Below are 104,319 nucleotides of genomic sequence, written 5' to 3' on the forward strand. Positions count from 1 at the left end.
GTCTTCGCTGACTGTGTCAGCGAAGACCACGCCTGTGTCGCTGTGTTTGTAAACCGGCGTACGAGTCGTCGCTGACGGATGGGCAATGGCGGTGATCGAGCCGCTGCTGCCGGTGCGGGATCCGAGGCGGGGTGGGCAGCCGTTGCGGTATCCGCGTCGGTTGGTCATCGACACGATTCTGTACGTGCTGCGTACTGGCGCGGCGTGGCGACATGTGCCTCACGATCTGGTGCCGTGGGACGTCGCCTATCGGTGGTTCCGTCGCGGCATGAGCGGATGTTCAGCTGTGCTCGGATGACAGCCTGACGCGGCGGCTGTAGGAACCACGCGCTCCTTCGGGATGCGTCGCGCGGTCACAAACGGCACGGCCGCGACGACTGGGAGGTGGACGTCATCACTCGTCGTCAGGCAGCAACCACTCCCGAAAGCCGTCGCCGCTGCGTCGGGCCCGCCTGGGCGGGGGTGGACGCTGGAGAACGTCGGTGAGGCGCTCGACCAGCGCATACCCGGCGGGCTCTCCGGCGTTACCCCAACCATGATCAGCGGTCGGGAGCTGGGAAGACACACCACAGCCACGCTCACCGCAAGACCCTGTGCGCCATCTGCGGCAAGAGGGTCGACGAACTGTTCGCTCGCCAGGACCACCAGCTCACTGACCCAGGCGACGAACCCGAGCTGCTCGCCCGTTACGCCGACGCTATGGCGACGCTTACCGTCGAGCGGAGGCCCAGGAATGCCTAGTCGTCACGGGCTCACGATCACGCAACGGCGGCTACCTGCAAGCGATCGAAGCCGCTCTTGCGTCGAACCCGTCGGTCATCTTCTACCGGATCCTGCACGGACCCCACATCTTGTTGCCGCCGCGGGATGGGTGTTCGCTCCGTGCTCGGCGGGAGCAGTCGGCCCGACCCGGGCCCGTCGTGACGCGCGTCGCGTCACCGGCTCGAGCCTGCCGGCCGCCCGTTGCCTACTCCTTCGCCAACTCGGCCAGTTGGTCGAAAGTACGCACGAGGGTCGCACGCCGCTGCTGCTTGTACTCCGGACCAGGCTCCAAGCCGTCGATCGTCTGGTCCCAGACGGCCAGGTATCTGCTCTTCCAGCCGGCGATCGTGGCCTGATCGGGCAGGCTGACCCCGACGTAGTTCTGTCGTGCGATGAGGTGCAGCAGCTCCAGGTTACAGGGCACCGCGACGCCCCAGTATTCGTCAGGCTCGATGCCGACCGGGTCGCCGGAGATCGCTTCCGCGACCTCGGCGATCAGCCGGTCGGTCAGGCCCGACAGGTGGTCGGCGGCCGTGTCGCCGTCGAAGTTTCCGCTGCCCCAAGTGCCCACTGATCCTAGCCCTCCCGACTTCAAACGATCGCCGCATTGAAGCAGGCACCACCGACACCGCCGAACCGGATGTGCGGCCACCCGTCGGGCACCGCTCCCGGCGTAAGCCAGGGCGCTCGACGGGGCCGCCTGGTTCCAGCGCCGCCGGGGGGGTCGCCGGTCCGGGAGCCAACGGCAGGTGACCGCCTCCGGGGCGGAACCACCGGCCCAGTGTCGTGCGCCTTCCGTTGCGAAAGCGGTTGGGGAGCACGCCATCCACGGTGCGGAACGACGAGCCAAGATCCGCGCGGCAAGCAGGTCGGTGATGGTGGCGGTGACGCCTCTCGGCTGATCTTGGTGTGGTGCAGGGCCTGGGTGCGGTGCGCGAGCCGGGCGGCGCTGCGGTAGAGGTCGCCATGGACCCGCCCGCGGCCCCGGCCGACCCCTGGCGCACCATCGGCGCCCGGCTGGCCTACCAGCTCGTCGCCGCCGACACCCGACCCGGCGACGTCGTCGTCGACCTCACCGCCGACCACACCATGACCGCCGTCTGCGCCGCAGGCTTCGCGCCGGCCGCCACCACCAGTGGGCTGTCCGCATGAGCTCGCCGGGTCCAGCTCCGTCGCGGCACGTCACGGACACTCTGCCCCGGCCCAGGGGCCGGACCGTCTGAACGATGGGCGCCGTCATCCGGCGGACGACGGGTGCGGGCACAGGGACTCGCGGTCAATCCGCCTTCCGCTGATCTTCGGCGAACATCACGAGAATGCCGCTGGGACCGCGGAGATAGGTGAGCTTGTAGACATCCTCGTACGTGGCGACGCCGCGGAGCGGGTGACAGCCGTGCCTGGCGGCGACCTCGAGGGCGGCGTCGATGTTGTCCACGGCAAAGCAGACACGGTGCATGCCGATGGTGTTCGGTTGGACGGGCTCGGCCTCGATCGCGTCCGGGTGCACGTACTGGAACATCTCGATCCGACCGTTGCCATCGGGCGTCTGGAGCACGGCGATGTCGGCGGTGTTGCCGTCCAGACCGACGGCGGTGTCAGCCCACTCGCCGCTGATCCGGGCGCGTCCGAGCACCGTCAGACCGAGGTCGGTGAAGAAGGCGATGGCGGCTTCTAGGTCGCGGACGGCGATGCCGACGTTGTCGAGTCTGACAGACATTTTTGTTCTCCTATGTCAGGCCGGGGCCGGCACGAGGCGCCTGCCGTAATCGAAGGGTTAGGTTTCGACGGTACTGAAAAGCATGACGGGCGAGGCGGTCGTTTGCGGCGGCGGAGGGCTTCGTGCAGGTGTCGCCGGCGGCCAGGTTGGCGTAGCGGTGTTGGTGTATTCGTGACAGTGCGGTTGTCAGTCCGTCCCCGACGACCCCGGAGGGCCGGCCAGGACGGTGGGAACGAACTCCAGGAGCTGGAGCCTGCCGTCGAAGGTGCGCGAGTCGACCATCTGCAGCGCCACGTCCGGCCATCCGTCGTAGATCCGGTCCCTGCCGGTTACGCCGTTGACGACGGGGAACACCACCACCCGGTACCGGTCGACCAGCCCTGCTTTCAGCAGTGACCGGCACAGGCCGGGGCTGCCGATGGTCCGCAGCGGAAACCGACCGTCCTGCTTCATCGACCGAACCACCTCCACGGCTTCCTGATCGACCAGCGTCGTGTTGGCCCAGCTCAGCGGGGCAGCCAAGGTGCGGGAGAACACGACCTTCGGGGTGGCCGCCAGCTCCTCGATCCCCTCCTGGCCGGACTCAGCGAAGCCGGCGAACAAGCGATACGTGTTCGCCCCCATCAGCAGGGTGTACTCACTCTTGGCGTCCTCGGCGAGCCACGCGAAGTACTCCGGGCCCCCAGGCCCCACAAGCCCGGCCAGCCCTCGGCCGCACCGTACCCGTCCAGGGAGGTGATGTAGTCGATCATCAATGCCGGCATATCAATACCTTCCGTGCCGTGCCTGCGGGTTTCTCAACAGCATTGACCTGTCAACGCCGCGCGACTCATCGCGCCACGCCATCCTGCGCACCCCACGCAGGTCGTGCGGGCTCCACCGCGCGTGGCCGCCCCGGACGACCGTCGTGCCGCTGGACGTGACTGAAGTCGGCAACCTGACCCCCCCGGAACTGCGGTAACGCGATCTCAGTTGCGTCACCTGCCTCTGCTGCGCGCTGGCCGCCGGGCATCTGCCTGGGCTTGAGGCGGACGGGACCATGGCCATAACGCGTCAAGGCCGTGCATGTCGCGCGGCCCGCTGCCCCCGCAGCGTTCGGATGGCCTTTGCCGCAGGCGAACGCGCCGGGAACGGTGTCCCAGTCGATCTCCCCGCCAACTTGGTCGACCGCATCCCGCAGTTGCCCGTAGGTCCGCGGTTCGAGGCCGTTCTCAGCGCCCTGCGGCCAGACCACCTCCTGGCTGGCCACCGGCCCGCCGGTGATCGTCTGTGTGCCGCCGGCCAGCGTGGTGACGTCGGTGTCGCCCAACAGGTTCTGCACCGCGCCGGGCGTGAATAAGAGCGACCGGCAATAGGTATCGGCGAAGTTGGCCCGGGCGGCAGAATGGGCATGGGTCCAGGTGATCATGGAGGCGTCTACGCTCAGTGATCACGAAGGACAGCCGTGCCCGCGCTGCCATCTTGTCTGCTCGAACCCCTCTGGGACCAGTTCGCCGCACTCCTACCCACACGGCCGGAGTTCGCCGCGGGGCACCCGCTCGGCTGCCACCGCCGCAGAATCCCCGACCGGACCGTGATCGAACACGTGGTGCTCGCGCTGGTCTCGGGTTACGAGCGCCTGTCCAGTCCCGGATGCTCCGACCGCACCATCCGCCGACGGCTCAAAGAGTGGGCCGCGCAAGGCATTTCCGAGGCCGTCCACGCCATCGTGCTCCAGGCGTACGACCGCATGATCGGCCTGGAGCTGTCCGAGATAGCCGTCGACGGCTGCATTACCAAGGCCCCGTGCGGCGGCGAATGCGCAGGCCGGTCCCCGGTCGACCGCAGGAAGCAGGGCCTGAAGCGCTCGCTCGCCTCCGACGCGTGCGGCGTCCCGATTGGCCTGGTCGCCGCAGGGGCCGACCGCCACGACTCGCCTCTCCTCGGCCCGACCCTCGAAGCGGCCATCGGACAGGTGGGACCCTTGCCCGAGGACGTGAACGTCAACCTCGACCGGGGCTACGACAACAACAAGTCCCGCACTCTGCTCCGGGAGTTGGGCTTCACCGGTGAAATCTCCCGCAAGGGTGTACCCGCCCCGATCCAGGCCGGTAAGCGGTGGACCGTGGAACGGACGCACTCGTGGATGAACGGCTACGGCAAGCTCCGGCGCTGCACCTAGAGGAACGGCGCCGTTATCGAGTTCTACCTCCACCTCGCCGCGACTCTCGTCACGCTCCGCATGCTCATCCGACGCTCGACGAGCCGCTACCGCTGGGACGGCCGCCCCACCACCCGGCGCCTCAAGTGATCCATCTGCCGATCGGTCTTAATCGAGTGCGAGAGTCCCGGTCCGGGTGATACAAGGTCCGCGTGACTGATCATCTCTACTTCCCCACCCTGCTGCGGAGGATTGACGAGCGTTCCGCCGCGTTCCGCGCCGCTGTCGCCGCGGCCCCCAGCCTCGACGCCGACGTCCCGTCCTGCCCGGGCTGGACGCTGTACGACCTGGCGAACCACCTCAGTGAGGGCGACCGCTTCTGGGCCTACATCGTGCTGAACACCGCGCCGGGCGACGAGCGGCCGAGCAAGGACGGCCTGGCGGCGCCCAGGGAGCGCGAGGCCCTCATAACCTGGCTGGCCGACTCGACGGACCAGCTGCTCACTGCTCTGCGCGAGGCCGGCCCGGACCGGGGCTGCTGGGCCTGGTGGGAGCCGCTGGCCTCGCCGCATACGGTGGCCGCCGTGGCCCGCCGCCGCGTCCCGGAATCGCTGATCCACACCTACGACGCCCAGCTGGCCTCCGGTACGCCGCAGGAGCTGCCGACGACCGAGGCGGTCGACGCCATCGAGGAGTTCCTCGCCACCGTCTGCACCGGCACAGTCCCGTGGCCGGGCGAGCCCGCCACCATGGACTACCACGCAGCCGAGGCCGGCTCCTGGCGCCAGACAGTGGACGCCGCCGGTTCCCGCTTCACCCGCCTCACCGCGGCGGAGGCCGCCGAGAGCAAGCCCACCGCCGCCATCTACGGCACGGCAAGCGAGATGGCCCTGCTCATGTACATGCGCATCCCGGCTGGCTCGCTGCGGATCGAGGGCGACGCCGACCTGCTCCAGCAGCTGCAGGACTGGGGCTGAGGCCGACCGGCAGCTGGATCACTTGAGGCATCGGGTGGTGGGGCGGCCGTCCCAGCGGTAGCGGCTCGTCGAGCGTCGGATGAGCACGCGGAGCCTGACGAGAGTGGCGGCGAGGTAGAGGTGGAAGTCCACGACGCATAGCCGGAGCCGTGGACCCAGCGCGAGCACGATGTACTCAAAGACGGTCCGGTCTGGAACCTGTCGCCGGTGGCAACCCAGCGGACGGCTCTCCGCGTATCCGGTCCGCACCGCAGCAGAGCGGCGAAGTGGTCCCACGGGGGGTCCGAAAGGCATGGGGCACCGCAGGCACGAGCCCTCCGGGTGATCACCGAGCGTCAAGGAACTCCTGATCACTCAGGTTCGTGCCTGCGTTGGGTCCGAGCCCGCCTGGGCTGCCCCACCCCACACCTGAGCTGGGCCCGAAGCTTCCTGTCACGACTCACGTGCCGGTCAGGAGGAGGCCCGGGCGCGGGAGGAGACCCTGCGCCGTTTCAGGCACGCGTTCGGCGAGCGGCCACGAGCAGGGTCGATTCCCGTACCAGGTCATCCAGGGACTGACCGGTCCGCGCCCGGACGAGGCCGAGGGCCCCGGGAACGTCGATCCGGCGGTGCTGTGGCGGCCGGTGCGGCAACCAGATCTGATCCGGGGGGTCGGCAATGCTGACCGGGAGCAGAGTGCTGGCCGTGTGGACGGGGCATGAGCTGGCCGACCGGTTGTCGGTGACGCTGGAAAACTTCGCCCGATCGGGTCTTCATCGGCCTCGCCCACCGGTGCCCGAGTACCGGATTCAGGCGGTGCCGCCCAAGCGCACCCCAGGGGCGCATTCCGCGGGGTCCGCTGGTCGTCGGCTTCCACGAGGTGCTCTCGCGGGTCGCCGCCCGCGGAGAGTCTGATACCGCTGAGCATGCACATACTGCGGTGCTACTCGCCCCCGGAGTCGTCTTCGTGCCAGTCCATGACGCGCCGGCCACCGAGTGGGTGCTGGTATGGCGCAAGGACGCGCTGACCCGCGCGGACGCGGGTTCGTCGAGGTGACGACGGACCTCGGCCCGCGCGGGTGCAACACGGTCAGGCAGTAGTGTGTCGTTCGAGCGTCATCCGAGGCAGGTTCGGACGGCGTTGGCCAGGTTCGTCGCCCGCGGGTCGTCGGGTCGGAAGTTCCAGAGGTTGGTGGCGTAGCCGAAGCCGACGCCGGCGTCGGGGTCGGCGAAGCCGACCGAGCCGCCGGAGCCCGGGTGGCCAAACGACGCCGGGCTGACCATCGGGTAGGGCGGGCAGGCTCGCCAGAACCCAAGTGACATGTTGAAGGAGCGGTCAGCGGGAATATCCAGCCCTGGCGGCAGCCCGTACATCGATGTCTTGTCGGTGTGGATTTCCGTCGCTCTTGCGACGGTCGACGGGTTGAGCAGTCGTACACCATTGACGTCGCTGACCGTGGCGGCGTACATCCGGGCGATCGAGTGTGCGTCGGCGACCATGTTCGCGGCGGGGTGCTCGGAAGCACGCCAGGCACGCGTGGTGAAGTAGTCGGACGTGGTGAAGGCACCGCCGAGTTCGCCGGCACGGATTGCGACGGAGCCCGGACTGTACAGGGCGGTGACCCAGGCGGTTACCGTCTCCGCGTCGAGCCCGGTCACCCTGATCATCCCGGTGAGCAGTTCCTCCATGCTGAACGGAGCTGCGTTGTGGATCTTCGCCACCCGTGACTCGTGTTTAGCGGGCATCCCGATCCAGGCGCTCAAGCCGAGCGGGCGAGCCACCTCTTCGGCGAAGAAGGTGCCAAGTGACTTGCCGGTGATCCGACGCACGACCTCGCCGACCAGGTATCCGTAGGTGTTGGCGTGGTAGATGTGCTGGGTGCCCGGCTCCCACAGCGGCGGCTGCGCCTCCAATGCCCGGATGACCGGGTCCCAGGCGCATGCCTGCTCGAAGGTCAGTGGTCCGTCAACGATCGGCAGTCCGGCCTGGTGTGACAGCAGCCAGCGCACCCGGATCTGGTCCTTGCCGTGGGCGCCGAACTCCGGCCAGTACCGCACCACCGGTGCGTCCAGATCCAGCAAGCCGCGCTGAACCAGCATGTGGGCACAGATCGCGGTAGCGCCCTTCGTCGTGGACGCGACCTGCATGATGGTGTTTCTGCGCCACCGTCGGTTCGCCTCACGATCCGCGAGACCGCCCCACAGGTTGACCACGAGGCGGCCGCCCACGTAGACGCTGCACGCCGCACCGACCTCGCCGGGGCCCTCGAAGTTCGCACGGAACGCGTCGGCTACCTTCCCCCAACCACGCGCGACACCGCGCTCACCACCGTCACCATCATCGCTCCCGGAGACGCTTGCGGCGGCGGTGCCCTGACCGACGACGCCGGTGAGGCCAATGAGCGCGCCGGCACCCACCACGCCCTTCAACACGGTTCGGCGCCCAACATGCCCATGCTCGGGGGTTCTGCTTGTCGTGCCCATCACGCATTAGTCCTTTCTGAATATTCGAAGACTGAGGGCTCCGGCCGCCACATGGTGGATGAAGACATCGTCGAGGCGGGTGCGGGCCTGGGCGGTGACCTTGTCGGCGAGCTCGCCGAGCCTGTCTTCTGTGGGCGGTAAAATGTGCACCGTGCCCAAGGTGCTCCTGGCGTCGACCACGGTGGCGGCGCCTTCGCTGGCACCGATCTCGGTGCCGCCCGTAGGCGTTCGTCAGTTCCGCCTGGCCGCGGTTCTACGGCCGATCCGAATCGGGCAGTCGCCTGCCTTGGCGTGATGCCACCTTCGGCAGTCGATGTCGAGACTTCCGCTGACGCCGCCGAGACGATGTCGAACAGGGCGTGGCCGATCCAGACCGCCCCGATCGAGCCCTGGCAGCGAACCACACCCGTTACCTCACCGATCCGCACCGCGGCCGCGCTGCCCTCGACGGTGGCGATCCCGGCGATGTGGCCGGCCTGGACCGAACCGGCCGCGAACTCGGCCTTCAGCCCGGCGACGCGGTAGAGCTGGACCTGCCCTGATGCAACGTATGGCTCGCAGTCGCCAAGCAGGCGGCCGGCGTCCACATCGGTCCGTGCGGTGTTCAGCACCACCCGGGGGCCGACCGGTAACTCGATGGCGATGGCGACAAGTCCTTGTTTCCCGACTTGGCGTTCTGATCGACAGTGCGCCGCCAGTCGACCTCGGTGTTCTCGGCCGCCTTCGCATCCGGCTTGCTCGCACTGTTGACGGACTCGATCAGCACCGCCGTTTCCGACCGCTCGCTCGCGGCGACCCGTGCCCGGGCCCCTGGGGTGGTGACTGAGGCCGTGACCGGCTCTGGCGTGGCGAAAGTAGGCATGACCAATTCCCCTTGCTCTATCCGGGTTCGGAGGTTGTGTGTTCACAGTCGCCGACCGACCAGACACATGGCTGACACCGCTCTGACACCGACCACGCCGACGACACCGACCGTGTCAGACGTGTTCTGCGGCGCTTCAAAAGCAGGAGGCCAGCCAGGCCGCTGGTGGCCCCGTTGCGGTAGTTCTTCTCTGATCGCCCTTCGGCCGCGGCGGCGCTGGCGACCCAGCTCAGCGGCCCCGGGACGGCTTCGCAGGACTCCATCGCTCCTACCACCCGTCGCCGGGCCGCTGCATCAGCCACTTCAGCATGCGTTCGGCAGCGCGCAGTCGCGCGCGTACCTCAGCTCCGGGCAGATCGGCCCAGGTGCGTAGCTGGGACAGCTTGTGAAGTACCTCGCGGCTGGACAGGCTGTCGACCGGCACGACGCGGCGGCGAGCCGGACTCGTTGCTGGGTTCCGATGAAGGCCGGGAAGGCTTCACCTGCGAGAGCTGGGCGGGCGCATGGTCGTGTTGGCCATCGCGGTACCTCTCTGCCGAAGAGCAGGGCCAGGTCCGCGGCGTCGTAGCCGCGGGCCGGGCCGCGACGGGATTGATGGCGATTTGCTCGGTCTGCTTGAGGTTCAACAGGTGCTGGTGCACCCGGCGGATGACTTCCTCGGGCTCCTTTTCGGGGTAGAGGTGCGTGGTCGAGAGGTGGGCGTGGCCGAGGTTGGTCTGGATGTCCCGGAGCAAGAGGTTGCGGCCGCGGAGCATCCTGCGGGCGCAGGTGGGCCAGAGATCGTCCATCGTCCAGTTCGTGCCGAGGGCATCGTCAACCCGGCGCGGAACAGCCCGGAGGGCGTCGTAGTTCAACGGCCGCCGGGCTGGCGGACCATCGCTGCGGCGCCGCCGCCGCCGGGTCCATCGCTGACACAGTAGGTCAACGCCAAGAGCGCTTGTGTTGATCAATGCGCCCGGCGGGGGTTGCTAGACGCCAGCCGGGTCAGAGAGGGTGCCGGTGCCGGTGATGGTTGCAACGCCGCCTACCAGAATTTTCGGGCCGGTCGGGCTCTGTCGGATGGAGGCGGTGATGGTGGCAGGACTGCCGAGGGCGTCGCCCATGTCGACGCTGAGGTCGGTGACGCCGCGGTCGGCCAGGTGGGCGGCGAGGCAGGCGGTGCTGTTGGCGTTGGCGATGTCCTCGGGGACACCGATCGAGGGGGCGAACATGCGTGCCATGATGCGGCCCGCGCTCGTCAGGGTGGAGTGGACGTAGCAGCCGAGTAGCCCGAACTGGTCGCAGGCCGCGCGGAGTTGGTCGAGATCGGGGGTGAGGGCTGCGACGGCCTCCGGCGTGGCGACCGGGACCAGCATCCGAGGCCGGCCCAGTGAGGCGACGCAGGCGCCGGGAGCGAGCAGGTCGGGCCTAACGCCGAGGGCTGCGACCACGAGATCGATCTCGGCTGAGGCGGGCTCGCGCAGGGTGCTGGGACCGGGGTCGAAGGCGGCGTGGATTTGGTGGCCTTCGCGGACAGCGCGGCCGGTGAAGGTGCGACCCGAAACGCACAGCGTGAACTCATGCTCGGCGCCCTCGCGCTGCTGGGCGAGGAAGGCCGTAGCAGCGATCGTGCCGTGGCCGCAGGCGGGCAGCTCCCCTTCGGCGGTGAAGAAGCGCAAATCGACCGTGGATCCCTCGGCCGCGGCGTGGCCTTGGTGATGCGGCGGTGTGGTGGGTGCGCCACGCGGATCCCGTGGGGTCACGAAGACGGCATGCGAGGTGCCGTAACGCACTGGCACCCGGCTACGTTCGGCGTCGGTCAGTGTGGTCAGGGCGGAGTCGTTGATGACGGCGGTGGGGCTGCCGCCCCCGCCGTCGCGGAGGCAGGCGTTGACGATGCTGATCGGTAACGGCATGGCCGTTGGGCGGGCGTGTTCACCGAACATAGCTGCCTCCGATGTGCGACATGCCGCGTCTTTATGTAGCTAACCCTTCTCAGCATGCGCGCCCCGACAGCTTGCTCCTGTGTCGGTGGCTCCTTCACCGAGCGGGCACGGATTGCAGCAGGGAGCGACGCAGACGCCGGGCGCTGTCAGGGGGCATCTGCCCGGGGGTGTTGGTGAGCTGGGAGGCGAGTCCATCGACGAAGGTGTGCAGGAGCGCCGCCCATTCCTCGACTCGCGGATCGGCATGCTCGGACGCCGCGCTCTCGGGGTCGGCGACCGTCTCGTGCCCACGAAGCAGGGCGATGCACTGGCGGTACAAGGCCCGTTGATCGCTCCATGTTCGAGACCCGCCTGCCGGCGGATGCCGTCGTTCCCACTCCGTGATTGCCACCCAGCCGCGGGTCGTCGCCCCGGCCGGCCGCGGATGCCCTCGATTCGTGCGATCGCCTCGGCCAAGGGCAGCAGCAGTGGGGTGACGTCATGGCGGCCGGTCGGCGTGGTGGCGGGGGATGCCGCCAGCAGATACGTCTCCCCCATCGCCCGCTGACCAGACCGAACCACAGAAGTGAACACACCCACGGCGAACGCCTCAAGCCGTTGCCGCACAGCCAACTCTAGAGACTGGGCCGGGCCACGCCAGTCTGCCAAGCCCAAGCCGCTATCCCAACCCGATTATGCACGTGCAACTTTGCCTGGATATTCGCGGCGTGGGTCTTGATGGTGCCTGCGGAGACGTGGAGCTGTTCCCCAATTTGGGCGTTTGTCTTGCCCTGTGCTATCAACCGGGCAACCTCAATCTCCCGCTCTGTGAGGGGCCTTTTCTGCTCTGACGGCGAGGACGAGGCGCCAAGTTTCTGCAGGAGCCGCACAGTAACCTCTGGACTGATAAGCATGTCACCCGATACCGCCGCCCGCACTGACTCGACAAGGAGTGTTGGTCCAGACCGCTTGAGCAGGAACCCAGCGGCTCCATGAGCGAGGGCTCGCATGACATACTCGTCGGAGTTGAAGGTCGTGACCACGATCACCTTTATGTCGAGGGCCGAGTCGGCAGCCATCAGCCGCCGTGTCACCTCGAGCCCGTCCAGGCGCGGCATTCTTATGTCGACCAGTAAAGCGTCCGGGCGAAGGTGTCGGACGACTTCGAGTGTTGCAACTCCGTCAGCCGCCTCGCCAACCACCACCATGTCGGGCTGGGCATCTAGTACCAGCCTGAATCCGTTCCGCACGTCCTGCTGGTCATCCGCTACCACGACACGGGTAGATTGCTTCACAGAGCCTCCCACTACATACTGTCGTGACAATCTACACGCAGCCGCGAGAACGAACGACGCAGCTTCGGCGAACGCGACTACATCAATCTGCTCGACGCCGCGCATCAGCAGCTCGGCGACCGATCGTGCCCGTATGGGACAACCTGAACACCCACTTCAGCGCGGCGATGCGCGCGTTGATCGCCGCCCGAGACAGGCTGACCGTGATCTGGCTATTCCGCCTACGCCCCGGACCCCAGCCCGACCGAGGCCGTCTGGTCACCGCAAACGCGGCTTCGGCAACCTCGCCGTCGCCGGCGTCGACCACCTCTTCGCAAGCGTCCGCAACCGACTCAAGCGGATCCGGTACCGACCCAACCTGCTCGACAGCTTCCTGGCCCGCACCGGCCTGCCCCTTGAAATCCGACTCCCCTAGCCACTCAGGATCTGTAGCGACCGCATCGTCCCGGATGCCGCCAGCCCTTGAGGGAACCGCGCCACCGCCCGACGCCACCGCGGACACCTCGGCCCTGCTTGACTTCGAAGAGCCTCATAAGCCCACGGTCAGAGGGAAGGGGTCCGGTGTATGGGAATTCGGGCCTCCACCACCCATTCGGCGTCACGGTGCGGTCCGGCTGTTAGGCCGCCACCAAGGGCCTGCACCCTTTCCCGCAGTCCGATCAGCCCGCTTCCCCCAGAAGCTCTCAGCCGTGACGGCGGCGGGGCACCCCGGAGATCATTGGCCACCCTGGCAACCAGCCGGTCTTCGGTGTCGCAAATATGAATATCCACTGCGACCCATGATGCGGCTGGAGCGTGTCGTCGGACGTTGGTAAGGGCTTCGACAACGACACGATGAGCTGTTGCCTGCACCTGCCGAGGGATCACGGTCGGGTCGAGAACTCGATCATCTTGGGACAACTCGACCTGGCATGACGGGAGCCGTTCGCTCCTGAACCGATCAATAACGTCCGGCAGCTCTACCAGGCGCGCGAGCCGGGGAATTTGCCTGCCGTCGGCATCTTCAGCCAGCAACGCGACCATCTCGTCCATCGCGGAGAGCGCTTGCAAACCGGTCCTCTCGATTCGCTCCAGCGCATCGGCCAGACGCTCGGCGTCCTGGCCGTGCACAAACCTCACAGCCTGGGCTTGTGCAACTATCCCGCTTACGTCGTGTGCGACATAGTCATGCAGATCGTGCGCGATCTCAAGGCGTTGCGCTTGCCGCGCCGTTCGCACCGATCGGTTCAACTTCTCCGCCGCGACCCGCGGGAGGCCCCCCACCACGATTGCGAACGCCGGCGCAACCGCCATCGACGCGCATCCTCCGATGATCGCAAGCGGCTCGTACGATGGCAGGAATCGAAGGATCCAGAAGGTCGCGGCCGCCGCAGCCGCACCGCCGGTCAGGAGCACTGTTACCGGTCGGGACCAACGTACGACCAGCGCCAACAACAGCAGTAGACTGGCAACCTCGATAAGCCCGATCAGCCTACCGGCCTCGGAGAAGCCACGCCCGGATAGCAGCGTGTGACTGGTCGCGGACAACGATGTCGCCGCAACTGCGGCTGCGGGCCAGGCCACCCCGCCTCGTGCGCGTGGCCAACTTACGACCACCCCGAGCGCCGCGCCCGCGCCCACCCCGGCCGGGACACTGCTATCCACACCGATCACCCCAGCCAGGAATACAGCGGCAAAAAGCCCGGATAAGGCAATGAGCGCTCCGGTGACATCGCGTGGACTCACGTTCCCACTCTAGATAGCGCTGCCGATGTCTGCGCTACCGCGCCAACGGATGTCTCGTAACCGGATGCCGGGATCCATGCGCCGACCGCTCAGACTCGCCTCCTTCCGATGAGGTGACCGACGACGCGGGCGCGGTGCTCGCGTACTGCTGCCCGTGTCTGAGTACCAGTCGGGGGGCGGCGGGATCGTCGCGGGGTCATCGACGGCATCCTGTCAAACTGCGGACGGGCGCCGTACCTGACCGGAAGGCGTATGGGCGTGGAAGACCTGCCACGAGCGTCTCGAAGGTGGACCGTCGACGGCACATGAGATCGGATCCACGTCGAATGTCGAACCCTGCTGTGCCCGCATCATCGTACGGATGGCTTTGACGACGAATCCAACTGCCATCCATAGGCGAATTACAGGCTGACATCTGCCGAACGGCAGATGTTGGGGTGCAGCGAAGCGTCGTACGCTGGTCGCCGCAAGCCGAACTGGTCGGCATGGGCGGGCTGGGTGATGGCCGAAAGCGGGCCAGCATGGCATCCGGCGCGCTGCTAGGGAATTAGGGATGTGCGTTGCGAATTCGACAGGTGGAGCTCTGGTGACCGTCAGCCCCAAGCCGCACTGGGCTATCCGACTTGCTGCCTACGTGACCCCTGCGTGTGTGCTGCCTTCGTCGCTTTGGCGGTTGCATGCGGTGGCCTTCGGGAACGAAGCATGCTTCAATGGGCCACCCTGGGAGAAATTCTACGTAAGCTTACTTTCGGTGGTCTCATTCGCGGCTTCCTGCTTGACTATCGGCCTGGTGAGTGAATGGGGCGAAAGATTCCCGACGTGGATTCCCGTGGTCGGCGGGCGGGCCGTCCCGCGGCGGATCGCAACAACACTGGCCGGTGCCGGAACTACATTCATCTTCCTCATTTACGCGTACGCGTTCGTCCTCAATCCAGTCCTCAAGCTCCGAGAGCCTCCGCCACACAACCCCGCGTGCCTACCGCCAGATCAAAGGCCCGACGCGTGGATCGCGTACGCCGCATATGCTCCGTTGCTGTTGTGGGGGCCACTCCTGCTCGTCGTGACCATCGCCTACCACCGTCGGCGGAGCCAGCGACGTTCCGTACACCCTGTCTCCGCGCGTCGATGACGGCCCCTGCTCGCCGATTAACAGAGATGCCATGCCGACTCCAACGCTCGAACAGTCAGGAGTGGTCGGTCGATGTCACGCGGTTCGCCGCAAGCTCCTGTCGCTTCCTTCGGCCGGTTACGGCACCGGGTTGGTGCGCTGTCCGGGGGAAGTGGGTTGGGGCCGCTGGTCTTGTGTGGCCAGGAGGAACCGGCTTCCCCACTCTCGGAGGTGGTCGACGAACTCCGGTGGGCCGAGCACCTCGAATTCCGCGCCGATGATGCCCAGCGCCTGGGTGGGCCAGTCGAGGGTGGTGGACACCATGGTGAGGCGGCAGCGTTCACCATCGATGGCCTCGATCGTGCCCCATTGACCGACGACCCGGCGGACGTGTTCGGCGGATGCGTGGACCAGGGCCTGTACGACGTGTCCTGGGTGACCTCCGGTGGAGCTGCGCACGAACTGGGCGGCGTCGTCGGCGGGAAGGGGTCGTGGGCGGAACCTCGTTCCGGCGCTACGCGGGTCGGTCAGTCGGTCGAGGCGGAAGCTGCGCCAGTCGTGTCGGGTCAGGTCGTAGGCGACCAAGTACCAGCGCCCGCCGAGTGGCACCAGGCGGTGCGGTTCGACTTCCCGGTCGGTGTCGGCGCCGCCGCGGGCGGTGTAGCGGAATCGCAGCCGCTCCTCATCCCGGCACGCTTGAGCGATCACCGTCAGCACCTCAGCGGGCACGACCGGCCCCGCAGCCGCGGGTGAGATGGTCATCGCGCGTAACGCGTTGACCCGGGCACGCAGCCTCGGCGGGAGTACCTGCACCACTTTGGTGAGCGCGCGCACCGCGGCATCTTCGATCCCGGCGATCCCGCTCTGGGTGGCGTCGCCCATGCCGACCGCCAGCGCGACGCCTTCCTCGTCGTCAAGCAGTAGCGGCGGCAGGACCGCACCGGGTGCCAACTGGTAACCGCCGTCCGTACCTCGGGAGGCGTGGACCGGGTAGCCGATTTCCCGCAGCCGGTCGACATCGCGGCGTAGGGTGCGCTCCGACACCCCGAGGCGGTCGGCCAGATCGGTGCCGGACCAGTGGCGGTGGGTCTGCAGCAACGACAGCAACCGGAGCGTTCGGGAACTGGTGTTGGCCATGTCTTGATCTTCGCACCACTTCCGGTCAGAAAGTGACCGGAAGTCGATCTAGCGTCATCGACATGATCACTCGCGAGATTCAGTTGACCACCCAGATCGCCGGCGTACCCAGCCGTGAGCACTTCACCGTTGTCGAGGCCGAGATCGACGGCGAGGTCCTCGTCCGCACCGATCACCTGGGGCTTGCTGCCACATACCTCGAACTCATGCGCTCCGACTGCCACCTGCCGGTCCCCGCCTGGCAGCCGAACCAGCGCATCGGCGTGATGGCTATCGGCACGGTACTGCGGTCGGCCGACCCGGACCTGCACGAGGGCGACCTCGTCCAGTCGATGAGCGGTTGGAGTACCCATTCCGCCGGGCCGGCCACCTCGTACGTCAAGCTGGACCGTGACGCGTACCCGGATCCCACCTACCATCTCGGCCAAGGGCCGACCGCGTACTACGGTATGGCGGACGTGGCCAAGGTCGGCCCCGGTGATGTCGTGTTCGTCTCCGGTGCGGCCGGCGGCGTCGGCTCGCTCGCCGGGCAAATTGCCCGCAATATGGGCGCATCGAAGGTGATCGGCAGCGCGGGCAGCCAAGCCAAGGTGGATTACCTGGTCGGTGAGCTCGGTTTCGACGCCGCGTTCGACTATCACCAGGACCCGGTCGCGGCGCTGACCGAACTAGCACCTGAGGGCATCACGGTGTTCTTCGACACCGTCGGTGGCACGCTCTACGAGGCTGCACTCGCGGTCGCCGTGCCGGGAGCGCGGTTCGCGTCGTGCGGATCGCTGTCCACCCAACTGGGTGCAGCAGCGCAGCGCTTCCCCGAACCCGACCGCGCTGCCGCAGCAGCAAAGCGGATCGAGCTGCTGCCGTTCTCCTGCCACCACACGCCCGACCAGATCGCCGCATGGCACTCTCACTTCAGAACCTGGCTCGACCAGAACACGTTCGTCTTCCCGCAGACGGTCGTCGAGGCCGGCATCGACGCCGTGCCCGATGCCTTCCTGTCGCTGTTGCGAGGCGACTACCGCGGCAACGTTTCGGTGCGGTTGACATGACGCTGCTGTCGCGTCGCGCCCTCAACCGGGCACTGTTGCAGCGCCAATTCCTGCTGGAGCGCACCGGCCAGGCGCCGCTCGACGTGATCCGGCGTCTGGTCGCCCTGCAGGCACAGGAGCCGAACTGGCCCTACCTCGGCCTGTGGAGCCGGATCCACGGGTTCACCCACGCCGATCTGACCACCCTGCTGGTCGACCGGCAGGTCGTGCGCTCCGGTCTCCTGCGTAGCACTCAGCACATCGCCGCAGCCGACGACTTCCGTCGGCTGCGGCCCCTGCTGCAACCCGTCCTCGACCGTACCGCGAACTCGGCGTACTTCCGCCGCAACAGCAACGGGCTGCCCACCGAGACGCTGATCGCCGACGGACGCGCGCTGCTGGACGCCGGACCACTGGCGCGCAAAGAACTCGCCGGGCGCCTCACCGCACGCCACCCCGGCCGCGACGGCCGGATCCTCGCTGGCGAGTTCGAACTACGCACTCCGCTCGTCCACGATCCCGCCACCGCCTCCTGGGGCAGCTGGGGCAACCGATCCGCCATCACCGTCACCGCCATTCCTGTCGATACTGTCGATTCCACGCCGATCTACGAGTTGTTCCGCCGCTACCTCGCCGCCTTCGGACCGGCCACGGTGGCCGACTTCCAGGCCTGGAGCGGGCTGAGGCGGATGAAGCAGGGCGTCGCGGACATGGGCATCGAACTACGCCGCTACACCGGACCCGACGGTCAGACCCTGCTCGACCTGCCCGACGCGCACCTGCCCGACCCGCACATCCCGGCGCCCGTGCGACTGCTGCCCGCGTACGACAACATCCTGCTGGGCCACGCCGACCGCACCCGCATCATCAGCGACGAAGACCGCAAGCGGGTCATGCCCGGCCAGGCCCTGGTCCGCCCCACCATCCTGATAGACGGCTTCGTCCGTGGCACCTGGTCCTTCACCGGAGACGACATACGACTCGCGCCATTCCACCCGCTCACCACCGCCGAACAGAAAGCCGTCGACGACGAGGCGAACCGGATGCTGCCCTTCCTACGAAGTAGACAATGAGTGGAAGTACGCCAAGGGCTCCTTCAGCATCGCCCCGTCCAACACCGCGGTCCGCGGCCCATCTCGTCGCGGCGGCGGTCGACCAGCACTCCCCTCACCTTCATCCTGACGCTCCCGATTCGAGTTGCTGTCGCGTCGTTTCTCGGCAACGGCCGCTCACCAGTCCCGATTGGCGATCAGCCGTTCGGGATCTGCGGCCGCGAACCCGTAGCTCGTCGCGATGAACCAGAAGTCCTCTCCTATCGCTTCACGCGCAACAGTCTCGATCTCGCTGCCGGCCGCCTCGAACTCCGCCTCCAACAGGTTGAACTCCTCCGTCGCCGGGTCTGTGAGCGCGTACAGGGCTGCCAGATCCTTCGGACGCTCGGCCTCTATGCGCTCGCACAACCGCAGTAGGATCGCGCGGCCCTTGTCGACGACGTGATCCGGAAAGTACCCGTCCGCGTACAGCTCTCGCAGAAAGGCGTACCCCGTCACCTGCTGATTGGTGATCGGCATCGTGCCCCCGTCCCCCTCCCATGGTCGAAGCGCCGATCATGCACCACCCGGCCGACAACCTGAGCGCGTAGCAGGTCAGGTGCCGGAGCGGATCGGCGTCGGCTGCCCGACCAGGGACAGCGATGCGCAAAGCAGCCGGAGGCCGTTTCTTGTGTCCCCGTTCGAGTGGAATTCTTCGCGTACGGTCAACGGCGCACCCGGTAGCGCAGGTGAAGCACCCGGTTGCCCTGAAGCACCACGTCAGGATCCTCCAACAGGTGCTGCGCGTCGACCGACCCGAAGTAGCGCTTGCCGGACCCGAACACGACGGGTACGACGTCCATGCGCACCTCGTCGACCAGGCCCGCGGCAAGCACCTGGCCACCGACGTCGCCAGCGGCGACCTCGACGATGCGGTCACCGGCAAGCTCCTGAGCCTTGGCCACGGCTGCCTCGACGCCGTCGACGAAGTGGAACGGCGCCTCGGGATACCAGCCCTCGGGCCTGCCCCGGTGGGTTACGACGACCACGTGGTCGACGCCGCCCGGAGGCTTCCCGTCCCAGCCGTCCGTCAGGTCGAAGACGTGGCGGCCGACGATTGTCGCCCCGATCTGGTCCCAGTACGGCCGGGTGTAGTCATAGGACGTCTGCGACACATTCAGCTCGCCGCTGGAGTCCAACGGCACGTCACCGCTGGCCAACCAGTCGAACAGCGGCCCGGGCTGGTCATTGTCGTCCGCGACGAAGCCGTCCACCGACACCGAGCTGTACATGACTACTTCGCCCATGTGGCGCTCCTCTGCTTCGGGATGCCCCCATCTTGGCGTGTCGTGAGCTGTCGCTCTTGTAAGAAATCAATCGGCCGGCAGCGGCCAGCTGTCCAGCACGTGGCCGGGATGCTCGCGCAGGAACCGCCGCCGCACTTCGACGTACCGGGTCGGCGTGAGCCCGGTGAACGCCCGGAACTCGTGGCCGAAGTGGGCCTGGTCGAAGTAGCCTGCGCGACCGGCGAGATCGCCCCAGTCGACCGGTCCGGCGGGGTCGATCGAGAACACGGTGGCGGCGAAGCGGTAGGTGCGGGCCAGCCGCTTCGGCGTGACGCCGATGAGCTCCTTGAACCGCTGTGCCAGATGAGTGCTGCTGACACCGGCTGCCACCCTCAGGTCGCCGATCGCCACCGCCCCGCTGGTCGCCGCGATGACGCTGCTCGTATGGCGCACCAGCCCCAGGCCGGCGGTCTCGCACAGCCGTCGTGTCAGCTCCTCCTCGAGCAGCGTCAGCATCTCGTGCGGCCCGTCCGCCGTGGCCAGCCGGTCTCGCAGCTCAGCAACGGCGGGCCGGCCCCAAACCTGCTCTACCGTCACTGGCCGGTCACACAGCTCGGCCGCAGGCATCGGCAGGAACGGCGCCAGCCCCCACGGCTTGACGTGCACCCCGACGGACCGGGTCCAGAGCGGGTAGCCGAACTCCAACGCGCGGGTGGGCATGGTGACCACGCAGCCGTCGGCGTACTCGGCCGCCTCGATGTCGGTGCCGGCGCGGATGCGGAACGGCGCCCCGAGGTTGACGATGAGCAACGCCGACGGCATCGGCGGCAGCGTCAGCCGGGCGTACGGAGACGCACCCTCCAGGTAGTAGAGGTCGTCGATCAGCCCGTCCAGCGGCGGTCGCGGCACTCTGGACACGTACTGCACGCCCACAGCATCGCAGACGCCATCAGCGTCACCGGGTGAGGTGGAACAAGGACGGCCTGCTGGGCCGTATCGTCTTCGTGACCGTCAACTGCGACGCCATCTTCGAGCACATCGAAGCTGCGGGCGCGGACGTGGTGCAAGAACCGATCAATCAGCCCTTTGGCGTCCGCGACTGCGGCTTCTTCGATCCCTCTTCGAACGTGCTGCGCTTCACCCGACCTCCGCAGCGAAATTCCCGGCAATCGCGTCGCGGAATGCAACGTCGTGAGCCGGAGAACTACGCAATCCCGGCTGCCCCGGTTGCCGGGCTCAGGACGTCCGTGACATGTCAGGCCAGATGATCATGCCTGGTGTGGTGATCTAGAGTAAGGCCGATGCAGGTAGCGGAGATCCGCAGGTATCCAATCAAATCACTGCTCGGCGAGCAGTTGACGACCGTGGAGGTCGAGCAGCGCGGATTGGTTGGTGACCGGTTGTGGGCGGTGCGGGACGCAGACGGGAAGCTGGGCAGCGGGAAGAACACCCGTCGCTTTCGCCGGATGCCGGGTCTGTTCATGCTCCGCGGGCACTTTGGTGACCCGGTGCCGGTCGTCGAGTTGCCTGATGGGCGCCGATTCGGTGCTGATGAGCCGGCCGGCCACGAGGCGGTCAGCGATGTGCTCGCTCGTCGCGTCACCATCGAGCGCGAGGCGGAGATCATGCACCATGACGAGGGGCCCGTAAGCCTGATCAGCACGGCAGCCCTGCGAAGACTCCATGATCTCCTCGGGGCACCGGTTGACCCGGTGCGATTCCGGGCCAACCTCCTCGTCGACGTATCGGGGAGCGATTTCGTTGAAGACGGTTGGCTCGGCCGAGCCATCCGTATCGGATCCGAGGTCGTGTTGCGACCCCGCCAACGGCTTACGCGATGCGTTATGGTCGACCTTGCCCAAGAGGCCCTACCGGCACACGGACAACTCCTGAGGACTGTCGCGGAGCACAACGACATGACGCTCGGCGTGTGGGCAACAGTCGAACGCCCTGGTCGTATCGCCCTACGGGATGCCGTCAAGCTTCTGCCGAGGTGACGCCGGCATCCAGCAGTGCCTTGTTAGGTCGTGTGGCGTTTGTTGCGCTGTAACGGTTCGACGGGGTAGCCGACCCCGCGTTGTCCAGGGCGCTGCGGAACCGGCTGTTGTCGCCGGCGTCCACGGCCAGCAACGGCGGACGCAGCCCGTGGCCGGCCAGTTCGTCGGGCATCTGCACCACCCGCGCCCACTTCGGCCACGGCGCGCCGGCTCCTGACCCGAGGTGAGTACGGTCGGCACCTGGCGTCTCTCCCTTGATCGGTCGATCCGCCGTTGTTTGTACGGTCCCCGTCAGGCAAGGCGAAACGGAACCGAAGACGACCTGTGAACCACGCCCAAGCCAAACAGGATCAAGATCAAGTTAGGTAGGGTCGTCGCATGACTGACGCTGTCGTGATTCCCGGCGGTATGTTCGGACCGGGCGCTCCCCTGCTGATGTACGCCGGCGATGTGGCGGAACAACGGGGCGCGACGGTACATCGACACTCGTGGTCCCAGGCGTTTCCGAAGCCTGATCAGCCGGAGATCGAGAGCTGGGTCCGCGGTGAGATCGATCCGTTGGTCGACGCCATTGGCGGTCGCCCACTGTTGATCGGCAAGTCGCTCGGCACGAACGCGGCAGCGATTGCCGCCGAAAGAAACTTGCCCGCCGTATGGCTCACGCCCTTGCTCACCCTGCCGTGGGTAGCTGATGCGTTGGGCCGTGCGACCGCGCCGTTCCTGCTCGTGGGTGGCACTGCCGACAAAGTTTGGGACAGTGGCCTGGCCCGCCGGCTGTCACCCCACGTGCTGGAGGTGGAAGGCGCCGATCACGGAATGTACGTACCCGGCCCGCTCACCGAGTCGATCGCAGTGCTCAGTCAGGTTGTACTCGCCGTAGAGGAGTTCCTCGACACGATCGGTTGGCCGAGCTCAACCCGGTGAACGTTGGTGGACACACCCCCAGCCGTCCTGCGCCAACACCGTCGGTCGGGTTCCGGATAGGGCGGGTGGCGTTACGCCGGTCGGATCCCGGGCGAGCGCAACCAGGAGACCACCGCCCTTCGCATCAGCGCCCGTAACCGCCGCTGGCAACCACGGCGCCGCCGGCGGCCGCGGCGGTCAGCAGTCCCAGCGCGGTCGACACGGTCAAGCCTTGGGGGCGCGGTCGGCTTCGAAAGCAGCCGTGCCGAGGCCCCCCGGGGCGGCGGCCCCATCAGGCGTGGTGGGCGGTGTCGGTGAAGACCTCGCCGACGAGGCGCTGGATGGCCTGTTGGAACGGTACGGCGAGGGTCATGGCGGCGTCGTCGACGTAGTTCAGTCCGGCGGTGAGGCAGGTGCGGGCGTCGGGCGTGCTGAACATCAGGGCCGCGTGGCCGGCGGTGCCGCCGTTGTGGGTGATGACGGTGCCGCCGTCGGGCAGGTCTTGGACGAACACACCGAGGCCGTAACCCATGCCGGGGATGCCGGTCGGGCGTGGCGTACACATCTCGGTCAGCAGCCCGGCGGGCGGGAGCCTGCCGCCGACGAGCGCAGTGAGGAAGGTCTGCAGGTCCGCGGTGGTGGAGATCATGTCGCCGCCGCTGGAGATCCAGGAGGGGTCGTGGCGGGTGACGTCGATCGTCTGCTCCTCGTGACGGTAGTAGGCGTGCGCGTGCGGATCGGCGATTTCGGCGGTGTCCGGTGCCACCGTGCCCGTGAGGCCGAGCGGTCCGACGATCAACCGCTGCAGCTGCGCGGCGTACGAGCGGCCGGTGACCTTCTCGATGAGTAGCCGGGCCAGCACGTAGTTGGTGTTGGCGTAGCTCCAGTCGGTGCCGGGCTCGAACCGGGCCGGCTTCGACAGCGCCAGCTGGATCAGTTCCTGCGGCCGGTACGTCTTGAACCGGTTGTCGAGCCACTCCTTGCCCTGCACGAGCGGGTTGGGGATGCCCGGCACGACCGTGCCGTCGGGGAGGAACTCGCCGGTGAAGTTGAACACGCCGCTGGTGTGCTGCAGCAGCATCCGCACCGTGATCCGCGGATCCAGGCCGAACTCGGGCAGGTGCTCGGCGGCCGGGTCGTCCAGCCCGAGCCGGCCCTCGGCGACCAGCTGCAGCACCAAGGCCGCGGTGAACGTCTTGGTGTTGCTGCCGATGCGGTAGTGCCCGTCCGTCGGCGGCGTCGTCGACCCGCCGAGCTCACCGGCACCGGCGCTGCCGATGACGTAGGCCGCCGGCCCGCCATCCGCCTCCGTCGCGGTCAGCACGGACTGCTCGGCGAGCGGCGCACCCATCGTGATCAAGACATGGGCTTCTGACGTCGTGCGCTCAATGGGTGGTCCCGACTGGGATGTTCGTTGTCGGCCCGGAATCGGTCGACGGGGTACCCCACTGGGCGGTCAGCCAGGTCAGCGGCAGCCCGGCAAGACACATGAGCAGGCCGGCGACAACGACCGCCGACAGGCCGTTGCTGGCGAGGGTCCAGCCGCCGAGCAAGGCACCGGCCGCGATGCCGGCGTTGACCGCGGAGGCGGGCAGGCTGGCCGCCAGATCGCGCGCCGGGCCGGCCAGCGTCGCCACCCGGTACTGCAACGCCGGAACCAGTCCGAAGCCGACCAGGCCCCACGCCAGCAGCGCCACGGCGACGACGGCTGGCACGGTCCCGGTCAGGTAGAGCAGGCCGAGGGACAGCAGGAGTACGACGTTGGCCGTCAGCAGCGTACGAGAGGCGTCGCGGTCGGCTGCCCAGCCGCCGACGAACGTGCCGATCGCCGTCGCGACGCCGTAGGCGAGCAGGAAGCCGCTGACCTGGGCACCGGAGATGCCGGTCACCTCGAGCAGGAAGGGCGTGATGTAGGTGAAGACAGTGAACTGCCCGCCCAGCAGCAGCATCCCGATGGCTAGCATGATCAGGACGCGGGGCGCGAACGCGGATCGGGCCTGGCTGCGTAGCCCCAGTGCCTGGTTGGCGGCGACCTTCGGCATCAGCAGCAGCAGGCCCACGAGGACGACGACTCCCACTCCGGCGATCATGATGAAGGAGCCGCGCCAGCCGAGCGTCCTGCCCACCATGGTGCCCACCGGGACGCCCATGGCGGTGGAGACGGCGATCCCGCCGATGACCACGGAGATGGCCTGGCCCATGCGGTCGGCGGGAACGAGGGAGCCGAGCGTGGCGAAGGCCGCAGCGATGAAGACACCGTGCAGCGACCCGGCCACCACTCGAGCGGCGAGCAGCAGCTCGAAGCTGGCGGTGGCGACCATCGCCACGGTGGCAAGCAGGAAGACCAGCATGGAAGCCCACAACAGGGTCTGCCGCTGCACGCGGATGGTCAGCGCGGTCAGCACGGGTCCGCCGATCGACAGGCCCAGGGCGTACGCGGTGACCAGGGCACCGGCCGCGCTGACGGTCACGCCGGTGTCCGCGGCGATGAGATCCAGGACACCGACGATCACCAGTTCGGTGCTGCCGAGGACAAACGTGGCAAAGAACAACGCCGTCAGTGCCAGGTTGCCTCGAACTCGGCTCACGGCTTGGGATGGATGCACGTTCACGCTCCCGTTGGTGGTCCCGGGGTATGGGCGGCGCCGGCCGCATGGGCCCGCCCTGGCGTCGCGATGATCGGCGGAATAGGTCACCGGTCCGCCGCGGCAAGAGCCATCCTTGTGATTCGGTTCGAGGGGAACAACGGCCGTGTGCGCAACGCCGGTTAACACAGCGGTTCACGATCGGGTGGGCGTGATGGAGCAGCGTCTGCACGCGAGTCCGACGCGGGCCGGCCGGGCGATCAGAAAGCAGAAGCGTGACGTCGGCACGCCTCTGTCCGAGGACAGCAGACGCACGTACGGCCGGTCGACGGCCCTGGTGACGTGGCTCTTCGGCGAGCCTAGGAAAGAGGTGATCCTCGCGCAGCCTCACCACGCCGCCCGATCGTGAACCGCCGGGTTAACCGGCGTTGCGCACACGGCCGTTGTTTCCACCTGCTCGGGCGGAAAGGGTGAACCTTGCTACGGAAGACCGTGGCCAGGGCAACCATCCCCGAAAGACCGTGACATGCACCTGCCTGATTTTTGCGCCGATCGCGAGATGCGGCCGGCCTACCATGATCTGTCCGCTGGCGAGGACCTCGCTCGGCTTGAGCTGGCTGCCGCCGCGCGGCACGGCGTGGGCGCGCGGCAGCACTGATGGAACCTACGGACATCTTGCCGATCGTCGCGATCCTGTCGATCGTCACTGTCGAGTTCGGCGGGCACGCGCTGCTGCGCTTCATCACCACTGACCGGGATCGGCTGGGAGCATTTCGCGAACGATTCTTCCGAGCTGGCCATGCGCACGCCGGAGTGCTGCTGGTGCTCTCGCTCGTGTACCTGCTCTACCTGCCCCGTGCCGGATTCTCCGAGGCTGGGGAATGGTTGTGCGGGGTGGTTCTGCTGACGGGGATACTCGCACAGTCGGGCGGGTTCTTCCTCCACCTAGGTGTCGGCAAGGAGGGCGGTCGCTCGCCGGGCACGATGCTCACCCGCAGTGGTGCCCTGCTGCTCGCTGTCGCCCTCGTGGCCCTGGCGGCGGGCCTCATCCGGGCCGCATGACAGGTCCGGTGCGCTTGGCCGGCACGTAACCCCGCATTGCCGCTCGCCCGGCACGGACCAGACTCTGCTGATCGCCGCAGCGTTGAGCGCGCCGGCGATCGGTTCCTTCTCGACACGACGAGGACCATGATGTACCTGATCACCGGCGCTACCGGCAACGTGGGCGCGGCATTGACCCGCGCGCTGGGTGCGGCCGGCGCACCGGCACGAGCATTGGTCCGCCGACACAATGCGGCGTGGCCGGACGGAGTCGAAGGCGTCCTCGGTGACCTCAACCATCCCGAGACCCTGACCAACGCGTTCCACGGCGTTCGCGCCATGTTCCTGCTGCCCGGCTACGCAGACATGCCAGGCCTGCTCGCGCGGGCCAGATCTGCGGGTGTGCGGCACGTGGTGCTGATGACCGCCGGATCCGCCGCGCTCGAGGATATGACCAACGCGGTCTCCCGGTACATGACGCTGTCCGAACGCGCGGTACGCGCCTCCGGCCTGGCCTGGACGATACTGCGGCCACGGGCCTTCATGTCCAACACGCTGCGCTGGCTGCCGCAACTGCGCGAAGGCGACATCGTACGCGTGCCGTTCGCGGCAGTGCGGACCGCCTGCATCGCCCCCGAGGACATCGCCGCGGTCGCCGCGACAGCGCTCACGGGCGAGGGGCACGAAGGGCGCGTCTACGAGCTGACCGGTCCTCGCGCGCTGACGCCCGCCGACCAGATCGCCGTGCTGGCCGAGGTGCTCGGTCGCGACCTGCACTGTGTCGGCCTCTCGGATGCCGAGGCTCACGCCGACATGGAGAAAGACATGCCCGCCGAGTACGTCGACGCCTTCTTCCGCTTCCATCGAGACGGCATCCTCGACGAGTCGCGCGTTCTCCCCGACGTCGAGGAGGTGACTGGACACCCTGCGCGCTTCTACGAGGAGTGGGCGCTCCTCCACGCCGACGATTTCCGTTGAGCCTTCCCGACGCTGACCTGATGTGAGGCAAGGAGAACGCGGCGCCTCACCACAGCCGCTCCCAGCTCCGAGAACGGTGGCGGTTTCAAAGGGTCGCGGTGCCGAGGTCACGGACCACTTGGGCCAGGGCGCGAATCTGTTCGGAGTCGGTGTCGCTTCGCCAGACGAGGCCCCAGCGCAGGCGGGGAGCATCGTGGATGGGCAGGTAGCGGATGTCTGGGCGGGCGTAGTACCGCGCGGCGTGGGCACCCAGGTGGTGCACAGCCTCTCCGGAGCCGACGGTGATGAGGATGTCGTCCATACCCCGGGCGGCCGGGCCGCGCTCGACGCGGCGACCGCGGGGAGTGTGGAACGGCAGGAAGGCATCCTCCCAGTAGTCCGGCAGGGGCGTAGACGGGCCGAGTACGGCGAAATCGCCCAGGGCTTCGATCGAGACGGATTGGTGCACGGCCAGTTCGTGGCCGGGTGCGGCGAGCAGTACCCGAGGCTCGGTGAAGACCGCGGGGCCGACGGTGAGGTCGGGCTCCCGCACCGGCAGCCAGGAGAGCAGCACGTCCACGGATCCGTTGCGCAGCGGCTCGAACGGGCTGATGAACGGGTTGTGGCGGATCTGCAGTCCCCACTGCGGGTGGCGGGCGCGGAATGCCTGCCAGTAGCAGCGCAGGTCGTAGGCGTTGCCGGGCAGCATGCCGACGCGCAGGACGGCGGTCGCGCCCTGCGCGGTCAGCCTGGCTCGCTGCACGCTGTCGTGCAGCCCCCGGTAGGCGGGTAGCAGATCGCCGTACAGCCGTTCGCCGATCGCGGTGAGACGAACGCTGCGGCTGGTGCGATCGAACAACCTCGCGCCGATCTCGCGCTCCTGCCTCCTGATCGCCTGGCTGACCCGCGCCGGGCTCACATGCAGCCGGTCAGCGGTCCTGCCGAAATGCAGCTCCTCGGCGAGCGTCAGAAATATCTCGACGTCGCGCAGCTCCATCACGCCTCCCTAGTCGTGAACCACGGTGTCAACCAGCGATGCGGAAAGGAGCCGCTGGCGCGTCTCGGCCCGGAGGCATGTCCCGGCAGTTCCGTCCAGCCTCGCCGAGTTCACGGTGTGCCATCGACTGCCGTGGGTGAGCTCGGCCGGCCCGATCGGCCCGGGCGCCACGAACTGTGGGCCCGGCCGTACGCCTGGGCGTGTGATGGCGGTGGACCTCTGCGGGTGTCCACGACGGATGCCGCCCGCAGGCGCGGCGGGCGCACAGGAGAAGGACACGGCTCTCGTGTCAGCCCCGCCCACAGTCTCACCGTCACCGTCGCGCGAACCCGCTGATGAGGCCGAGGCAGGCAAGCCGGTCGCAAGGGTCGAATGAGTCTGGTAAGTGCCAATTCGTTCTTACCCCACCGGCCTCATGGAGATCGCCCAGAAGTCGGCGTAGCGGCCACCACGGCGCAGCAGATCGTCGTGGCTGCCGTCCTCCACAATCCGACCACCATCGAGAAACACGACGCGGTCGGCGCGTCGGACGGTACGCAGCCGATGCGCCACCATCACCACCGTCCGGCCCGCCATCAGACGGTCAATGCCCTCGTGGACGGCCGCCTCGCTCACCGGGTCCAGTGCGGAGGTCACCTCGTCGAGGAGCACGATGGGGGCGTCCTTCAGCAGCGCTCGCGCAATCGAGACCCGCTGGCGCTCACCACCTGAGAGGAGTGCGCCGCCCTCACCGACATTCGTCGCCCACCCGTCGGGCAGTCTCTCGATCACCTCGTCCAGCCGCGCTGCGGTCGCGGCTGCCCGCACCTCGTCTTCACCGGCGTCTGGACGACCGAGACGCACGTTCTCCTCGATAGTGCCGTCGAAGAGATAGACGTCCTGGAAGACGATGGCCATCTGCGCCATCAACACCTCGGTGTCGATAGCGCGCACGTCCGCGCCACCCACGCGCACCGCGCCCGCGTGTACGTCGTAGGACCGCGCGAGCAACTGCAGCAGCGTGGTCTTGCCCGCACCCGATGGTCCGACGACGGCGAGCCGCTGTCCTTCCGGTACGGACAGCGACACACCGTCGAGCACCGTACGGTCGCCGTGCCGAAAGACGACGGAGGTGAACTCCAGGCCATGGCCGACCGGCTGGACCGGTTGACGAGGCTCCGGGAGCGGCTCGGTGCTCAACACCGCATCGAGCCGCGTCAGCTCCGCGCGTGCGGCGCGAATCTTGCCACCGAACTCCGCCAGCGACAGCAGCGGATCCGCGCAGCGCGCGGCCAGCACCAGGATCGTCAGGACCTCCGCCGCGCCGATGTTCCCGCTGAGCACGAGATAGGCGCCCAGGGCCAGCAGAGCGGTAAACATGGCCTGCACCGTGAACGCCGACCCCAACGCTCCGGGCAGGGCCTTGAGCGAGGAACGGCGGGCCGCACGCTGGACCTCGCGCAACGAGTCGTCGAGCAGTTGGAAGCGCTCGCCGGTCCGGCCACCGGCGCGCAGCACCGGCTGTGCCTGCAGGTACTCGATGACTCGCCCGGTGGCCGCACGGTCGCGCGCGCCGCGCTCGGCGTCGGTGGCAGCCGTCGAGCGTCCCGTCCAGATCTGGACCGCTGCCACGATCGGTACGGCGACCAGCGCGGCCAAGCCCATCCGCCAGTTGAAGGCGAGCATCACGACGACGATGGTCAGGGGCGTCACGCAGGCGGTGATGAGTGGTCCGAGCAGATGCGCCGCCACGCTCATCGCCTGTAGGAGACCTCGGCTGGCAAGGATGGACACCTCCCCGACCCGTCCGGCGCTGTACCAGCCCATCGGAATCCGGGCCAAGTGCTCACCGAGGCGGTGGTACATGCCCCGCAGCATCGTGGTCCCGACGCGGAATCCGGACAGGTTGCTGAGGTACTGCAGTACCGCGTAGACCGCGACCGCCGCTCCGAACGCGATCAGCCAGGGCCACGCATCCGCCGGGCTGCTGCCGAAGAGTGTTCGTAGGACGGGCACCAGTAGTGCGTAGGACAGGCCCTCGACGATCGCGGTCGTCGCCATCAGGGCCACGGTGCGGCGCATCCTCGGGGCGTACCCCTCCCCCAGCACGCGCAGCAGCATTCGAATCATCGGGACTCGTCTCCTCGCAGTACGCCACCGCGGTTCTCGCTCTCGCCGGCGAGCGCGGATTGGTGGGCTTGCCAGAACGCCGCGAACCTTCCGCCCTGGGCCAGCAGATCGGCGGGTCGGCCGCGCTCGGCGATCGACCCGTTCTCCAGCACGACGACGGTGTCGGCATCGGCGATCGTCTCCAGACGATGCGCGATGACCAGAATCGTCCGATCGGCCGACAACGTTGCCAGTGCCTGGCGCACCGCCTGCTCGGTCTGCGGGTCGACGAAGGCGGTCGCCTCGTCGAGCACCAGCACCGGCGTGTCGGCGAGCAACGCTCGGGCGATCGAGATCCGCTGCGCCTCGCCGCCTGACAGCTTGACGTCTTCGCCGATCACCGTCTCGTACCCGCGCGGCAACTCGAGGATGCGGTCGTGGATGTTCGCGAGCCGGGCGGCGCGAACCACGTCGTCGAGGCCGGCACGTGGCACCGCCAGGGCTATGTTGTCCGCGACCGACGCGCGCAGCAGGCGGACCTCCTGGAAGACGAAGGAAACTCTCCGGTAGAGCTCCTCGCTGGCGATCTCGCGCAGATCCACCCCGCCAAGCGTGACCGAACCGTGCGTCGGGTCGAAGAACCGCGGTAACAGCTGAACCAGCGTGGACTTCCCGCTCCCCGACGGCCCCACGACCGCGGTCACCGTCCCCGGTTCGAGCACCAGATCTATCCCGTGGAGCACCTCGTGATCGTTCTCGTAACCGAACCGGACGTCGCGCAGTTCCACCCGGTGACCCTTCGGCGTGACCGGGCGGGCGGGCTCGGGCAGGGACTCCACCGAGAACACCTCCCGGATCCGGCCGAGCGCGCGTGCGGCGGCGCGCATGTCATCGAAGCCGTGACCGAGGGCCGCCAACGGTGCGGTCAGGCCGAGTCCGAGCAGAAGAAAGGGCAGCAGGTCGGCCGGGGGCATATCGCCCCGGGTGATGAGAGCCGCACCACCGATCAGCACCACCAGAAGCACGAACGGCGGCGACAGCGCCAACGCCATCCCCGCGGCGATCGGCGAGAGGCCGATCACCCAGTTGAGGAAGATGCCGACGAAGTCCTCCACGGCCGTGGAGAACTTCCGGTGGGCGCGCCCGGATCCGCCGAACGCCTTGATGACTGCGATGCCCTGCACGAACTCGACGACGGAGTTCGCGATGCGGCCCATACCGCGATCGAACTCCTTCTCCTCGCGCTGCCGGGCCGGGGTCATCATCAGGGGAACCAGTGCCATCGCCAGGACTACCGGAATCAGCGTGATCAGCGTGAGCCGCCAGTCAACGGTGACGAGATAGGCCAGCGACACCAGCGGCACCACGAACGCGGAGACGATCTCGCCGGGGGTGTGCGCGATGAAGGGATGCACGGCACTCACGTCTTCCCCGACCAGCTTCGTCAGCTCGCCGGTCCGGCGTTGTGAGAACCACCCGATCGGCACGCGTCCCAGCCGCGCCGCCAGAGCCCGTCGAAACGACAGTTGCACCTGGTTGTCCACGAGATGCCCGATCCCGGAGGATGCGGTCGTGAACAGCAGCCGGACGAACAGACCGGCCGCACCCACGATCACGACGGGCCAGACGTGTCCCTCAGCGAGCGGGCCGGGCGCCAACAGGGTGCGGCCCAGTTCGACGACCGCCAGCAGCGGCGCCAGACCCGCGACGGCGCCGATCACCTGCAGGACTACCACAGCCGCGAAACTCCACAGATGTCGGCGCAGCAACCGCGCCACGCTGTGCCCCGCCGCGGAGCCGGCATCCGGCAGCGGCGCGGACCGCACTTCCGCCTCGGCAAGGCCGGTGGTGGTCATCACTCTCCCGTCTTCGTCAATCTCGTCGTGAAATCGTGGCCGGCGCGACCACCCACCCGTTGCACACACGGCGCAGCGTGCCGAGTCCCGCGTTCCACCCCGGTGACATCTCGGCGGACAGAAGCGCCGGCGGTCGCGTGAACGTGCCTGCCAGGCCGCTGGTGCGGCATGCCGGGCACGCCCGCCCTCGGCGTGCGCAGCGCGTAGCCGAAGGCGGACGTGCAGCCCGGGTGGTGCCGCGGCGCCGCCGTGACCCTGTCCCGGTCAATCCAGCGACCTCGATCAGCCAGCGTGCGCACTCTGGCTACGGACGTCGCTGCCGCGAGGCATGCCTTGCCTGGGCGTTTGTGTTACCCGCACATCGCCCGCTGGTAGAGGGCCGACAGCGCATCATCGATCGGGTGGGGCTGCGGCTTTCCCGAGGAGTCCAGCTTGTTCCACCTCACGAGGTTCATCGCCACGGACAACTGCCGCTTGCCGTCGGAGCTGGTCAGGACCATGGTCTCGGCCCCCCAGACGGTGCCGTCGTGACCCCAGAAGGTGCCGCAGTCGGGGATCGTGACTCGAAGGAGACCCAGGCCGTAGTCCTTCGTCTTGTAGCCGTCCTGACCGAGAACCGGATTGGTGCGCTGCATCTGCGCAAGTGACGACGGCTTGACGAGCTTGCCGCTGAAGAGCAGCCGGTAGAAGCGGTTCATGTCCTCGACGGTCGATACCAGGGCGGCCCCCGTACCTACCCAGGACATGTTGTAGACGCTGTAGTCGCGCGGCGGGTCGATCACGCCGAACAGCCCCTCGTACATCCGCGAGTGCGGCCCCTTGACGCGCATCCCCGTCGGGAATTCGGTGTTCCGCAGCCCCGCGCGTTCAATGACATTCCGGGTGATGTATCCCTCCGCCGTGTCACCGGTCACCTGCTCCAGGAGTTCGCCGAGGAGGAGGTAGTTGGTGTTGGAATACACCCCCGTGGGGCCACCGGGCTCGCCGGCGGGTGGCGCCTCGACCCCCATCTTGATCAGCTCGGCTGGGCTGAACTGCCTGGACCGGTTGTCGTCAAGGCTCTTGGCCGCCGTGGCGGAAGGGAACTCCTGCAGGGAGGGAAACGCGTAGGGCAGGTATTCGGGGAAGCCGCTGGTGTGGTTGAGCAGCATCCGAACCGTGATCCTGTCGCCCCGTTGTCCCGGCACCAGCTGCGGCAGGTAGCGGCCGATCGGCGCGTCGAGCTCGATCCGCCCCTTCTCGACCTCCTGCATCACCGCAACGGCGGTGAAGGTCTTCGTGATGCTGCCGACACGGTGTCGCATGTCGGGCCTGACGGGGCGGCCAGTCTTGACGTCGGCGACCCCGGAGGCGTCGCGCCATACCTGGCCACCGTGGCGCACCTCGGCAAACACGCCCGGCATCCCCGCGCGGTGGACACCGTCCAGGGCGGACTTCAGCTTCCCAGCGTCAATGCTGGACGACCGGACCGTGCTGCCGGCCAGCACGCTTCCTCGGTCTGCGGGCACAGAACCCGCCGCCACCACGCCCGCGCTGATACTCAGCACGGCAGCGCTCGCCCATGCCGTTAGTTGAATCTTCAAAACACCCTGTCCTCTCCTACTTGTGGGTGCGCCGGGCACTTCCCTGATCCTCTGGCCATCTCCGCCCCCGTCAGCCTGTGCACGGTGCAGGGCTCGCCGGGTCGCCCCAGGCTCATATCCCCCGTCGAGAACCCGGTCCCTTCGCACCGGCTCGAGTCCCTGAGCTCTTCCGGTTGGCATCCGATTCACGGATCGCCGTCGGCCGAGCCAGCGCAACACGCCCGGACGAATCCGGCAGCCCTCACCCACGCGGCCACCCCAGCCCATCGATCGCGGCAAGCGCACCCGTCGCGATCGAAGGCAGTCGGCGCCGGCGGCCCAAGCTGACGCGCATGCAACTGCGCCAGCAAGAACTCCGCCTCGAGCGCCATCGGAAGCTCCTCCCGAGAGGGCTTTAGGAACGCGTTCCGAAACTTAGCACGGGCATGGGATCTTGTCGAACCACTGGTCGCATGCAACCTGTCGAGGCGGCCCGGACGGCTCCGGGCACGAGGAGTCAGCGCTACACCCCACGACCGCGTGGCTGACTGGGATCGAAGCCGAGTTCGCCGCCGTGCGCTGCCATCGGGCGGCTACATCCGCTGGCACAACCACCGCGCCCGACAAAAGTCCGGATTCGCGATCAACTCCAAGGTCTGCCACCCGGACCACCCGTTCAAGGCTGCATGACGAGGCGCTGGGTTCATCCGGAGAGTCCATCCAACTGGACCTCCGCGTTTCTGCGGACGTGGTCGACGGGGTCGCTGTCACGCAGCTGCCTGACGAGATCGACGAGACCGGGATAAGGGAAATAACCCGTTGCGATGATCACGGACTGGCGACCTGGTGGATCTCGGTCTTGCCATCCAGCGTGACCCAACTGTCGATGTACGCCCCGGCCTCGCGCCTTTGCGCCTGCTCCAGAATCCAACCCCGCTGCATCGAAACGAAGTCGACATCATCCGATGTGAAACTGGCCTTGATAACCAAACGTTCGATGAAGTCCGTCATCGCGGCACTCCGCTCAAGCTGTACGACGCGACGCCGGTCGCCCGCGCAATCGAAGGTGATGATGCCGTATGTCCCGTCGGGCGGCGTCGCCTTCACGACCGGGCCCATCACCGTCCTAGGTGTACGTTGTGGTGTGGCCAGCCCGCCGCAGGACGGTGAGGGCGATCAGGGCGGCGGCGACCAGGAGCGCGGCGCTGAGGGTCAGGCCGAGCGCGTACCCGTCGTTGAGGGCGTCCCGCGAGACGGACTGGCCGGTACGGTGGTGGGCGGCGGTGCCGAGGGCGGCCAGCCCGAGCGAGGCCCCGATCTGGCGTGAGCTGTTGAGCAGCCCCGACGCGGTGCCGGTCTCGCTGGGCGCGACGCCGACGGTAGCGGTCGAGACCACAGGCCCGAGGCAGAGCCCGAAGCCGATGCTCGCAACGATCGAGGGCCCCAGGACGTCGGTGGTGAAGGTGCCGTCCGGGCTGATCAGGCCGAACCAGGCGAAACCGGCTGCGGTCAGCAGCCCACCGACCACCAGAAGAGTACGGGGAGCGAAACGATAGCCGAGCTTGATGGCGAGCACGGACCCGGCGATCACACCGAGGGCGAACGGCAGGAACTGGACTCCGGTAAGGGCCGGCCCGGTCCCGAGGACTCGTTGCAGGTAGAGGGACATGAAGTAGAAGGCCGAGGCCATGGCGGCGCCGACCAGGAGGTTGTAGGCGTTCGCGCCAGCAACTGAGCGGCTGGCGAGCAGACCCAGCCTGATCAGCGGTTCCCGGGTGGTGGTCCGCTGGATGAAGATGAACAGGGCCAGCAGCACGACGGCAGTCGCCAGGGTCGTCAGGGTGACCGGCGAGGTCCACGAGTACCGTTCGGTGCGGACGACGCCGAACACGAGCAGGGTCATTCCGGCTGTCGCCAGAATCGGGCCCAGCACGTCGGGACGGCCTTCTCGAGCAGGGGGCGCGTCAACGGGGACACCGTTCCAGGCGAAGGCCAGCGCGCAAACGGCGATCGGCAGGTTGACGAACATCACCCAGCGCCAGCCGGCGTACTCGGTGAGCAGGCCGCCGATCAGGACGCCGAGGGCGCCGCCGGCGGCGTTCATCGCGCTCCATACGCCGAACGCCCGAATGCGGGCCTTCCCTGCGGGGTACGCCCGGGTCAGGAGCGCCAGCGCGGCCGGCGCCAGCGCGGCCGCCCCGATCCCCTGCGCGGCGCGGGCAGCTATCAGATGTCCCGGCTGCTGGGCGAAGCCGCCAGCCAGGGAGGCGAGGCCGAACACGGCGAGCCCCATCAGCAGTACCCGCTTGTGGCCGTATCGGTCGGCCGTCTTGCCGCCGAGCAGGAGCAGCCCGCCGAAGGTGAGAGCGTAGGCGTGGATCACCCAGGTCAGGTTCACCGCGCTGAAGCCGAGGCCCTCAGCGATCTGCGGAAGTCCGACGTTGACGACAGAGAGGTCCAGCGACACCAGGAACTGCACCAGGGCTACCGCGGCGAGGGTAGGTCCTGGCCGAACATCCGGGTCGATGGCCTTTTCTTCGCTTGCTGATCCCGTGCTGGTCAACTGTCTCAGTCCTCCGGGCTGTTCGATCGCTCGTGGCATGCGGGTGCCCGGTCTCGGGCGCGAGCGGCGGTGGTCCGCGGGTTCTCGGGCTCGCCGAGCGCAGCGCCTGGCGGTTGTTGACCCGAAGCGCCGTCAAGGCCGACGACGAAGGATCCACACCGGCTGGCCACATGTTCGGCACACCGGCGGCCAATCGCCCTCCGACAAGATCGGAGGTCGATGGCATTACAGGCTTTAGGAACGCGTTCGGAAACTAGCATGGGAACGGGCGTCGCCAACACGCAGACCGACCCAAATCGCTGGCGCCGATCCGGGACAGCATGATGGGACAATGCCTCGACCTGACGCACCGCACGGCCGCACCGGCCGGCCACCGGTGACATCCCGTACGCAGATCCTGGCCGCGGCCCGCCACATCATCGATCGCGACGGGTGGGAGAAGCTGAGCATTCGCCGACTGGCCGCCGAGCTGGGCATCGGGGCCACGACCCTGTACCACCACGTACGGGACCGGGAAGATCTGCTCATCCAACTGCTCAATGAACACGCCGATCAGACCCTGCACCGTGAACTGCCCAGTGAGCCGCGAGACCGCATCATCGCGGCAGCTACCGCGATCCACGATTCACTCGCCGCCTGGCCATGGGCGGCAGAGGTCCTCACGGCCGACGGCTTCCTCGGCCGCCTCGGCGGTTCCGCTCTGTGGATGGTCGAGGCCATCGTCTCCGGGGCGATTGACTACGGATGCACGCCGGAGCAGGCCGTCCACGTCTTCCGCAGCATCTGGTACTACACCGTGGGCGAAATCCTGGTTCGCGCCCACTCCGGCGGCCAGCGGGCCGGCGGGGGCTCAACCGCCCACCTCGACACCTTCTTCGCCAACGTCGACAAGTCCCAGCTGCCACGCCTGGCCGGAATCGGTGACCAATGGCCAGCACTGGCTTCGCGAAACACTTACCCCCAGGGACTCCGCCAGTTCGTTGACGGACTGCTTCCGAAGACCCCACTTCCCACTTGATCATGCCGGCCGGTGGCTGGCGCCACCAAAGCCGTGGTCTGCCTACTGGCCGAATGTGGAGCGCAGGTTCGCATTGATCGGTTCGTTGAGCCGCTCGCGCAGGTGCCCCGAACAGCGACGGCTCGAGCGGACGGTCAGGAACTGTCCGACAGACCTGTCGAGTGGTCCTTGTCTGTCGCTCGCGCCGCGGCACTCTTGTGCCACCACCCGAACCGGCCGGCTCGGGTGGTGGCACAAGGCACTCGGCCAGGGCCTCTGATGCGGTCCGTACCGCGGCGATTCAATGGCTGGCTCGCCAAAGCCGGGTCGGCCAGGGCGAAGTCGAACGTCGATGCCGCGTATAGGCCAGTCCCGCCGGTGTCGACGGCGAGGTGAGCGCTCATGCGCGGCGGACGACGCGATGCGACAGCGCGGCTGCGCTCGCATCCGGTCGGGCTGCCGGAGTGAGCAGGACGTCAGAGCGTCAGGATGATCTTTCCCTTGGCGCGGCCGGCCTGGCCGATCTCGTGGGCCGTAGCGACCTGTTCGAGGGGCAGCACCGTGTCCACCTCGACGCGGAGCTGCCCCGCGCCGACCAGGCCGGCGAGGGACGTGAGCCCGGCGCTGTCCGGCTCGACGATCATGAATCGGGCACGCTTGCCCTCCCGGGCCGCCTCCTCCTCCAGGTACGTCTCGGCCGGTGAGGCGAGGGCGACCAGGATGCCGCCCGGGCGCAAGGTCCGCAGCGAGCGAGGCCCATACTCGCCGCCGATCGAGTCCATGACCACGTCGAGGTCGTGGAGGCGCTCGGCGAAGTCCGTCGTCGTGTAGTCGATAACCTCGTCGGCGCCCAACCCACGGACGAACGGGTGCTTGGCGGCGCTTGCGGTGCCGATGACGTACGCGCCGCGCGCCTTGGCGATCTGCACGGCGAGGTGGCCGACGCCGCCCGCGGCCGCGTGAACCAGTACCCGCTGGCCCGGACGGACGTCGGCGATGTCGACGAGGGCCTGCCATGCAGTAAGTCCGGCGAGCCCCAGACCGGCCGCCTCGACGTGGGACAGTCCGGCGGGCTTGCGGGCAAGGTGCCGCGACGGTGCCGTGACGTACTCGGCGTAGGTGCCGGCCGCCCGCGGTAGCAGTGGCATGCCGAAGACCTCGTCACCGGGCCGGAACAGCGCGGCGCCGACACCGACGGCCTCGACCACGCCGGACAGGTCCCAGCCCAGCCGCACCGGCCGGCCGAGCAGGCCGCCGGTCGCGCGGTGCCAGAAGTCGGTCGGGTTGACGCCGGTCGCGTGGACCCGGACGAGTACCTCCGCCGGGCCGGGCTCGGGACGGTCGACCTCCACCAGCTTGAGAACTTCGGGCCCGCCGAACCGGTCCTGTTCGATCGCACGCATCGCATGCCTTTCTGTTCATTTTCGGTGTGCGCGATCACTCTGCCGAAGTCGCTGTCGGGGTTCGAGTGGCCAGATCGCCAATATGTGGAAGGATCTGGCCATGCATCGCGTGGTTGTCCTGGCGCTCGACGGCGTGTACCCGTTCGAGTTGAGCATCCCCGTCCGCATCTTCGGTACCGCCGTCGGTCCCGACGGCGAGCCGCTCTACGAGGTCATCACCTGCAGTGTCGACGGCAAACCAGTCGCCACGAGCGCCGACTTCGCCGTTGCCGTCCAGCACGGCGCCGAGGCGATCGACACGGCGGACACCCTCGTGCTGCCACCCTTCACCTGCGAGCCCGGCGACCGGGACTGGCTACCCGAACCGGTCGCGGCGGCGCTGCGCCGGCTGCGGCCGGGTGCCCGGATCGTCTCCATCTGCACCGCCTCCTACGCGCTGGCCGCCGCCGGGCTGCTCGACGGCCGGCCGGCGACCACCCACTGGAACAACGCCGTGCACTTCCAGAGCACGTTCCCGAACGTGAAGGTCGAGGCGGACGTGCTCTTCATCGACGACGGGAATGTGCTCACCGCGGCGGGCGTCGCATCCGGCGTCGACCTGTGCCTACACCTCGTGCGCCGCGACCACGGCAGCGCCGCGGCCAACCGGGTGGCCCGGCTGTGCGTCGTGCCACCGTGGCGCGAAGGCGGCCAGGCGCAGTTCATCGACCATCCGATGCCCGAGCCGACGAACGCGACCACGTCCGAGACCCGGCAGTGGGCACTCAGTCAGTTGTACCGGCCAGTCACCCTCGCTGAGCTGGCCCGGCACGCGCGGATGAGCGTACGGACATTCTCGCGCCGCTTCCGCGCCGAGGTCGGCATGACACCGGGGCAGTGGCTCACGCGGCAGCGGGTCGAGTACGCCCGGCGTCTGCTGGAGACCACCGACCTGCCGGTGGACTCGGTCGCCGCCGAGGCCGGCTTCGGCACCGCCGCGTCACTGCGTCAGCACCTGGCCAGCGCGATCGGCGTCTCGCCGACGGCGTACCGGCAGACGTTTCGCACCACGGTGCCCGCGGCCCGCGCGTCGTGACCGGTGGCCCGACCTGCCCGGCGCAGGGGCCAGACTGACCGCCCGGAGCGTCGGCAGGCGGCCGACAACGAGCCACTCCGGATAGGGTCACGGTGACGTTGCGTAGTGTTGTATCCGTGGCGTGAGGAACTGCCGCGGGCCGGCAACCGTCTCGCGGCGACTGCCGTCCAAGGCACGTGGATCTGCTTCCAAACGTGCTCCTGTTTCTCGCGGTGGCGCTGGTCGGATATCTCACGGGGCAACGCTTCCCGCATCTGGGCGGGCGGATCAGCCGGTGGGGCAGCCGATACGGCGCGGCCGTGGTTCGACCGCCAGGACCGTGGCGTTGGCGGTCACGGCTGCTGCTCGCGGCAGGTGCGCTCGCAGCCACGGCGCCGGTGTGGCCGATCATCCAGCCCGGAGATCCCGTCGCGGACGAGATGTTGGAGCCGGCTGAGGTCGCCGTGATCGTTCCTGTGGTCCTCGTGTTCCCGGTCGCATGGGCCCTGCTGGGCCGGTCCAGGCCATATGCCTGGCGCGTCGCTGTCGGGCTCGCCACGTGTGTCGCCGGGTGGTCGCTGTGGACCGTCACGTTCGGCAGCTACGACACCCCGCCCAACATCGATGACGGACTGCGCTGGTACCTGGTGGCGACAGGCGCCATCGTCGCGTCCGCGACCGCAGTCGAGTCGTGGCAAAGGCGGCCAAGAGAACTGTTGACCATGCACTGGGCGATCGGCGCGCTCGTGTGGATGATCGGCGTGGCCGCCACCTTCGCGACACCGGTCGTCGGCGACCAGCAGGTGCCGCCGCGCGACGCGATCCTACCGCTGCCTCCGACGATGACCGTGACCCACGAGGAAGCGCGGTGCGCCATGCCCGAGAACGTCGGTTACGGTCCCCGCTCCTGCTTACGCGAATTCACGATCGCCGCCACCGACGCGGCGAACGTGCGAGAGCTGACCCGGCGGCTCGGCGAGCATCTGCAGCGCACCAAGGGCTGGTCGGCCACATGGTACGACCCGTCCACCGTCCAGTTCCCCTGCCGGCGGATCGGCTGGCTCAACCCCTACGAACTGTGCCTCCAACTACGGCACGACGAATCGACGTCGACCGTGAAGCTCCAGATCGCGTACTACAACGGACGAGAACGTGTCATCTACTGAGCCTTCCGCACAGCACCCCGAGCACCGACCGTGATGCCCGGATCGGTGGCTACGGGCGGCCGGTCACCCGGACAGCAACGGTGACGTCTTCCGGCACTCCAGCATCGGCCGCTCACCCCGATGACGGATCGTTCAGGGACCACCCCCGACACGTCAGTCAGACGCGTTCTCAGGTACTCCCCGGTCTGATGGCTGCTCGGCCGCACACAGCCGCTGGTAGCGCTGTACCGCAAGCAGGACCGCAAGCTGGCTGAGCGCGCTGGCGGCGGCGGCGAACTGGTCGAGGTAGAACACCAGCAGGTTCACCGCGCTCAGCGAAGTCAGCAGGCCAGCCTGGGCGAGCCGGGCGGCGCGTCGAGCCACTCCACGCAGCAGCAGTCCGGTGGCCACTATGAGCGCAGCTCCGACACAGGCGTCCAGTAGCGCTCGGACGAGCAGGAGGAGAACCCCGCGCCGGTCCTCGATGTTGATGCGGGTGAATTCGTTGGCGGTGCTCAGCACCTCACCGGTGGTCCCGTCACGCAGGTCGACAGCGACCGCGACGATCGCGGTGAGGTCGCTGAGGATAAACAGGCCCAGCACCCCGAGGGCCGCGACAAGCCCGGCGCGCAGCCGGCCCTGGGTTAGGGTCCGATCCATCCATGCCCGGACAGCGGCTACCAGCCGGGCGACCTGTCCTGGTCGATGCTCGCGCAGCGGCAGCACCCCGGGTCGGGTCAGCCCCAGCATCGCCGCGGCCAGCGGCTGTAGGTGGCGGTGGTTCGGATCGGCGGCAGCGCTGCCGATCCGCTGCCGAAGCTGGGCCCGGTCTCGTTCGCTGAGGCCGTCATCAATAGCGTCGCCGAGCAACTCCAGCGCGACGTGCAGCTGCGCACGTGCGCCGCGGGCCCGGGCGCCACGTACGCGCGCATACAGCCATACGGCGAGCAGGAACAGCGCGTAGGCGATGGGCGCGGCGGCGGGAAAGAAGTAGTCGTTGTCGGCGGTGATGAACTTGCCGACCTCGTCAACGAACAGTCCTGCGCCGATCCCGGCCAGCAGCGCCGCCCAGATCAGCACGACCCGGTTGACGACAAGCAGCGGGATCAGCGCGGCGAGGAAGAGCAGCAGCCCACCCCACAAGGCGTGCGAGATGTGCAGAGTACCTCCGCCGACCTGCGGGTAGCCGGTCAGCGCCAAGAACGCCCGGGTGCCCAGGACCGAAGCGGCGAAACCGATCAGCATCAGCAGCATGTACCGCTCGGCCGCCAGTCGCGCTACCAGGCGCCGAGACAACCGACGCCGGAGCAGACGGCGGAACGGGAAGCTCATGTTGGTAGCAAACACCCGCGGGGAGGGCGCCGGCGGTGCGTTCCCCGAAGCGGGGATCGCCCGGATCGGAACCAGCCTGACGGTGAAGGGCTGTGACCAGTCTGCGTGGCTCGGCCGGATCTTCCCGTCGGGAACCAGGCAGGCGGAACCGCGGCGGTTTGTCGTTTGACCGGGTGCGCAGGGCAGCGCTGCCAAGCATGTCCGGGGACGACGGCGAAGGTGGTACTCATCGATGCACTGGCTGAGCGGGCTTCGGGGCGGGGAGATCCGACGCTCCGGCTACGGCGAGCCTGGCCTCGCCGACCGGTTGTGCCGCTGGTCGGTCAAGTCGTCGCTCTCGCTCAGCCGCGCCGCGGCGCGGATCAGCCGAGCAGCCTCGTCGCTGGAGCAGCCGGTGGCGCGGAGCAAGTCGCCGCCGGCGACGCGTACCTGTGTCACGACCGCGTTGCCGTAGGCTCCCACGCCCTCGCGGCCGGCTTGTCCAGCTGCCTCGGCGGCCCGGATGGCCCGGTGCCGCGCGGCGTCGAGGGAACGTCCGCGGGGACAGTCCTGCTGCAGTTGCCGTACCGCATCGGCCAGGATCTCGACAGCGTCGGGCAGACAGGCGGGCAACCGCTCCCGGTGGCGGACGAGGATCGCCGCCCGGCGGGCGAGGTCCTGACTGTCGTCGATGACCCAGTACATGCAGGTGATGGCTCGGGCGTACCGCTCGAACTCCGTGCGCCGGTTCCACCGCGCCGGAGCGATCGTCACCACTTCCTGGGCGCCGCTGAGTGCCTCGCGGAGGCGCTGCACGTCCGGCTCCATCGCCCGCAGCCCGTCCAGTGCATGCTGCGCCTGGTCGCCGTCGTGGGCGCGCAGCGCCGCGGCGATCGCGCGCAGGTGGTCACTGAGGGCATGCACGACGGGGTCGGCGGCCCGGTTGAGCACCCTGATCGGATTGAGGGGGAGCAACAACGCCACCACCACGAGACCGACCAGGCTGCCGACGACCGCGTCGACGATCCTGGGCAGTTCCAGGTTCCGGTCGCTCGGGGACAATGTTGCGATCAACACCGCCGTGCCGGCGACCTGGCTGACCAGTGTTCCGCTACCTCCGGCGATTCCCAGCGCGAGACCGACGGCGAGGCAGACCACCACGCCGGTTTGCCACGGACCGGTGCCGATGAGGAAGATAAGACCGTCACCGACAGCGATCCCCAGCCCCACCCCGGCCAGCAGAACGGCGGTACGGCGGGCACGCTGTCCGACAGCGGCGACGATCGTGCCGACCGCCGCGCTGGGTGCGAAGACAGGACTCGGATTTCCGAGCAGGTCATGCGCCAACCACCACGCCAGCGCCGCGGCGAGACCAGACTGCACCGCGATCACCGCGACAATCTCCACCTGGCGTCGCCTCAGCCGCCCCCCAGTCTCGCTGCGCCGCCACGCACTGGCCGCGACCCGTCGCGCGCGGGCATCCAGCGCAGCAAGCGACACACGGTCGCTCGCTTGTGGTGGGGAATCCGCCATGGCCGAACCTACCCACTGAGCCGCTGTCGAACCCGCCCGTCTGGCCGACTCTGTCGGGGCACCGACGGGCCGCAACTCGGCCGTCGCTACCCGCGGGCCGCGCCGGGGCCGGTGACGTCGACAGCCTCGGCTGCCGTCGCGGTGGATGCCAGATTCGTCCCGGCCGGCGGACGGCTGCTGCGAGACTGGCCAGGTGGGTGCGCAGCGGGGTCGGTGGGCGTCGTGGCTGTGTCCGGGGGCGCCGGGTTCGCAGGTGACGCGGCTGGAGCTGTTGTACGACGTGGTGTTCGTCTTTGCGTTCCTGAACGTGACCACCGTGGCAGCCGAGCACCTCACCGGCCGGGCGCTACTGGAGGCGCTGCTGGTGCTGGTGTTGCTGTGGTGGTGCTGGATCGGCTTCGCCGCGGTGGGCAACATCATCCGCGCGGACCAGGGCGTGATGCCGCTGGTGGGTTTTGTGGTGATCGCAGGGGTGTTCGTGCTCGCCCAGACCACCTCGGTGGTATTCGAGGATCCGGCTGGCGGGTTGTCGGGGCCGGTGGTGTTCGCCTGCGCCTACCTGCTGACCTGGGCGGTAAAGGTAGCCGTGTTGTGGATCAGCATGCCCCCGCGCCGACAGGCACACCTGCGGTCGCTGTTGCTCGCCGCTCCGACCATGGCCGGGGGACTGCTCATCCTGGCTGCCGCAATCGTGCCGGAGCGCCTCGTCGATCCCGCTGCGGTGCCAGACGTGCGCATGGAAGTGTGGGCGGCGGCGCTGATCGTCGAGTACAGCGTCGGGATCCTGCTGGTCCGCACCGGGTGGCGATTGCGCTCGGTCGGCCACTGGGCGGAACGACACGCCCTGATCGTCATGGTGGCCCTGGGTGAGTCGGTCATCGCCCTGGGCATCAACCTCACCCTCAACCGGCACCAGCCCGTGACCTGGGCACTCCTGATCGCGACCGGGTGCGGGGTAGCGGTCATCGCCTCGTTGTGGTGGCTGTACTTCGACCGGCTCGCCCTCGCCGTCGAGCAGGTTGTGCACGGCGTGCGCGACCAACGGCGTCTGCCGCTGGCACGCGACGTCTACACCTTCGGACACCTGCCCCTGATCATCGGGATCATCGCTTTCGCCCTCGGCCTCAAACGGCACCTGGCCACGGTCGCCGACCCAACCGGCCACCCCGGCAACGAGCTTGACCTGACCGTGCTGTACGGCGGGGTGGCGCTGTACCTCCTCGCCCTCGTCGCCGTCGAATGGCGGGCGCTGCGCCAGGTAAGAGCCCTCCCGGCGCTGGCAGCCGGACTGCTCGGCGCCCTGCTGCCCGTGGCCCGGCACACCACCGCACTCACCGCGCTGGTCTGGCTCACCGGTACCTGCGTGCTACTGGTCATCGCCAACCTGGCCACCATCGGCCGATCCCGGCGGCAGGTCCGCGCCCTCGCCACACGCGAACGCGACGCGTTGGAAGCGGAGGCCACCGCCTGGCGACGACAGCATTTGTAGCCCTCCGAGGCGTGATCGCGTAGGACCCAGCACCTCGCCGGACACCGTCGCCGGGCTGGCCCGGCGGGGCCTGGGGGGTGGCCGTCCTGGGCGCATCGATGGCTGACGCCTACCCGGACCTGGCTGCGATTCGATCGATGGTATCGAGATCCCGGCGCTGCTTGCGCTGGTCTGGCCGGAATGCACCAGCCTGGCCCTGACAGTCTTCTTGCGGCATTGCCGGGAGGCATTTCGCGGTACGAGGTAGCTGGAGGGAGACGCCGTGCGACATCCGCGCCCCGTTTCACCTCGTGGTGCAACCAGAGCAGGCCATCAGTTGGGCGATCACCGATACGCTTCTGCCTCCGTCGCATTACACCCCGACGATCGGAACGGCCCGGTGCCGCCGGACGTGTGGGTCGGACCGACTGGAAGCGACCGGCCGGGCCGCAGGCCCCACTGCGCGGTGAGCGCCACGCAGAGCATCAGCACCGCACAACACCAGAAGGTCCGCGTCGCGCCCTCGGTCAGCGCCGCCGGGTCCGTCGAAACGTCCGCGCCGTGCACGGTGCGGCCGTACACCGTCACCGCCAGCGCCAGCCCCAGGGCGGCGCCGATCTGACCGGCGCTCTGCACCACGCCGGCGGCGGTCCCGACCGCCGGACGGCCCACCGTCGACACCGCGGCCAGCTCGCACGACATCCAGAGGACCGGCAGGCCCGCCCCGACCAGCGCGAGCCCGGGCAACACCCCGGTCGGATATCCCGAATCCGGGGCCAGCGAGGCGAGCCAGACCAGGCCCGAGCCGGTCAACCCGCAGCCGACCAGACACGACAGATGCGGCCCGCACCGGCCCAACAGGCGCGAAGACCACCTGCCGACCACGATCACCCCGCCGACCACCGGTAGCAGGGCGCATCCGGCCGTCCAGGCGGTGTACCCGTGTGCCTCTCGGAGGTACACACTGCCCATGAACACGACCGGACCGGTCGCCGCGGCAACGAACAGGATCCCCAGGGCACCCGCCGCCAGCCAGCGGTCCCTGAGCAGCACCACCGGAATGAGTGGCTGACCGGACCGGGCCTCGCACCGTACCAACGATCCGCCCAGCACCACCGCGACGGCCAACAGCGCGCAGGTGGAAAGCCCGAATCCCTGGTCCGCGATGCTCACCAGCCCGTACACCAGGGTCAGCAACGTACTGACCAGGAGCAGCGCCCCCGGCGCGGCCACCGACGTGCCCCGCGGGCGCCGCCGCTCCCCCGGCTCCAGCCGCCGGCTCCCGGCGAGGGCGCCCAGGGCGAGCGGCACATTGAGCAGGAAGGCCCAGCGCCAGCCCAGGTGTGTCGCCGCGAGACCGCCCACCAGCACGCCCGCGACCGACCCGATTCCCCCGGAGGCGGCCCACAGGGCAAGTCCAGCCCGCCGCTGCGCGTCCTCGGTCGCCACCGTCAGCAGCACGCACATGGCCGCCGGCACCAGTACCGCCGCCGCCACCGCCTGGCCGGCACGGGCCGACAGGAGCACCCACCCGGTGGGTGCCACCGCGCAGCACGCCGATGTGACGGCGAACGCCATGAGTGAGCCGCGCAGCAGGCCGCGCGCCGCGTGGCGGTCGCAGAGCCGGCCGCCGAGCAGTTGCAGTCCGCCGACGAGTAGCACGTACACATTGGTCACCCAGTGCGCCTCGGTCAGGCTCATGGACAGCTCGCGCTGAATGTCCGGCAGGGCGAGGACGACGAGTCCCGCGTCCGCGTTGGCCAGTAGCGGGGCGAGACAGACCAGCGGCAGCAGAAATCTGCGCGGCCGGGTCACGGCGGCGGGCATGCGGAGCTCCTGGGAGAAGGCGGGATGCGTTGCCGATGAGAACCCCGCGCTCCGGAGGCCGGTTGCAGCCGAGCCCGTGCAACCCGTTCGCAACCGTCGGGGTTCAACCACCGACAGCGCACCGCAAGGCTCCACCCCGTTCCCCGGGTGAGAGCCTCAACCCAAAAGGACAGTGATGGATCTCAACCTCTCCGGTCGCGTGGCCGTGGTGACCGGCGCCTCCAAGGGCATCGGCTTGGCCGTGACCCGCTCCCTGCTCGAAGAGGGCGCCAAGGTCGTGGCGGTCTCCCGCAAGACCACGCCGGAGCTGGAGCAGCTGGCCGGCCCGAACCTGCTGCACGTGTCGGCGGACCTGATGGACCCCGAGGCTCCCGGGCAGGTCGTGGCGCGCGCGGTCGAGCACTTCGGCGGCCTGGATGTCCTGGTGAACAACGCGGGTGGCCCGCCGCCCGGCGTGACCATGCCTCGCACCGGCTTCTTCGACAGCAGCGACGAGCAGTGGCGCTCGATCTTCGAGTTCAACCTGTTCTCCGCCGTCCGCGCGATCCGCGCGGCCATTCCTCAGATGGTCGAGCGCGGTGGCGGCTCCATCATCAACATCTCCACCGGCATGGCACGTCAGCCGGCACCGGTCAACATCGAGTACGGCGCCGCGAAGGCGGCCCTGTCCAACCTGACCAAGGCACTGTCGGAGGAGTTCGGCGCCAAGGGGATCCGCGTCAACACCGTCTCCCCGGGCGCCGTGCGCACCGCCTGGTGGACCGAGGAGGGCGGTGCGGCCGACGTTATCGCCGCGATGGCGGGCGCCGACCGCGACAGCGTCATGGACAGCATCGCCCCGCAGATGATGGGCCAGGTCACCGGCCGCCTCATCGACCCGCAGGAGGTCGCCGACGCGGTGCTGCTGCTGGCCTCCCCGCGGTCGGCGAGCACCACCGGGTCGGACTACGCGGTCGACGCCGGCTTCCACAAGAGCGTCTGATCGGAAGCGCGGACCCGACCGGCCGTGACCGGTGGGGCTGACCTGTGCGCCCGCCACGACCCGGCGGGTCGCACCGGCGGCACCGGACCTCGGCGGCTCACCGCGCCGCCGGGGTCCTTCCGGGTTCGGACGGACGGACGGACCCAAGGCTGATTGTCCGAGGCGGCACCGGCCATCGAGGAGAAAACTGTGCATGCCAGGTTCGAGGCGCCAGCCGGCGGCAGCATCGACACCGAGGTCGCAGTGGTGGGCGGCGGCCCGGTCGGCACCCTCATCGCACGCGAACTCGCCCTGCTGGGCATCGACGTGACGATCCTCGAGAAGCTGCCCGAGCCGGACGGGATCTCCAAGGCGAGCACGCTGCACGCGCGCACCGCGCAAACCCTCGACCGTCGGGGGCTGCTGGAGGCGGTGCAGCCAGGCTGGTACGCCGCCTCGCGTGACACGCGCCAGCCGGTGCGGTTCCACTTCGCCTCGATCTTCGAGCTCGACCTGTCCCGCGTCGTCGAGGAGGGGCCGGTGCTCGTCGGCAGCCCACAGGCCTACGCCCAGGAGATCTTCGCCGCGGACGCCGTCCGGCTCGGCGGGCGGTTGCGGCGTGACGCGGAACTGGTCGGCCTGGTGGAACACGACGACCATGTGCGGCTACACCTGCGGGCCGCCTCGAGCGTCGAGACGACGCTGACGGCCCGCTGGGTGGTGGGCGCCGACGGTGCGCGCAGCGCCGTGCGCAAGTTGGCCGGCATCAGATTCCTGGGCGATGGACCGACCGTCGCCGCGCTCATGGGCGAGGTACGGCTGCTGGAGCCCGCCGCCGCACCCAGCGGATGGCGACGCACCCCGCGCGGCTGGACCCTGTTGTGGGTCGACCCGCACGGGCTGAGCCGCGTGTGCACCTACGACTACCGGGGTCCGCATCCGAACCGGCACTCCCGTCCGACGCTGGAGGAGTTGCGGGGCGAGGTGGAGCGCATCGCGGGTCGGCCGGTACCGATGGACAGCCCGGCCTGGATCTCCCGGTTCAGCGACGCCTCGCTGCAGGCGGAGCACTACCGCAAGGGCCGCGTCTTCCTGGCCGGCGACGCCGCGCACGTGCACTTCCCGGCGGGCGGACAGGGCGTGAACCTCGGCCTGCAGGACGCCGTCAACCTGGGCTGGAAGCTGGCTGCCGAGATCCGTGGCTGGGCGCCGGACGGGCTGCTCGACACCTACCACGCGGAGCGGTACCCGGTGGCGGCCGACGTGCTGCGCAACGTGCGGGCCCAGGTCGCCCTGATGGACCCCGACCCGCGCACCGACGCGCTGCGGGAACTGTTCGCCCGGCTGATGCGCATCGACGAGGTGAACACCCACCTGAGCACGATGGTCACGGGCGTGGGAGTGACGTACCCGGTGGGGGCGCGCGACGACGACCGGTTGGCCGGACGCATGGTGCCGAGTCGGCCGCTGAAGACGGCCGACGGTCGCACAACCCTGGCCGCGCTGCTGCGCGACGGCCGCCCGCTCCTGCTCGACCTGGTCGGGGACTCCGGTCTGCGTGCCGTGGCCGGCCCGTGGGCGGATCGGGTGAACATCGTGACGGCAGTCGCGGGCGGCGACGCGTGGGGTGCGCAGGCGCTGCTGGTCCGTCCGGACGGCTACGCCGTCTGGTCGGCGCGCGGTGACAGCGGTGACACCGCCGCCCTGCGCGCCACCCTCACCCGCTGGTTCGGGCCGGAAACGTGGTGACGCCGCGGCCGCGGACCTCCCACGTGCCACCGTCCGCGCTCGCGCCGCGCAGGCCGTCCAGGACACCGGGGCCGGCGAGCGCCGGCAGGCGCGGATCGCACAGCGAACCGAATGCGTAGGTACGGGACGGCTCCCAGGGGGTGCTGGTCAGAAGCCGTCGGGCGAGCGGAACGAAGCCGGTCGTGGCGGCGGCCACGACCCAGGCGTCGGGAGTCTGCGCGGTCATCCGACGAGCAGCCCGCAGCCACGACGCTGCGGTCTCGGGCCAGTCGACGACCGCGAGGACCACGCCGCCGCGTGCCTCCCACATCGCGGTGAAGGCCGCCGCGGACGTCGTGGCGGCGGCGTCCCGGCTGTGGCCGACCGTCACGGTCGTGATTCCGGACCGGGGCACCGCCAGCAAGCCGGCGAGTGCGGCCAGCTCGGCCTCCGTATGCGGGACGGGACACGGCGATCGCCCGTGCGACCTGCATGCCGCCGGATCGACGAGCGGGGAACGGCCGGCCTCGTCGCCGGCATCGGTCCGGTGTCGGTCGAGGGGTCGCATCGGTGTGCCTTTCTCTGTCTGGCTCTCCATGGCGGTCCCTCGCCCAACCGGGACGGCCGACCGGAGACGATCGGGGACGGGGTCGCTATGCGTCGTGGAAGACCAGGCCGAGGGCGTGCCGTCGGCCGGAGCGCACGGTGCTGACCCCGTGCCGGACGGAGCCGGCGGACCAGCCGCGCCTGGTGCGTACCGGCCGGTCGCGGGTCGTGAAGACGAGGCCGTGCCCTTGGGGCAGGGCGACGGTGGTGCCGCGTGACTGGGCCCGAGGTCGTTGTTCGACGAGCAGGAACTCACCCCCGGTGTAGTCGGCGCCGTACGTGTCCAGACCGATCACGACCTGGAGCGGGAAGACCAGGTCACCGAAGACGTCGCGGTGCAGGGCGTTCCAGTCGCCCTCCTGGTAGCGCAGCAGGATCTGCGCGGAGCGGTCCTGTCCCGCCTCGTGGCACGTCGCCAGCCACTCGTTCAGGTCGTCGGGCCAGGGCGCTGGGCGGCCGAGCCGCTCGGCCCAGTCACGGGCCACGGCCAACAGACGCGGGTAGAGGGCCTCGCGCAGTTCGGTGATCACGGGAGGTAGCTCGTGGGTGAAGTAGCGGTACGTTCCGGAGCCGAATCGGTGCCGGGCCATGTCGACGGTGGTGCGGAACAGCTCGGTCCGCTCGTACAGGGCGGCGATGGCCCGGCACTGCTCGGGATCGAGTAGCGGGGACGTCAGGGCGCAGCCGTGCGCGTCCAGCGACTCGGCGAGCGCGGTCCAGTCCGTCTCGTCGACGCGCCGGCGCGCGTTCCACGGCGCGATGTCGGTGTTCATGTCTCTCCCAAAGTCAGACGGCGAGCGTGGTGCCTTCGAGCGCGAGCAACATCTGCTTGCGCCGCAGACCACCGGCGTAGCCCGTGAGTGCGCCGTTCGCGCCGACCACCCGGTGGCAGGGGCGGACGACCAGCAGCGGGTTGGCGCCGATCGCCGCACCGACAGCGCGCGCCGCGCTGGGCGGCTCACCGAGCCGGGCGGTGACCTCGCCGTAGCTGACTGTCGTCCCGTACGCGATGGCGTCCAGCGTTGCCCAGACCCGGCGCTGGAAGCCGGAGCCCGAGGGGACGTACCGGATGTCGAAGCGGTTCAGTGTGCCCGCGAAGTAGGCGGCCAACTGGTCGGCGATCGCGGTGAAGGCCCCTTCGTCCCGAACCCAACCGGGCCGTACGGTCGCGCCGCCCCTCTGCTCCGCGAAGGAGAGGGAGGCGAGGGCGGTGCCGCCGGGGGCGGCCGCCATCCGCTCGCCGACCACCAGCAGCCCACCCAGCGGACTGTCGAGGGTCGTGTAAATCACCATGCCTCCTCAGGACGTCGTCGCATGCCCTTGAAACACCGGATGCGTCTCTCGGGTTGCAGGAGCCGGCGGCGACTCGGAACGTGGCATCCCACGATCGGCACCGCCGCGGACGACCAGGCACCCCGCGTTCCCGGCGAACTCGTAGGCTGGGGACCCCACCTGTCGGGCTCCGCCGCATTCGGCAACCCTTTCTCCGGAGACGGTGTTCTACCAACGATGGACGAGCTTGCCGAGCAGTTGACCGACCTGCTGGCGCAGGACCTGGACGCCGGCTTCACCGAGTTGGTCCGGGTCCACGCCAGGGCTGTGCACGCGTTCCTGCTGCGCGTATCCGGGTCGGCCGCGGAGGCGGACGATCTGGGGCAGGACGCTTTCCTGCGGGCCTACACGGCGTTGCAGGGCTACCCGCCGGAGCGGCGCCGGGCGTTGCAGCCGCGCGCGTGGCTGATGACGATCGCGGCGAACGTATGGCGCAATCACGTGCGCAGCAGTTCGCGCCGTCCGTTGTCCGTCATGCGGGTGGACGACGCACCGGACATGTGGTCGGACGCGGACCCGGGTCCGGCGGAACGTGCTCTGAACGCGGACGACCGGGGCCGTCTGGTCGCCGCGTTGTCCCGGCTGCCGGAGTATTACCGGGTACCGGTGGTGCTGAGGCACGTGGTGGGAATGAGCTATGCGGAGGTGGCCCAGATCCAGGGTTGTCCCGTGGGGACGGCCAAGGCGCAGGTGTCACGGGGCATGAGCGACCTGCGCCGGCTGCTGACCTGGGAGGAAGAAGGGAAGGTGGCGACATGAGCGGGTCAGACCACAACCAGCTACCCGCGTCGCAGGCCGGGTCGGATTCGCCCGGCGAGCTGGGCGAACCGCCGGCGCCGGTGGACTTCGCGCTGAGGATCCTGCAACGCGTGGGCATCCCGCGCGATCACTACGACACGTACGTACGCCTGGACACGGCAGCGGGCGGCCTGTTCGTGGCCTTCACACCGAAACTCGTCACCGGGGCCGTGCTGGCGACCGGGGGGCTCACGGCCGAGAGGTTCGAGGAACTGCACCGCTCGCGTACCGGCCGGTCCGCCATCCCCACCGGCACGCCGCTGCCCGGGCTGGTGACGGCCCTGCGTACGGGCCGGGCCAGGACGCTGTCGCTGGACTTCGGTCCGGTCGACCCGGTGGGTGCCCGGGTGCTGCGGGCGGTCCAAGCCATCCCCGCTCGACAACTGCGTCCCCTGTCCTGGCTCGCGCGGGAGGCCTCGCTGCCGCCCACGCAGGGCGCGGACATCGTGCTGAGCGTGCTGGCGCACAATCCGTTCGTCGTGCTGGTCCCCTGCCACCGGGTGACGTACGAGCACGGGGCGCCCTGCGACGCGGCGTACCTCCCAGCCGCCGGAGACGCGCTACGGTCGGCGGAGGGCATCGACATGGCCGAGGTGCACCAGTGGTCGCGCAGCGGCGCGGTGTTCCTCGGCAGTGACACCACCCAGATCTACTGCCACCCGACATGTGCCCACGCCCGGCGGATCACGCCGGCGCACCGGGTCCCGTTCACCAACGCCCGAGAGGCCCGCCGCGCGGGCTACCGCGCCTGCAAGAGCTGCCGGCCCGTAACGGCCTGAGCACCGCCGATCGGAGGGACGTCAGGGCCGGAAGCCGAACCGGGCCCGCTGAGCTGACAGGTCGGCCGAGACGCGCCACGCGGGGTGATCGCGGCCGTGCCGTGACGCGGTCACCCCGCGCCCGGGGTCAGGCCACTTCCAGCTCCCGCTTCAGCCGGCGCAAGGTCTCCCGCATGCCGTCCCGGTTCACCGTCGGCCGGTCGCCCGACGACCTGCCGGTGAAGATCCGGCCGAGAACGTGGGCCACCCCGTTGCGCCGGTCCTGCCAGTACTCGGTCACCTGGGTGCCGCCGTCGGTCTCCCTGAACCGGTAGCCCCAGCGGGCCACCGGTTGGCCGAAGGTGGTGACGTCGAAGGCGAACTCGCTGCCCGGCGTCGCGGTGACGACCCGGCAGGTGGTGAACCACAGCAGCAGGCCCCGACGGTTCCAGCCAACGAACCGTCGGGGCTGCCCGCCGTCGCGCCGGGTGACCCAGACCGCGACGCACTCCGGGCTCCACCGGGCCATCCGTCGTACATCGGCAACCGCCGCGTAGACCGTCCCCGCCGGTGCCGCGACGGTGATCTGTTCGGCGATTTCCGGGCCGCGCCCGGCTGGCCGCGCATTCATGCCGCAACCATAGGCGTCATTCGTTCCTCCACGGGAGGTGGTCGGGCAGGGTCGCTGCTGACCCGCCCGGTCAAGGCCGGAACGCGTCGCTGCCGGAAGGAGTCGAAGCCCTCCCCCGCGTCCGCGCTGGCGCACCGCCCGCCGCCACCGGGACGTGGTGCCACGCCGGGGCGCCTCACCGGCCGCCGCGGCCCCACCCCGGGCCGACCACCGCACGGTGGTCGAGACGGCCCCGGATAAAATGGGCTCCTCGTGGAGATTCTGATGACCGCTGTCGCGCCGGGACAGGTGACCCTGTCGGACCGGCGAACGCAGCGCCGATGGTCGGTCGAGCTCGAGCCATTCCAGCTCGGGACATACCCGATTACGCAGGCCCAGTACGCCCTGGTCACTGGCGAGCGGCCCAGCGCGGTTCGCGGAGACCAGTTGCCTGTCGAGGGCGTTTCGTGGTGGGACGCGGTCCGGTTCTGCAACGCCTTGTCGCAACGCGAAGGGTTGGCGCCGGCCTACCAACTCCACAGCGGTGGCGCGGGCATCGAGTGGGACCTCTCCGCCGACGGGTACCGGCTGCCGACCGAAGCCGAGTGGGAGTACGCGTGTCGTGCCGGCACGACCGGCCCGCGCTACGGACCGCTTGATGAGATCGCGTGGTACCGCGGCAACTCGCAGGACCGAATCCACGAGGTGGGCGGCAGGCAGCCGAACGCCTGGGGCCTGCACGACATGCTGGGCAACGCGTGGGACTGGTGCTGGGACGTCTACGACGCTGAGGTCTACGGCACCTATCGGGTGCTGCGTGGCGGCGGCTGGTTCGACGAGCACTGGAGTTGCCGGGCCTCCGTGCGGCGCCGTAGCCACCCGACCTTTCGAGTCGACGACGTGGGGTTCCGCGTCGCGCGCTCCGGCCCGCGCTGATGTCAGCCGTCGTCTCCCCTCGCCCACGGTATGCCGAGGTGGGCGAGGGGCGGCGGCTTCGGCGCGCTTGGCACGTAGGAACGTTGGGCGTGCTGGCGGCGATGTCATGACACGCTCACCGGCCTCTCAGGTCGGCGCCACCTCGCCGATCGCCTGGTCCAAGATCTCCAGACCCAGGGTCAGCTCCTCCCGTGTCGTGGTCAGCGGCGGCGCGATCCGGAAGGTGCCGCCCATGCCGGGCAGTTGCACGACGTTCATGTGGAGGCCGAGTTCGAGGCAGCGACGGGTGACACGGGCGCCGAGGGCGTCAGAGCCCTCCCGCGTCTCGCGGTCGACGACCAGCTCGATCCCCTGCATCAGGCCGCGTCCCCGGACGTCTCCCACCACGTCGTGCCGGTCTCGAATCTCGAGCAGCCCGGCGCGCAGGAACTCGCCGAGATCTCGCGCCCGTACGTCCATCTGCTCCCGTTGGAGCACGTCGAGCACGGTGTTGCCGACGGCGGCGACCAGCGGGTCGGACACGTGTGTGGTGTAGAAGAGGTAGTTCAGCTCGTGTGCCCGCTGTTCGATCTCTTCGGTCGTCACCACCGCGGCGAGCGGTAGGCCGGCGCCCAGCGTCTTGGAGAGCGTGAGGATGTCGGGCACGATGCCGTCGCGCTGGAAGGCATACCACGTGCCCGTGCGGCACAGGCCGGTCTGCGCTTCGTCGACGATCAGCAGCATGCCGCGCTCGCGGCATTTGCGCGCCAGGGCGGCGAAGTAGCCCGGCGGTGGCTCGATGACGCCGCCAGAGCTGAGGATCGGCTCGACGATGCACGCCGCGAGACTCCCCGACGACTGTGCATCAACGAGCGCAAAGCCGTAGTCGAGCTGCCGCTGCCAGTCCAACTCGCCGTCGGGGGTGGTGAAGTCGGGGCGGTATGGGTTGGGCGTGGGGATCACGAAGTTTCCCGGTGACGTCGGCCCGTACCCCTTGTGGCCGGCGCTGTACGTCGCGGCGGCCGCGGCGTGCGTCATGCCGTGCCACGACTGGGCGAAGGCGACGATCTCGTGTCTGCCTGTCACGAGCTTGGCCATTCGGATGGCTGCTTCGTTCGACTCGGCGCCGGTGGTCAGGAGCAGAGCCTTTTCAAGTGGCGGGGGAAGCGACTCGGCGAGCCGACGCGCGAGGTCGACGACCGGGCGCGACAACATGCCGCTGAACAGGTGGTCCAGTCTGGCGATCTGTCGCTGCACTGTCTGAACGATCGCGGGATGGCAGTGGCCGAGAATAGCGCTCATCTGACCCGAGGTGAAGTCCAGGATCCGCCGGCCGCCAGCGGTGTACACAAAGCTTCCGGCCGCGCGCTCGATGATCTCGGACGTGAAGGGAGCCCCGTAGCGCACCAGGTGACGGTCCGCGTCGGACCAGAACCGATCGGCGGCAACCTGATCAACAGTCAGCGTCATGCGCTCACGATAGGACCGTTCGCTGTGCGCGAAAAGCTGAAGTTTCTGGTTAGGCTGTGCGGAAATTCCGTACAAGGAGCTGCCCGATGCGGCTACACACCGCACGCCTGGAAATGCTCAGCCTGCTGGACACCCTCGGCACCATCCGGGCCGTCGCCGCGGCCCTGCAAATGAGTCCGTCAGCGGTGTCAGCGCAACTGGCGGTCCTGGAGGCCGAGTCCCGCACCGAACTCCTGCGTCGCGCCGGCCGCCGCGTACAGCTCACGACCGCCGGTCGTACGCTTGCCCGGCACGCCCGCATCATCCTCGACCAGCTCAAGGCCGCCGAGGCCGATTTGCAGGATCTCTCCGGACAACCGACGGGGCCGGTTCGGCTCGCGGCTTTTTCCAGTGCCATACGCGCCCTCGTCATTCCGCTTGCCGCGCGGCTGCGGCAGACGCATCCGAAGATCGACCTAGAGGTCTCCGAGCTCGACCCGCAGGCCAGCCATCCGGCCCTACGCCGCGGCGACTACGACATCGTCGTGACCGCGGACTTCATCGACGGATCCCTGCCGCTGCATCCTGACGTGCACACCATCCCTCTGCTTACCGACGCCATCGTGCTCGTGACGCCGCGGTCGCAGGCCGCGTCGGACGCACCGGCAGACCTGCCCGACTTCGCCGACGCGGCCTGGTCCGTCGATATGCCCGGCACGTACCTGTCCAACCTCGTGACGAGCACCTGCCGACAGGCCGGCTTCGAGCCGACCGTGGCTGGCCGCTTCGCCAGCTTCGAATCGCTTCTGGCGCACATCGAGGCGGGCCTGTCCGTGTCGCTCCTGCCCGAGCTGGCCGTGGACCGTCGCTACCGCGTCGCCACCCGTCCGCTACGCCGGCCGTTGACCCGTCACGTCTACGCGGCCGTTCGCAGCCGATCGGCTCTCACCGCGGCGTGCCAGATCGTCCTGGACGAACTGATCGACCTCTCAACGGCGTCCGCTCCCGACTAGGGCTTCAGAAGTACAGACCGCGGTTCAGGCTGGTCGGTTGGGGTAGTGGCGGCCGGCCAGCCAGATGGTGAGGTCCCTGGCGATGTGGCCTCGGTCGGTCTCGATGGTGAGGTCGTGGATGTGCTGGTGGGCGTCATGGCGTTCGACTTCGTAGGTGTCGTCGGCGAGCAGTGAGACCGAGGCGTACCAGGCCGGGTCGTCGGCGGCGGGGTTGATTGTGACGAAGGTGTTGTCGGCGTGGTTCAGCTCGTCGATGAGCATGAACAGGGCGTCTTCCGAGGGGTCGTCGATGTGGTCGCCGTTTAGGGTGTCGGCGTAGCAGTGGTCGGCGGCCATCCGGCGCATCCTGACCGGCACCGCCGCCGACCCCAGCGTCGTCATGTTGACCACCTTCGACCTCGACCAGTACGTGTACGCGGCGCTGGCCGCCGGCGCCAGCGGCTTCCTCCTCAAGGACGTCAGTCCCGAACACATGGTCGCTGCGGTCCGGCTGGTCCGCACCGGCGACGCGCTCCTCGCTCCGGCGATCACCCGTCGCCTCGTCGAACGGTTCGCCCGCCGCGACAGCACGCCCGCGATCCCCCGCGACCTGAGCGCCCTGACCGCACGCGAACTCGAAGTCCTCCGCCTGCTGGCCGAGGGCCTGAACAACGCCGAACTCGCCGACCGCCTCACCGTTTCCGAAGCGACCGTCAAGACCCACGTCGCCCACATCCTCGCCAAACTCGGGCTCCGCGACCGCGTCCAAGCCGTCGTCCTCGCCTATCAGACCGGGCTGGTGAACCCGACCACACCGGAGTAGGCGCCGGTCAACCCCCACACCGAGCTGCGAACCTTGCGCGACCTGCTCGGCTGACGTGTGCGGGTCGCGCCGGACGCGGCACGGAACCCGGCAGGTGACACGAACGGACGGTCGCGCCTTGACCGTACGGTTTCCGGCCGCCCCGCCGGGTCGACGCCGGTTCGCCCAGCTACTGCGCGGCTCGTCGTAGCTGGGCCTTCTCCCCTGGCTGGGCGAAGCAGGCGGCGAACGTCGCGGTCAGGGCGTCCAGGGCCAAGGTGTAGGCGTGCTCGGGGGGACGGCCGTAGCCGATGATGACGCCCTGGCGAGTGGAGGGCAGTTCGCTGCGCTCCGACAGGTAGCCGAGGGCGAGTCCGTGGGCCTGCGCGGCCGCCCGGATGTCCGTCTCGGTGGGGCCGTCCGGAGGGAGGAGGGCCAGGGCGTGCAGGCCGGCGGCGATGCCGGTCAGTGCCATCGGAAAGCCTGCGAGGCGGTGGCGGAGTTGGTTGCGGCGGCGGAGGTACCGCTGGCGCGACGTGCGGATGTGACGGTCGTAGCCGTGGCGCGTGATCAGGTCGGCCAGGGCCAGCTGGCCGAGGTGCTCGGTGTGGTGGTCGGTGTGCAGTTTGGCGTCGGCGACCGCAGCGATCAGGCGGGGCGGCAGGACCATCCAGCCGATCCGCAGGGCCGGGCCGAGCGTCTTGGACGTCGTACCCAGGTAGGCCACGTGGTCCAGGGCGGCGCCCTGCAGCGCGCCGACGGGCTTGCGGTCATAGCGAAATTCGGCGTCGTAGTCGTTCTCGACGATCAGGCCGCCGGACGAACGCGCCCAGTCCAGCAGGGCGCGCCGCCGGTCGGGGTGGAGGGTCCGGCCGGTCGGGTACTGGTGCGCCGGAGTGACCTCCACCGCGTTCGCGCCCAGGCCGCCAAGGAGGTCGGTACGGGCGCCGAGATCGTCGACCGGCAGCGGGACCACCCGTGCGCCGGAGCGACGGACCGCCTCGCGGTGCATCGGGACACCAGGGTCCTCCATCGCGAACGTCCCACCGACGACCGCGGCGAGCAGCGTCAGTCCCTGCAGGTAGCCGTTGGTGATCATGATCGAGTCCGGGTGGGCCGACACACCTCGGGTCCGCCCCAGGTATCCGGCCAGCGCGGCCCGCAGTTCCGGGCGGCCTCGCGGATCGCCGTAGCCGAAGGCGTCGGCCGGAGCCGATTTCAGGGCGCGTCGCGACGACTCGAGCCACGCCGCAACCGGGAACGCCGATGCGTCCGCGCTCCCCGGGCGCAGATCGTGCCGGGGCGGCTCCGTCGCCGCCGGTGTGGCTGGGGGCGCCGACGCCGCCTGCGCCGGCAGCGCGACCACGGTGCCCGAGCCCTGCCGTGCGGCCAGATATCCCTCGGCGACGAGTTGGTCGTAGGCCGCCCGCACCGTGCCCCGCGCCAGCCCCAGGTCCTCCGCGAGTCTGCGGGTCGGCGGTAGCCGCGTCCCGGTTGCCAGGCGTCCCGACCGCACCGCCTCCCGCAGCGCCCGCTCCAGCCCTGTGCGCAGCCCCTCGGCGGCGTCCAGTTCCAGGTGCAGGTCCATCCCAGGATTGGGCCACTCACCTGCCATGAAAGTGGATCTTATAAGCAGCCCAATCATGCTCCTAGGGTCATCCGGGTGACCACGGTTCGACCTCCGCGGGCCGTCTCCCGCAAGACTGTCCGGCTACTCGCGGTGGCCTATGGACTGACGATCGCGAACCTCTACTACTGCCAGCCCCTCCTGCCGGAGATATCCCGATCCCTCGGCCCGCACGCCGCCGACCACTTGATCGCCGTCGGTCAGCTCGGCTACGCCCTCGCCCTGGTCCTCGTCGTCCCACTCGGCGACATCGTTCCCCGGCGTCCCCTCCTGGCGGTCCTGCTCTGCTCCGACGCCGCGGCCCTCGCCCTGACCGCCGCCGCCCGCACGGCCGGCCTCCTCCTGGCAGCCGGGGCACTCATCGGGCTCACCGCTGCCGCCGTCGTCAATACCCTCATTCCCTACGTCGCCGCCCTGACCGCGCCCGATGAACGCGGACGCGCCGTCGGGACGATGCTCACCGGTGGCCTCACCGGCGTCCTGCTGTCCCGTACGGTCGCGGGTCTGGTCTCGCAGGTCGCCGGCTGGAGGGCCCTGTTCGCGGCGGCGGCGGTCGTCACCCTGCTCCTGGCCGTCGCCCTCACCCGCGTCATGCCGCCGGCTCCCCCCGACCTGACTCTCCCTTACCGGGCCCAGCTGCGCGCCACCCTCCGACTGGCCGCCACCCACCGCCTGCTGCGACGACGCTCCTTCATCGGGGCCTGCTCCTTCGCCGCCTTCGGCGTGTTCTGGTCGACGGTCGCCTCCCGGCTCACCGAACCTCCCTACGAGTACGGCCCCGCCCAGATCGGATTGCTGGCCCTGGTCGGCGCCGCCGGAGCAGTCGCCGCCCGCCCTCTCGGCGGCGCCGCCGACCGAACAGACCCCATTCGGTTGACCACGGTGGCGCTGGCCATCGGCGCCGCGTCCTTCGCCGCCCTGTGGGCCGGCGGACACCACCTCGCCTGGCTCACCATCGGGCTCCTGGCCATGAACACCGCCGTCAACGCCACCCACCTGCTGAACATGACCGTCGTCTACGGCATCGACGACGCCCGCGCCCGCCTCGCCTCGGTCTACATGACCGGCTACACCCTCGGCGGTGTCGTCGGCGCCGCCGCCGGACCGTTCGCCTACGCGGTCGGCGGCTGGACCGCGACCTGCCTGCTCGGCGCCGCATTCCTCACGATCGCCCTCGCCCCGGTGTTCGCCAGGACGGAAAACGCATGAAACCTGAGCTGGTCATCTTCGACAACGACGGCGTCCGGGTCGACAGCGAACCCCATCGTGAACCACATGCCGTCCGGATACCTGACGGAACTGGGCTGCCCTCTCACCCACGACACAGCGCCATGGCGGCAGGCGACATATCGGCACCGCGGTCGGCCACGGCTGCGCCGATCCGTCCTCACGGGAGCGATCGGGCAGCCCGGGAGCGCATGATGAGGGCGGCGACGTAGTAGACGCACGGCTCGGTGCCTGGATTGGCGTAGGCGTGCGGGACGTCGGCGGCGAAGTACACCGAATCGCCGGCCGCCAGGTCCACGATTCTTTCCCCGACGGCCAGTCTCAGCATTCCGCTGTGGACCGAGACGAACTCGTGTGACCCGGGCGCGTAGGCGGGGAACTCGCCGGCGTCGCAGCCGGGCGGCAGCGTGGAGCGGATCCACTCGAAGTTCACACCCGGCACGACCGGCGTCAGGATCGCGCGCTGCCAGCCACCGGGCTCGTCGACAACGTCCTGGTCGGCTGCGCGGCGCACAATGACCCGCTGGTCGTCGGCGGGGGCGACCAGCGCGGTCAGCGGCACGCCGAGCCCGTCGGCGATGCGGGCGAGCACGACGATCGTCGGCGCCTTCTGCCCGCGCTCGACCGACGACAGCATGCTCACGCTCACCCCCGCCGCGTCCGCCAGCGCCTGCAGGGTGAGGTCACGGTCGAGCCGGAGCGCCTGGATGCGACCTCCCAGCTTCACGAGATCCATCATTCCGCTATAATAGCTTTCGGCTTCGCTATAGAGAAATTGGACGGACGCATGCCCGCCGAAGCAGTCGCCATCGCCCCAGCCACCCCCGCTGACCTGGACGCCGTCACCACGATCTTCGCCCACTACGTCACCGACACTGTCACCACATTCGAAGAGGTGCCACCGACGGTCGACCATTGGCGGCAGCGGCTCGACGACCTGTCCGGGCGCGGCCTGCCGTTCCTGGTCGCGAAGATCGGCGGCGAGGCCGTGGGGTACGCCTACGCCAGTCCATGGCGTCCCAAGCCGGCGTACCGACACACCGTCGAGGACACGATCTACCTGGCCCCTGGCTGGACAGGCCGTGGGCTGGGCAGCGCCCTGCTGGAAAGGCTGCTCGGCGACTGCGCGCGGGCAGGGGTCCGGCAGGTCATCGCCGTCATCGCCGACAGCGGCAGCGACGTCTCCGCCGCCCTGCACCACCGCCACGGCTTCGTCCACGCCGGTCGGCTCACGGCCGTGGGCCACAAACATGGCCGCTGGATCGACACGGTCCTCATGCAACACACGCTCCCTGCCACCGACGCGTGACGGACGCACCGACCCGGGCGCTGGTCGCACCCTGCGTCACCGAGAGCCGTCGTTCAGACCGACACCTCGGATTCCTTGTCTGACAGGATGTCTCAGTGAGCACCACACCGCGCCTCGGTCCCGTGCCCCAGCGCATTGCCGTCGACGCGAATCAGGTGCGTCGGCTCGTTGCCGACCAGTTTCCTCAGTGGGCCGGCCTTCCGGTTCAGCCCGTAGCCAACGGTGGCTGGGACAACTGGACCTTCCACCTCGGCTCGCGGAAGTTGGTGCGCTTGCCCAGCGCATCCGAGTACGCCGAGGCGGTCGACAAGGAGCACCGGTGGCTTCCGGCGCTCGCCCCGGAACTCCCGCTACCCATCCCCACCCCACTGGCTAAGGGTGAACCCGGCGCGGGCTACCCCTACCCGTGGTCGGTCTACCAATGGCTCGACGGCGAACCTGCGAGCGCGGACCGTATCGCCGACCCCGTCCGGTTCGCGCTCGACCTGGCCGGGTTCCTGGCGGCCCTGCAGGGCGTCGACACCACTGGCGGTCCCCGCCCCGGGCAGCACAACTGGTACCGGGGCGGCACGCTGCGCACCTACGACGGGCAAGTCCGGCGCGCTCTCACGGCACTCGACGGCCACGTCGACGTCAACCCGGCCCGCGAGATCTGGAAGAGCGCACTGGACGCACGCTGGGACGGCGTGGAGAGCTGGTTCCACGGTGACATCGCACGGGGAAATCTCCTGCTCGACGACGGGAAGCTGGCGGCTGTCATCGACTTCGGGACATGCGGCGTCGGCGACCCAGCCTGTGACCTGGCAATCGCCTGGACACTGCTGACCGCCGACGGCCGGCAGGCGTTCCGGGAGCGGCTGTCCGTCGATGATGCGACATGGGCACGCGGGCGCGGCTGGGCCCTCTGGAAGGCGCTCGTCACCTGCGCCCACACCCTGGGCGATGCCGGCGACTCGGCCGCGAGCGCGCTGCGCGTCCTCGACGAGATCTTCTCTGAATACGCGCCCGGCGCCGTCATCACCCCCAAGCCATGAACAGGCAGCAATCCCGGAGCGGAACGGCACTGGCTACCACGTGTCCGCATCGCGTACCTCAACCCTGTCGCTCAGCCCCGGGTGGCGAGCGACACGGCGTGACATCCGGACCCCGGCCGCGCCCGTTCCTGCGGCCGGCGAAGCGCTAGCGTCGGATCCCATGATCGTATGGCTCAACGGCACCCACGGCGTGGGCAAGACGACGACCAGTGCACTCGTGCAACAACTGATCCCGGATTCACGGGTGTTCGACGCCGAGAAGGTCGGCGAGACACTCATGGACATCACGCCGGGGCTGCCCAGGACGGACAACTTCCAGCACTGGCCGCCGTGGCGGCAGCTCGTCGTCGAGACCGCCCGCCGCGTGCTCGATTACACCGGCGGCACTCTGGTGATGCCCATGACTGTCCTGGTCGAGCAGTACTGGCGCGAAATCCGCATGGGCCTCACCCACCATGCCATCCCGGTAAGGCACTTCGTGCTCCACGCTGACGAAGACACCCTCCGCGGGCGTATCGAGGGGGAACACTCCGTCCCCTCTCCGTTCCGCCTCAAATACCTCAAGCCGTACGCCGAGGCGGCCCGCACGTGGCTACCTGGGGAGGCCGAGGTTGTCGACACCACGCACCTCACACCCGCCCAGGCCGCCCTGCAGATCGCACAGGCCGTCAAGAGTTGACGCCCGCCACGCCACGTTCTTGACCTTGACCTTTGGGTAGGCCCCAGCCTGGTGCGTGCCGGTCGCTGCGGCCGGCACGAGGAGGATGTCGACGTGGAGCTGCTCACCATCGGGGCATTCGCCCAGGCGGCGGGACTGACGCCGAAGGCGTTGCGCCTGTACGACCAGATCGGGCTCCTGCCGCCGGCCGCGGTCGATCCAGAGTCCGGATACCGGCTCTACGATCCGGAGCAGCTACCGCTGGCCCGGCTGGTCGCCCAGCTACGTCGCATCGGCATGCCACTGGCGAAGATCCGCACCGTCTGCGGCTTGGAGCCAGCCGCGGCGGCTGAGGCGATCACCGCGTACTGGCAGCAGGTCACCGCCGACACCGCGGCCCGCGCGCGGCTCGCCACCTTCCTCGTGAACCACCTCTCGGAAGGGGGCACCACCGTGTCTCAAGCAAATCCCACCCTTGCCATCCGCTACGCCGCCGGCTGCGACACCGGCACCGTACGCGACAGCAACGAGGACGCCGCGTACGCCAGCGAACGACTGCTGGCCGTCGCCGACGGCATGCGGGGCCCCGGCGGCGCCGCAGCCAGCACAGCCGCCATCGACGCTCTCAAGGCGATAGAACTCGCCGACGTACCTGCCACCGACCTGCTGACGCTGCTGGCCGGCGCGGTCACCGCCGCCGACCGCACCGTACGCGCCCTAGCCACCGACGATCACCAGCCGGTCACCACGCTGACCGCGCTGCTACGCAGTGGCTCCCAACTGGCCCTGGTGCACGTCGGCGACACCCGGGCATACCTGCTGCGGAGCGGCGAACTGTCCCTGCTCACCCAGGACCACACCTGGGTCCAGACCCAGGTCGACCAAGGCAGACTCGACCGAGAACAGGCTGCCGCGCATCCCCAGCGCGCTGTGCTTCTGCGCGCCCTCGGCGGCGGGCAACAGGTCGAGGCCGACCTCGCGCTACGCACCGCCCTGCCCGGTGACCGGTATCTGCTGTGCTCCGACGGGCTGTCTGCCGTCGTCGGGCGTGCCGCCCTGCAGTCGGCGCTGAGTGCAGCAACCGCCCCCGAACACACAGTGCAGCAACTGATCGGTCTGGCTCAGGCCGAAGGGGCGCCGGACAACGTCGCCTGCGTCATCGCCGACATCGTCGCGGTGTAGACCCCGGATCAGCGCCGCCCGCTCCGTGCTGGACAGCCTCCTCGCCGTTCCCGCGGGCGAGCGGGCCGCCGGCCAACCCTGAGCCCGCGACGTCTTCCCCTGCCGAACGGCCGACGGGCCACGGAGGTCGGGCCCGCGCCGCCGCCGCGAGGGCGGCGCCGCCCCGGCTGGTGCGGTCGAGGCGCGGTGCCAGTCAGGCCCGCAGCTCCGCCCGAAACGCCGTCACGGCGTCGCCGCTGATCGAGACCAGAGGTTCTCCGTCCGACCGCGTCTCGACTCGGACGTGGACGTCGCCGGGCCGCCCCATGGCCGACCCCTGTCGCCCCGTGAAGCGCAGCCGGCCGCCCGGTGCGGGAACGATGCCGTGGCGCACCAGGTACGCCCCGAGCGGGCCGTGACCGTTGCCGGTCACCGGGTCCTCGACGATCCCGATCGCGGGCGCGAACATCCGGGACCAGGTGAGCAGGTGCTCCTCGCCGGTGGCGCGGGTGAAGACGAAGTAGCCGTTGCTGCCGACCTCGCGGCTGAGCGCCGTCAACGCGACCGGGTCCGGCCGCAGACCGTCCACGACGCCCCGGTCGCGCAGTTGCACCAGCACCTTCGAGTGCCCGGTGGACACGACCTGGACGGGGCCGTCGTCGGCGAGATCGCGAGGGCCGGCACCCAGGGCCCGCAGCAGCCGGTCCACCTGGCCGCCGTCGAACTCCGGCCCGAACACGGCCGCGCCCTGCCGCATGCCGATGCGCACCCGGTCGCCGTCGCGGTGGATCTCCACCGGTTGCAGGAGCCCGCCGCCCGTCTTCTGCACCAGGAAACCCGACGGCAGGGCGTACTCGACGGCCCGGGCGAAGTGCGCTCCCACCGTGGCGTGCCCACACGTCGGGACCTCCGTCGTCGGCGTGAAGAACCGCACGCGTACGTCGTGGTCCGCGCCGTCGGGAGGCAGCACGAAGGCTGTCTCGGAGTTGTTCAGCTCCCGCGCGACCGCGAGCATCTGCGCATCCGTCAGGCCCTCGGCCGCCAGCACCACACCCGCGGGGTTACCGGCGAACGCGGTACGGGTGAAGGCGTCGACCTGGTAGAGGACCCTCATCGGCCCCCCACGCGCCAGCCGACGGCGTCGACCGCCACCCGGAAGCCATGGTGCAGGCCCGCCACCTGGAGCACTCCTCGGGCGGGCCGGTGCTCGCCGAACACGGCGGCGAAGGCGGCGTCGACCGCCGCCCAGTCGGAGATGTCCGTGAGATAGAGGGTGACCCTGGCGACGGTGTCGCTCCGGCCACCACCGGCCAGGACGATGGACAGCGCGTTGGACAGCGCCTGGCGCGCCTGCTCGGCGACGGTGGCGTGGGCGCTGACGCCGACCGGAAGCTGCGCGGACACCCAGATCGTGCCGTCGGGTGTGACGCTCGCCTGCGCGTAGTGGCCGAACGGCGGGGGCGCCTCGTCGGTCGCGACGGGCCGCAGAGTCACCGGAGACCTCCGATCGCCGTGTCCTGCGCGAGCCGCACCAGGGTCCGGACCGCGCACCCGGTGCCGCCGTCGGGGGTGTAGCCGTGAGGCTGGCCCTCGTTGAAGGCGGGGCCGGCGATGTCCAGGTGCGCCCAGGGGACGCCGGCCGGCACGAACTCCCGGAGAAACAGGCCCGCGACCAGCCCACCGCCCATCCGTTCGCCGAAGTTGGCGATGTCGGCCACCCGCGAGTTCAGGCTGCGGCGCAGCTCCGCCGGCAGCGGCATCGGCCAGGCCTGCTCGCCGGCCGCCCGGGCGGCTGCCACGACCCTGTCCCGGAAGGCGTCGTCGTTGGCCATCACCCCGAACACGTGGTTGCCCAGGCCGAACCGCATGGCGGCGGTCAGCGTGGCCACGTCCACGATGGCGTCGGGCTGTTCCTCGCCCGCGCGTACGAGGGCGTCGGCGAGCACCAGGCGACCCTCGGCGTCGGTGTTGAGCACCTCGACGGTCCGGCCGCCGTACGTCCGCAGCACGTCACCCGGGCGCAGAGCGGAGCCGGACGGCATGTTCTCGGCCAGCGCCAGCCACCCGGTGACGTCGACCGGCAGGTCGAGCCGGGCGACGGCCAGCACCGCCGCGAGCACCGCCGCCGCGCCGGACATGTCGCGCTTCATGATCTCGTTGGCGCCGACCGGCTTCAGCGAGATGCCACCCGAGTCGTAGGTGATGCCTTTGCCGACGAAGGCGAGGCGCGCCGTCGCCCCGGCGTGGGTGTGGGCGATCCGCACCAGCCGCGGCGCCCGTACCGACCCCTGCCCGACGCCGAGAATGCCGCCGAAGCCGCCCGCCGCGAGCGCCTCCTCGTCGTACACCTCGACCGCCAGCCCGTACGTCCGGCCGGCCGCGGCCACGGCGGCGGCGAAGCTCTCCGGGTAAAGGTCGTTGGCGGGCGTGTTGATCAGGTCGCGGGCCCGGTTCACCTCTTCGCCGAGCACGTCGGCGCGCCGCAGGGCGCCGGCGTGCGACCGGGGGTCGTCGGCGAGGATCGTCAGCTCGCGGACCGCGGCCGGTCCGTCGTCGGTGCGGTAGGCGGTGAAGGTGTACGAGCCGAGCAGGGCACCCAGCGCCACCGCCTCCACCGCGTCGGCGGTCGGCGTCGGCAACGCCAGGGCGACCCTGCCGGCCCCGGCCAGGTCCCGGGCGGCGACCCCGGCGGCCCGCCGCAGCGCCTCGTCGTCGTAGCCGCCGTCGTCGGCGTCGCCGAGGCCGACCGCGAGAACCAGTCCGGCCCCGATGCCGGGGGGTGCGGGAAGCCTGACCGTCTCGCCCTCGGCGCCGGTCGCGCCGAGGGTGGTGAGCAGGTCGGTCAGCGCGCCGACGACCGCCTCCTCGACGGCGGCGGCGCCGAGGACCGGCACCGGTCCCTCGGGGCCCCTGGCGACGCCGATGACGAGGCACTCCGCGGTCAGCGAAGCGGGGAAGGTGTTGGTTACCGTCAGTGCGGTCACTGTCGTACGTCCTGTTCCTGTCGCGAGAGGCCGCGGGTCGGGTCCCCGGCGGGAGCTGCGGCCGGCGCCGGTGTCGACGACGCCGGGTGGTGTCGACGGGCCAAGGCGACCCCGACGAGCACGATGAGCATCCCGACGGCGGTCCGGAGGGTGAACTGCTCGTCGAGCACGACGACCCCCAGTGCCACCGAGACCACTGGCAGCAGGTAGCTGACGGTCGCCGTGTTCGTGGCACCCTCCGCGGCGATGTTCCGGTAGGTGAGGTGGAAGGTGGCGCCGGTGGCGACGACGCCGAGGACCACGACGGCGAGCAGCGTCTTCGGGCCGATCTCGATCGGTTCCAGGCCGCCGGCCGGCAGGGTCAGCGCGGTCAGGGCGCTTGCCGCGATGAGCTGTGCCGCCGACAGCGAGATGGTGGGGATTCCCCGGCCCACCAGGAAGCGGCCCATGTAGGCGAAGCCGGCGGCGTAGCTCGCCGTCGCCACGAGGAGGGCGAGCACGCCCCAGCCGCCCGCCGCCGTCGCCTGCCACGGAGCGAAGATCAGCACGACCCCGGCGAACCCGAGCAGCAGCCCGCCCAGCCGGGCGGGCCGGAGACCACGTTCGGTGCCGACGACGAGGCCGATCAGCAGCGACCACAGCGGGGTCGTCGCGTTCAACACGCCGGCGATCCCCGAGTCGATGGTCTGCTGACCGAGGCTGAACATGGCGAACGGCAGGGCGTTGCAGAAGAAGGCGGCAACGAGGACGTGACCCCAGGTCCTCCGGTTCTCCGGCAGCCGTCGGCCCGAGGCCAGGCAGGCGACCAGCAGGGTGACCGCGCCGAGCACGCAGCGGCTGAGGGTGACCTGCACCGGGGTCAGCGCGTCCAGGGCCAACTCGATCCAGAGGAAGGTCGAGCCCCACAACAGGGCCAGCAGGCCCACCCTCGCCCATGCCCAGGACTTGCTCATGACACCGTCCCACCGTCGTCTGTTGGCGCACCGTCGGAAACGGTGCCGCAGCCGACGCGGTAGGACAAGCGAAAGATTTTGTACGTCCGTTAAGTTCTGCTACATCGTCGCCGCGAGCCGGACCGGCGGGCCGTCGCGGCTGCGGGTGATGGCCGGCGACGCTTCTGCCCGGCTACGGGCTGGGGGCCTCGCGGCCGGGCGCGGCCGAGCCGAGGACGCCAGCCATGGTGCGCGAGACAATGCGGTCGAACGACGCCTCGGGGTCGAGGTCCCCTCTCGGGCTCGCGGCGGCGTGAGGTCAGGCGGGCCTGTGGCGCTGGTAGTGGCGGGCGACGCGGACGCGGTTGCCGCAGCGGGCGGCCGAGCACCAGCGGCGGCGGGGGTGGGCGGGCAGGAACAGCATCACGCAGTCGTCGGCCTCGCACTGGCGGATCTTGGAGACCGCCGGGTCGGCCAGCAGCTCGGCGGCGGCCTCGGCGAGCCAGGCCGCCAGGCGCGCCCCGCCGCCACCGGCGCGTCGACGGACGGCCGTGATCGAGGTGCCGTTCCAGGCCAGCTCGTTGATGGCGGGTGCGGCACGCTGGGCCTGGTTGAGGGACTCCAGGGCGGTCGCGGATGGTGGCGCCCCCCGGCGCACATGTTCGACGGCCTGGGCAGTGTGCTCGCGGACCGCATGGACGGCGGCCAGGTCCGCGGCGGTGAGTTCGGCGGCGAGCTCCCGCGCCTCCGGTAGCCGGTCGGCCTGGAGGCCCAGCCAGGCGCGCAGGTCGTCGGGGGTGGCCAGCAGATCGCCGGTGGCCGGGCGGGTGTTGACCAGGTCCAGCGCCAGCGGCTCCCCGGTCAGGGGGGCGAGATCCATGCCGCTAATGCTACACCTCGGGGTTGACACATTAGGCAGACGACCGCTACACCTAATGGATATCTAGACCAGAAGGGCATTAGCATGTCGACCCTCCCGATCGCCCGCACCCGCCACCGCCACCTCGATGTCGACGGCGTCCAGGTCTTCTACCGCGAATCGCTCCCCGATCGCCCCAACGCGCCGGTGCTGCTGCTTCTGCACGGCTTCCCGTCGGCCTCGCACCAGTTCCGCCGCCTCATCGACGCCCTCGGCTCCCGATACCGGCTGATCGCTCCGGACCACCCCGGCTTCGGCCACACCCGGACTCCCGACGGCTTCACCCACTCCTTCGACCGGCTCGCCGACATCACCGAGGGCTTCGTCCAGCGGCTCGGACTCGATCGGTTCGTGATGTACGTCTTCGACTTCGGAGCGCCGGTCGGCTTCCGGCTCGCCGAGCGGCACCCCGAGTGGATCGCGGGACTGGTCGTGCAGAACGGCAACGCCTACGCCGAGGGGCTGTCGGACGGCGCCCGGAACTTCATCGCCCTGCGCCCCGAGACACCCGGCGCCGAGGACACCATCCGCGACCTACTCACCCTGCCCGGCACCCGCAGCCAGTACGAGACCGGCGTCGCCGACCCCGAGTTGCTCGCCCCGGACGGCTGGACCCTCGACCAGCACTTCCTGGATCTACCGGGCCGCAAGGAGGCGCAGGTGGCCCTGGCGTTCGACTACCACTCCAACCTCGAGCGCTACGAGCGCTGGCAGGCATGGCTGCGCAGGCACACCCCGCCCACGCTCATCACCTGGGGAAGCAACGACCCGTTCTTCCCCGAGCCCGGTGCCCATGCCTACCGTCGCGACCTGCCCGACGCCGAACTTCACCTCTTCGACACCGGCCACTTCGCCCTCGAAGGCCACCTGCCGGAGATCGCGCCGCTCATCGCCGACTTCCTGGACCGCACCTGGAACCAGACGGACACGGCATGCGCGCCGCCCCCGCACCCCGCCGACCGACCTCGGCCTGACCGTGCTGTTCACCGCCGCCGCCGGTGATCGCTGTCGGCATCGTGGCGGACCCGCAACTCCGCGGCGTTCAGAGAGCGGGCGGCGGCGGGTGCGGCAGCGGGTGGGCGCCTTCTGGGCGTAGGCCGTCGAAGATGATGGCGAGGTATCGCTGCCACAGGTCGGTCGGGGCGTCCGGCACGTAGCTGGTGACGTAGTTGGGTGCGCACATCAGCAGGATGACGTCGGCGCCGGTGACGTCGGCCCGCACGGCGCCGTGTTCACGTGCCCGATCGACAAGCTTGTGCACGGTGCGGAACATCTGCTCGCGGGCCCTGGTGACGTCCGCGGTCAGTTCGCCGGCTTCCTGCAGGAACGACAGGTCGCGTTGCTGTTGTTGGGCTGCGGCGACGGTGAGGAACTCCAGCAGCGCGGCGCCCGGGTCCGCTGCCTCGAGCAACTGTTCGCCGGCGGCGTTGAGCCTGTCGATCCGGTCGAGGACGATCGCGGCGAGCAGCTCATCCTTCGTGGCGAAGTGACGGAACAGGGTGCCCTTGCCGAGGCCGGCCCGGCGGGCGATGTCGGCGACCGAGACGTCCAGGCCACGCTCCGCGAACTCGTCGGCGGCGGCTGCCAGCAGCAGCCGTCGGTTGCGGGCGGCGTCGGCACGCAACGGGCGGGTCGAGGTCACGGCGCCACCCTAACAAGTTGACCGCGCGGTCCGCTTGTTGCTAGCTTCGCGACCGAGAACATGACCGCCCGGTCCGTTTTTTGGAGGAGCGCATGAAGGCAGTCGTCGTGACCGGCTACGGACCGCCCGAGCAGTACACCGTGGGGGACGTGCCGGTGCCCCGGCCCGGCCCGGGGCAGATCCAGGTCCGGATCGCCGCCGCCTCGATCAACCCGGCGGACGTCCGGCTGCCCAGCGGGGATTTCCGCGACGTCGTGCCGCTGGGGTTTCCGCACGTGCCCGGCAACGACTTCGCGGGCACGGTCAGCGAGGTCGGCGCTGGCGTGACGGCCTATCAGGTGGGCGACGAGATCTTCGGTCAGGCTGTGCCGCGGGCGCTGCGGGCGATGGCCGGTGCGACCCGGCCGTCGCTGAGCACCGGCTCGCTGGCCGAGTACGCGGTCTTCGAGGCCGATACCCCGTTCCTGGCGCACCGCCCGGCGGGCCTCGACATCGAGCAGGCGGCCGCGCTGCCCACCGTCGGCCTGACCGCACGCGCACTGATGGCCACCGCCGGAGTGCAGCCCGGCGAAACCGTCCTGATCGTCGGCGCGACCGGCGGCGTCGGAACTGCGGTGATCCCCCTGCTGGCCGCCACGAAGGCGCGAGTGATCGCCACCGCGACGGCCGCTGACGCCGCCATGCTGCGAGCGCTCGGCGCCGACGAGACCGTCGGGTACGCGGAATCCGGGTACCCCTCCGACGTCGACGTCGCCTTCAACCTGACCCTACCGAGTGACCACCTTGCCGGAGTCGCTGGCGCCATCCGCCCGGGTGGACGCCTCCTCACGATCACCTACCCCGTGCCGCAGCAGGAGCGGATCGGCCGCGACGTCCGTCTGCACTTCGTGCTGGACATGGACGGCACCTTCGGCGGGATGCGCGATGTCGGCGAGTTGGCAACCCGCGGAGAACTACGAGCCACGATCGGCCGCCGCTACACCCTCGACCAGGGCGCTCAAGCATGCGTCGACTTCGTCCGCCGGCACACGACCGGCAAGCTCGTCGTCACCGTGTGAAACACAGTGCCATCGGCGCCTCCCGGCGACCTGACCGCCCACGACCCACGCAGGGCCGGACCTCCCTCGTCGCCGAGCAGCGCTCCGAGCGTGGCGCGACGTTCGTGCGTCGCCTCGCGGGCCGCTTCCCCGGCTGCCGCCAGCGCCGGCGGCGCTTCCTCCCCCCGTTTTCTGGCGAGATGCACGGCCACGCCGGCCTGCACCTTGATCACTGATATCTCGTGGGTGAGCGGGTCGGGCAGCTCTCGCGCGACGCGTAGCCGTTCCTCGCTGGCGCGGCGGCCGGCGGCCTCCTCCCGCGTGCGCTTCGCTTCCTCCACGCGGTGTTCGGCCAGCCGCAGCGCTGAGCCGGCCGCCGCGCAAGCGAGTACCCAACCCGGCCCGAGGACGCCTTGGGCGAACGCCTCACCCGCCGGGGCCGTCAGGCGACACCAGGGCCACGAAGGCGACAGGCCAGGACCGGCCCATCGACCGCGAGCAGCACGTGGCCCAGCCGGCGCAGATCGGTCCGCCCGGGTCCGACGGAGGCTCCGGCGACCAGGAGCATCGCCGCCACGCACGCGGGAGTCCCCGGCGCCCGGCCCCGGCCGCGATCTTGCTCATGCGGGCGCCCCAACCGGTTCGCGTCCGTGGCGACGTCGCTCGCGGGGACGAGCGGCAGCGTACCGCGAACGCAGTAGACGTGCGGCGGACACGGGAGGCGCGTACCGCGGGCGCAGCAGAGGAAAGTGCCCACGTCGGCGGGACGACCGGCAGCTGATTCGCGGCCAGTATCTGGGCATCGGCGAACGCCGACCTGATCGTGGGAGGCGCTGTGCGGGCACTGACTCGACGACACGCCCTGCGGGCCGCGGTGCTCACGGCTGCGGCGGCAGCGGCTCCGGCGTCGACGCGTCGCCCCGCCACCGTCGCGGGCCGGGCATGGCGCTGGCCGACATCGAACAGTCGGCCAGGGACGAGACGCCCTGACGCTGGCGCGACCGCCGCCGGTCGCTGCCACGGCATCGCCCACCGAGTGCCCCGCCACTGAGAAACCCGACCGGGATGCCGCATCCCACCAGGGAGCCCTGAGCCGCCGATGCCCACCGACAGAGCGCTGGTCGCCTGCGAGCTCCCACCGCATCGAAAGGACCAACAGTGTCAACGTACGTACGGCACGTCACTCCCGTCGCACCCGAGCGGGCCAACGGACTGGTGGCCAGGGTCTACGAGCAGGCCAACACCGAGGCAAGCAGCATCGGCCCCGCCGTGCAGATGATCTCACCTGCGCCGGAGATCCTTGCCGCCGGCTGGAGCCTCACCCGCGAAGCGCACCTCGTCGGAGCCGCCCCCGTCCTGGACAAGACGCTGGTGGCGCTCGGCGTGTCACAGGCGAACCACTGCCACTACGACACGCTCGCCTGGCTGGGCGCCCTGCGGCTTCTCGGCCGGCCGGACCTGGCCGACGCCGTCGACCGGGGTGAACCGCCTGCCGACGCGCGGCACGCGGCACTGCTGGACTGGGCTCGGTCGACCGCCACCCCGGGCGCCCCCGCGCCCCTGCCCGACGAACCGGTCGCCGAATACTTCGGCACAGCGCTGATCAGCCACTTCATCAACCGCCTGGTGCTCGCCATGCTGCCTGCCGGACTCACGCCCGGCACCCTGGACCCCGCCGACGAGCCGGCCTTCGAGGGCGCCCCGGTGTTCCGGCAATGGCGAACCGACCGGGCACCCGGAGCCAGCCTGCCCCTGCTGGCCGGCCTGCCCGAGGGGCGACCACCGCAGTGGGGCGACGGCACCCCGGCGGGCACGGCGTACGCCACCCTCGCCGCCGCAGCCGGGCAGGGAGCCGGGCTGCTCACCCCCGCGGCCTGCCATGCCGTACGCGACGTCATCAGCGCGCATCGAGGCCGCCGCCCCGCCGACACCGACCATCTGGACGAGCCGCTGTCGAGGCTGCCCGAACAGGAACGGATCGGAGCGCGCCTGGCCGTCCTCGCCGGGCTCCTACCGCAAGCCCTCACCGACGACGAGGTGGCCGCCTGGCGGGCAACGGACCGGCGGTACTCCGACCACTGCACCGTCTACCTGCTCGCCTATGGCGCCATGGCCGCCGTCGGCCACATCGAAGCAGACCTCGCCGAAGCCCACACGAGTGGAGCGGAGAGTGCCTAGCCGGATCGCCCAGGCGCTCGCCGTGCTGTCCACCGGGCTGCTCGCCGGCGCGTTCGCCTACGCCCTCGTCTCCGTCGTTCCCACCTTCGACGCGGTCCCCCTGGACGTCCACCTGCAATACCGCACAGCGCTCATGTACATGAACGGCATCTTCATGCAGGCGCTGATGGCGGTCAGCCTGCTCAGCTCGTTCTGGCTCGCGATCACACTGCGCGTCGCGGCCCGGTGGTACGCCGTCGCGGCGGGCGCGCTCGCACTCACCTCCCTGCTCGTCACCCGCTTCGGAAACGTCCCCATCAACGGAAAGATCAAGACGTGGTCGTCCTCGCTTCCGCCCGACCACGCCGAAATCCTGCAACGCTGGGAGGTCTACCACGACATCCGTACCGCTACCGCCGTCGCGGCGTTCGTACTGCTGATCGTCCTCGTCGACAAGACCGGCAGGGCCACGGCGTCGTCGACCCGCGCGTGCAGGGCGTGCGACACGAGCCGGGACAGCCCCTGAGCGTCGCCGTGAACCGGCGGTCGCCCGGGCGCTGTCCCGGCGCGTCGGTCAGGTCGCCGTCGCTGTCACTTCTTGGTGAGCCCGTACGCGTCGCGGACGACCTGCTCGACCCGGTTACCGTCGGTGTCCCACGCCTCGAGCTTGAGGCTGACGGTTGCGTTGGTGGTGTCGGCCGCCTTCGGGTTCTGGTACGTGACCTGGAACGTGTGGTCCGGCCCGGCCTTCACCGATGCCGGCTTCCAGGTCCGGCCGCCGTCGGGTGAGGTCCACATCCTCACGCCGGCGAGTTCCGTCGTGATGCCGGCGCCGGACTGCGCGCTGACGGTGATCCGGTGCCGACCGACGGGCGCGGTGTTGTTCACCGACAGGCCGAGCTGGTAACTCGGCATGATCATCGGCTCCCACACACACGGGTCGGTCTTGCCGTACAGCACGTGTTCCAGGCAGGTGTTCGGCTGCTGGACCGTCGAGGTGGTCGGGCGTTGCGAGCGGAACGTCCAGGTGGTGTCGATCTGCTTGCCGTACCGCTGGCCCGCCCGGTCGGGCTTGTAGCTGCTGGTCGCCCGGTACGTGCTCGCCTCGGCGGGCAGCGTGTAGTAGGGCAACTGGTACGCGTCGTACGCCGGGGTGAGTTCGGTGGCGTTGCCCCTCGCGTCCAACCGGTAGAGGCGGGCCTGCTCGGCCTGCTCGCCTTCCAGCGCGAGGTGGGTCGGGTCGCCCGCGTCGGTGTACTGCCCGGTGCCGACGGCGTGCAGCGAGCGGAACCGCAGCACGTCGCCGGTACGGCAGCTGTCGCACGGCATGGCATGGCTCCGGTAGATCTCCGGACGGATCCCCGGCCCGCGCTGGCTGTTGCCCGGTATCCGCAGCTCGTTCCAGGACTCCTCGCTGCGCTCGGGTGCGCTGAAGGCCCGGCTCGACACCACGGTGTACAGGTTGGCGGTGGCCAGGTCCCCCACGTGGAGGGTGCGGTCCCAGACCACGTCCGGGCCGGTGATCGTGTGGTAGTCGGTCCGCGTCGTGCGGCCGACGAACGAATGGCCGGCCTTGATGGAGATGAACTGCCAGGGGTTGTACGCGTGGTTGACCTCCACCGTGTCGGGCAGCGGTCGACGGCTCCCGTTCACGGCGGGCTGGTCGGCGTGGTAGGTCGCCCGCACCTGAGCGAGGTCCGCGTCCCGTGCGGGTTGCGGCATCGACTCGGGAATGCCGTCATTGAAGTAGTGGACGATCTTGTATTCGTACGGTGCCTGCATCTGGGCGCGGATCGTGACGGGTGGGCTGGCCTTCTCCGCGACCGCCGCCACCAGTTTTCCCGCGGTCGCGGTGTCGACGATCAACACGGGCAGGTCGATCTCGCCGTACCTCAACGGGTCGGTGGGCAGCGTCATGTCGGTGACCAGCCCCGCCGCCCGGCCGGCGATGGCCGCGTCGGTGGCGGCGAACATCTCCTGCTGGGACCTGGCCGGGACGAACACCAGCGCGCCGCGGACATCACCTCCGGCGTCCAGCACGTCCGCCCCGACCAACCGGGAACGCCGGTCGGTCTCGAAGGCCGCCGCCTGCGGCCGGAGCAGGCTGCCGTAATCGTCGGCGTACCGTGCGGGCATGGGTCCCTGCCGGCCGCCCAGGTCGAGGAGCGCCTCGGGCGCGATCTGGATCACGTCGGGCGAGAACCAGAACCTACCGGGGGCGCCCGGCTTGGTCGGGGACACCCGGTAGTAGCCGGCGTTCAGGTAACCCGCCGCGGTCTGTGCGCCGTTGTACGCACGGCCGGACGCGGCGACGTAGCCCCAGGCGAAGTTCGCGGTGTGCGGGACGCTCGCCTGCTCGGTCTGGAACGTGACAGGGGTCGTCTTGGCAAGGTCGAACGTCACGGTGGCGTCGCCCGGCACCGGGACCTCGGGCTCGAACAACAGGTTGGTGTGGACGTACGAGTTCGGCGGGCTGCCGGCCGCCCGGTCGTTCGCGATGGTCTCGACTCCGTAGATGCCGCCCTCGGCCACCCGCATCTTCACCTCCCAGGTGTCCTGCGTCCCTTCGACGCGCCGCCAGCCGTTCCAGTCGCTCGTGTAGCTGCGCGGCGCCCCCTCCAGCTTCGGGTCGGTGTCGTTGAGCATCATGGCGCCGACCGTGTACGCGGCGGAGGGCTCGATGGGCTGCCCGGGGCGGCCGACGAGGCGGACGGTCAGGGTGGCCATCTTGGCCCCCAACCGCGCGCTGAGCGGCACGACGACCTGGTTGCCGGCGGCGTTGCCGGCGCGCAGCCGACCGGTGAACACGCCGGCGGCACCGGCGGTCGGTTCCATGGTGAGCGTCACACTCGCCGACCCGGAGGCGGGCACGGTGATCCTGTCCCGATCGAGGGTGGCGAACCCGGAGGGGGCGGGGCTGCCGTTCTCTCCGGTCATCGACAGGTCCAGGTCAAGCTCGACGGGACTGCTGCCGGAGTTGTGGTAGGTGATGGTGCGGGTCAGGGTCTGGCCGGTGTACGGGTGGTCGAAGCGCCCGGACACCTTCGGCGTGTCGACGGTGATCGGCTGGGTCACCGCGCGCCCCACGTCGAGCCTTCCGGCGCCGTGCTCGTAGACGGTGCCGCTGACGCTGGCCGCGCTGCCGACCAGCGCCGTCTTGAGCTGGCTGTTGGTCCAGTCCGGGTGCTGCTGGGCCAGGATCGCCGCCGCGGCCGCCACGTGCGGGGTGGCCATCGAGGTGCCGGACGCGGCGGTGTACCGGTCGTTGAGCGGGGTGCCCATCGTGGTGCCCGCCGCCCGGGCCGCCACGGTGTTCACCCCGGGCGCGGTGATCTCCGGCTTGATCGCGAAGTCACCGAGGCGGGGGCCGCGGCTGGAGAAGCTGGCGAGCTGGTCGTTCGCGTCGACCGCGCCCACGGTCAGCGCCGCGTCCGCCGCGCCCGGTGCGGCGACCGTGCCCGCGCCGGGACCGTCGTTGCCGGCGGCGATCACGAACAACGTGCCGTGTTCCGCGGTGAGGTCGTTGACCGCCAGGCTGAGCGGGTCCGTTCCGTCCGTCGCGCCGCCGCCCAGGCTCATGCTCACGATCGCCGCGTCCTGCGGGCCCGCCGCCCACTCCATGGCCGCGATGATCTCCGAGTCGGTGCCGCCGCCGTTGTCGTCGAGCGCCTTGGCGATGGCGAGGTCGACGCCGGCGGCGACTCCTCGGTACCGGCCGTCGGACGCCGCGCCGGACCCGGTGACGATCGAGGCGACGTGCGTGCCGTGGCCGTGGCCGTCCTTGGCGTCGTCCGGCGTGCCACCTCCCGGACGGCCGGCCGGGATGAAGTTGCGCTCACTCACCACCGTGCCAGCGAGGTCGGGGTGGGTGTCGTCGATGCCGGTGTCGATGATCGCGACCTTGACGCCCTTGCCGGTGTATCCCGCCTGCCAGGCGGTCGGCGCGCCGATCTGCCCGTTGCTGACGTCGTCCAGCGCCTTGACCCGGCCGTCCAGCCAGACCTTCTCCAGACCGGACTTCGGGTCGATCACGTCCCGCCAGAAGTCGGTGGCCTTCTTCTTCGCCACCGCCACGGCGGCGCCGTTGACGCTGTCCAGGCCCCGCGACCTGCTGGCGCCGCGCAGGGTCTTCGCCTTGGCGGTGAGCCGGGCGGCCGAGATGTCCTGCTCGTACCGCACGATCACCGGGACCTCGGCGGTCCTGGCATCGGCGTACGCGTTCTCGGCCAGGTAGGAGAGGTCGAACAACCGCTCGTCGAGCAACCCCGAGGCGATCGCCGCCTGCCCGTCGCTGGGCAGCGCGTAGTAGTGGCCGTCCTCGGCGGTGCGGAGGCGGTAGCTCACGCCCTCCCGGCCCGGGGCGGGGTCGATCGTCGCGGCCACCCGGCCGTCGCCGAACCTGGTGTACTCGACCGTGTCCCCGGTGATCAGCGTGATCGACGTCGACTCGGGTCCGGCGAAGGCGACGGGCCCCCCGCCACCCGGCGTCGCGTCACGGGCGGCGCCGGCGTCGCCCCCGGATCCCGGTGCGGCGACGCCGGCACCCGGCGTCGCGGTCAGGGCCCCTGCGGTCACGACCGCCAGTACCGGCCCGAACCATCGGCCATGGAACGTTCGTCTCATCCTCGGTGCTCCCTCGGCTCGTGGTCGAACAGGTCGTCCCAGTGGGAGAGAGTCAAACGTGAGTGATCATCGTGGTCTAGACTTCGAGCTGGCCGAATGTGGAAGGTTCCACATCTGGCCAGCGAGCCGGGTCGCTCAGGGGAGGACGGGTGCTCGAGGCGCTGGGCATCAGCCCGTTCGAGGAACAGGTGTATCGAGCGGTGCTGCGGCGCGCCGAGGTGTCCTCCGCCGAACTCGCCACGGTGCTCGACGCGACAGCCCGCATGCTCGGCCGGACGCTGTCCCGGCTGGAGTCGCTGGGTCTGATCCGCAGCACGGGTCGGGGCCGCTACCGGCCAGCGTCGCCCGAAGCCACCATCGAAAGGCTCATCTTCCAGCACCGGGCCGGCCTGGCACAGGCACGCGCCGCCGTGGCCGAGCTGGTCGACGACTTCCGGCTCGGCAACCTGCAGGCACACCCGTCCGGGCTGATCGAGACCGTCGTCGGCGCCGCCGCGATCTCCCTGCGTCTGTCCGAGTTGGAGCGGCTGACGACAACCTCGATCATGACCTTCGACCGCCCCCCGTACACGCAGCAGTTCGGGGAGTTCGACGAGGTCGGCGTCGAGCGCCCGCTGCTTGAGTCCGGCGTCGAGATTCGGGCCATCTACGACACCGCGGCACTGGAACTGCCGGGCCGACTGGCCGTCATCACCGAGCTGGTCCGGCTCGGCGAGCAGGCCCGCGCCCTGCCGACGGTGCCGGTCAAACTCAGGGTCTATGACGACCAGGTCGGCGTCATCATGCTCGTCGCCGGCACGGTGGAGACCGAAGCCGCCGCCATCATCCACCGATCGTCGCTGCTGGACGCGCTGATCGCGCTCTTCGAGGCGCACTGGTCCCTCGCCAGTCCCATCGTGCCCGACTCACACGGCACCGGCGCCGACGAGCTGACCGAGCAGGAGGCGGTGGTTGCCCGGCTGCTGGGCGCCGGCCTGACCGACCAGGCGATCGCCCGGCAGTTGGGGATCAGCTCACGCACCGCGCGCCGCCGCATCGCCATGGTGATGGAGCGGCTGGGGGCGACGACCCGATTCGAGGCCGGCGTGGCGGCCGTCCGCCGCGGTTGGCTCTGATCTCGTCTTCGGGCGTCCACGGGCCGTTCGGCAAGAGTCGAGTGCGGTGCGGCGGCCGGACCACCGGCCGGGTCCACTGCCACGACGGGTTCATCGCCGATTGAAGGTTCGTCCGCCCCAGGCGCGAGGATTCGGACGAAAGTCTCAACCGGGTGTTCAACGATACCGTTGATGGTATGAATATCGTGGATTCGGCCCGGCCACTCGGTGGCGCTGGCGTCTCGGCGTTCCTCCGCTCGCTTCCCGCCCGCCCCCTGCTGCTCGGCCTCGGCGAGGCCCGGCACTTCGTCGAAGAGCTGGGCGAGTTGCGCAACGAGGTCTTCCGGCACCTGGTCGAGCACGAGGGCTACCGGGCGTTCGCCATCGAGAGCGACTGCCTCAAGGGCCTCGTGGTGGACGGCTACATCATGACGGGCGCGGGCACCCTCGATGACGTCATGGAGCGCGGCTTCAGCCACGGCTTCGGCGCGTCACCGGCCAACCGGGAGCTCGTGCGCTGGATGCGGGCATACAACGAGGAGCACGACGAGAAGCTGCGGTTCTTCGGGTTCGACGGCCCGCTGGAGTATTGGGCGGCGAGCCCGCGTCAGGCGCTCACCGCCCTCTACGACCTCCTCGACGGCCCGCTGCCCCGCACCGTGGTGACCAGGGAAACCCTCGACGCGCTGCTGGGCCCCGACGACCGGTGGTCGAACGAAGCCGCAGCCATGGATCCCGCCCAGTCGATCGGCCGGTCCGCCGACGCCCAGCGGCTGCGGCTGGTCGCCGACGACCTGGTGGCGCTGCTCGACACGCAGGCACCGCAGCTGAGCGCGGGAGACAGGGCGCGGGCGGCACTGTACGCGCGCACCGCCACCGGCCTGCTCCGCTACCACTACTGGATGGCCGACGCGTCCCCGGCACGGTGGACGCGGCTGTCTGCCCTGCGGGACGCGCTGATGGCCGCCAACCTGCGTGCGGTCGCCGAGCACGGCCCGGCCCTGGTCTTCGCCAGCAACCTCCACCTGCAGCGGAACAAGAGCTTCATGCCGTTCGGCGACCAACAGCTGGAATGGTGGAGCGCGGGAGCGATAACCGCGACGCACCTGGGCGACCGGTACGCCTTCCTGGCCTCAGCCCTCGGCACGGCCGGCGACGACATCCCGCCCCCGGACACCATCGAGGGCATTCTGTCCACGCTGCCGTGGAACCACTGTCTCGTCGACGCCCGCCGCCTGGCCCGGGCGGTCACGGAACCCACCCGCCGCGTCTCCCACGATTTCGCCTACTTCCCGCTCGACCCGGCACACCTCGACATGATCGACGGCGTCGTCTTCCTCAAGCGGGCTGTCAAACTGGGTGCGCTGGGTTGACGGGGCGCATGCGCGTCGGTGTGGGCTGACAGACAGGTCACGACCCCGAGCCGGGTGGCGGTCGGTCTGACGGTGAGGCTGGCTGACGGCAGTGACGCGATCGCCGGTCGTACGGATCCGGGTGGACAGACGGTCGGCGATGGCGGTGTCGGCAGGCGGGGCAGGTGCGTGATCGGCATGTGCGGGTCCCTCGGCTGGCGGGCGGTACCGAGGGTGAGGGCCCGCAGCCGGTAGTCGGAGCGGTCCGTGGATTATTTCTGGCCAGGGTGTCCATCTGGCGGGGTCTCGTCCGTAGAGATGGCGTGCGGCCGCCGCCGCACGAGGGCAAGGACGGACAGGAGACAAATCGTGAAGTACCTACTGTTGATCAACGCTGGCGCGGTGGACGGGAACGGTGTGAACACCGGCTGCACGGTCGAGGACTGGATCGCCTACGACAAGGAGGTCAGGGATGCCGGCATCTTCGTCTGCGGAGAGTCGCTGGCCGATCTGGTGACCGCCACGACGGTGCGGGTCGGGTCGGACGGCCAGCGGGTCGTGACCGACGGGCCGTTCGCCGAGACGCGCGAGGTGCTCGGCGGCTTCTACGTGATCGACGTGCCGGACCTCGATACCGCGTTGGACTGGGCCGCCCGCTGCCCCGGCGCCCACGGTGACGGCTCGGTCGTGATCCGGCCGGTGGCCGAGTTCGGGGCCTGACCGCGGTGGACGCACGGGCGGCCGGCGCCGCGGCGCCGGACAGGTCATCGGCGGCGTCGCCCGAGACGCCGATGGCGTTGGTGGCGGCGGTGTTCCGCGAGGAACGCGGCCGGCTGCTGGCCGCCCTGGTCCGCCGCTTCGGCGACCTCGACCTCGCGGAGGAGGTCACCTCCGAGGCGGTCGAGGCGGCGCTGGCGTCCTGGCCGGTCGACGGGGTTCCGCCCCGGCCGGGAGCATGGCTGATGACCACGGCCCGGCGCCGGGCGATCGACCGGTTGCGCCGCGACCAGGCGTACGCGGCGCGGCTGGCCATCCTCCAGGCGGAGGCCGACCGTGCCGGTCCGGTCCCACCCCCGGAGCCCGGCGGCGACCTCCCGGACGAGCGGCTGCTGCTGTTCTTCACCTGCGCGCACCCGGCGCTGGCGGCCGAGGACCGTGGCGCGCTGACCCTGCGCTTCCTGGCCGGGTTGACCACCACCGAGGTGGCGCGGGCGTTCCTGGTACCGGCGCAGACGATGGCCAAGCGGATCACGCGGGCGAAGCAGAAGATCAGACAAGCGCGGATCCCGTTCCGGGTGCCGCCCGCCGACGAGTTGCCGCAGCGGCTGCCGGGGGTCCTGCAAGCGGTGTACTCGATCTTCACCGAGGGGTACGCGGCCAGCGCGGGCCCACGGCTGCAACGCATCGATCTCGCCGAGGAGGCCATCCGGCTGGCCCGGATACTGCGCCAGCTGCTGCCCACCGAGCGGGAGGTGGCCGGGCTGCTCGCCCTGATGCTGCTCGTCCACGCCCGACGCGACGCGCGCACCGGGCCGGACGGCGAACTGGTCCTGCTCGACGATCAGGACCGCGGCCGCTGGGACCGCGCCATGATCGCCGAGGGGATCGGGCTGGTCCGGGCCGCGTTGACCGGCGGGCCGCCCGGCCGGTACGGGGTGCAGGCGGCGATCGCCGCGCTGCACGACGAGGCGGCCGACGTGGCCACCACCGACTGGCCCCAGATCGTGGCGCTCTACGACGTGCTGCTGGCACTGACCGACTCCCCCATCGTCGCGGTGAACCGGGCGGTGGCCGTGGCGATGCGCGACAGCCCGCAGGCCGGCCTGGCGCTGCTGGACGAGCTAGCCGGCGAGGCGCTGCTGCGCGGCTACCGCCCCTACACCGTCGCCCGGGCCGACCTGCTGCACCGGGCCGGCCGTCACGCCGAGGCGGCCGTCGCCTACCGGGAGGCGCTCGCCCTGGCCGGCACCGCACCCGAACGGGACCTCCTCCGGCGCAGGCTCACCGAATGCGGGACGGAGTCCTTCGGCTGACCTGCCGGTCCGTGACCCGCTCACCCGCGTCCCCGAGGAGATTCGGGTAGACACCGCACGCCCGTCCTCCCGACGAGCGCTCCGGGTGCAGGATCGGCCGAGGCACCCCGCAGCGATGAGTTTCGGCCGGGTTCCGCGTCTGTCCCGGTGTCGTAGTACGTCGTACGACGCTGCCTGGCACGAGACACCACGGAGGACACCATGACGACCACGCCCGACGCCCCGACCAGCGCGCTGCCCGGCCGCCCGCCCGTGGTCGACCTGGCCACCTGGCAGGCCGCCCGCGACGAGCTCCTGGTCCGCGAGAAGGCCCACACCCGCGAGGGCGACGCCATCGCCGCGGCCCGCCGCCGGCTGCCGATGGTCGAGTTCGACGCGACGGTCGAGGTCGTCGGACCCGACGGCCCGACCCCGTTCCTCGACCTGTTCCAGGGCCGCGACGAACTCGTGGTCTACAAGCACATGTGGTGGGACGGGGCTCCGCACCAGGGGCAGTGCGAGGGCTGCACCACCACCGCCTGGCACCTGAAGGACGCCGCCTACCTCAACGCCCGCGGCGTCTCGTTCGCCATCCTGACCGTCGGCCGGTGGGACGAGGTCGCCCCCTACGTCGAGTTCATGGGCTACACCCAGCCCTGGTACTCGGTGCGCGACGTGGACGCCCCCGTCGGCGGCAGCATGGGGTCCATCACCTGCTTCCTACGGGACGGCGACCGCGCGTTCCTCACCTATTCCACGACAAGCCGTGGCAACGAGCCGGTCAACGGCTCCTTCGGCCTGCTCGACATGACGCCCTACGGCCGCCGCGAGGCGTGGGAGGACAACCCCGAGGGCTGGCCCGAGGGGCGCAACGCGTGCTGGTACTGGCGCACGGACGCGGACGGAAACGCCACCTGGGGCCCGACCAGCCGCCCCGTGCCCCAGTGGACCCGCCCCGGCGCAACCCCCGTGGAGACCCTCGGCCGGCACGGCCACCACCACTGACCCGCCTCCGTCGACGGCGTCGGACGCTGTCAGCGCCCGAGCTGATGATCGAAAGCCTCGCCGCCCGGCTCCGCCGGGTGACGTCCTCCAGACGTCACCCGGCGGAGCCGGCAGCCTCGACGATCGAGACGGGAGTGCCGAGTTCGACGGTACGGGAGACGGTGCAGAGCCGGTCGTGCGACTGCCGCAGCGACCGGGGCAGCGCCTCACGTGCCCTGTCGCCGTCCGCGCCCACCGGGAACGTCACGGTGAACCGGGCCTCGAGGTTCTGCATCCGGTTTGCTCCAGCCTCGTCCCGGATCTTGTCGCCGGTGACCTCGACCGAGAACTGGATCGGCTCGGCGCGGCGGCTCGTGATGAGGTCCACGTCGATCGCGGTGCAGCCGCCGATGGCCGCCAGGAGCAGTTCCACCGGCGTGAAGCTGGCGTCCTCGCCCGTGCCCATCGACATCGATCCGCCGCGGACGTTCCGCACGACGTACTGTCCGACGCTGGTGCGCTCGATCTCGACCGAGCGGAAGGTGTCCGCACTCATGACGGGCACGCTACCCAGGCCCTCCCGTCCCCGCGACACCAGCCTGCCCGGTCGACGGGCGCCGTGCAGCAACCGGCTGGAGCGCCCAGGGATGCACCGGCCGGCACTGAGCCCCGGCCCGGGCCTGGCGGCGCCGGTGGCGTGGCGACCTCGCCACACGACCGGCGCCCCGCCCTGCCTCTGTCGTGCCTGCCGCCGTCAGATCCAGCCGGCCTCGCGGGCTACCCGCACCGCCTCCACCCTGGTCCGCGCGCCCGCCTTGCGGGCGATCCGCCCGAGGTGGTTGCGCACCGTCCCCGCGGCGAGGCCGAGCGCCCGGGCGACCTCCACCACCGGCGCCCCGGCCGCGGTCAGGTCGAGGATCTGCGTCTCCCGCGAGGTCAGCGGGCTGTCCCGGGTCAGCGCCGCCATCACCAGATCCGCGTCGATCACCGACTCCCGCCGGGCCAACCGTCGGATCCCGTCCACCACCCGCTGCGGCGAGACGTCGCTGCCGAGGACGCCGACGGTCCGTCCGGGCGCGAGGACCCGGTGCAGGCTGCGCGCGCGGCGGCGGTCCGCGAGCACCAGCAGGGGGCACTGCCCCGCCAACCCGTTCCCGCCGACGAGATCGAGGTCCACGACCGCCACGTCGGGCCGTTGCGCCCGCACCGCCTGCGGGAGTGCGTCGCCCCGGTCCAGCTCCGCCACCACACTGATGTCCTCCTCAGCGGCGAGGACGAGCGAGAGGGCGCCGCGGACCAGGGCACCGTCGAGGGCGAGCAGGGTACGGATCACGGTGGACCTTCCCGAGCATCGTCAGGTGGATCACGGACCGTCCGCATTCAAACACATACCAATCGGTATCGCTCGGCGAGCGGAGAGCGCCCCCCATCGCGGAGACGGGCGCACGGAGGTGGCCGCCAGCCCGGCTCCACCGGTCACATCCAACCGTCGCGGCGGGCGCGCCACACCGCCTCCATCCGGTTGCGCGCGCCCGTCTTGCGCATGATCGCCGACAGGTGGTTGCGTACCGTCCCGTGCGCCAGGAAGAGCCTGCGGGCGATCTCCTTGAGCGGCAGACCCTCGGCGGCCACCCGCAGCACCTCCACCTCCCGGCGGGTCAGCGGGCTGGACGGCGGACGCAGCGCCGTCGCGGCGGCCTCCGCGTCGATGACCTTGCCGCCGGCGGCGAGTTCCCGCACGGCGTCGACCAGCGCCTCCAACGGGGCGTCCTTGCCGATCAGGCCCCGCACCCCCGCGGCTAGGAGGTCCCCGACCACCGCCGGGCTCCACCGGCGTCCCATGGCGAGCACGGCCGTGTCCGGCCCCGCCTCGGTGATGTCCGCGACGACGTCGACCGGCTGCGGCACGTCCGACGCCAGGTCGACCAACACCACGTCGGGCCGGTGCCGGCGCACCACGTCGGACAGGTCCGTCGTTCCGGCCACCTCGGCGACGACCTCGATCTCCTCCTCGCTCGACAACGCGGCGCACAGCGCGGTGCGCAACAGGCGCATCTCCTCAGCGACGACAACGCGGATCAACGCGGAGCTCCGATCTGGGGTACGCGGCGGCGATCGGGTCCCTTGGACGGGACTTCGCGGGCCGGCCGCGTGGACGGACGGGGTCCCGCCCGTGACGCGTCGGCTGGCGTGTGACGGGCACGGGCACGTGTGACCACGCGCCGGGCGGTGCGGCCGGACGAGCCGGATGACCACGCGGGCGGGTCCGCCGGGACTCAGCCGGGGCGCACGCTCGCCCCGGGCAGCCGGTCGCCGGGTGGCACGGGTGGCGGGACGAAGCCGTGGCCGACCGTCGTCGGCCACTGCGCGTCGAGGATCGGCCCGGACCCGATCGCGCCGGCGTCCACGGTGGCGGTGCGGTCGTCGCCGGGCGCGGGACGGCCGGACGGGGAACCCGCCGGCAGAGGCGCCGGCAGGAGGGTCGACCGGGCGACCGGCAGCCCGCGCCGCCCCGGCGAGGGGACGGCCTCCGGCACGGTGACGGGCGGGGGGCGGAACGTCGGGCGACGCACTGGGCATCGACCTTCCTTGTCGGGAACGTCGACACATCGTAAAGACCTGATTACCTGATCGCAGCTCGTGGATGCCCGATGACGGATTACCGACTGGATCGTCGACGGCCCGTGCCGTGCGCTGGGCGCGCCGACGCGACGCGTCAGGGTGACGGCGGTACGGCGCCGACGCGCGACCGTGGCACCGGGCGCGGGGGGCGTCCCCGACGAGCTGGACGGCGGCCTTCCCGCGGGCATCTGGCGCCAGCGCCGGCACTCCGCCCGGCCAACCCGGCACCCGCCCAGCCGGCACCTGGCACCTCGCACCTGGCACCCTGGCACCTGGCACCTGGCACACAACGACACGAGCCCCCGGTCAGGAGGGCTCGTGTCGTTGTGTGCGGTGCGGCCGGCCGCGGTCAGGTCATGTCGTCGTAGCGGCGGTCGATCGGCGCCGGCGCGGCGACCGGCTCCGGAGCCTCGACCGGCGCGGTGGCGTCGACCCGCTGCCCGGCCTCGACCGGCTCCGGGTCGAACTCCAGCGGCGACACCTCGTCGTCGCCGATGCCCGCGTAGACCTCCCGGCCGCGTCCCTTGCGCCTGTCGTTGAGGAACGCGACACCGACCGCGGCGAAGTAGAGCGCACAGAGGCAGATCGCCAGCGCGGTCATCCCGAAGGGGTCTGGGGTCGGCGTGACCACCGCGGAGAACGCGAAGAAGACGAAGACCGCGATCCGCCACCAGCCCAGCAGCCGCTTCGCGCTGGCGATGCCGACGAAGTTCAGCATCAACACCAACAGTGGGAACTCGAACGCCACCCCGAACAGCAGGATCAGGTTCGTGACGAACGAGACGTACCGGGTGATGTCCAGGGTCGTGTTGATGTCGCTGCCGGAAATGTCCAGCAGGAACTCCAGCCCCTTCGCGGTCACGAAGTATGCCAGCACCGCGCCGGCGGCGAACAGCGGCGCCGCCAGCCCGGTGAAGACGTAGGCGTAGCGCCGCTCGTGCCGGTGCAGACCCGGCGCGATGAAGGCCCAGAGCTGGTAGAGCCAGACCGGCGCGGCGATGATCAACCCGACCCAGAGCCCGATCTTCAGGTTCAGCAGGAACAGGTCGGCCGGGCCGAGCTGGACGAAGTCGCATGCGCCGTTGGTCGACTGCGCCTGCGGCAGGTCGCAGTACGGCCGCTTGAGCACGTTGAGCACCGGCCCGGCGAGCCAGATGCCGAAGCCGAAGCCGACCAGGATCGCCAGGGACGCCTTGAACAGCCGGTTGCGCAGCTCGCGGATGTGCTCGATGAGCGTCATCGAGCCGTCAGCGGCCCGTTCGAAGTTGCTCGGACCGCGCTTACGGAGAGCGAAGGCCACGGTGCTCGGGCCCTCGGTCAGTTGTCGCGGACGCGGTGCACCGGGTCAACGACCGGCTGCTGCTGCGGCGGGGCCTGGTAGGGCGCCTGCTGCGGGGCCTGCTGTCCGGCGTGCGGCGGGAGCGGCTGGTAGCCGGCCTGCGCGTCGGCCTTCTCGGCGAGGTCGCGGTCGTCGTCGTGCAGGCTCTTGGTCTCGGCCTTGATGATCCGCAGCGAACGGCCCAGCGAACGGGCCGCGTCGGGGAGCCGCTTCGCGCCGAAGAGCAGGATCAGCACGACCACGAGTACGGCGATGTGCCACGGCTTGAGGGCACCCATGGGAAGCTCCAGTCGCTCTGTGTCGTCGTGGGGGGTGTACCGCAGCCCATCGTACGTGCGTCGACGGCCGTTGCCACCCGCCGGGGGATGCTGGTTCGTCCCCGGCCGGTGAAGTCTTGACCAACGCGGGACGTCCCGTCAACACTCCGCGGACGGATCAGTGCTGAGCGGAACCGGACCGCATCGCGCAGGGACGCGACACCGGTCGATCAGCCGCCGCGCTTTGCCTTGATCAGCTCGAGCCGCCGCTGGGTGGTGTCGAGCTGCCGCTGGAGCACCTCGGCCCGCTCCTGGAGCGCCTCCGCGCTGTCCCGCAGCGCCTCCGCCTCGGTCGCCCGGCGTTGCAGGGCGACCGCCGCGCGGCGCAGCCGGGGCAGCCGCGCCAGCACCGGCCGGACGGCCAGGGCGAACCCGACGAGCGCGAACAGCACCACCGCGAGCACGATCCACTTCACCACGGCGGCCAGCCTACTGCGTGCCGGCCGGCACCGCCGGGTCGGCCGAGGGCGCCTCCGACGGCGTGTCCGGCCCGTCCGCCGGACGCCGGGGCGCGGCGGGGGTCGGCGTCGCGTACGCGTCGAGGGCGGCGGCGGCCGAGGCCCGGACCTGCTCGGCCAGCTCGGCCGGGGCCACGACGGTGACCTCCGGCCCGAGCCCCAGCACGAACCGGCGGGCCCAGCCCAGGTCGGTGACCCGCAGCGAGACCAGCCACTGGTCGCCGGCGCCGGCCTCGACCCGTTCGCACGGGTAGTACTCGGTGATCCACCGCTCGCTCCGGCCGACCCGCAGGGTGATCAGCGGCAGGTCCGGCGAGGGCCGGAACACGCCCTCGGTGAGGTCGTGCGGGCGGGCCTGCGGCGGCACCACGGCCGGCTCGTCCAGCTCGGCGACGGCGTCGATCCGGTCGGCCCGGAACAGCCGCACCGCCTCCGCCCGGCGGCACCACGCCTCCACGTACGCCCGGCCACCGACCATCAGCATCCGCAGCGGGTCGACGACGCGGTCGGTGGTCTCGTCCCGCGCGGCCGTGTAGTAGGTGATGCGCAGCGCCCGGCCGCTCTCGACGGCGGCCCGCAGCTCCTGCACCCGGCGGGTGTCGGCGGGCAGCCGGACCTCGACGGGCGCGGCCACCAGGTCGCCGGCCGCGTTCTCGATCTTGGCGAGGGCCCGCTCCACGGCCTCCCGGTTGGCCACCCCGGGCGTCTCGGCGAGCATCCGCAGCGCCACCACCAGCGCGAGGGCCTCGTCCGGGGTGAGCCGCAGCGGACGGTCGATGCCGGCGTCGTAGGTGATGGTCACCCGGTCGCCGTCGAAGGCCATGTCGATCAGGTCGCCCGGACCGTACCCGGGCAGCCCGCACACCCACAGCAGTTCCAGGTCCTCGCGCAGCTGCCGCTCGGTGACACCCAGGTCGCCGGCGGCCTCGGCGATCTCGATGCCGGGCCGGGCGAGCAGGTAGGGCACCAGGTTCAGCAGCCGGGCCAGCCGGTCGGCCGACGCCCGGGAACCGCCCCGGGCGGCCGGGCGGGTCACCGGGCACCCCCGACGACGGCGAGGTCGTCGTGCCGCGCCGCGATCTCCTTGAGCCGCTGGATGACCGCCTCCCGCACCTCCGGCGGGTCGAGCACCCGCACGTCCGGACCGTAGCCGACGAGCTGGCCGGCGAGGACGTCCACGTCGGCGTAGGGCAGGACGATCTCATCGCCGTCGGGCCCGGCGGTGACGCCGACCGCCCAGCGGCGCAGCCCCGCGGCGCGCCCCGGGGCGGCCAGCACCGTGGCCCGCCCGGTGCGCTCCACCGGCCCCGACCAGCGGGCCACGTGGCTGATCAGGTCGACGCCTGCCGGCGGCTCGTAGCCGCCGGGGGCGCCGGTCACGCGGACCGCCCCGACCACGCGGGACAGCCGGAAGCAGCGGGTCGCCTCGCGGTCGAGGTCGTGGCCGACCACGTACCAGCGGCCCCGCCAGCAGACCACACCCCACGGCTGCAGCCGGCGACGGTTGGGCTCGTCGCGGTCGGGCACCCGGTAGTCGAAGGTCACCTCGCGCCTGTCCCGGGCGGCGGCGGTGAGCGGCGCGAACGCCGGATCCACCGTGACCATCGGCTCCAGGCCCAGCGTGGCCTGCGGGTCCACGTCGACGCCGGCGGCGCGCAGCTTCGCCAGCCCGGACGAGGCGGCGGCAGCCAGGCCGGCGTGCTGCCACAGCCGCGCGGCGATGCCCACGGCGGCGGCCTCGTCCGGTTCGAGCGGGATGTCCGGCAGCGCGTACTCCCGGTGGGCGATCCGGTAGCCGGGCTCCGCGTCGAAGACGCTCGCCGTCCCGGTCTCCAGCGGTACGCCCAGCTCGCGCAGCTCGGCCTTGTCCCGCTCGAACTTGCGCTGGAACGCCTCGTGGTCGCGCGCGTCCTCCGGATCGTGCTCGTAACCGGGGACGGTCGCGGCGATCTGCGCGGCGGTCAGGAACCGTCGCGTGGACAGCAGGCAGATCACCAGGTTGACCAGGCGTTCGGTGCGGGTCCGCGACACGCGGTAGACGCTAGCAGCCCGCGCGCCGGGGACGTGCACCCACGCGGGCACGACGTGCGCCGCGTCGCGCCCGTCCCACCTCCTGTCCCCCGGTGCGGTGCCCCCGACGGCCATACAGTGACCTGATGGCCCAGCCTGAGGTGAAGACCGAGAGCGTCGGCACCGTGGTCGTCGCGGGGGCGGCCAACCTCGCCATCGCCCTCGCCAAGCTGGTCGCCGGAATGATCTCCGGGTCGGCCGCGATGCTCTCGGAGGCCGTCCACTCCGTCGCCGACACCACCACCGAGGTGCTGCTCTACCTCGCGCTGCGGCGCGGGGCGCGCCCGGCCGACGCCCGCCACCCGTTCGGGTACGGCAAGGAGAGCTACGTCTGGGCCTTCCTGGCCGCGGTGTTCACGTTCGTCGCCGGCGCCGGCTTCGCGGTCACCCACGGCGTCACCACGATCCTGGTGCACGAGCACAGCGGCGACTACCTCGTCTCGTACGTGGTGCTTGCCGTGTCGTTCGCCATCGAGTCCGTCTCGCTGGCCCGCGCCGTGCGCCAGGTCCGGGCCGAGTCCCGCCGCTGGCGCACCACCCCCCGGCGGTTCCTGCGGCTGACCTCCGACACCACCGTCAAGGCGGTGTTCCTCGAGGACAGCGCGGCCCTGATCGGGCTGCTGCTGGCCGCCGTCGGGGTGGCCCTGTCCCAGCTCACCGGCGACGAGCTGTGGGACGGCGTCGCCTCCATCCTGATCGGGCTCCTGCTCCTCGTGGTGGCCACCGTCCTGGCCCGCAACAACATCTCGCTGCTGGTCGGCCGGTCCGTGCCCGAGCGGCTACGCCGCGAGATCGCCGACGAGCTGACCCGGCTGCCCGCCGTCCGCCGGCTCGACACGCTGCTGACCATGCAGCTCGGCCCGGCCGACATCCTCGTCGCCGCGAAGGTGGACTTCGACGACGAGGCGAGCGGCGCGACCATCGAGGCCGCCGCCGACGAGGCCGAACGCCGCCTCACCGCCCGCTACCGGCAGATCCGGTACGTCTTCCTCGACCCGACCCGCACCCCACCCGGTGTCACCCGGCCGCCGGCCGACCCCGACGCCTGACGCCCGGCCGCCCCGGGCGCGGCCGGGCGGGGCGGCGGCGCTAGCGTGCCGGACATGGTGCGATGGCGGTCCGGAACGGTGACGGCGCTGCGGCGGCAGTGGACCGGGGCGGTGGAACTCGACGTCGCCCTGCCCGACGGCGGCACGGTCCGGGCCCTGGCCTACCCCGAGTTGGTCGGCCGGCCCGAGCCCGGCGACCGGGTGCTGCTCAACGCCGGCGCGCTGCTGATGGGTCTCGGCACCGGCGGGTACGCCCTGGTCGTGGCGCTGCCCGACCGGCTGCCGCCGGACCCGCCGCAGGCCCTCGACACCCGCGACGCCGGCCACCTGGTCAAGGCCCGCTACACCCCGCTGCAGCCCATCCTGCTCGGCGTCGACGAGGAGGCGTCCCCGCACCGCGAGGTCCTGGCCACCGCCGACGACGTGGCGGGCCTGCCGGTCGTCACCGCCGACCTGCACTCCGCGCTGCCGGCGATCCTGGCCGGCATCCACGCCGACGCCCCCGACGCCCGGGTGGCGTACGTGCTGACCGACGGCGGAGCGCTGCCCGCGTGGTTCTCCCGCACCCTGGCCGGGCTGCGCGACGCCCTCGTCGGCACGGTAAGCGTCGGCCAGGCGTTCGGCGGCGACCTGGAGGCGAGCACCGTGCACAGCGGTCTGCTGGCCGCCCGGCACGTCCTGCGCGCCGACATCGCGATCGTCGCGCAGGGACCGGGCAACCTCGGCACCGGCACCCGGTGGGGCTTCTCCGGCGTGGCCGTCGGCGAGGCCGTCAACGCCGTCGCCACGCTGGGCGGGCGCCCGGTCGGGTCGCTGCGGATCTCCGACGCCGACCCCCGCCCCCGGCACCGGGGCGTGTCGCACCACAGCCTCACCGCGTACGGCCGGGTGGCCCTCGCCCCCGCCGAGCTGGTGGTGCCCGACGGGCTGGACCCGGCGCTGGCCCGCGAGGTCGACGCCGCGCTGGCCCCCCTCGCGGCGCGGCACACCCTCGTCCGGGTGCCCACCGACGGGCTCGAGGCCGCGCTGCGGGCCACGCCGGTGCCGCTGTCGACCATGGGCCGGGGCCTCGACGCCGACCACGCCTACTTCCTCGCTGCCGCCGCGGCCGGCCGGCACGCCGCCCGCCTGCTCGGCTGAGCACGCACGGCCGACGCCCCGCCCGGATCCGTGGCGGCCGGTCAGCTCGCCACGTACCCGTGCCGCACGATGCGCTCGGCCGCCTTCTCGTACACCGCCGGGTCGTCCGGAACCAGGGTGCCCAGCCCGTCCACGTAGCGGTTGTACATGCAGAACGCCGCGGCGATCAGGACGGTGTCGTGGATCTCCAGGTCCGTCGCGCCGGCATCCCGCGCGGCCGCCACCAACTCCACCGTCACGTCCCGGCCGCTGCGCCGCACGGCCTCGGCGATCCGTAGCAGCGCCCGGAGCTTGTCGCTGACCTCCGCGCCCGCGGGGTCGGCGAGCACCCGGTCCACCAGCCGGACTCCGTCGGGCAACTGCGCCGCCGCGAAGGCGGAGTGCGTGGCGCAGCAGAACCGGCACTCGTTCAGCCCCGACACGTACGCCGCGATCAGCTCCCGCTCGCCCGGGGTCAGCGTCGGGTGCGGGGCACGCAGGAGCGCCTCCGCCAGCGCGTTGAGCGGCTTGGCCGTCTCCGGACGGAACCTCATCGGGCCCCGGATGCCCGGATGCGCCCGCTCGTCGATACCGAGGTCGATGTGTGCGATGACGTCACCATCCCTGCCACCGGGCGGGGCGCGCCGGTCCACGGACCCGACAACGCCGGACGGCATGATGGTCCCCGGCCCGCCGGGGCCGCCACCACTTCGAGATTGCGGTGTCGCGCGCGCCGGGTCAGGCCATGAAGATCAGGGTGAGCCAGGCGCCCACGATCAGCACCAGCGCGAGCGCCAGCACCCAGGTGGGCACCGTGTACTCGCCGCGCCGGTTGCGCGCGATCTCCTCGCGGATCTTCTCGCGGCGGCGCTCGACCCAGTTCTGCCGCTGGCGGCCGCTCTCGGGAGGTTCGGAAGTCGTCATGGCGCGGTCAGCCTACCGGGCCGGGCGGCCCGGCCGGCGGTCGCCACCGCACCGGGCCGGCCAGCACCGTCACATGCTGGCGATCAGCCGCTCCACCCGCTCGTCGTACGCCCGGAACGGGTCCTTGCAGAGCACGGTGCGCTGCGCCTGGTCGTTCAGCTTCAGGTGCACCCAGTCGACGGTGAAGTCGCGCCGCTTCTCCTGGGCGTGCCGGATGAACTCCCCGCGCAACCGCGCCCGGGTCGTCTGCGGCGGCGTCTCCTTGGCCTCGAAGATCTCCGGGTCGGTGGCCACCCGGTCTACCTCGCCGCGCCGCTCCAGCAGCCCGTAGAGGCCCCGGCCCCGGCGCAGGTCGTGGTAGGCGAGGTCCATCTGGGCGACCCGGGGGTGCGACAGCGGCAGGTCGTGCTTGCGCTGGTAGCGCTCGATCAACCGCAGCTTGGTCACCCAGTCGATCTCCCGGGCCACCGGCTCCAGGTCGCCGGTCTCCACCGCGCGCAGCACCCGGCCCCACAGCTCCACCACCCGCTTCGCGGTCTGGTCGCCGCCCCGCCGCTCCACGAACTCGGTCGCCTTCGCCAGGTATTCCTGCTGGATCTCCAGGGCGCTGACCTCCTTGCCGGAGGCGAGCCGCACCTTGCGCCGGCCGGTGATGTCGTGCGACACCTCGCGGATCGCCCGGATCGGGTTCTCCAGCGTCAGGTCGCGCATCACCACCCCGGCCTCGATCATCCGCAGCACGATGTCGGCCGTGCCGACCTTGAGCAGCGTGGTGACCTCGTTCATGTTGGAGTCACCGACGATGACGTGCAGCCGGCGGTAGCGCTCCGCGTCCGCGTGCGGCTCGTCCCGGGTGTTGATGATCGGCCGGCTCCGGGTGGTCGCCGAGGAGACGCCCTCCCAGATGTGCTCCGCCCGCTGCGACAGGCAGTAGACCGCGCCGCGCGGGGTCTGCAGCACCTTGCCCGCCCCGCAGATCAGCTGCCGGGTCACCAGGAACGGGATCAGCACGTCGGCCAGCCGGCCGAACTCCCCGTGCCGCGAGACCAAGTAGTTCTCGTGGCAGCCGTACGAGTTGCCGGCCGAGTCGGTGTTGTTCTTGAACAGGTAGATCTCGCCGGCGATGCCCTCGTCGTGCAGCCGCTTCTCCGCGTCGACGAGCAACCCCTCCAGGATCCGCTCGCCGGCCCGGTCGTGCGCGACCAGGTCCACCACGGAGTCGCACTCCGGGGTGGCGTACTCGGGGTGCGAGCCGACGTCCAGGTAGAGCCGGGCGCCGTTGCGCAGGAACACGTTGCTCGACCGGCCCCACGACACCACCCGGCGGAAGAGGTATCGGGCGACCTCGTCGGGGGACAGCCGCCGCTGCCCCCGGTAGGTGCAGGTGACGCCGTACTCGGTCTCGAGGCCGAAGATTCGCCGCTCCATGATGAGACATTAGCCGCCCGAGGCCCCAGATGGCAGCGCTCGCCGCGGCGTCTCACGCCCGGGGTGCCCGTCGGCCCGCACGACGCGGACGCGCCGACCGGCGCGAGTGGACGCCGGTGCGGCGAGTGGGCGAACGTGGGCGACGGCGCGGGAAGGGTCGGCGGCGCGCGGGAAGGGTCGGCGGCGGCGCGTACCGGAAGGGGGGGCGCCCGGGCCCACGGCCCGGACGCCCGCGACCCGTCGTGCTCCGCTACGCCTCGGGGGTCTCGGTCTGCTGGCCCTCCAGATCGGCCGAGCCGGCCGACGTGGTGGGCTTCTTCGCCTCCTCGGTCGGCGAGGTCGGCGTCTCCGGGCGGGCCGACACCGGCTCCTCGGCCTTGCCGCCGTCGAGCAGCGCGGTCAGGGCGGCCCCGGTGACACGGCGGAACGTCCGCCCCACCCGGCGCCGGTCCAGGACCGCCACCTCCAACTGGTTGGCGGCGATGGTCCGGGCGGCGCCGCCCTCTCCGCCGACGCTGCTCAACGCCTGCACGGCGACCTTGACCGCCTCGCCCAGGGACATGTCCGGACGGTGGTGGGACTTCAGCACCCCGGTGATCGCCTCGGCCTGCCCGCCCATCGCCATCCGGCCCGGCTCGTCGTTGACGGACCCGTCGTAGGTGAGCCGGTAGAGCTCGTCGTCCTCGGCGCTGGCACCGACCTCGGCCACGCAGATCTCCACCTCGAACGGCTTCGACTGCTCGGTGAAGATGGCGCCCAGGGTCTGCGCGAACGCGTTCGCCAGGGCCCGGCCGGTGACGTCCCGCCGGTCGTAGCTCAGGCCGTTCAGGTCGGCCATCCGTACGCCGGCGCGGCGCAGGTTCTCGAACTCGTTGTAGCGGCCGACGGCGGCGAAGCCGATCCGGTCGTAGATCTCACTGACCTTGTGCAGGGCGCTGGAGAGGTTCTCGGCGACGAAGAGCACCCCGCCCTCGTAGCTCAGGACCACCGCGCTGCGGCCCCGGGCGATGCCCTTGCGGGCCAGCTCGGAGCGGTCGCGCATGATCTGCTCGGGCGAGGCGTAGAACTGCATTGCCACGGCGGCGGTTCTCCTTAGGGCGCTGTGCTGACGGCTGCTGACTGGTGCGGGCGGGAGCGGGTCAACCGCCCGGGTTCTCCATCCGGCCGGAGACCACGCTCTCGGCGATCGCCGACATCTCCTCGTCGGTGAGCCGGTGGGTGCCCTCCGCCGTCGCCGTCATCACCACCGGGTAGATCCGCCGGATCAGGTCCGGACCGCCGGTCGCGGTGTCGTCGTCGGCCGCGTCGTAGAGCGCCTCGACCGCGAGCCGGACCGCCTCGTCGATGGAGAGCCCCGGCTGGAAGCGCTTCTTCAGCGCCGACCGGGCGAAGATCGAACCGGAGCCGATCGCGTCGTAGCCGGTCTCCTCGTAGGGGCCGCCGGTGACGTCGAAACTGAAGATCCGGCCGGCCCGCGCCGGGTCCTTCGCGGCCAGGTCGTAGCCGGCGAAGAGCGGGATCACCGCGAGACCCTGCATCGCGGCGCCCAGGTTGCCGCGGATCATCGAGGCGAGCCGGTTGGCCTTGCCGTCGAGCGAGAGCATCGCGCCCTCGATCTTCTCGTAGTGCTCCAGCTCCACCTGGAACAGTCGCATCAGCTCGATGCCGATGCCCGCCGTGCCCGCGATGCCCACCAGCGAGTACGCGTCGGCCGGGTGCACCTTCTCGATGTCGCGCTGGGCGATCAGGTTGCCCATGGTGGCCCGCCGGTCGCCGGCCATCACGACACCGCCGACGGCCGAGATCGCCACGATGGTGGTCGCGTGTGGCGCCATGTCGGCGGCCATCCCCGGCGGCAGCGGCCGTCGGCCGGGCAGCATCTCGGGGGCCACCTTGCTCAGGAACGAGGTGAAGGAGGACGTCCCCGCGTTGGTGAACACATCTGGTAGACGCCCGGATGGATCAAAACCCGCTGCCACGTGGTTCCTCTCAGATATGTGATCGCCCCGGCCAGCCGCGACTGATCGTCACGGAACTGGCCGAGACCACCGTTGCAGTTGAAGCACAATATCCCGCGCACCCAGCCGGTGCGATGATCGTGGTCCAGATGTTGGGGGTCCGGTGTGCCGCAGATGGCGCAGACCCCGCCCTGCTCGGCCAGGAGCTCCTGGAACTCCTTCTCGCCGACGCCGTAGCGCCGCCGCAGGTGGTACTCGCGACCGCCGCCGTAGAGCCGCTGCTTGGTCTCCCGAGTCCGGAGGTTGTGGGCACGGCTTGCCATAGGAGGCGTAGCCCGAACCGTCGGAGCGGTTACGAGGAAATCGGCCACGGGCTTGACGGTTCCACAGTCGGCACAGAAGCGATGACCGTCCGGAACCGCCCGGGGCGGTTTCACCTCACGGTCGTACCGCTCCTTCACCCGCTTCGCATAGCTCGCCTTGGAGCGAGCGTTGAAGCACGGCTTGCAGTAGCTGCCGCGACCGCTGGGACGCTTGCTGCTCGCACAGAACTCATCGAGCGGCTTCCAGTCTCCGCAGTCGCGGCAACGACGTCGACCATTCTCATCATCAAGCGGAACCGACATGTCCGTTTCGGCCTGATATGATCACTGGCCTCCCTTTTGTACGTATCCTCTCACGAACTCCTCGGCGTTCTCCTCCAGGACGGAGTCGATCTCGTCGAGCAGGTCGTCGACGTCCTCGGTGATCTCGGCGTGCCGCTCGGCGACCTCCGGGTTGGCCTCGGTGGTGACGTCCTCGATCTCCTCGCCCTGACGCGACTTGCCCGACTGCGACTGCCCGCCGCTGTCACGAGTGGCCATTGCTGCCTCCTCCACGATCGCCCTGCGATCAACTTACCTCGCGGAGGCGACGAAAAGCCCGCCGCGCGCCGGCTTCGGCACGCGGCGGGCATCTGTCGGCGACGATCAGCCGCCGGTGAGGGTCTCCAGCAGGTCCTTGGCGCTGGGGCAGCGGTCGAAGAGCGCACCCACGTGCTTGCGGGTGCCGCGCTCGGGCTCCATCATCGGCACCCGCACCAGCGACTCCCGGCCCACGTCGAAGATGACCGAGTCCCAGCTGGCGGCGACCACCTCGGAGGCGTACTGGGCCAGGCAGCGGCCGCGGAAGTAGGCACGGGTGTCCTCCGGCGGCTCCGTCATCGCGGTGCGGGTCTGCTCGTCGTCGAGCAGGGTCTTCATCGCGCCCCGCGAGACCAGCCGGTGGTAGAGGCCCTTCTCCGGGCGCACGTCCGAATACTGCAGGTCGACCAGCTGGAGCTTGTGCGAGCCCCAGCCGAGCTTCTCCCGCTCCCGGTAGCCCTCCAGCAGCCGCAGCTTGGCCACCCAGTCCAGCTCGTCGGCGCAGAGCATGACGTCACGGCCCAGCCGGTCCAGCACGCTCTCCCAGCGGGCGAGCACGTCCAGGGTCTGCTCGTCGGCGTCGGCGCCGTAGCGTTCGTCCACGAAGGACCGCACCCGCTCGTAGTAGGCCCACTGCACGTCCAGGGCGGTGAGCCGCCGCCCGTCGCGCATCCGCATCAGGTGGGACAGCGAGGGGTCGTGGCTGACCGCGCGCAGCTCGCTCACCGGGTCGGCGATGCCCAGGTCGGAGCCGAGCGCCTTCTCCTCGATCATCGTGAGGATCAGCGCCGTGGTGCCGACCTTCAGGTACGTGGAGATCTCCGACAGGTTCGCGTCGCCGATGATGACGTGCAGCCGGCGGTACTTGTCGGCGTCGGCGTGCGGCTCGTCGCGGGTGTTGATGATCGGCCGCTTGAGGGTGGTCTCCAGACCGACCTCGACCTCGAAGAAGTCGGCGCGCTGGGAGATCTGGAAGCCGCTCTGCCCGCCGTCCTGGCCGATGCCCACGCGGCCGGCGCCGGTGACGATCTGCCGGGTCACGAAGAACGGCGTCAGGTACGCCACGATGTCGGCGAAGGCCGTCTGGCGGCGCATCAGGTAGTTCTCGTGGGAGCCGTAGCTGGCGCCCTTGTTGTCGGTGTTGTTCTTGTAGAGGTGGATCGGCTGGGTGCCGGGGATGGTGGCGGCGCGGCGGGCCGCCTCGGCCATCACCCGCTCCCCCGCCTTGTCCCAGCGCACCAGGTCCCGCGGGTTCGTCACCTCGGGTGTCGAGTATTCCGGGTGGGCATGGTCGACGTAGAGCCGCGCGCCGTTGGTGAGTATCACGTTGGCCAGGCCGAGGTCCTCGTCGGCGAGCGCCTCGGCCGGGTCGTACGCGGCGCCGGAGTAGGTGAAGCCACGCGCGTCCCGCAGCGGCGACTCCTCCTCGTAGTCCCAGCGGGCGCGACCGCCCCGGTTGAGTTCCGGGCGTGCCCCGTAGGCGTTGACCACCTGGGAGGAGGTGACCATGGGGTTGGCCCCGGCCTGGCCGGGCACGGAGATGCCGTACTCGACCTCGGTGCCCATGATCCGTCTTACGCTCATCGACCTACCTGCTTCGCTCGCCCGACCGGTCCCCCGTCACGTCGAGCGTAGTCCGCCGCACGGCGGAAGGGGGTGCGCCGGACCGGGGCGGCCGGCGCGTGCCGGGTGGGGTGGACGGGACGAGGCCCGCGACGCGACGCGCCGCGGGCCCCGTGCGGGTGTCCGTCAGAGGTACTGACCGGTGTTGCTGGCGGTCTCTATCGACCGGCCGGCCTCCGCGCCCTTGCCGCCGGAGACGAGCGTGCGGATGTAGACGATCCGCTCGCCCTTCTTGCCGGAGATGCGGGCCCAGTCGTCGGGGTTGGTGGTGTTGGGCAGGTCCTCGTTCTCGCGGAACTCGTCGACGCAGGCGTCGAGGAGGTGCTGCAGGCGCAGGCCCTTGCGGCCGGAGGTGAGGAACTCCTTGATGGCCATCTTCTTGCCCCGGTCGACGATGTTCTGGATCATCGCGCCGGAGTTGAAGTCCTTGAAGTAGAGGACTTCCTTGTCGCCGTTGGCGTAGGTGACCTCGAGGAAGCGGTTCTCCTCGGTCTCCGAGTACATCCGCAGCACGACCGCGTCGATCATCGCCGCGACGGTGGCCTGGGGGTCGCCGCCGTGCTCGGCCAGGTCGTCGGGGTGCAGGGGCAGCCCGGGGAGGATGTACTTGGAGAAGATGTCCTTGGCCGCCTCGGCGTCCGGCCGCTCAATCTTGATCTTCACGTCGAGTCGGCCGGGGCGCAGGATCGCCGGGTCGATCATGTCTTCCCGGTTGGAGGCGCCGATGACGATGACGTTCTCCAGGCCCTCCACGCCGTCGATCTCGCTGAGCAACTGCGGGACGATGGTGTTCTCCACGTCGGAGGAGACACCGGAGCCCCGGGTCCGGAACACCGAGTCCATCTCGTCGAAGAACACGATGACCGGAGTGCCCTCGCCGGCCTTCTCGCGGGCCCGCTGGAAGATCAGGCGAATGTGCCGCTCGGTCTCGCCGACGTACTTGTTGAGCAGCTCGGGGCCCTTGATGTTGAGGAAGAAGCTGGTGTGCCTCTCCTTGCCCTCCCGCTCGGCGATCTTCTTCGCCAGCGAGTTGGCCACCGCCTTGGCGATCAGCGTCTTGCCGCAGCCGGGCGGGCCGTAGAGCAGGATGCCCTTCGGCGGCCGGAGCTGGTGCTCGCGGAACAGGTCGGCGTGCAGGAAGGGCAGCTCCACCGCGTCGCGGATCTGCTCGATCTGGGCGTGGAGGCCGCCGATGTCGGTGTAGTCGACGTCCGGCACCTCCTCCAGGACCAGCTCCTCGACCTCGCTCTTCGGGATCCGCTCGTAGGCGTACGCCGAGCGGGGCTCGATCATGAGCGAGTCGCCGGCCCGGATCGGCGAGCCGATCAGGGTGTCGGCGAGGTGCACGATCCGCTCCTCGTCGGAGTGCGAGACCACCAGCGCCCGGTCGGCCGGGCTGCCGTCGGGACCCGCGAGGATCTCCTTGAGCATGACCACCTCGCCGACCCGCTCGTAGCCGAACGCGTCGACGATGTTGAGCGCGTCGTTGAGCAGGACCTCCTGGCCGCGCCGCAGCTCGGCGACGTCCAGCGAGGGCGAGACGGCGACCCTGAGCTTGCGCCCGCCGGTGAACACGTCCACCGTGCCGTCGTCGTGCCGCGCGAGGAAGACGCCGTAGCCACTCGGCGGCTGCGCGAGGCGGTCGATCTCCTCCTTGAGCGTCACGATCTGCGCGCGAGCCTCCTTGAGGGTGCTCACGAGCCGGTCGTTGTTCTCGGTCAGCCGCGCCAACTGTGCCTGGGTGGCCGCCAGCCGCTCTTCGAGCTGCCGGACGTGTCGGGGGCTTTCGGTCAACTTGCGCCGCACCAGAGCGAGTTCCTCTTGAAGGAACGCGACCTGCGTGGAGAGATCGTGGGCCTCCTTCTCCCACCGTGCGGCGCGCGAGTCCGCGTCGTCGCTGCGTGCCACGTCCCACCTCCCCGGGGGGCTTGAACGTTCTGCCCTAACACTAGCCGCTATGAGGCCGATTCGGTCCCACGCAACGCGCTCGTCACCGAACCTTGATCGCCAAGGGTGGCCCCGAGGGCCGGTCCGGGCGTTCGGGTACCGTCGGAGCGTGGGACGGGAGAACATGGGGGGTGCGCCGTGGCGGAGGTCATGACCGACCAGCTGCAGGTCTGGGTGGACCAGGATCTCTGCACGGGCGACGGGCTCTGCGTGCAGTACGCACCCGAGGTCTTCGAGTTCGACGTCGACGGGCTCGCCTACGTCAAGGGCCCCGACGGTGAGCTGCGGCAGGCGCCGGGCAGCCGGGTCGACGTGCCCGAGCACCTGCGCCTCGAGGTGATCGACTCCGCGAAGGAGTGCCCGGGCGAGTGCATCCACGTCGTGCGCGGCAGCGACGGCGTCGAGGTGGCCGGCCCGGACGCCGAGGAGGACTGACCGCCCGCCCTCCCACGCCGCCGGGGTGCGGGAGGGCCACACGAGCGCACGACCCCGCCGGCCGCGTCCGGCGTACGCCTCAGAGCATCGGGCGCCCGACCACCGAGGCGACCAGGCGGGCGAACTCCTCCAGCCGGGCGATCTGCCCCGCGCCCCCGTCGTCGAGGGTCTTGCCGAAACGCAGCGCGTCGTGCCGGGGCCCGCCCACCGCCTCGTCGCTGGGCGGGGCCTCGTCCAGCGACGTCAGCAGCAGGTAGACGTCGATGCTGTCGACCCGGATGCCGCCGTTGTCGTCGCGGGTCAGCCGCCGCCGGCAGCCGACCTCGGTGACCGTGGAGACCGGCACGACCCGCAGCGAGGAGGTCATCGACCCGGGCGGACCCTCCCCCGGCGGCACGTCCTCGCCGTGCCAGAGGACGAGCCGGCTGCCGTCGCAGACCACGACCTCCTGCCACACCCCGTTGACCTCGTTGACGAAGCGCTCCAGGGTGAAGCCGAGCACCGACGCCCCGCGCAGCACCCCGCCCAGCGCCTCCAGCGCGACGTCCGGGTCGCGCAGGTAGGCCCGGGCCGCCGATTCGAGGTCCTGGTACGGCGACCAGTCGGGAAACACCGCCGGCAGCTCGCCGCCGCCGAAGCCCGGCCGGTTCATGCCACCTCCCCGCACCCGTGCCGCCGGCCCGCACCGGCCGGCAGGTTCCGTCCGCTCACTCCCAGCCGCCCCGTTCCACGGTCACGGCCGCACCGTGTCCCCGGCCTCGACCGGCTCCGCCGCGGCGACCTGGGCGGCAGCCGCCTGCCGGGCCGCCTCCGCCTCGCGCAGCGCCTGCCGGCGTTCGGCGTACGCCTCGGCGCCCTTGCTGGGCTTGCGCCGCCGCGGCGGCGCGGTGACGCCGGGGGCGAGCTTACGCGCGGACACCAGGAACGCGGTGTGGGCGATCATGCGGTGGTCCGGGCGGACGGCCAGGCCCTCGGCGTGCCAGTCGCGCACCAGCGACTCCCAGGCCCGCGGCTCGGTCCAGCCGCCGCGCTCGCGCAGGGCCTCGACCAGCTCCGACAGCTGCGGGGTGGTGGCGACGTAGCCGATGAACACGCCGCCGGGCACCAGGGCCCGCTCGACCATGTCGAGGGTCTCCCACGGGGTGAGCATGTCGAGGATGATCCGGTCGAAGCCGGTCTCGGTGCAGGCGGCGACGTCGCCGACGTGCAGGTGCCACGCCGGGTGCGGCCCGTTGAAGAACGCCTCGACGTTGCGCCGGGCGATCTGGGCGAAGTCGTCGCGCAGCTCGAACGAGTGCAGCTCGCCCTCGGTGCCGACGGCGCGCAGCAGCGAGCAGGACAGCGCCCCGGAGCCGGCCCCGGCCTCCAGGACCTTGGCGCCGGGGAAGATGTCGCCCATGGCGACGATCTGGGCGGAGTCCTTCGGGTAGATCACCTGGGCGCCGCGCGGCATGGACAGCACGTAGTCCGACAGCAGCGGACGCAGGGCCAGGAACGCGGTGCCACCGCCGGAGGTGGTGACCACGCTGCCGTCGGGCAGGCCGATCAGCGCGTCGTGCTCCAGGATGCCGCGGTGGGTGTGGAACGCCTTGCCCGGCTCCAGGGTGACCGTGTGCATCCGCCCCTTGGGGTCGGTCAGCTGCACCCGGTCGCCGGGCCGGAACGGCCCGCGGTGCACGGGGGGCAGCGCCGGGGTGTGGGCG

At 70.4% G+C, this 104,319-nt stretch carries 103 protein-coding genes and 2 pseudogenes; 41 read left to right on the plus strand and 64 right to left on the minus strand.

Features of this window, described 5'->3' with window-relative positions:
• The first annotated feature begins 85 nt into the window (after nucleotides 1-85).
• On the plus strand, nucleotides 86-298 hold the full coding sequence (locus ACSNOB_RS03080) for a transposase (RefSeq protein WP_436685053.1): 213 nt from the start codon (nucleotides 86-88) through the stop codon (nucleotides 296-298).
• A 669-nt stretch (nucleotides 299-967) separates the two neighbouring features.
• On the opposite strand, the gene ACSNOB_RS03085 is transcribed toward ACSNOB_RS03080, so the two are convergent.
• On the minus strand, nucleotides 968-1,333 hold the full coding sequence (locus tag ACSNOB_RS03085) for a DUF4259 domain-containing protein (RefSeq protein WP_436685054.1): 366 nt from the start codon (nucleotides 1,331-1,333) through the stop codon (nucleotides 968-970).
• Between the two features lie 395 nt (nucleotides 1,334-1,728).
• Here ACSNOB_RS03085 and ACSNOB_RS03090 point away from each other — a divergent pair, with 395 nt between their 5' ends.
• Entirely contained in the window at nucleotides 1,729-1,914 is a 186-nt protein-coding gene (locus tag ACSNOB_RS03090) for a hypothetical protein (protein WP_436685055.1), read from the plus strand.
• A 124-nt stretch (nucleotides 1,915-2,038) separates the two neighbouring features.
• On the opposite strand, the gene ACSNOB_RS03095 is transcribed toward ACSNOB_RS03090, so the two are convergent.
• From ACSNOB_RS03095 to ACSNOB_RS03105, 3 genes are all read right to left on the minus strand, one after another.
• Entirely contained in the window at nucleotides 2,039-2,479 is a 441-nt protein-coding gene (locus ACSNOB_RS03095; RefSeq protein WP_436685056.1) for a VOC family protein, read from the minus strand.
• Between the two features lie 186 nt (nucleotides 2,480-2,665).
• Complete coding sequence (locus tag ACSNOB_RS03100; RefSeq protein WP_436685057.1) at nucleotides 2,666-3,172, minus strand: dihydrofolate reductase family protein; 507 nt, start codon at nucleotides 3,170-3,172, stop codon at nucleotides 2,666-2,668.
• A 136-nt stretch (nucleotides 3,173-3,308) separates the two neighbouring features.
• Nucleotides 3,309-3,887: a hypothetical protein gene (locus tag ACSNOB_RS03105; protein ID WP_436685058.1), complete on the minus strand. Its 579-nt coding sequence runs from the start codon at nucleotides 3,885-3,887 to the stop codon at nucleotides 3,309-3,311.
• Nucleotides 3,888-3,923: 36 nt separating this feature from the next.
• Between ACSNOB_RS03105 and ACSNOB_RS03110 the strand changes: the two are divergent.
• A pseudogene (locus tag ACSNOB_RS03110) lies at nucleotides 3,924-4,769 on the plus strand (IS5 family transposase).
• 62 nt (nucleotides 4,770-4,831) lie between these two features.
• Nucleotides 4,832-5,596 (plus strand): maleylpyruvate isomerase family mycothiol-dependent enzyme, encoded by a 765-nt coding sequence (locus ACSNOB_RS03115; RefSeq protein ID WP_436685059.1) that lies wholly within the window; start codon nucleotides 4,832-4,834, stop codon nucleotides 5,594-5,596.
• 18 nt (nucleotides 5,597-5,614) lie between these two features.
• Here the strand turns inward: ACSNOB_RS03115 and ACSNOB_RS03120 are convergent.
• The 3 genes and pseudogenes from ACSNOB_RS03120 to ACSNOB_RS03130 all read right to left on the minus strand — a co-directional run.
• A pseudogene (locus tag ACSNOB_RS03120) lies at nucleotides 5,615-5,731 on the minus strand (IS5/IS1182 family transposase); the annotation flags it as partial.
• Between the two features lie 960 nt (nucleotides 5,732-6,691).
• Entirely contained in the window at nucleotides 6,692-8,008 is a 1,317-nt protein-coding gene (locus tag ACSNOB_RS03125) for a serine hydrolase domain-containing protein (protein WP_436685060.1), read from the minus strand.
• Between the two features lie 57 nt (nucleotides 8,009-8,065).
• Nucleotides 8,066-8,239, minus strand: a complete 174-nt coding sequence (locus tag ACSNOB_RS03130; protein WP_436685061.1) for a hypothetical protein — start codon at nucleotides 8,237-8,239, stop codon at nucleotides 8,066-8,068.
• Nucleotides 8,240-8,418: 179 nt separating this feature from the next.
• Here ACSNOB_RS03130 and ACSNOB_RS03135 point away from each other — a divergent pair, with 179 nt between their 5' ends.
• Entirely contained in the window at nucleotides 8,419-8,601 is a 183-nt protein-coding gene (locus ACSNOB_RS03135) for a hypothetical protein (protein WP_436685062.1), read from the plus strand.
• A gap of 62 nt (nucleotides 8,602-8,663) precedes the next feature.
• Here ACSNOB_RS03135 and ACSNOB_RS03140 read toward each other — a convergent pair whose 3' ends face one another.
• The 5 genes from ACSNOB_RS03140 to ACSNOB_RS03160 form a co-directional block, all read right to left on the minus strand.
• On the minus strand, nucleotides 8,664-8,921 hold the full coding sequence (locus ACSNOB_RS03140; protein WP_436685063.1) for a hypothetical protein: 258 nt from the start codon (nucleotides 8,919-8,921) through the stop codon (nucleotides 8,664-8,666).
• A gap of 968 nt (nucleotides 8,922-9,889) precedes the next feature.
• Entirely contained in the window at nucleotides 9,890-10,846 is a 957-nt protein-coding gene (locus ACSNOB_RS03145; protein WP_436685064.1) for a PhzF family phenazine biosynthesis protein, read from the minus strand.
• Between the two features lie 614 nt (nucleotides 10,847-11,460).
• A complete protein-coding gene (locus ACSNOB_RS03150; protein ID WP_436685065.1) occupies nucleotides 11,461-12,225 on the minus strand; it encodes a response regulator in 765 nt (254 codons plus the stop codon).
• A 438-nt stretch (nucleotides 12,226-12,663) separates the two neighbouring features.
• Complete coding sequence (locus ACSNOB_RS03155; RefSeq protein WP_436685066.1) at nucleotides 12,664-13,845, minus strand: sensor histidine kinase; 1,182 nt, start codon at nucleotides 13,843-13,845, stop codon at nucleotides 12,664-12,666.
• Nucleotides 13,846-15,091: 1,246 nt separating this feature from the next.
• On the minus strand, nucleotides 15,092-16,090 hold the full coding sequence (locus tag ACSNOB_RS03160; RefSeq protein WP_436685067.1) for a helix-turn-helix transcriptional regulator: 999 nt from the start codon (nucleotides 16,088-16,090) through the stop codon (nucleotides 15,092-15,094).
• Between the two features lie 62 nt (nucleotides 16,091-16,152).
• On the opposite strand from ACSNOB_RS03160, the gene ACSNOB_RS03165 reads away from it, so the two are divergent.
• Together ACSNOB_RS03165 and ACSNOB_RS03170 are read left to right on the plus strand one after the other, a co-directional pair.
• Nucleotides 16,153-17,139 (plus strand): zinc-binding dehydrogenase, encoded by a 987-nt coding sequence (locus ACSNOB_RS03165; protein ID WP_436685068.1) that lies wholly within the window; start codon nucleotides 16,153-16,155, stop codon nucleotides 17,137-17,139.
• A complete protein-coding gene (locus ACSNOB_RS03170) occupies nucleotides 17,136-18,191 on the plus strand; it encodes a winged helix DNA-binding domain-containing protein (RefSeq protein WP_436685069.1) in 1,056 nt (351 codons plus the stop codon). Before ACSNOB_RS03165 ends, ACSNOB_RS03170 begins: the two co-directional genes overlap by 4 nt.
• A gap of 156 nt (nucleotides 18,192-18,347) precedes the next feature.
• On the opposite strand, the gene ACSNOB_RS03175 is transcribed toward ACSNOB_RS03170, so the two are convergent.
• The 3 genes from ACSNOB_RS03175 to ACSNOB_RS03185 form a co-directional block, all read right to left on the minus strand.
• Entirely contained in the window at nucleotides 18,348-18,689 is a 342-nt protein-coding gene (locus ACSNOB_RS03175) for a DUF5713 family protein (RefSeq protein WP_436685070.1), read from the minus strand.
• 185 nt (nucleotides 18,690-18,874) lie between these two features.
• A complete protein-coding gene (locus tag ACSNOB_RS03180) occupies nucleotides 18,875-19,456 on the minus strand; it encodes a dihydrofolate reductase family protein (RefSeq protein WP_436685071.1) in 582 nt (193 codons plus the stop codon).
• 66 nt (nucleotides 19,457-19,522) lie between these two features.
• On the minus strand, nucleotides 19,523-20,362 hold the full coding sequence (locus ACSNOB_RS03185) for a helix-turn-helix domain-containing protein (RefSeq protein ID WP_436685072.1): 840 nt from the start codon (nucleotides 20,360-20,362) through the stop codon (nucleotides 19,523-19,525).
• A gap of 35 nt (nucleotides 20,363-20,397) precedes the next feature.
• Between ACSNOB_RS03185 and ACSNOB_RS03190 the strand changes: the two genes are divergently transcribed.
• The gene (locus tag ACSNOB_RS03190; protein WP_436685073.1) at nucleotides 20,398-20,703 is read left to right on the plus strand and encodes a VOC family protein; all 306 of its coding nucleotides are present in this window, start codon (nucleotides 20,398-20,400) and stop codon (nucleotides 20,701-20,703) included.
• A 33-nt stretch (nucleotides 20,704-20,736) separates the two neighbouring features.
• Nucleotides 20,737-21,432 carry an MOSC domain-containing protein gene (locus tag ACSNOB_RS03195; protein ID WP_436685074.1) on the plus strand — a complete coding sequence of 232 codons (696 nt, stop codon included), beginning with the start codon at nucleotides 20,737-20,739 and terminating at the stop codon, nucleotides 21,430-21,432.
• On the opposite strand, the gene ACSNOB_RS03200 is transcribed toward ACSNOB_RS03195, so the two are convergent.
• Complete coding sequence (locus ACSNOB_RS03200; protein WP_436685075.1) at nucleotides 21,413-21,604, minus strand: hypothetical protein; 192 nt, start codon at nucleotides 21,602-21,604, stop codon at nucleotides 21,413-21,415. The genes ACSNOB_RS03195 and ACSNOB_RS03200 overlap by 20 nt on opposite strands.
• Before the next feature lie 206 nt (nucleotides 21,605-21,810).
• Here ACSNOB_RS03200 and ACSNOB_RS03205 point away from each other — a divergent pair, with 206 nt between their 5' ends.
• The gene (locus tag ACSNOB_RS03205; protein ID WP_436685076.1) at nucleotides 21,811-22,356 is read left to right on the plus strand and encodes an alpha/beta hydrolase; all 546 of its coding nucleotides are present in this window, start codon (nucleotides 21,811-21,813) and stop codon (nucleotides 22,354-22,356) included.
• A gap of 271 nt (nucleotides 22,357-22,627) precedes the next feature.
• Here the strand turns inward: ACSNOB_RS03205 and ACSNOB_RS03210 are convergent, their stop codons facing one another.
• On the minus strand, nucleotides 22,628-23,686 hold the full coding sequence (locus ACSNOB_RS03210; RefSeq protein ID WP_436685145.1) for a serine hydrolase domain-containing protein: 1,059 nt from the start codon (nucleotides 23,684-23,686) through the stop codon (nucleotides 22,628-22,630).
• Between the two features lie 34 nt (nucleotides 23,687-23,720).
• Nucleotides 23,721-25,031 (minus strand): MFS transporter, encoded by a 1,311-nt coding sequence (locus tag ACSNOB_RS03215; protein WP_436685077.1) that lies wholly within the window; start codon nucleotides 25,029-25,031, stop codon nucleotides 23,721-23,723.
• Nucleotides 25,032-25,134: 103 nt separating this feature from the next.
• Here ACSNOB_RS03215 and ACSNOB_RS03220 point away from each other — a divergent pair, with 103 nt between their 5' ends.
• From ACSNOB_RS03220 to ACSNOB_RS03230, 3 genes are all read left to right on the plus strand, one after another.
• A complete protein-coding gene (locus ACSNOB_RS03220; protein ID WP_436685078.1) occupies nucleotides 25,135-25,329 on the plus strand; it encodes a hypothetical protein in 195 nt (64 codons plus the stop codon).
• Nucleotides 25,330-25,577: 248 nt separating this feature from the next.
• The gene (locus ACSNOB_RS03225; RefSeq protein ID WP_436685079.1) at nucleotides 25,578-25,982 is read left to right on the plus strand and encodes a hypothetical protein; all 405 of its coding nucleotides are present in this window, start codon (nucleotides 25,578-25,580) and stop codon (nucleotides 25,980-25,982) included.
• Nucleotides 25,983-26,108: 126 nt separating this feature from the next.
• Nucleotides 26,109-26,939, plus strand: coding sequence for an NAD(P)H-binding protein (locus tag ACSNOB_RS03230; protein WP_436685080.1), 831 nt, complete (start codon nucleotides 26,109-26,111; stop codon nucleotides 26,937-26,939).
• Between the two features lie 85 nt (nucleotides 26,940-27,024).
• Here the strand turns inward: ACSNOB_RS03230 and ACSNOB_RS03235 are convergent, their stop codons facing one another.
• The 6 genes from ACSNOB_RS03235 to ACSNOB_RS03260 all read right to left on the minus strand — a co-directional run bounded on the left by ACSNOB_RS03235 (nucleotide 27,025) and on the right by ACSNOB_RS03260 (nucleotide 35,984).
• Nucleotides 27,025-27,915: a LysR family transcriptional regulator gene (locus ACSNOB_RS03235; protein WP_436685081.1), complete on the minus strand. Its 891-nt coding sequence runs from the start codon at nucleotides 27,913-27,915 to the stop codon at nucleotides 27,025-27,027.
• A 399-nt stretch (nucleotides 27,916-28,314) separates the two neighbouring features.
• Nucleotides 28,315-30,024 (minus strand): ABC transporter ATP-binding protein, encoded by a 1,710-nt coding sequence (locus ACSNOB_RS03240; RefSeq protein WP_436685082.1) that lies wholly within the window; start codon nucleotides 30,022-30,024, stop codon nucleotides 28,315-28,317.
• Nucleotides 30,021-31,859, minus strand: coding sequence for an ABC transporter ATP-binding protein (locus tag ACSNOB_RS03245; protein ID WP_436685083.1), 1,839 nt, complete (start codon nucleotides 31,857-31,859; stop codon nucleotides 30,021-30,023). Before ACSNOB_RS03245 ends, ACSNOB_RS03240 begins: the two co-directional genes overlap by 4 nt.
• A 350-nt stretch (nucleotides 31,860-32,209) precedes the next feature.
• Nucleotides 32,210-33,406 (minus strand): serine hydrolase domain-containing protein, encoded by a 1,197-nt coding sequence (locus ACSNOB_RS03250; protein ID WP_436685084.1) that lies wholly within the window; start codon nucleotides 33,404-33,406, stop codon nucleotides 32,210-32,212.
• Nucleotides 33,407-34,249: 843 nt separating this feature from the next.
• Nucleotides 34,250-34,543: a hypothetical protein gene (locus ACSNOB_RS03255; protein WP_436685085.1), complete on the minus strand. Its 294-nt coding sequence runs from the start codon at nucleotides 34,541-34,543 to the stop codon at nucleotides 34,250-34,252.
• A gap of 4 nt (nucleotides 34,544-34,547) precedes the next feature.
• Nucleotides 34,548-35,984, minus strand: a complete 1,437-nt coding sequence (locus ACSNOB_RS03260; protein WP_436685086.1) for an MFS transporter — start codon at nucleotides 35,982-35,984, stop codon at nucleotides 34,548-34,550.
• 331 nt (nucleotides 35,985-36,315) lie between these two features.
• Between ACSNOB_RS03260 and ACSNOB_RS03265 the strand changes: the two genes are divergently transcribed.
• A complete protein-coding gene (locus ACSNOB_RS03265; RefSeq protein ID WP_436685087.1) occupies nucleotides 36,316-37,002 on the plus strand; it encodes a TetR/AcrR family transcriptional regulator in 687 nt (228 codons plus the stop codon).
• 455 nt (nucleotides 37,003-37,457) lie between these two features.
• On the opposite strand, the gene ACSNOB_RS03270 is transcribed toward ACSNOB_RS03265, so the two are convergent.
• The gene (locus ACSNOB_RS03270; protein ID WP_436685088.1) at nucleotides 37,458-38,384 is read right to left on the minus strand and encodes an NADP-dependent oxidoreductase; all 927 of its coding nucleotides are present in this window, start codon (nucleotides 38,382-38,384) and stop codon (nucleotides 37,458-37,460) included.
• Between the two features lie 100 nt (nucleotides 38,385-38,484).
• Between ACSNOB_RS03270 and ACSNOB_RS03275 the strand changes: the two genes are divergently transcribed.
• Nucleotides 38,485-39,459: a GlxA family transcriptional regulator gene (locus ACSNOB_RS03275; RefSeq protein WP_436685089.1), complete on the plus strand. Its 975-nt coding sequence runs from the start codon at nucleotides 38,485-38,487 to the stop codon at nucleotides 39,457-39,459.
• Between the two features lie 194 nt (nucleotides 39,460-39,653).
• Nucleotides 39,654-40,604, plus strand: coding sequence for a hypothetical protein (locus ACSNOB_RS03280; RefSeq protein ID WP_436685090.1), 951 nt, complete (start codon nucleotides 39,654-39,656; stop codon nucleotides 40,602-40,604).
• Nucleotides 40,605-40,757: 153 nt separating this feature from the next.
• Here the strand turns inward: ACSNOB_RS03280 and ACSNOB_RS03285 are convergent, their stop codons facing one another.
• Nucleotides 40,758-41,915 carry a hypothetical protein gene (locus ACSNOB_RS03285; protein WP_436685091.1) on the minus strand — a complete coding sequence of 386 codons (1,158 nt, stop codon included), beginning with the start codon at nucleotides 41,913-41,915 and terminating at the stop codon, nucleotides 40,758-40,760.
• Between the two features lie 279 nt (nucleotides 41,916-42,194).
• Complete coding sequence (locus ACSNOB_RS03290) at nucleotides 42,195-43,301, minus strand: FUSC family protein (RefSeq protein WP_436685092.1); 1,107 nt, start codon at nucleotides 43,299-43,301, stop codon at nucleotides 42,195-42,197.
• 379 nt (nucleotides 43,302-43,680) lie between these two features.
• Here ACSNOB_RS03290 and ACSNOB_RS03295 point away from each other — a divergent pair, with 379 nt between their 5' ends.
• Nucleotides 43,681-44,916: a low temperature requirement protein A gene (locus ACSNOB_RS03295; protein ID WP_436685093.1), complete on the plus strand. Its 1,236-nt coding sequence runs from the start codon at nucleotides 43,681-43,683 to the stop codon at nucleotides 44,914-44,916.
• A 324-nt stretch (nucleotides 44,917-45,240) separates the two neighbouring features.
• Here ACSNOB_RS03295 and ACSNOB_RS03300 read toward each other — a convergent pair whose 3' ends face one another.
• A complete protein-coding gene (locus ACSNOB_RS03300; protein ID WP_436685094.1) occupies nucleotides 45,241-46,722 on the minus strand; it encodes an MFS transporter in 1,482 nt (493 codons plus the stop codon).
• A 175-nt stretch (nucleotides 46,723-46,897) separates the two neighbouring features.
• Between ACSNOB_RS03300 and ACSNOB_RS03305 the strand changes: the two genes are divergently transcribed.
• On the plus strand, nucleotides 46,898-47,704 hold the full coding sequence (locus tag ACSNOB_RS03305; RefSeq protein ID WP_436685095.1) for an SDR family NAD(P)-dependent oxidoreductase: 807 nt from the start codon (nucleotides 46,898-46,900) through the stop codon (nucleotides 47,702-47,704).
• Nucleotides 47,705-47,893: 189 nt separating this feature from the next.
• The gene (locus ACSNOB_RS03310) at nucleotides 47,894-49,432 is read left to right on the plus strand and encodes an FAD-dependent oxidoreductase (protein ID WP_436685096.1); all 1,539 of its coding nucleotides are present in this window, start codon (nucleotides 47,894-47,896) and stop codon (nucleotides 49,430-49,432) included.
• Here the strand turns inward: ACSNOB_RS03310 and ACSNOB_RS03315 are convergent.
• Genes ACSNOB_RS03315 through ACSNOB_RS03325 form a run of 3 tightly spaced genes read right to left on the minus strand, consistent with a single transcriptional unit; the run spans nucleotide 49,401 to nucleotide 51,310 of the window.
• Nucleotides 49,401-50,009, minus strand: coding sequence for a hypothetical protein (locus ACSNOB_RS03315; RefSeq protein ID WP_436685097.1), 609 nt, complete (start codon nucleotides 50,007-50,009; stop codon nucleotides 49,401-49,403). The two genes, ACSNOB_RS03310 and ACSNOB_RS03315, sit on opposite strands and share 32 nt — an antisense overlap.
• A 55-nt stretch (nucleotides 50,010-50,064) precedes the next feature.
• Nucleotides 50,065-50,790, minus strand: a complete 726-nt coding sequence (locus ACSNOB_RS03320) for a 2OG-Fe(II) oxygenase (RefSeq protein ID WP_436685098.1) — start codon at nucleotides 50,788-50,790, stop codon at nucleotides 50,065-50,067.
• A gap of 13 nt (nucleotides 50,791-50,803) precedes the next feature.
• The gene (locus ACSNOB_RS03325; protein ID WP_436685099.1) at nucleotides 50,804-51,310 is read right to left on the minus strand and encodes a methylated-DNA--[protein]-cysteine S-methyltransferase; all 507 of its coding nucleotides are present in this window, start codon (nucleotides 51,308-51,310) and stop codon (nucleotides 50,804-50,806) included.
• 216 nt (nucleotides 51,311-51,526) lie between these two features.
• Here ACSNOB_RS03325 and ACSNOB_RS03330 point away from each other — a divergent pair, with 216 nt between their 5' ends.
• The gene (locus tag ACSNOB_RS03330) at nucleotides 51,527-52,108 is read left to right on the plus strand and encodes an RNA polymerase sigma factor (RefSeq protein ID WP_436685100.1); all 582 of its coding nucleotides are present in this window, start codon (nucleotides 51,527-51,529) and stop codon (nucleotides 52,106-52,108) included.
• Nucleotides 52,105-52,926 carry an Ada metal-binding domain-containing protein gene (locus ACSNOB_RS03335; protein WP_436685101.1) on the plus strand — a complete coding sequence of 274 codons (822 nt, stop codon included), beginning with the start codon at nucleotides 52,105-52,107 and terminating at the stop codon, nucleotides 52,924-52,926. Before ACSNOB_RS03330 ends, ACSNOB_RS03335 begins: the two co-directional genes overlap by 4 nt.
• 127 nt (nucleotides 52,927-53,053) lie before the next feature.
• On the opposite strand, the gene ACSNOB_RS03340 is transcribed toward ACSNOB_RS03335, so the two are convergent.
• Nucleotides 53,054-53,536 carry an SRPBCC family protein gene (locus tag ACSNOB_RS03340; RefSeq protein ID WP_436685102.1) on the minus strand — a complete coding sequence of 161 codons (483 nt, stop codon included), beginning with the start codon at nucleotides 53,534-53,536 and terminating at the stop codon, nucleotides 53,054-53,056.
• 264 nt (nucleotides 53,537-53,800) lie between these two features.
• Between ACSNOB_RS03340 and ACSNOB_RS03345 the strand changes: the two genes are divergently transcribed.
• Complete coding sequence (locus ACSNOB_RS03345) at nucleotides 53,801-54,451, plus strand: formylglycine-generating enzyme family protein (RefSeq protein ID WP_436685146.1); 651 nt, start codon at nucleotides 53,801-53,803, stop codon at nucleotides 54,449-54,451.
• Nucleotides 54,452-54,577: 126 nt separating this feature from the next.
• Here ACSNOB_RS03345 and ACSNOB_RS03350 read toward each other — a convergent pair whose 3' ends face one another.
• On the minus strand, nucleotides 54,578-55,900 hold the full coding sequence (locus tag ACSNOB_RS03350) for an aspartate aminotransferase family protein (protein ID WP_436685103.1): 1,323 nt from the start codon (nucleotides 55,898-55,900) through the stop codon (nucleotides 54,578-54,580).
• 86 nt (nucleotides 55,901-55,986) lie between these two features.
• Between ACSNOB_RS03350 and ACSNOB_RS03355 the strand changes: the two genes are divergently transcribed.
• A complete protein-coding gene (locus ACSNOB_RS03355; protein WP_436685104.1) occupies nucleotides 55,987-56,892 on the plus strand; it encodes a LysR substrate-binding domain-containing protein in 906 nt (301 codons plus the stop codon).
• A gap of 24 nt (nucleotides 56,893-56,916) precedes the next feature.
• On the opposite strand, the gene ACSNOB_RS03360 is transcribed toward ACSNOB_RS03355, so the two are convergent.
• On the minus strand, nucleotides 56,917-57,273 hold the full coding sequence (locus ACSNOB_RS03360; protein WP_436685105.1) for a hypothetical protein: 357 nt from the start codon (nucleotides 57,271-57,273) through the stop codon (nucleotides 56,917-56,919).
• Here ACSNOB_RS03360 and ACSNOB_RS03365 point away from each other — a divergent pair.
• Nucleotides 57,227-57,694, plus strand: a complete 468-nt coding sequence (locus ACSNOB_RS03365; protein ID WP_436685147.1) for a LuxR C-terminal-related transcriptional regulator — start codon at nucleotides 57,227-57,229, stop codon at nucleotides 57,692-57,694. The two genes, ACSNOB_RS03360 and ACSNOB_RS03365, sit on opposite strands and share 47 nt — an antisense overlap.
• 169 nt (nucleotides 57,695-57,863) lie before the next feature.
• Here the strand turns inward: ACSNOB_RS03365 and ACSNOB_RS03370 are convergent, their stop codons facing one another.
• Nucleotides 57,864-59,261, minus strand: coding sequence for a PLP-dependent aminotransferase family protein (locus tag ACSNOB_RS03370; RefSeq protein ID WP_436685106.1), 1,398 nt, complete (start codon nucleotides 59,259-59,261; stop codon nucleotides 57,864-57,866).
• A gap of 75 nt (nucleotides 59,262-59,336) precedes the next feature.
• Between ACSNOB_RS03370 and ACSNOB_RS03375 the strand changes: the two genes are divergently transcribed.
• Complete coding sequence (locus tag ACSNOB_RS03375) at nucleotides 59,337-60,509, plus strand: MFS transporter (protein ID WP_436685107.1); 1,173 nt, start codon at nucleotides 59,337-59,339, stop codon at nucleotides 60,507-60,509.
• A 178-nt stretch (nucleotides 60,510-60,687) separates the two neighbouring features.
• Here the strand turns inward: ACSNOB_RS03375 and ACSNOB_RS03380 are convergent, their stop codons facing one another.
• Entirely contained in the window at nucleotides 60,688-61,266 is a 579-nt protein-coding gene (locus tag ACSNOB_RS03380; protein WP_436685108.1) for a helix-turn-helix domain-containing protein, read from the minus strand.
• A gap of 48 nt (nucleotides 61,267-61,314) precedes the next feature.
• On the opposite strand from ACSNOB_RS03380, the gene ACSNOB_RS03385 reads away from it, so the two are divergent.
• From ACSNOB_RS03385 to ACSNOB_RS03400, 4 genes are all read left to right on the plus strand, one after another.
• Entirely contained in the window at nucleotides 61,315-61,836 is a 522-nt protein-coding gene (locus tag ACSNOB_RS03385; RefSeq protein WP_393107517.1) for a GNAT family N-acetyltransferase, read from the plus strand.
• 95 nt (nucleotides 61,837-61,931) lie between these two features.
• Complete coding sequence (locus tag ACSNOB_RS03390; protein WP_436685109.1) at nucleotides 61,932-62,870, plus strand: aminoglycoside phosphotransferase family protein; 939 nt, start codon at nucleotides 61,932-61,934, stop codon at nucleotides 62,868-62,870.
• Nucleotides 62,871-63,030: 160 nt separating this feature from the next.
• On the plus strand, nucleotides 63,031-63,549 hold the full coding sequence (locus tag ACSNOB_RS03395; RefSeq protein WP_436685110.1) for an AAA family ATPase: 519 nt from the start codon (nucleotides 63,031-63,033) through the stop codon (nucleotides 63,547-63,549).
• Nucleotides 63,550-63,642: 93 nt separating this feature from the next.
• Entirely contained in the window at nucleotides 63,643-64,710 is a 1,068-nt protein-coding gene (locus ACSNOB_RS03400) for a MerR family transcriptional regulator (protein WP_436685111.1), read from the plus strand.
• 193 nt (nucleotides 64,711-64,903) lie between these two features.
• Here the strand turns inward: ACSNOB_RS03400 and ACSNOB_RS03405 are convergent, their stop codons facing one another.
• The 5 genes from ACSNOB_RS03405 to ACSNOB_RS03425 all read right to left on the minus strand — a co-directional run bounded on the left by ACSNOB_RS03405 (nucleotide 64,904) and on the right by ACSNOB_RS03425 (nucleotide 69,485).
• Nucleotides 64,904-65,803 carry a PhzF family phenazine biosynthesis isomerase gene (locus tag ACSNOB_RS03405; RefSeq protein WP_436685112.1) on the minus strand — a complete coding sequence of 300 codons (900 nt, stop codon included), beginning with the start codon at nucleotides 65,801-65,803 and terminating at the stop codon, nucleotides 64,904-64,906.
• A complete protein-coding gene (locus tag ACSNOB_RS03410; protein WP_436685113.1) occupies nucleotides 65,800-66,183 on the minus strand; it encodes a RidA family protein in 384 nt (127 codons plus the stop codon). The genes ACSNOB_RS03405 and ACSNOB_RS03410 overlap by 4 nt, the downstream gene beginning before the upstream one ends.
• Nucleotides 66,180-67,673: a leucyl aminopeptidase gene (locus tag ACSNOB_RS03415; RefSeq protein WP_436685114.1), complete on the minus strand. Its 1,494-nt coding sequence runs from the start codon at nucleotides 67,671-67,673 to the stop codon at nucleotides 66,180-66,182. The genes ACSNOB_RS03410 and ACSNOB_RS03415 overlap by 4 nt, the downstream gene beginning before the upstream one ends.
• Nucleotides 67,670-68,626: a DMT family transporter gene (locus ACSNOB_RS03420; RefSeq protein WP_436685115.1), complete on the minus strand. Its 957-nt coding sequence runs from the start codon at nucleotides 68,624-68,626 to the stop codon at nucleotides 67,670-67,672. Before ACSNOB_RS03420 ends, ACSNOB_RS03415 begins: the two co-directional genes overlap by 4 nt.
• 298 nt (nucleotides 68,627-68,924) lie before the next feature.
• A complete protein-coding gene (locus ACSNOB_RS03425; RefSeq protein WP_436685116.1) occupies nucleotides 68,925-69,485 on the minus strand; it encodes a CGNR zinc finger domain-containing protein in 561 nt (186 codons plus the stop codon).
• A gap of 84 nt (nucleotides 69,486-69,569) precedes the next feature.
• Here ACSNOB_RS03425 and ACSNOB_RS03430 point away from each other — a divergent pair, with 84 nt between their 5' ends.
• Entirely contained in the window at nucleotides 69,570-70,526 is a 957-nt protein-coding gene (locus ACSNOB_RS03430; RefSeq protein WP_436685117.1) for an alpha/beta fold hydrolase, read from the plus strand.
• A gap of 40 nt (nucleotides 70,527-70,566) precedes the next feature.
• Here the strand turns inward: ACSNOB_RS03430 and ACSNOB_RS03435 are convergent, their stop codons facing one another.
• Nucleotides 70,567-71,166 (minus strand): TetR/AcrR family transcriptional regulator, encoded by a 600-nt coding sequence (locus tag ACSNOB_RS03435; protein ID WP_436685118.1) that lies wholly within the window; start codon nucleotides 71,164-71,166, stop codon nucleotides 70,567-70,569.
• 92 nt (nucleotides 71,167-71,258) lie between these two features.
• Here ACSNOB_RS03435 and ACSNOB_RS03440 point away from each other — a divergent pair, with 92 nt between their 5' ends.
• The gene (locus ACSNOB_RS03440) at nucleotides 71,259-72,224 is read left to right on the plus strand and encodes an NADP-dependent oxidoreductase (RefSeq protein WP_436685119.1); all 966 of its coding nucleotides are present in this window, start codon (nucleotides 71,259-71,261) and stop codon (nucleotides 72,222-72,224) included.
• Here ACSNOB_RS03440 and ACSNOB_RS03445 read toward each other — a convergent pair.
• Nucleotides 72,164-72,784 (minus strand): histidine kinase, encoded by a 621-nt coding sequence (locus ACSNOB_RS03445; RefSeq protein ID WP_436685120.1) that lies wholly within the window; start codon nucleotides 72,782-72,784, stop codon nucleotides 72,164-72,166. The two genes, ACSNOB_RS03440 and ACSNOB_RS03445, sit on opposite strands and share 61 nt — an antisense overlap.
• Before the next feature lie 577 nt (nucleotides 72,785-73,361).
• Here ACSNOB_RS03445 and ACSNOB_RS03450 point away from each other — a divergent pair.
• Both ACSNOB_RS03450 and ACSNOB_RS03455 read left to right on the plus strand, forming a co-directional pair.
• Nucleotides 73,362-74,381: a carboxymuconolactone decarboxylase family protein gene (locus ACSNOB_RS03450; RefSeq protein WP_436685121.1), complete on the plus strand. Its 1,020-nt coding sequence runs from the start codon at nucleotides 73,362-73,364 to the stop codon at nucleotides 74,379-74,381.
• Entirely contained in the window at nucleotides 74,374-74,886 is a 513-nt protein-coding gene (locus ACSNOB_RS03455; RefSeq protein WP_436685122.1) for an anthrone oxygenase family protein, read from the plus strand. Before ACSNOB_RS03450 ends, ACSNOB_RS03455 begins: the two co-directional genes overlap by 8 nt.
• Nucleotides 74,887-74,951: 65 nt before the next feature.
• On the opposite strand, the gene ACSNOB_RS03460 is transcribed toward ACSNOB_RS03455, so the two are convergent.
• Nucleotides 74,952-78,935 carry a S8 family serine peptidase gene (locus ACSNOB_RS03460; RefSeq protein ID WP_436685123.1) on the minus strand — a complete coding sequence of 1,328 codons (3,984 nt, stop codon included), beginning with the start codon at nucleotides 78,933-78,935 and terminating at the stop codon, nucleotides 74,952-74,954.
• A 197-nt stretch (nucleotides 78,936-79,132) separates the two neighbouring features.
• Here ACSNOB_RS03460 and ACSNOB_RS03465 point away from each other — a divergent pair, with 197 nt between their 5' ends.
• The 5 genes from ACSNOB_RS03465 to ACSNOB_RS03485 all read left to right on the plus strand — a co-directional run bounded on the left by ACSNOB_RS03465 (nucleotide 79,133) and on the right by ACSNOB_RS03485 (nucleotide 84,446).
• Nucleotides 79,133-80,098, plus strand: coding sequence for a helix-turn-helix transcriptional regulator (locus tag ACSNOB_RS03465; protein WP_436685124.1), 966 nt, complete (start codon nucleotides 79,133-79,135; stop codon nucleotides 80,096-80,098).
• A gap of 176 nt (nucleotides 80,099-80,274) precedes the next feature.
• Nucleotides 80,275-81,450: an erythromycin esterase family protein gene (locus tag ACSNOB_RS03470; protein ID WP_436685125.1), complete on the plus strand. Its 1,176-nt coding sequence runs from the start codon at nucleotides 80,275-80,277 to the stop codon at nucleotides 81,448-81,450.
• 348 nt (nucleotides 81,451-81,798) lie between these two features.
• A complete protein-coding gene (locus ACSNOB_RS03475) occupies nucleotides 81,799-82,149 on the plus strand; it encodes a YciI family protein (RefSeq protein ID WP_436685126.1) in 351 nt (116 codons plus the stop codon).
• A 71-nt stretch (nucleotides 82,150-82,220) separates the two neighbouring features.
• Complete coding sequence (locus tag ACSNOB_RS03480; protein ID WP_436685148.1) at nucleotides 82,221-83,462, plus strand: RNA polymerase sigma factor; 1,242 nt, start codon at nucleotides 82,221-82,223, stop codon at nucleotides 83,460-83,462.
• 201 nt (nucleotides 83,463-83,663) lie between these two features.
• Nucleotides 83,664-84,446 carry a DUF899 family protein gene (locus ACSNOB_RS03485; protein WP_436685127.1) on the plus strand — a complete coding sequence of 261 codons (783 nt, stop codon included), beginning with the start codon at nucleotides 83,664-83,666 and terminating at the stop codon, nucleotides 84,444-84,446.
• Between the two features lie 94 nt (nucleotides 84,447-84,540).
• Here the strand turns inward: ACSNOB_RS03485 and ACSNOB_RS03490 are convergent, their stop codons facing one another.
• The 9 genes from ACSNOB_RS03490 to ACSNOB_RS03530 form a co-directional block, all read right to left on the minus strand.
• Nucleotides 84,541-84,981, minus strand: a complete 441-nt coding sequence (locus ACSNOB_RS03490) for an OsmC family protein (protein WP_436685128.1) — start codon at nucleotides 84,979-84,981, stop codon at nucleotides 84,541-84,543.
• A gap of 198 nt (nucleotides 84,982-85,179) precedes the next feature.
• A complete protein-coding gene (locus tag ACSNOB_RS03495) occupies nucleotides 85,180-85,758 on the minus strand; it encodes a response regulator transcription factor (protein WP_436685129.1) in 579 nt (192 codons plus the stop codon).
• Between the two features lie 143 nt (nucleotides 85,759-85,901).
• A complete protein-coding gene (locus ACSNOB_RS03500) occupies nucleotides 85,902-86,507 on the minus strand; it encodes a LuxR C-terminal-related transcriptional regulator (protein ID WP_436685130.1) in 606 nt (201 codons plus the stop codon).
• 194 nt (nucleotides 86,508-86,701) lie between these two features.
• Nucleotides 86,702-86,998 (minus strand): hypothetical protein, encoded by a 297-nt coding sequence (locus ACSNOB_RS03505; RefSeq protein ID WP_436685131.1) that lies wholly within the window; start codon nucleotides 86,996-86,998, stop codon nucleotides 86,702-86,704.
• A 398-nt stretch (nucleotides 86,999-87,396) separates the two neighbouring features.
• Nucleotides 87,397-88,347 (minus strand): twin-arginine translocase subunit TatC, encoded by a 951-nt coding sequence (gene tatC / locus ACSNOB_RS03510; RefSeq protein ID WP_436685132.1) that lies wholly within the window; start codon nucleotides 88,345-88,347, stop codon nucleotides 87,397-87,399.
• Between the two features lie 17 nt (nucleotides 88,348-88,364).
• Nucleotides 88,365-88,664 (minus strand): Sec-independent protein translocase subunit TatA, encoded by a 300-nt coding sequence (tatA, locus tag ACSNOB_RS03515; protein WP_350684729.1) that lies wholly within the window; start codon nucleotides 88,662-88,664, stop codon nucleotides 88,365-88,367.
• Nucleotides 88,665-88,873: 209 nt separating this feature from the next.
• The gene (locus ACSNOB_RS03520) at nucleotides 88,874-89,122 is read right to left on the minus strand and encodes a DUF5320 domain-containing protein (protein WP_436685133.1); all 249 of its coding nucleotides are present in this window, start codon (nucleotides 89,120-89,122) and stop codon (nucleotides 88,874-88,876) included.
• A 10-nt stretch (nucleotides 89,123-89,132) separates the two neighbouring features.
• Nucleotides 89,133-90,197: a helix-turn-helix transcriptional regulator gene (locus ACSNOB_RS03525; RefSeq protein WP_436685134.1), complete on the minus strand. Its 1,065-nt coding sequence runs from the start codon at nucleotides 90,195-90,197 to the stop codon at nucleotides 89,133-89,135.
• The gene (locus ACSNOB_RS03530; protein WP_436685135.1) at nucleotides 90,194-91,192 is read right to left on the minus strand and encodes a helix-turn-helix transcriptional regulator; all 999 of its coding nucleotides are present in this window, start codon (nucleotides 91,190-91,192) and stop codon (nucleotides 90,194-90,196) included. Before ACSNOB_RS03530 ends, ACSNOB_RS03525 begins: the two co-directional genes overlap by 4 nt.
• 125 nt (nucleotides 91,193-91,317) lie before the next feature.
• On the opposite strand from ACSNOB_RS03530, the gene ACSNOB_RS03535 reads away from it, so the two are divergent.
• Nucleotides 91,318-92,280 carry a cation diffusion facilitator family transporter gene (locus tag ACSNOB_RS03535; RefSeq protein WP_436685136.1) on the plus strand — a complete coding sequence of 321 codons (963 nt, stop codon included), beginning with the start codon at nucleotides 91,318-91,320 and terminating at the stop codon, nucleotides 92,278-92,280.
• 54 nt (nucleotides 92,281-92,334) lie between these two features.
• Nucleotides 92,335-93,420 (plus strand): DUF3866 family protein, encoded by a 1,086-nt coding sequence (locus ACSNOB_RS03540; RefSeq protein ID WP_436685137.1) that lies wholly within the window; start codon nucleotides 92,335-92,337, stop codon nucleotides 93,418-93,420.
• Between the two features lie 41 nt (nucleotides 93,421-93,461).
• Here the strand turns inward: ACSNOB_RS03540 and ACSNOB_RS03545 are convergent, their stop codons facing one another.
• The 9 genes from ACSNOB_RS03545 to arc all read right to left on the minus strand — a co-directional run bounded on the left by ACSNOB_RS03545 (nucleotide 93,462) and on the right by arc (nucleotide 102,142).
• Nucleotides 93,462-94,010 carry a carboxymuconolactone decarboxylase family protein gene (locus ACSNOB_RS03545; RefSeq protein WP_436685149.1) on the minus strand — a complete coding sequence of 183 codons (549 nt, stop codon included), beginning with the start codon at nucleotides 94,008-94,010 and terminating at the stop codon, nucleotides 93,462-93,464.
• Between the two features lie 127 nt (nucleotides 94,011-94,137).
• On the minus strand, nucleotides 94,138-94,323 hold the full coding sequence (locus tag ACSNOB_RS03550; RefSeq protein ID WP_091106695.1) for a hypothetical protein: 186 nt from the start codon (nucleotides 94,321-94,323) through the stop codon (nucleotides 94,138-94,140).
• Between the two features lie 69 nt (nucleotides 94,324-94,392).
• Complete coding sequence (gene pafA, locus ACSNOB_RS03555; RefSeq protein ID WP_088993761.1) at nucleotides 94,393-95,751, minus strand: Pup--protein ligase; 1,359 nt, start codon at nucleotides 95,749-95,751, stop codon at nucleotides 94,393-94,395.
• 250 nt (nucleotides 95,752-96,001) lie between these two features.
• The gene (gene prcA / locus ACSNOB_RS03560; RefSeq protein ID WP_436685138.1) at nucleotides 96,002-96,829 is read right to left on the minus strand and encodes a proteasome subunit alpha; all 828 of its coding nucleotides are present in this window, start codon (nucleotides 96,827-96,829) and stop codon (nucleotides 96,002-96,004) included.
• A gap of 61 nt (nucleotides 96,830-96,890) precedes the next feature.
• Nucleotides 96,891-97,730, minus strand: coding sequence for a proteasome subunit beta (gene prcB, locus ACSNOB_RS03565; protein ID WP_436685139.1), 840 nt, complete (start codon nucleotides 97,728-97,730; stop codon nucleotides 96,891-96,893).
• On the minus strand, nucleotides 97,649-98,335 hold the full coding sequence (locus ACSNOB_RS03570; protein WP_436685140.1) for an endonuclease VII domain-containing protein: 687 nt from the start codon (nucleotides 98,333-98,335) through the stop codon (nucleotides 97,649-97,651). Before ACSNOB_RS03570 ends, prcB begins: the two co-directional genes overlap by 82 nt.
• A 21-nt stretch (nucleotides 98,336-98,356) precedes the next feature.
• Complete coding sequence (locus ACSNOB_RS03575) at nucleotides 98,357-98,572, minus strand: ubiquitin-like protein Pup (RefSeq protein ID WP_067366797.1); 216 nt, start codon at nucleotides 98,570-98,572, stop codon at nucleotides 98,357-98,359.
• 105 nt (nucleotides 98,573-98,677) lie between these two features.
• Nucleotides 98,678-100,195: a depupylase/deamidase Dop gene (gene dop / locus ACSNOB_RS03580; RefSeq protein WP_436685141.1), complete on the minus strand. Its 1,518-nt coding sequence runs from the start codon at nucleotides 100,193-100,195 to the stop codon at nucleotides 98,678-98,680.
• Between the two features lie 165 nt (nucleotides 100,196-100,360).
• Nucleotides 100,361-102,142, minus strand: a complete 1,782-nt coding sequence (gene arc / locus ACSNOB_RS03585) for a proteasome ATPase (protein ID WP_436685142.1) — start codon at nucleotides 102,140-102,142, stop codon at nucleotides 100,361-100,363.
• A 177-nt stretch (nucleotides 102,143-102,319) separates the two neighbouring features.
• Between arc and ACSNOB_RS03590 the strand changes: the two genes are divergently transcribed.
• A complete protein-coding gene (locus tag ACSNOB_RS03590; RefSeq protein ID WP_393107443.1) occupies nucleotides 102,320-102,616 on the plus strand; it encodes a ferredoxin in 297 nt (98 codons plus the stop codon).
• 79 nt (nucleotides 102,617-102,695) lie between these two features.
• Here ACSNOB_RS03590 and ACSNOB_RS03595 read toward each other — a convergent pair whose 3' ends face one another.
• Nucleotides 102,696-103,268 carry a hypothetical protein gene (locus ACSNOB_RS03595; protein WP_436685143.1) on the minus strand — a complete coding sequence of 191 codons (573 nt, stop codon included), beginning with the start codon at nucleotides 103,266-103,268 and terminating at the stop codon, nucleotides 102,696-102,698.
• 81 nt (nucleotides 103,269-103,349) lie between these two features.
• Nucleotides 103,350-104,319 (minus strand): tRNA (adenine-N1)-methyltransferase (locus tag ACSNOB_RS03600; protein ID WP_436685144.1); only part of this gene is annotated, 970 nt, incomplete at its 5' end.

Source organism: Micromonospora sp. URMC 106 (assembly GCF_051386395.1).
Taxonomy (GTDB): Bacteria; Actinomycetota; Actinomycetes; order Mycobacteriales; family Micromonosporaceae; genus Micromonospora.

What these genes read in the sequence shown, in the direction of transcription:
- ACSNOB_RS03480 (WP_436685148.1), top strand. Translation starts at nt 82,221, where the DNA reads ATGGCGTTGGTGGCGGCGGTGTTCCGCGAGGAACGCGGCCGGCTGCTG.
- ACSNOB_RS03285 (WP_436685091.1), bottom strand. Translation starts at nt 41,915, where the DNA reads ATGAGCTTCCCGTTCCGCCGTCTGCTCCGGCGTCGGTTGTCTCGGCGC.
- ACSNOB_RS03595 (WP_436685143.1), bottom strand. Translation starts at nt 103,268, where the DNA reads ATGAACCGGCCGGGCTTCGGCGGCGGCGAGCTGCCGGCGGTGTTTCCC.
- ACSNOB_RS03405 (WP_436685112.1), bottom strand. Translation starts at nt 65,803, where the DNA reads ATGAGGGTCCTCTACCAGGTCGACGCCTTCACCCGTACCGCGTTCGCC.
- ACSNOB_RS03235 (WP_436685081.1), bottom strand. Translation starts at nt 27,915, where the DNA reads ATGGAGCTGCGCGACGTCGAGATATTTCTGACGCTCGCCGAGGAGCTG.
- ACSNOB_RS03570 (WP_436685140.1), bottom strand. Translation starts at nt 98,335, where the DNA reads ATGTCGGTTCCGCTTGATGATGAGAATGGTCGACGTCGTTGCCGCGAC.
- ACSNOB_RS03265 (WP_436685087.1), top strand. Translation starts at nt 36,316, where the DNA reads ATGCCTCGACCTGACGCACCGCACGGCCGCACCGGCCGGCCACCGGTG.
- ACSNOB_RS03470 (WP_436685125.1), top strand. Translation starts at nt 80,275, where the DNA reads ATGAATATCGTGGATTCGGCCCGGCCACTCGGTGGCGCTGGCGTCTCG.
- ACSNOB_RS03315 (WP_436685097.1), bottom strand. Translation starts at nt 50,009, where the DNA reads ATGGAGAGCCAGACAGAGAAAGGCACACCGATGCGACCCCTCGACCGA.
- ACSNOB_RS03340 (WP_436685102.1), bottom strand. Translation starts at nt 53,536, where the DNA reads ATGAATGCGCGGCCAGCCGGGCGCGGCCCGGAAATCGCCGAACAGATC.
- ACSNOB_RS03575 (WP_067366797.1), bottom strand. Translation starts at nt 98,572, where the DNA reads ATGGCCACTCGTGACAGCGGCGGGCAGTCGCAGTCGGGCAAGTCGCGT.
- ACSNOB_RS03230 (WP_436685080.1), top strand. Translation starts at nt 26,109, where the DNA reads ATGATGTACCTGATCACCGGCGCTACCGGCAACGTGGGCGCGGCATTG.
- ACSNOB_RS03145 (WP_436685064.1), bottom strand. Translation starts at nt 10,846, where the DNA reads ATGTTCGGTGAACACGCCCGCCCAACGGCCATGCCGTTACCGATCAGC.
- ACSNOB_RS03095 (WP_436685056.1), bottom strand. Translation starts at nt 2,479, where the DNA reads ATGTCTGTCAGACTCGACAACGTCGGCATCGCCGTCCGCGACCTAGAA.
- ACSNOB_RS03170 (WP_436685069.1), top strand. Translation starts at nt 17,136, where the DNA reads ATGACGCTGCTGTCGCGTCGCGCCCTCAACCGGGCACTGTTGCAGCGC.
- ACSNOB_RS03220 (WP_436685078.1), top strand. Translation starts at nt 25,135, where the DNA reads ATGGAGCAGCGTCTGCACGCGAGTCCGACGCGGGCCGGCCGGGCGATC.
- ACSNOB_RS03360 (WP_436685105.1), bottom strand. Translation starts at nt 57,273, where the DNA reads ATGACGACGCTGGGGTCGGCGGCGGTGCCGGTCAGGATGCGCCGGATG.
- ACSNOB_RS03275 (WP_436685089.1), top strand. Translation starts at nt 38,485, where the DNA reads ATGCATCGCGTGGTTGTCCTGGCGCTCGACGGCGTGTACCCGTTCGAG.
- ACSNOB_RS03160 (WP_436685067.1), bottom strand. Translation starts at nt 16,090, where the DNA reads ATGGCCAACACCAGTTCCCGAACGCTCCGGTTGCTGTCGTTGCTGCAG.
- ACSNOB_RS03385 (WP_393107517.1), top strand. Translation starts at nt 61,315, where the DNA reads ATGCCCGCCGAAGCAGTCGCCATCGCCCCAGCCACCCCCGCTGACCTG.
- ACSNOB_RS03165 (WP_436685068.1), top strand. Translation starts at nt 16,153, where the DNA reads ATGATCACTCGCGAGATTCAGTTGACCACCCAGATCGCCGGCGTACCC.
- ACSNOB_RS03150 (WP_436685065.1), bottom strand. Translation starts at nt 12,225, where the DNA reads ATGCGCGGCGTCGAGCAGATTGATGTAGTCGCGTTCGCCGAAGCTGCG.
- pafA (WP_088993761.1), bottom strand. Translation starts at nt 95,751, where the DNA reads ATGGAGCGGCGAATCTTCGGCCTCGAGACCGAGTACGGCGTCACCTGC.
- ACSNOB_RS03425 (WP_436685116.1), bottom strand. Translation starts at nt 69,485, where the DNA reads ATGGATCTCGCCCCCCTGACCGGGGAGCCGCTGGCGCTGGACCTGGTC.
- dop (WP_436685141.1), bottom strand. Translation starts at nt 100,195, where the DNA reads ATGAGCGTAAGACGGATCATGGGCACCGAGGTCGAGTACGGCATCTCC.
- ACSNOB_RS03350 (WP_436685103.1), bottom strand. Translation starts at nt 55,900, where the DNA reads ATGACGCTGACTGTTGATCAGGTTGCCGCCGATCGGTTCTGGTCCGAC.
- ACSNOB_RS03430 (WP_436685117.1), top strand. Translation starts at nt 69,570, where the DNA reads ATGTCGACCCTCCCGATCGCCCGCACCCGCCACCGCCACCTCGATGTC.
- ACSNOB_RS03440 (WP_436685119.1), top strand. Translation starts at nt 71,259, where the DNA reads ATGAAGGCAGTCGTCGTGACCGGCTACGGACCGCCCGAGCAGTACACC.
- ACSNOB_RS03180 (WP_436685071.1), bottom strand. Translation starts at nt 19,456, where the DNA reads ATGGGCGAAGTAGTCATGTACAGCTCGGTGTCGGTGGACGGCTTCGTC.
- ACSNOB_RS03335 (WP_436685101.1), top strand. Translation starts at nt 52,105, where the DNA reads ATGAGCGGGTCAGACCACAACCAGCTACCCGCGTCGCAGGCCGGGTCG.
- ACSNOB_RS03270 (WP_436685088.1), bottom strand. Translation starts at nt 38,384, where the DNA reads ATGCGTGCGATCGAACAGGACCGGTTCGGCGGGCCCGAAGTTCTCAAG.
- ACSNOB_RS03330 (WP_436685100.1), top strand. Translation starts at nt 51,527, where the DNA reads ATGGACGAGCTTGCCGAGCAGTTGACCGACCTGCTGGCGCAGGACCTG.
- ACSNOB_RS03540 (WP_436685137.1), top strand. Translation starts at nt 92,335, where the DNA reads ATGGTGCGATGGCGGTCCGGAACGGTGACGGCGCTGCGGCGGCAGTGG.
- ACSNOB_RS03105 (WP_436685058.1), bottom strand. Translation starts at nt 3,887, where the DNA reads ATGATCACCTGGACCCATGCCCATTCTGCCGCCCGGGCCAACTTCGCC.
- ACSNOB_RS03200 (WP_436685075.1), bottom strand. Translation starts at nt 21,604, where the DNA reads ATGCCCGACGAACTGGCCGGCCACGGGCTGCGTCCGCCGTTGCTGGCC.
- ACSNOB_RS03225 (WP_436685079.1), top strand. Translation starts at nt 25,578, where the DNA reads ATGGAACCTACGGACATCTTGCCGATCGTCGCGATCCTGTCGATCGTC.
- ACSNOB_RS03305 (WP_436685095.1), top strand. Translation starts at nt 46,898, where the DNA reads ATGGATCTCAACCTCTCCGGTCGCGTGGCCGTGGTGACCGGCGCCTCC.
- ACSNOB_RS03490 (WP_436685128.1), bottom strand. Translation starts at nt 84,981, where the DNA reads ATGAGTGCGGACACCTTCCGCTCGGTCGAGATCGAGCGCACCAGCGTC.
- ACSNOB_RS03140 (WP_436685063.1), bottom strand. Translation starts at nt 8,921, where the DNA reads ATGCCTACTTTCGCCACGCCAGAGCCGGTCACGGCCTCAGTCACCACC.
- ACSNOB_RS03320 (WP_436685098.1), bottom strand. Translation starts at nt 50,790, where the DNA reads ATGAACACCGACATCGCGCCGTGGAACGCGCGCCGGCGCGTCGACGAG.
- ACSNOB_RS03325 (WP_436685099.1), bottom strand. Translation starts at nt 51,310, where the DNA reads ATGGTGATTTACACGACCCTCGACAGTCCGCTGGGTGGGCTGCTGGTG.
- ACSNOB_RS03090 (WP_436685055.1), top strand. Translation starts at nt 1,729, where the DNA reads ATGGACCCGCCCGCGGCCCCGGCCGACCCCTGGCGCACCATCGGCGCC.
- ACSNOB_RS03210 (WP_436685145.1), bottom strand. Translation starts at nt 23,686, where the DNA reads ATGGGTGCGCCGCTCGCCGAGCAGTCCGTGCTGACCGCGACGGAGGCG.
- ACSNOB_RS03195 (WP_436685074.1), top strand. Translation starts at nt 20,737, where the DNA reads ATGCAGGTAGCGGAGATCCGCAGGTATCCAATCAAATCACTGCTCGGC.
- ACSNOB_RS03370 (WP_436685106.1), bottom strand. Translation starts at nt 59,261, where the DNA reads ATGGACCTGCACCTGGAACTGGACGCCGCCGAGGGGCTGCGCACAGGG.
- ACSNOB_RS03245 (WP_436685083.1), bottom strand. Translation starts at nt 31,859, where the DNA reads ATGACCACCACCGGCCTTGCCGAGGCGGAAGTGCGGTCCGCGCCGCTG.
- ACSNOB_RS03175 (WP_436685070.1), bottom strand. Translation starts at nt 18,689, where the DNA reads ATGCCGATCACCAATCAGCAGGTGACGGGGTACGCCTTTCTGCGAGAG.
- ACSNOB_RS03205 (WP_436685076.1), top strand. Translation starts at nt 21,811, where the DNA reads ATGACTGACGCTGTCGTGATTCCCGGCGGTATGTTCGGACCGGGCGCT.
- ACSNOB_RS03080 (WP_436685053.1), top strand. Translation starts at nt 86, where the DNA reads ATGGCGGTGATCGAGCCGCTGCTGCCGGTGCGGGATCCGAGGCGGGGT.
- ACSNOB_RS03550 (WP_091106695.1), bottom strand. Translation starts at nt 94,323, where the DNA reads ATGACGACTTCCGAACCTCCCGAGAGCGGCCGCCAGCGGCAGAACTGG.
- ACSNOB_RS03355 (WP_436685104.1), top strand. Translation starts at nt 55,987, where the DNA reads ATGCGGCTACACACCGCACGCCTGGAAATGCTCAGCCTGCTGGACACC.
- ACSNOB_RS03485 (WP_436685127.1), top strand. Translation starts at nt 83,664, where the DNA reads ATGACGACCACGCCCGACGCCCCGACCAGCGCGCTGCCCGGCCGCCCG.
- ACSNOB_RS03240 (WP_436685082.1), bottom strand. Translation starts at nt 30,024, where the DNA reads ATGATTCGAATGCTGCTGCGCGTGCTGGGGGAGGGGTACGCCCCGAGG.
- ACSNOB_RS03300 (WP_436685094.1), bottom strand. Translation starts at nt 46,722, where the DNA reads ATGCCCGCCGCCGTGACCCGGCCGCGCAGATTTCTGCTGCCGCTGGTC.
- ACSNOB_RS03535 (WP_436685136.1), top strand. Translation starts at nt 91,318, where the DNA reads ATGGCCCAGCCTGAGGTGAAGACCGAGAGCGTCGGCACCGTGGTCGTC.
- ACSNOB_RS03395 (WP_436685110.1), top strand. Translation starts at nt 63,031, where the DNA reads ATGATCGTATGGCTCAACGGCACCCACGGCGTGGGCAAGACGACGACC.
- ACSNOB_RS03380 (WP_436685108.1), bottom strand. Translation starts at nt 61,266, where the DNA reads ATGATGGATCTCGTGAAGCTGGGAGGTCGCATCCAGGCGCTCCGGCTC.
- ACSNOB_RS03420 (WP_436685115.1), bottom strand. Translation starts at nt 68,626, where the DNA reads ATGAGCAAGTCCTGGGCATGGGCGAGGGTGGGCCTGCTGGCCCTGTTG.
- ACSNOB_RS03345 (WP_436685146.1), top strand. Translation starts at nt 53,801, where the DNA reads ATGACCGCTGTCGCGCCGGGACAGGTGACCCTGTCGGACCGGCGAACG.
- tatA (WP_350684729.1), bottom strand. Translation starts at nt 88,664, where the DNA reads ATGGGTGCCCTCAAGCCGTGGCACATCGCCGTACTCGTGGTCGTGCTG.